The 115,343-nt window shown below is 48.8% G+C and carries 96 protein-coding genes and 1 tRNA gene (2 of these 97 cut by a window edge); 45 read left to right on the top strand and 52 right to left on the bottom strand.

Annotated features, from left to right (window positions below):
- On the bottom strand, positions 1-2,735 hold the 5' portion of the coding sequence (locus GA003_06785; protein ID QXD29670.1) for a TonB-dependent receptor plug domain-containing protein. 736 nt of this gene lie to the left of the window's left edge; 2,735 of the gene's 3,471 nt are visible here — the first part of the coding sequence; its start codon is at positions 2,733-2,735; its stop codon lies beyond the left edge, outside the window.
- A 280-nt stretch (positions 2,736-3,015) separates the two neighbouring features.
- On the opposite strand from GA003_06785, the gene GA003_06780 reads away from it, so the two are divergent.
- Entirely contained in the window at positions 3,016-4,413 is a 1,398-nt protein-coding gene (locus GA003_06780; protein ID QXD29669.1) for a sulfatase-like hydrolase/transferase, read from the top strand.
- Between the two features lie 236 nt (positions 4,414-4,649).
- Positions 4,650-5,729, top strand: a complete 1,080-nt coding sequence (locus GA003_06775; GenBank protein ID QXD29668.1) for a LacI family transcriptional regulator — start codon at positions 4,650-4,652, stop codon at positions 5,727-5,729.
- Positions 5,730-5,911: 182 nt separating this feature from the next.
- Here GA003_06775 and GA003_06770 read toward each other — a convergent pair whose 3' ends face one another.
- On the bottom strand, positions 5,912-6,364 hold the full coding sequence (locus GA003_06770; protein QXD29667.1) for a PQQ-like beta-propeller repeat protein: 453 nt from the start codon (positions 6,362-6,364) through the stop codon (positions 5,912-5,914).
- On the bottom strand, positions 6,361-7,572 hold the full coding sequence (locus GA003_06765) for a PQQ-binding-like beta-propeller repeat protein (protein QXD29666.1): 1,212 nt from the start codon (positions 7,570-7,572) through the stop codon (positions 6,361-6,363). The genes GA003_06770 and GA003_06765 overlap by 4 nt, the downstream gene beginning before the upstream one ends.
- A gap of 144 nt (positions 7,573-7,716) precedes the next feature.
- Here GA003_06765 and GA003_06760 point away from each other — a divergent pair, with 144 nt between their 5' ends.
- On the top strand, positions 7,717-9,210 hold the full coding sequence (locus tag GA003_06760; protein QXD29665.1) for a sulfatase: 1,494 nt from the start codon (positions 7,717-7,719) through the stop codon (positions 9,208-9,210).
- Positions 9,211-9,409: 199 nt separating this feature from the next.
- Complete coding sequence (locus tag GA003_06755; protein QXD29664.1) at positions 9,410-9,838, top strand: hypothetical protein; 429 nt, start codon at positions 9,410-9,412, stop codon at positions 9,836-9,838.
- Between the two features lie 67 nt (positions 9,839-9,905).
- Here the strand turns inward: GA003_06755 and cmoB are convergent, their stop codons facing one another.
- Both cmoB and queG read right to left on the bottom strand, forming a co-directional pair.
- Positions 9,906-10,874: a tRNA 5-methoxyuridine(34)/uridine 5-oxyacetic acid(34) synthase CmoB gene (cmoB, locus tag GA003_06750; GenBank protein ID QXD29663.1), complete on the bottom strand. Its 969-nt coding sequence runs from the start codon at positions 10,872-10,874 to the stop codon at positions 9,906-9,908.
- A 105-nt stretch (positions 10,875-10,979) separates the two neighbouring features.
- On the bottom strand, positions 10,980-12,002 hold the full coding sequence (gene queG, locus GA003_06745; GenBank protein QXD29662.1) for a tRNA epoxyqueuosine(34) reductase QueG: 1,023 nt from the start codon (positions 12,000-12,002) through the stop codon (positions 10,980-10,982).
- Positions 12,003-12,206: 204 nt separating this feature from the next.
- Here queG and queC point away from each other — a divergent pair, with 204 nt between their 5' ends.
- Together queC and GA003_06735 are read left to right on the top strand one after the other, a co-directional pair.
- Positions 12,207-12,911: a 7-cyano-7-deazaguanine synthase QueC gene (gene queC, locus GA003_06740; GenBank protein QXD29661.1), complete on the top strand. Its 705-nt coding sequence runs from the start codon at positions 12,207-12,209 to the stop codon at positions 12,909-12,911.
- Position 12,912: 1 nt separating this feature from the next.
- Positions 12,913-13,590 (top strand): 7-carboxy-7-deazaguanine synthase QueE, encoded by a 678-nt coding sequence (locus GA003_06735; GenBank protein ID QXD29660.1) that lies wholly within the window; start codon positions 12,913-12,915, stop codon positions 13,588-13,590.
- Between the two features lie 40 nt (positions 13,591-13,630).
- Here the strand turns inward: GA003_06735 and queF are convergent, their stop codons facing one another.
- The 12 genes from queF to GA003_06675 form a co-directional block, all read right to left on the bottom strand.
- Positions 13,631-13,966 (bottom strand): preQ(1) synthase, encoded by a 336-nt coding sequence (gene queF / locus GA003_06730; GenBank protein ID QXD29659.1) that lies wholly within the window; start codon positions 13,964-13,966, stop codon positions 13,631-13,633.
- Positions 13,967-13,984: 18 nt separating this feature from the next.
- The gene (gene queA, locus GA003_06725) at positions 13,985-15,013 is read right to left on the bottom strand and encodes a tRNA preQ1(34) S-adenosylmethionine ribosyltransferase-isomerase QueA (GenBank protein ID QXD29658.1); all 1,029 of its coding nucleotides are present in this window, start codon (positions 15,011-15,013) and stop codon (positions 13,985-13,987) included.
- Between the two features lies 1 nt (position 15,014).
- On the bottom strand, positions 15,015-16,139 hold the full coding sequence (tgt, locus tag GA003_06720; protein QXD29657.1) for a tRNA guanosine(34) transglycosylase Tgt: 1,125 nt from the start codon (positions 16,137-16,139) through the stop codon (positions 15,015-15,017).
- A gap of 2 nt (positions 16,140-16,141) precedes the next feature.
- Positions 16,142-16,858, bottom strand: a complete 717-nt coding sequence (locus tag GA003_06715) for a hypothetical protein (GenBank protein QXD29656.1) — start codon at positions 16,856-16,858, stop codon at positions 16,142-16,144.
- A gap of 39 nt (positions 16,859-16,897) precedes the next feature.
- Positions 16,898-17,122, bottom strand: coding sequence for a ferredoxin (locus GA003_06710; GenBank protein ID QXD29655.1), 225 nt, complete (start codon positions 17,120-17,122; stop codon positions 16,898-16,900).
- Positions 17,123-17,129: 7 nt separating this feature from the next.
- Positions 17,130-18,380 (bottom strand): U32 family peptidase, encoded by a 1,251-nt coding sequence (locus tag GA003_06705; protein QXD29654.1) that lies wholly within the window; start codon positions 18,378-18,380, stop codon positions 17,130-17,132.
- Positions 18,381-19,190: 810 nt separating this feature from the next.
- Positions 19,191-19,652: a RidA family protein gene (locus tag GA003_06700; protein QXD29653.1), complete on the bottom strand. Its 462-nt coding sequence runs from the start codon at positions 19,650-19,652 to the stop codon at positions 19,191-19,193.
- A 21-nt stretch (positions 19,653-19,673) separates the two neighbouring features.
- Positions 19,674-21,080 (bottom strand): sulfatase, encoded by a 1,407-nt coding sequence (locus tag GA003_06695; GenBank protein QXD29652.1) that lies wholly within the window; start codon positions 21,078-21,080, stop codon positions 19,674-19,676.
- A gap of 4 nt (positions 21,081-21,084) precedes the next feature.
- Positions 21,085-22,560 (bottom strand): alkaline phosphatase D family protein, encoded by a 1,476-nt coding sequence (locus GA003_06690; protein QXD29651.1) that lies wholly within the window; start codon positions 22,558-22,560, stop codon positions 21,085-21,087.
- Positions 22,561-22,789: 229 nt separating this feature from the next.
- Positions 22,790-24,691 carry a cytochrome c biogenesis protein CcsA gene (gene ccsA / locus GA003_06685; GenBank protein ID QXD29650.1) on the bottom strand — a complete coding sequence of 634 codons (1,902 nt, stop codon included), beginning with the start codon at positions 24,689-24,691 and terminating at the stop codon, positions 22,790-22,792.
- Positions 24,691-25,836: a cytochrome c biogenesis protein ResB gene (locus GA003_06680; protein ID QXD29649.1), complete on the bottom strand. Its 1,146-nt coding sequence runs from the start codon at positions 25,834-25,836 to the stop codon at positions 24,691-24,693. Before GA003_06680 ends, ccsA begins: the two co-directional genes overlap by 1 nt.
- A 10-nt stretch (positions 25,837-25,846) precedes the next feature.
- The gene (locus GA003_06675; GenBank protein QXD29648.1) at positions 25,847-26,446 is read right to left on the bottom strand and encodes a hypothetical protein; all 600 of its coding nucleotides are present in this window, start codon (positions 26,444-26,446) and stop codon (positions 25,847-25,849) included.
- Positions 26,447-26,700: 254 nt separating this feature from the next.
- Between GA003_06675 and GA003_06670 the strand changes: the two genes are divergently transcribed.
- Entirely contained in the window at positions 26,701-27,777 is a 1,077-nt protein-coding gene (locus GA003_06670; GenBank protein ID QXD29647.1) for a DUF481 domain-containing protein, read from the top strand.
- A gap of 221 nt (positions 27,778-27,998) precedes the next feature.
- On the opposite strand, the gene rsfS is transcribed toward GA003_06670, so the two are convergent.
- Together rsfS and nadD are read right to left on the bottom strand one after the other, a co-directional pair.
- Positions 27,999-28,388, bottom strand: coding sequence for a ribosome silencing factor (gene rsfS / locus GA003_06665; GenBank protein ID QXD29646.1), 390 nt, complete (start codon positions 28,386-28,388; stop codon positions 27,999-28,001).
- Positions 28,389-28,653: 265 nt separating this feature from the next.
- Complete coding sequence (nadD, locus tag GA003_06660; protein ID QXD29645.1) at positions 28,654-29,256, bottom strand: nicotinate-nucleotide adenylyltransferase; 603 nt, start codon at positions 29,254-29,256, stop codon at positions 28,654-28,656.
- Between the two features lie 206 nt (positions 29,257-29,462).
- Here nadD and GA003_06655 point away from each other — a divergent pair, with 206 nt between their 5' ends.
- Together GA003_06655 and GA003_06650 are read left to right on the top strand one after the other, a co-directional pair.
- Positions 29,463-30,092 (top strand): exopolysaccharide biosynthesis protein, encoded by a 630-nt coding sequence (locus GA003_06655; GenBank protein QXD29644.1) that lies wholly within the window; start codon positions 29,463-29,465, stop codon positions 30,090-30,092.
- Between the two features lie 96 nt (positions 30,093-30,188).
- Positions 30,189-30,275, top strand: a tRNA-Leu gene (locus GA003_06650).
- A gap of 220 nt (positions 30,276-30,495) precedes the next feature.
- On the opposite strand, the gene GA003_06645 is transcribed toward GA003_06650, so the two are convergent.
- From GA003_06645 to GA003_06615, 7 genes are all read right to left on the bottom strand, one after another.
- The gene (locus GA003_06645) at positions 30,496-31,605 is read right to left on the bottom strand and encodes an agarase (GenBank protein ID QXD30359.1); all 1,110 of its coding nucleotides are present in this window, start codon (positions 31,603-31,605) and stop codon (positions 30,496-30,498) included.
- A gap of 146 nt (positions 31,606-31,751) precedes the next feature.
- Positions 31,752-33,203: a hypothetical protein gene (locus GA003_06640; GenBank protein ID QXD29643.1), complete on the bottom strand. Its 1,452-nt coding sequence runs from the start codon at positions 33,201-33,203 to the stop codon at positions 31,752-31,754.
- Positions 33,204-33,363: 160 nt separating this feature from the next.
- The gene (locus GA003_06635) at positions 33,364-34,809 is read right to left on the bottom strand and encodes a DUF1501 domain-containing protein (protein QXD29642.1); all 1,446 of its coding nucleotides are present in this window, start codon (positions 34,807-34,809) and stop codon (positions 33,364-33,366) included.
- Entirely contained in the window at positions 34,806-37,595 is a 2,790-nt protein-coding gene (locus GA003_06630; GenBank protein QXD29641.1) for a PSD1 and planctomycete cytochrome C domain-containing protein, read from the bottom strand. The genes GA003_06635 and GA003_06630 overlap by 4 nt, the downstream gene beginning before the upstream one ends.
- A 10-nt stretch (positions 37,596-37,605) precedes the next feature.
- On the bottom strand, positions 37,606-38,520 hold the full coding sequence (locus GA003_06625) for a DUF1080 domain-containing protein (protein QXD29640.1): 915 nt from the start codon (positions 38,518-38,520) through the stop codon (positions 37,606-37,608).
- On the bottom strand, positions 38,520-39,476 hold the full coding sequence (locus tag GA003_06620) for a DUF1080 domain-containing protein (protein ID QXD29639.1): 957 nt from the start codon (positions 39,474-39,476) through the stop codon (positions 38,520-38,522). The genes GA003_06625 and GA003_06620 overlap by 1 nt, the downstream gene beginning before the upstream one ends.
- 63 nt (positions 39,477-39,539) lie before the next feature.
- Complete coding sequence (locus tag GA003_06615; protein ID QXD30358.1) at positions 39,540-39,980, bottom strand: hypothetical protein; 441 nt, start codon at positions 39,978-39,980, stop codon at positions 39,540-39,542.
- A gap of 815 nt (positions 39,981-40,795) precedes the next feature.
- Between GA003_06615 and GA003_06610 the strand changes: the two genes are divergently transcribed.
- Complete coding sequence (locus tag GA003_06610; GenBank protein ID QXD29638.1) at positions 40,796-41,332, top strand: hypothetical protein; 537 nt, start codon at positions 40,796-40,798, stop codon at positions 41,330-41,332.
- A 5-nt stretch (positions 41,333-41,337) separates the two neighbouring features.
- On the top strand, positions 41,338-42,978 hold the full coding sequence (locus GA003_06605; protein QXD29637.1) for a hypothetical protein: 1,641 nt from the start codon (positions 41,338-41,340) through the stop codon (positions 42,976-42,978).
- Between the two features lie 384 nt (positions 42,979-43,362).
- Here the strand turns inward: GA003_06605 and GA003_06600 are convergent, their stop codons facing one another.
- Positions 43,363-45,276 (bottom strand): hypothetical protein, encoded by a 1,914-nt coding sequence (locus GA003_06600; protein QXD29636.1) that lies wholly within the window; start codon positions 45,274-45,276, stop codon positions 43,363-43,365.
- Positions 45,266-46,297 (bottom strand): hypothetical protein, encoded by a 1,032-nt coding sequence (locus tag GA003_06595; GenBank protein QXD29635.1) that lies wholly within the window; start codon positions 46,295-46,297, stop codon positions 45,266-45,268. The genes GA003_06600 and GA003_06595 overlap by 11 nt, the downstream gene beginning before the upstream one ends.
- Before the next feature lie 266 nt (positions 46,298-46,563).
- On the opposite strand from GA003_06595, the gene GA003_06590 reads away from it, so the two are divergent.
- The 3 genes from GA003_06590 (at position 46,564) to GA003_06580 (ending at position 51,224) form a co-directional block, all read left to right on the top strand.
- A complete protein-coding gene (locus GA003_06590; GenBank protein QXD29634.1) occupies positions 46,564-47,550 on the top strand; it encodes a zinc-binding dehydrogenase in 987 nt (328 codons plus the stop codon).
- Complete coding sequence (locus tag GA003_06585) at positions 47,550-48,515, top strand: zinc-binding dehydrogenase (GenBank protein QXD29633.1); 966 nt, start codon at positions 47,550-47,552, stop codon at positions 48,513-48,515. The genes GA003_06590 and GA003_06585 overlap by 1 nt, the downstream gene beginning before the upstream one ends.
- 378 nt (positions 48,516-48,893) lie before the next feature.
- Positions 48,894-51,224, top strand: a complete 2,331-nt coding sequence (locus tag GA003_06580; GenBank protein QXD29632.1) for an alkaline phosphatase D family protein — start codon at positions 48,894-48,896, stop codon at positions 51,222-51,224.
- Between the two features lie 5 nt (positions 51,225-51,229).
- Here GA003_06580 and GA003_06575 read toward each other — a convergent pair whose 3' ends face one another.
- Positions 51,230-51,793 (bottom strand): molybdenum cofactor biosysynthesis protein, encoded by a 564-nt coding sequence (locus GA003_06575; protein ID QXD29631.1) that lies wholly within the window; start codon positions 51,791-51,793, stop codon positions 51,230-51,232.
- 138 nt (positions 51,794-51,931) lie between these two features.
- Here GA003_06575 and GA003_06570 point away from each other — a divergent pair, with 138 nt between their 5' ends.
- The 5 genes from GA003_06570 to GA003_06550 all read left to right on the top strand — a co-directional run bounded on the left by GA003_06570 (position 51,932) and on the right by GA003_06550 (position 57,473).
- The gene (locus GA003_06570; protein ID QXD29630.1) at positions 51,932-52,672 is read left to right on the top strand and encodes a GDSL family lipase; all 741 of its coding nucleotides are present in this window, start codon (positions 51,932-51,934) and stop codon (positions 52,670-52,672) included.
- Between the two features lie 138 nt (positions 52,673-52,810).
- Positions 52,811-52,900 (top strand): hypothetical protein, encoded by a 90-nt coding sequence (locus tag GA003_06565; GenBank protein QXD29629.1) that lies wholly within the window; start codon positions 52,811-52,813, stop codon positions 52,898-52,900.
- A 27-nt stretch (positions 52,901-52,927) separates the two neighbouring features.
- Positions 52,928-53,173, top strand: a complete 246-nt coding sequence (locus GA003_06560) for a GxxExxY protein (protein QXD29628.1) — start codon at positions 52,928-52,930, stop codon at positions 53,171-53,173.
- A 181-nt stretch (positions 53,174-53,354) separates the two neighbouring features.
- Positions 53,355-56,000, top strand: coding sequence for a DUF1592 domain-containing protein (locus GA003_06555; GenBank protein ID QXD30357.1), 2,646 nt, complete (start codon positions 53,355-53,357; stop codon positions 55,998-56,000).
- A 69-nt stretch (positions 56,001-56,069) separates the two neighbouring features.
- On the top strand, positions 56,070-57,473 hold the full coding sequence (locus GA003_06550; GenBank protein QXD29627.1) for a DUF1552 domain-containing protein: 1,404 nt from the start codon (positions 56,070-56,072) through the stop codon (positions 57,471-57,473).
- A gap of 67 nt (positions 57,474-57,540) precedes the next feature.
- On the opposite strand, the gene GA003_06545 is transcribed toward GA003_06550, so the two are convergent.
- The 4 genes from GA003_06545 to rsmG all read right to left on the bottom strand — a co-directional run bounded on the left by GA003_06545 (position 57,541) and on the right by rsmG (position 60,481).
- A complete protein-coding gene (locus GA003_06545; protein ID QXD29626.1) occupies positions 57,541-57,840 on the bottom strand; it encodes an NIPSNAP family protein in 300 nt (99 codons plus the stop codon).
- A gap of 82 nt (positions 57,841-57,922) precedes the next feature.
- Positions 57,923-58,468 carry a GNAT family N-acetyltransferase gene (locus GA003_06540; protein ID QXD29625.1) on the bottom strand — a complete coding sequence of 182 codons (546 nt, stop codon included), beginning with the start codon at positions 58,466-58,468 and terminating at the stop codon, positions 57,923-57,925.
- Positions 58,469-58,699: 231 nt separating this feature from the next.
- Entirely contained in the window at positions 58,700-59,719 is a 1,020-nt protein-coding gene (locus GA003_06535) for a sterol desaturase family protein (protein ID QXD29624.1), read from the bottom strand.
- Between the two features lie 111 nt (positions 59,720-59,830).
- Positions 59,831-60,481 carry a 16S rRNA (guanine(527)-N(7))-methyltransferase RsmG gene (gene rsmG / locus GA003_06530; GenBank protein QXD29623.1) on the bottom strand — a complete coding sequence of 217 codons (651 nt, stop codon included), beginning with the start codon at positions 60,479-60,481 and terminating at the stop codon, positions 59,831-59,833.
- Between the two features lie 220 nt (positions 60,482-60,701).
- Here rsmG and GA003_06525 point away from each other — a divergent pair, with 220 nt between their 5' ends.
- Positions 60,702-62,198 carry an arylsulfatase gene (locus GA003_06525; GenBank protein ID QXD29622.1) on the top strand — a complete coding sequence of 499 codons (1,497 nt, stop codon included), beginning with the start codon at positions 60,702-60,704 and terminating at the stop codon, positions 62,196-62,198.
- Between the two features lie 13 nt (positions 62,199-62,211).
- On the opposite strand, the gene GA003_06520 is transcribed toward GA003_06525, so the two are convergent.
- The gene (locus GA003_06520; protein QXD29621.1) at positions 62,212-63,546 is read right to left on the bottom strand and encodes a carbon-nitrogen hydrolase family protein; all 1,335 of its coding nucleotides are present in this window, start codon (positions 63,544-63,546) and stop codon (positions 62,212-62,214) included.
- A gap of 261 nt (positions 63,547-63,807) precedes the next feature.
- Between GA003_06520 and GA003_06515 the strand changes: the two genes are divergently transcribed.
- The 3 genes from GA003_06515 (at position 63,808) to GA003_06505 (ending at position 67,870) form a co-directional block, all read left to right on the top strand.
- Positions 63,808-64,233, top strand: coding sequence for a hypothetical protein (locus GA003_06515; GenBank protein ID QXD29620.1), 426 nt, complete (start codon positions 63,808-63,810; stop codon positions 64,231-64,233).
- A 530-nt stretch (positions 64,234-64,763) separates the two neighbouring features.
- Complete coding sequence (locus tag GA003_06510; protein ID QXD29619.1) at positions 64,764-66,470, top strand: sodium:solute symporter family protein; 1,707 nt, start codon at positions 64,764-64,766, stop codon at positions 66,468-66,470.
- Between the two features lie 107 nt (positions 66,471-66,577).
- Positions 66,578-67,870 carry a hypothetical protein gene (locus GA003_06505; GenBank protein QXD29618.1) on the top strand — a complete coding sequence of 431 codons (1,293 nt, stop codon included), beginning with the start codon at positions 66,578-66,580 and terminating at the stop codon, positions 67,868-67,870.
- Positions 67,871-67,955: 85 nt separating this feature from the next.
- Here the strand turns inward: GA003_06505 and GA003_06500 are convergent, their stop codons facing one another.
- The 4 genes from GA003_06500 to GA003_06485 form a co-directional block, all read right to left on the bottom strand.
- Entirely contained in the window at positions 67,956-68,750 is a 795-nt protein-coding gene (locus GA003_06500) for a glucosamine-6-phosphate deaminase (GenBank protein QXD29617.1), read from the bottom strand.
- A 5-nt stretch (positions 68,751-68,755) separates the two neighbouring features.
- Positions 68,756-69,667, bottom strand: coding sequence for an N-acetylglucosamine-6-phosphate deacetylase (locus tag GA003_06495; GenBank protein QXD29616.1), 912 nt, complete (start codon positions 69,665-69,667; stop codon positions 68,756-68,758).
- Positions 69,664-70,950 carry an AGE family epimerase/isomerase gene (locus GA003_06490; GenBank protein QXD29615.1) on the bottom strand — a complete coding sequence of 429 codons (1,287 nt, stop codon included), beginning with the start codon at positions 70,948-70,950 and terminating at the stop codon, positions 69,664-69,666. Before GA003_06490 ends, GA003_06495 begins: the two co-directional genes overlap by 4 nt.
- Positions 70,951-71,070: 120 nt before the next feature.
- Complete coding sequence (locus tag GA003_06485) at positions 71,071-71,799, bottom strand: carbohydrate-binding family 9-like protein (GenBank protein QXD29614.1); 729 nt, start codon at positions 71,797-71,799, stop codon at positions 71,071-71,073.
- Positions 71,800-71,898: 99 nt separating this feature from the next.
- On the opposite strand from GA003_06485, the gene GA003_06480 reads away from it, so the two are divergent.
- From GA003_06480 to GA003_06470, 3 genes are read left to right on the top strand one after another with little or no spacing between them, the layout of a single operon-like run.
- Positions 71,899-73,263, top strand: a complete 1,365-nt coding sequence (locus GA003_06480; GenBank protein QXD29613.1) for a sulfatase-like hydrolase/transferase — start codon at positions 71,899-71,901, stop codon at positions 73,261-73,263.
- Position 73,264: 1 nt separating this feature from the next.
- Positions 73,265-75,241: a sulfatase gene (locus GA003_06475; GenBank protein QXD29612.1), complete on the top strand. Its 1,977-nt coding sequence runs from the start codon at positions 73,265-73,267 to the stop codon at positions 75,239-75,241.
- A gap of 9 nt (positions 75,242-75,250) precedes the next feature.
- On the top strand, positions 75,251-76,624 hold the full coding sequence (locus GA003_06470) for a sulfatase (protein QXD29611.1): 1,374 nt from the start codon (positions 75,251-75,253) through the stop codon (positions 76,622-76,624).
- A gap of 86 nt (positions 76,625-76,710) precedes the next feature.
- Here the strand turns inward: GA003_06470 and GA003_06465 are convergent, their stop codons facing one another.
- Positions 76,711-77,709 (bottom strand): hypothetical protein, encoded by a 999-nt coding sequence (locus tag GA003_06465; GenBank protein QXD29610.1) that lies wholly within the window; start codon positions 77,707-77,709, stop codon positions 76,711-76,713.
- A 157-nt stretch (positions 77,710-77,866) separates the two neighbouring features.
- On the opposite strand from GA003_06465, the gene GA003_06460 reads away from it, so the two are divergent.
- From GA003_06460 to GA003_06435, 6 genes are all read left to right on the top strand, one after another.
- Entirely contained in the window at positions 77,867-78,919 is a 1,053-nt protein-coding gene (locus GA003_06460) for an exo-alpha-sialidase (protein QXD29609.1), read from the top strand.
- A gap of 1 nt (position 78,920) precedes the next feature.
- Positions 78,921-79,091: a hypothetical protein gene (locus GA003_06455; protein QXD29608.1), complete on the top strand. Its 171-nt coding sequence runs from the start codon at positions 78,921-78,923 to the stop codon at positions 79,089-79,091.
- Between the two features lie 27 nt (positions 79,092-79,118).
- A complete protein-coding gene (locus tag GA003_06450; GenBank protein QXD29607.1) occupies positions 79,119-79,994 on the top strand; it encodes an exo-alpha-sialidase in 876 nt (291 codons plus the stop codon).
- A gap of 221 nt (positions 79,995-80,215) precedes the next feature.
- Entirely contained in the window at positions 80,216-81,148 is a 933-nt protein-coding gene (locus GA003_06445; GenBank protein QXD29606.1) for a dihydrodipicolinate synthase family protein, read from the top strand.
- Between the two features lie 140 nt (positions 81,149-81,288).
- Positions 81,289-82,050, top strand: a complete 762-nt coding sequence (locus GA003_06440; GenBank protein QXD29605.1) for an SDR family oxidoreductase — start codon at positions 81,289-81,291, stop codon at positions 82,048-82,050.
- Between the two features lie 197 nt (positions 82,051-82,247).
- Positions 82,248-83,141 (top strand): amidohydrolase family protein, encoded by an 894-nt coding sequence (locus tag GA003_06435; protein ID QXD29604.1) that lies wholly within the window; start codon positions 82,248-82,250, stop codon positions 83,139-83,141.
- Between the two features lie 139 nt (positions 83,142-83,280).
- Here GA003_06435 and GA003_06430 read toward each other — a convergent pair whose 3' ends face one another.
- Positions 83,281-84,081 carry a Type 1 glutamine amidotransferase-like domain-containing protein gene (locus GA003_06430; protein ID QXD29603.1) on the bottom strand — a complete coding sequence of 267 codons (801 nt, stop codon included), beginning with the start codon at positions 84,079-84,081 and terminating at the stop codon, positions 83,281-83,283.
- A 218-nt stretch (positions 84,082-84,299) separates the two neighbouring features.
- Here GA003_06430 and GA003_06425 point away from each other — a divergent pair, with 218 nt between their 5' ends.
- The 3 genes from GA003_06425 (at position 84,300) to GA003_06415 (ending at position 90,485) form a co-directional block, all read left to right on the top strand.
- Positions 84,300-85,556 carry an aminotransferase class V-fold PLP-dependent enzyme gene (locus GA003_06425; protein QXD29602.1) on the top strand — a complete coding sequence of 419 codons (1,257 nt, stop codon included), beginning with the start codon at positions 84,300-84,302 and terminating at the stop codon, positions 85,554-85,556.
- Between the two features lie 59 nt (positions 85,557-85,615).
- Complete coding sequence (locus tag GA003_06420; protein QXD29601.1) at positions 85,616-87,544, top strand: oligopeptide transporter, OPT family; 1,929 nt, start codon at positions 85,616-85,618, stop codon at positions 87,542-87,544.
- 205 nt (positions 87,545-87,749) lie between these two features.
- A complete protein-coding gene (locus tag GA003_06415; GenBank protein ID QXD29600.1) occupies positions 87,750-90,485 on the top strand; it encodes a hypothetical protein in 2,736 nt (911 codons plus the stop codon).
- A gap of 116 nt (positions 90,486-90,601) precedes the next feature.
- On the opposite strand, the gene GA003_06410 is transcribed toward GA003_06415, so the two are convergent.
- From GA003_06410 to GA003_06385, 6 genes are all read right to left on the bottom strand, one after another.
- Complete coding sequence (locus GA003_06410; GenBank protein QXD29599.1) at positions 90,602-91,219, bottom strand: YceI family protein; 618 nt, start codon at positions 91,217-91,219, stop codon at positions 90,602-90,604.
- Positions 91,220-91,559: 340 nt separating this feature from the next.
- Entirely contained in the window at positions 91,560-91,928 is a 369-nt protein-coding gene (locus tag GA003_06405; GenBank protein QXD29598.1) for an aldo/keto reductase, read from the bottom strand.
- A gap of 12 nt (positions 91,929-91,940) precedes the next feature.
- On the bottom strand, positions 91,941-92,528 hold the full coding sequence (locus GA003_06400) for an aldo/keto reductase (GenBank protein ID QXD29597.1): 588 nt from the start codon (positions 92,526-92,528) through the stop codon (positions 91,941-91,943).
- A 378-nt stretch (positions 92,529-92,906) separates the two neighbouring features.
- Positions 92,907-94,139 (bottom strand): sulfatase, encoded by a 1,233-nt coding sequence (locus GA003_06395; protein ID QXD29596.1) that lies wholly within the window; start codon positions 94,137-94,139, stop codon positions 92,907-92,909.
- 262 nt (positions 94,140-94,401) lie between these two features.
- Positions 94,402-94,812: a hypothetical protein gene (locus GA003_06390; GenBank protein ID QXD29595.1), complete on the bottom strand. Its 411-nt coding sequence runs from the start codon at positions 94,810-94,812 to the stop codon at positions 94,402-94,404.
- An 80-nt stretch (positions 94,813-94,892) separates the two neighbouring features.
- Positions 94,893-95,921, bottom strand: coding sequence for a peptidyl-alpha-hydroxyglycine alpha-amidating lyase family protein (locus GA003_06385; GenBank protein QXD29594.1), 1,029 nt, complete (start codon positions 95,919-95,921; stop codon positions 94,893-94,895).
- 51 nt (positions 95,922-95,972) lie between these two features.
- Between GA003_06385 and GA003_06380 the strand changes: the two genes are divergently transcribed.
- Complete coding sequence (locus GA003_06380; protein QXD29593.1) at positions 95,973-97,529, top strand: arylsulfatase; 1,557 nt, start codon at positions 95,973-95,975, stop codon at positions 97,527-97,529.
- 112 nt (positions 97,530-97,641) lie between these two features.
- On the opposite strand, the gene GA003_06375 is transcribed toward GA003_06380, so the two are convergent.
- On the bottom strand, positions 97,642-99,027 hold the full coding sequence (locus GA003_06375; GenBank protein ID QXD29592.1) for a sulfatase-like hydrolase/transferase: 1,386 nt from the start codon (positions 99,025-99,027) through the stop codon (positions 97,642-97,644).
- Positions 99,028-99,355: 328 nt separating this feature from the next.
- Here GA003_06375 and GA003_06370 point away from each other — a divergent pair, with 328 nt between their 5' ends.
- The 4 genes from GA003_06370 to GA003_06355 all read left to right on the top strand — a co-directional run bounded on the left by GA003_06370 (position 99,356) and on the right by GA003_06355 (position 104,235).
- The gene (locus GA003_06370; GenBank protein ID QXD29591.1) at positions 99,356-99,589 is read left to right on the top strand and encodes a hypothetical protein; all 234 of its coding nucleotides are present in this window, start codon (positions 99,356-99,358) and stop codon (positions 99,587-99,589) included.
- A gap of 353 nt (positions 99,590-99,942) precedes the next feature.
- Positions 99,943-101,223: a Gfo/Idh/MocA family oxidoreductase gene (locus tag GA003_06365; protein ID QXD29590.1), complete on the top strand. Its 1,281-nt coding sequence runs from the start codon at positions 99,943-99,945 to the stop codon at positions 101,221-101,223.
- Positions 101,224-101,288: 65 nt separating this feature from the next.
- Positions 101,289-102,674 carry an MFS transporter gene (locus GA003_06360; GenBank protein ID QXD29589.1) on the top strand — a complete coding sequence of 462 codons (1,386 nt, stop codon included), beginning with the start codon at positions 101,289-101,291 and terminating at the stop codon, positions 102,672-102,674.
- 16 nt (positions 102,675-102,690) lie between these two features.
- Positions 102,691-104,235 (top strand): DUF3604 domain-containing protein, encoded by a 1,545-nt coding sequence (locus GA003_06355; protein QXD29588.1) that lies wholly within the window; start codon positions 102,691-102,693, stop codon positions 104,233-104,235.
- Here the strand turns inward: GA003_06355 and GA003_06350 are convergent.
- On the bottom strand, positions 104,225-105,070 hold the full coding sequence (locus GA003_06350) for a glucosamine-6-phosphate isomerase (GenBank protein QXD29587.1): 846 nt from the start codon (positions 105,068-105,070) through the stop codon (positions 104,225-104,227). The two genes, GA003_06355 and GA003_06350, sit on opposite strands and share 11 nt — an antisense overlap.
- Before the next feature lie 206 nt (positions 105,071-105,276).
- Here GA003_06350 and GA003_06345 point away from each other — a divergent pair, with 206 nt between their 5' ends.
- The 4 genes from GA003_06345 (at position 105,277) to GA003_06330 (ending at position 109,611) form a co-directional block, all read left to right on the top strand.
- Positions 105,277-105,969 (top strand): DUF1080 domain-containing protein, encoded by a 693-nt coding sequence (locus GA003_06345; protein QXD29586.1) that lies wholly within the window; start codon positions 105,277-105,279, stop codon positions 105,967-105,969.
- A gap of 52 nt (positions 105,970-106,021) precedes the next feature.
- Positions 106,022-107,365 carry a sulfatase-like hydrolase/transferase gene (locus GA003_06340; GenBank protein ID QXD29585.1) on the top strand — a complete coding sequence of 448 codons (1,344 nt, stop codon included), beginning with the start codon at positions 106,022-106,024 and terminating at the stop codon, positions 107,363-107,365.
- Between the two features lie 237 nt (positions 107,366-107,602).
- On the top strand, positions 107,603-107,755 hold the full coding sequence (locus GA003_06335) for a hypothetical protein (protein ID QXD29584.1): 153 nt from the start codon (positions 107,603-107,605) through the stop codon (positions 107,753-107,755).
- A gap of 335 nt (positions 107,756-108,090) precedes the next feature.
- On the top strand, positions 108,091-109,611 hold the full coding sequence (locus tag GA003_06330) for a sulfatase-like hydrolase/transferase (GenBank protein ID QXD29583.1): 1,521 nt from the start codon (positions 108,091-108,093) through the stop codon (positions 109,609-109,611).
- Positions 109,612-109,681: 70 nt separating this feature from the next.
- Here the strand turns inward: GA003_06330 and GA003_06325 are convergent, their stop codons facing one another.
- Both GA003_06325 and GA003_06320 read right to left on the bottom strand, forming a co-directional pair.
- Positions 109,682-111,142 (bottom strand): sulfatase, encoded by a 1,461-nt coding sequence (locus GA003_06325; GenBank protein ID QXD29582.1) that lies wholly within the window; start codon positions 111,140-111,142, stop codon positions 109,682-109,684.
- A gap of 131 nt (positions 111,143-111,273) precedes the next feature.
- Entirely contained in the window at positions 111,274-112,734 is a 1,461-nt protein-coding gene (locus tag GA003_06320) for a sulfatase-like hydrolase/transferase (protein QXD29581.1), read from the bottom strand.
- 143 nt (positions 112,735-112,877) lie between these two features.
- Here GA003_06320 and GA003_06315 point away from each other — a divergent pair, with 143 nt between their 5' ends.
- Positions 112,878-114,242, top strand: a complete 1,365-nt coding sequence (locus tag GA003_06315; protein ID QXD29580.1) for an arylsulfatase — start codon at positions 112,878-112,880, stop codon at positions 114,240-114,242.
- Here the strand turns inward: GA003_06315 and GA003_06310 are convergent.
- Together GA003_06310 and GA003_06305 are read right to left on the bottom strand one after the other, a co-directional pair.
- Entirely contained in the window at positions 114,220-115,005 is a 786-nt protein-coding gene (locus tag GA003_06310) for a dienelactone hydrolase family protein (GenBank protein QXD29579.1), read from the bottom strand. The genes GA003_06315 and GA003_06310 overlap by 23 nt on opposite strands.
- Positions 115,006-115,229: 224 nt before the next feature.
- Positions 115,230-115,343 carry the end of a GNAT family N-acetyltransferase gene (locus tag GA003_06305; GenBank protein ID QXD29578.1) on the bottom strand. The gene runs 366 nt beyond the window's last position, so the window shows 114 of its 480 coding nt (coding positions 367-480); its start codon lies beyond the right edge, outside the window — the gene reads right to left on this strand; the stop codon is at positions 115,230-115,232.

Below are 115,343 nucleotides of genomic sequence, written 5' to 3'. Positions count from 1 at the left end.
TTATCCACCTGCTGGGGACTGACAATGTCTCTCAATACTGAAGGTATGGAATTCAAAGTGGCGCTATACCATTGATCGTAGGTTTGAATAGGGTGTCCCGCCGGATCTGCGCCTCCGGGAAGGCGTATCAAGTGCTCATTCCAATCGATGCCACTTTGCTCACCGTCGCGGTGTTCGTTGATTCGGTTGAACACGTGATTAGCCAAGTTGAAATTAACCCCGGCGTTGACGTTCGCTAGTTGGGTTTCAAACCAGTTTAATTTAATCACATATCGGTTGTCTTTCGAACTGAACTGGAAGCCATATTCTTCGGTAGTGCCAGTGGGTTGACCAATGGTTTCACCCAACGCATTATTGCGCAGTCCGATCGGATTGAAATTCTCCGATGTGGCCCAGTGGACTTGAAAATCAAAGGGCATCTCCCCTAACAGATTTTCGGGCAGGCGGCCTACGACACTCCAGGTTTGGGTGTCGCCGTCTTCCACCAGTGCTGGAGTAGAAGAGAGTTTTGTGAATTCTGGATTATATTCCCCTATAGAGGTATATTGACTGGCGCTCGCTTCAGATGCCGGGTTTCTGGCAAAACTTTCCGTATCGTCTTCGCGGTATCCATACATGGCCACGATGGTGTCGTCCAGGAAGTAACCCTGCCAGGCAAGTGCCTTGGCTTCAATGTTGGTCTGGTTGATGTTTTCATTAAATAACATGCGGTTAATAAACACTTCGTTGGTGTGAATCATGCGGTCTCCTGCTCCCGTTGTATCCACCCAGGCGTAATTATAGCTTAATCCTGGTTCATACATTACAAAATCGATGGGGTGAAGTCGCACATCATCCATGGACTGGACGCCAATCAATGACTGCTCACTGGTGTAGGCCATAATGTTAACATTTCGCCGGCCGTGTCTTAGTCCTTGAGAGCCGGCCTGCTGAGTGGAATTCATATCGATCTCATTACTATCCCCTTGATCCTTTGTGTTCCGCATAAACGTATCCAGGGAGTAATCGTTGTAGAGTCCGGTCCAGCGGTGACGTCCCAACCAACCCAAGAAACCGTCGTTTTCTGATAGATCGACCTCGCCAAAGGCGGTGATACGAAAGGTTTCCCGATCACTCCAATTATAAAACTGTTGTGGAGCTCGAACCCGAGTGTAGGCCCGGCCAAGATTTGGATTGAGCTGTCCATTGGTCAGGTAAACTGAGTTGTGCACATAAATATCGTAGGGTCCGGCTGAACTGGTACCGTTACCACCTGAAAAAGGGAAATTCTCATGGGTAAAATAAGATTGTTCGTCAAAAGCGACTTCAATACCGGCCTTCCCATCAAAGAAGCTCTGTTCCAGTGCGATATTTAAGGCGTCAAATTCACGGACAACATTGTCCAGTCCATTACTGTACATGTGGTTGTAGAAATCGAACACATCGCGATTCTGCAGGGTGGGAGCCACGAAACCCGTCGCATAGCCCTCAGCATAAGGGCTGACCGTATGCCAGTCCCGAAAACCGCCCACCGGTGTGTCATCCGGGAGGCCCTGAGCAACCGGGGTGCCCACTAGGCCAGTGCTGGCCAGTGTGTCTCGACTCGGGCTCCACGGAATCAAGCCGTTATAGCCGCCCAGGCCAAGACCGCCACCTACATCTGGAACGGTTGCCCCGCGGGTGGTGTAACTGATTCCCACGTGACGGAAAATGGTCGGGTGCACATTGGTAAATACCTTGGATTCATCATTTTGGGTTACCAGGGGATTATCATGAAGAGCCTGAAACTGCCACGTGCCCCCTTCGCTGGGCGAAATCACCCACGGATCGGCCTCCACACCAGTGTATTGAGAAATATTCGAAGAAATCGGCTCAAACCAGTTATGGTAGGCCACGGTAGGTGGAATGACTTCCAGGGGAGAACCTTCCTGTTCGCCGTCTTCATAATTGACCCGGAAACGCGTCAGATTGCCGTTACCTTCAGCAATAATCCAGTCCAGGGCCGCATAGATGCGAGACTGATCCTCGTAGGCAGGTTGTTGTTTAAATTCCATACTCTCTTCAAGCATGGCGACCCTGAGAGACAGCTTATCTTCAATCAGAGGTTTATTATAATCGAAACTCAGGCGCCAGCTACCATAATTGTCGAGCCGAACACCAATTTCACCAAACTCTTCTCCGTGCAAGGCTTGTTTGGTGGCGTTGTTGATGACCCCGCCCGGACTACCAATACCAAAGAGCAAAGAATTGGGGCCACGACTGACGGTGACCCGTTCGGTATTGTAGGTGTCAAAAGGAATGTCGGAGAGGAAGAATCCGCGGGTTAAGTCAGCGGATCCGAGACCACGAATCCGTTGGTTTCGTTGGGGATTGACTCTTTCATCGGTCAGGTAAATGCGGGACTGTCGCTGTTCCGAGCCACCGGCAAAATTACCTTGGTATCCTCCCACTTCCGTTCCCAGGGTGTAGGACAGGAGCGTTTGGGCATCCGTGGCCGATACGTCGTCCATGAATTCTTCGGTCACCACTGAAATCGCGGAGCCTAAATCTTTTAAGTCCGTCTTGATACGAGTACCAGCGAGCGTACTGGTAGCCAAGTAACCCTGAACTTCAGATTCATCGATCTGGAACTGGCTCAAGGTGTATACATCCTCTTCGTCTTCATTTTGAGCCAGCAACGGTTGACTAATAACAGCGCAGGACAAAACGAGTACAAAGAGTATTCTAATATAATCTTTTGGGTGTATTGCTTTCATAAGTAGAAGTTTGCTTTTAACCCCGCGGAGCGTTAAGAAAACTGCATAGAAATCGTCTAAGAGGTAGTGCGGGGCTTTAATTCTAAGTTCGTTAACTAAAATCGTTCTCTCACGGAAAACCACAAGAGGCCATCTGCTAAACGCGTTTAGCAAAATAAATTCTGCCAATTAAAATTTATCATCCAAATCTTAGGCATTCAACGCGTTTAGCAGCATTTAAATCGTTCGATACGGCCTTTTGATCCACAGTGATGATCTGAAAACACCCCATGGCCCTTCAATGAAACGCCCAAATATTCTTTGGTACTGTACTGACCAACAACGCTTTGATACCATCGGCGCACTAGGAAATGTGCATGTGAAAACTCCCACCTTGGATCAGCTCGTTCGAGATGGCGTTTCATTTACCAACACCTATTGCCAAAGCCCCATTTGCACACCGAGCCGAGCCAGCCTGATGACTGGCTTCTATCCGAGTCGAACGAGAAATACACGGAACGGGAACGACACATTCCCCGAAGATATTCCACTCATCTCCAAGCTGATTGCGGATGCGGGTTATGCCTGTGGCTTGATTGGAAAATTCCACCTGGTCAGCGCTGGCCGAAGGCCTGAACCGCGACTGAATGATGGATTCACTTACTGGCAACACTCCCATGCCCCACGTGATGATTGGCCCGAAGGCGCTCATCAATACGCAGACTGGGTTCGCGAGCAGGGACAGAGTTTGGATGAGATGAGAAATTCACCAGAACGCGTCCGTCCCGAATACCATCAAGCGAAATGGGCCTCGGACTGCGCCATCGACTATATTTCTCAGGATCATGGAAAGCCATGGATGCTAAACATCAATGTCTACGATCCTCACCCACCCTTCATTCCACCAGCCGAGTATGACGCCCAGTTCGATCCGGAAGATATGCCCGGCCCTTACTTTAAGGAATCCGATATCAAGAACCAGAAAGCCTTGGAAAAAGTAGATTTCCAGGGAGAGGTTCGATCCCCCGAAGAACATCAGGCCAAATCAGCTCAGGCTAAATACTATGCGATGATCGCCCAGATCGACGATCAGTTTGCCCGGATACTCAAAGCCCTCGACGAAACAGGCCAACGGGAAAACACGGTCATCATTTTCACATCGGATCACGGCGAAACATTAGGCGATCATGGTCTTATGTTCAAAGGGTGTCGCTTTTACGAAGGACTCGTGAAGGTTCCGCTTATTTTCTCCTGTCCAAATCAATTTAACAGCAACAAGCAGTGCTCAGGACTTGTAGAACTCCTGGACCTCTCAGCAACTTTGCTAGAATTAGCTGGATTAGAGATCCCAGACTATCACAAGGGAAAGAGTTTGATGCCCTATCTAAAAAGCGATGACACGGGCGCTCAGATACGAAGCCATGCCCGCTGCGAATATTTTGATGCCTTGGATCCTTATTTTACCGGTGGCAGTGGAGCCTTTGCTACCATGCACCGAAACGAGCGCTACAAGTTGGTCGTCTACCACGACCATGGATTAGGTGAACTCTTTGACCTGGAAACAGATCCCTGGGAATTCAATAATTTATGGGATGACACGAACTACGAATCCATTAAGAACCAATTAATTTTGGAGAGTTTCAATAGTCACGTAAACCTCACCACTAATGTGGGATCTAAACGAATCGCACCCATGTGACATTTTAAATGGGTCTTAAGAGGCTGGTATTTGATAGATACTAAAAGGCAGAAATTGGAAATGAGCTAACCACATCCTCGAGAAGCATTAACAATCCGGAAATCCGGCTCAACTTCAACCTGTTACCCTACCCCTTAATTCGCTTGGAAGTTTCAAAAGTTGCATTCACAGGTATGTTCTATTGAATTGGAAGTAAATCACTCCTTCAGTCTCCTTATTTTCAGCCAAATACCCCTATGAGCAAGAAATCACTCCAGAATAGCTCCAAAAAAAGCCCCACTTTTGCGGACATAGCCGAAGCCGCTGGTGTCTGCAAAGCAACCGTGTCACTTGCACTGAGAAATAATTCACGGATACCGGCCATCACACGAGAACGCATCCAGAAGATAGCCCAGAGAATGGGCTACCGGAATAATCCACTGGTTAATGCAAATATGGCGCGGGTTCGAAGGTCGAAAGAGTGGAAAAGCTCCATGCCCACTATAGGGCTGCTCTCTACTTTTTATGATGAACAGCGTGAAGACAAACGCGTGGAATGGCACATCGGCAGTCGATTCCATGAAGGCTGTAAGCGACGCGCCTCAGACCTCGGCTTTGATTTTGATTTTCTGGAATTCGATTTAGCCTATTATTCGAATGAACGTATTCAACAAGTCCTATTAAACCGTCAAATTTCTGGCCTGGTACTCGCACCCATGCGATTCTCAGATACGCCATTAAAACTAGACTGGTCTCCGTTTGCAGTCGCCTCAATCGGATTCTCCGATCCCTTGGGAAACATACCCAGCGTATTCTACGATAATTTTCGGTGCATGCAGGACATCCTCGATTTCTTAAGCGAGCGCGGCTACAAACGCCCAGGCTTCATCACCGACTCTGAAAACGAGACAAGAGGCGGTCACCTTTGGAACGCAGGTTTCCTGGAATATCAAAATAGGCTCATCAAAGAAAAAGACCGCGTACCCATTTTACACATACATAAACCCGAGCTACTGTTTGAAAAACCGGATTACGAAGCCATGCACGTATGGCACAAACAATACAAGCCGGATGTCATCATCACCTTTCGCTCCAAAATCTTAGATTACTTCACGAGCCTGGGTTACAAAGTTCCAGATGAATTTGGCTACATGGTTTTGAACTGGTCATCACGCACCGATGGTTGTTCTGGCTATCGCCAATGCCACGAAGAAATGGCAGAGGTAGCAACTAACATTGTGTCGGAACGTTTGTATAACAACGAACGTGGTGAGCTGACTAAACCACGAACGACAGTACTTCGTGGCGACTTCGTCGAAGGGTTTACGATTAGGTAGATTTATGGATGTAGCACAGGCATCTTGCCTGTGTAGTGGAACAAGGATTTTGTTTCGCAATCGATTGGGTTGGATTTCCTGACCAAACTAAAGCTCATCGGAAGCGTTAGTTTGCGGAACATACACAGGCAAGATGCCTGTGCTACTCTAGAAATCCCATAACAGGCACTTTTCCACAATCGCTAATCGGTGAGTTCATCATACCCGCGAGCTCTTTCTGCGGCTCTGATGGGATCTAGATGTCGAGCTTGACGACTGATTGACGAGGGAGCGCATGTATTTGCGTGAGTGGGATCGTCGTTTTGATACGAAATACTCCGGTGCCAGAGCAAGCTTCCGTCTCCCCGATTGAAAGCAAGTAGTCCTCGCTCAGCTCCGTCTTCAGTTGCGCAAGTAACAAATATCCGATCTTCAAAAACGATGGGAGATGAGTTTCCAGGTGCAGGTAAGTCTACCTCCCAAAGAATATTTTCGTCGGCCGACCATTGCTTTGGAAACCCAACTTCCCGGACAACGCCATCCAGACCATTGCTGCGCCACTCGGGCCAATCACTGGGAAAGGCCTTGACCGTGCTTAACAGACTTAAAAGACTTACCAGCACTATTAAATTTTTCGAAGCGCATTTCGTATTCACGACTTTCCGATACAATAAAGCGTATCGTCTCCACGGTAATAAATCAGGCCATCAATCACGACCGGTGTTGCATCCGTCGTCCCCCGTATCTCATTTTCGGATACTTCAACATACTTATCTCCATCAGCCTTAATAACCTTAGTCACCCCACCGCGCAAAGTCAGATAAATATGCCCTCCCGCAACAAATGGGGATGCCTGAACATCTTCTTTGAAACGCTCTCTCCAAACCACTATACCATTCTTTGCATCTACACAGGAGAATTCGCCTCGGTTGGTAGTACCATAAATATGGTCCTTATAAAAAACCATCGAAGAGATGTAAGTATTGACCCGATTCTTCCAGATCACCTCTTTCTTCCGCAAATCAATTGCTGTGGATCCCGACTGAGGCCATCCCCCGTTTACGTAAAGGTAACGGCGATTAATCAAAGGTGTTCCGACGGTAACATTAGATCCCGCATCCATCTCCCAATCTTTTTTCCCAGTTTCAGGGTCGTAGACTACCACCTTTTCCAAACCCGTGGTTACGAGACGGTCTTTTCCTTGAACACTAAATAAGCGAGGAGTGGAGTAACTATGCAAACCGGACTTGTTCGCTTCATTGCGTCGGGTCTGCCAGAGTTTTTTGCCTGAATTAATATCGTAGGCGACAATCATCTGGTTCGGCTCCATGTCGTTCATAACAATCACCTTGTCCTTGTAAACTACAGGACTGGTTCCGGTACCAAACTGAGATTGAACTTTAACTACTTCCGCATCCCACAGTTTTTTACCATCTAAGGTAAAACCGGCCAACCAAAGCGCATCCTTGAGCCCAAAAAGCGTGGTGATCACTTCACCATTGGTAGCTGCTGATCCTGAAGCGTGCGTGTTGTTTTTATGCAAATTCTCGAGCGGCTCCCCCCAGAACGCGATTCGCTCCCACAATTGCTTACCTGTCTTTTGGTCATAGCAGTGCAGGAAAAACTTATCTGTCTGGGGGTCAGCGGCTGTCAGGTAAATCTTTCCATCCACAATCACGGGTGAAGAACTCCCCGAACCATGAATTTTAGATTTCCAAATCACATTCTTGGTTTCAGACCATTCTGTGACCGGTGCTTTACCAGTGATGACGCCCTGCCCATCTGCAGATCCACGCCATTGCGTCCAGTCCGCAGAAGCGAGCTGGCTGGCTAAAATGAGTGATGTGAACACGATTCCACGCATAAACATAGCACTTTCCTAAAAATGCTTTTTGAAAAAAGCAACTCACAGTAAGAAACAAAAAATGAGCTTGATATGGCCAAATTTTACAAATTTACGCCAATCGCGCATTGTATTCCAGGCCACGCCTGACCTAGTGTTTGGTCAATGACATCAAGAGCTACCCGACTTCTAATTACCCTGTGTTTGCTGGGGCTATCAACCTCATCCATCAGCCTGAAAGCCGCGTCAGACCGCGATAATTCACCCAATATCGTCCTATTTTTCGTAGATGACATGGGATACGCCGATATTGGCCCGTTTGGTGCCCGCGACTACCCGACTCCCCATTTGGACGCTCTGGCGGATAGCGGCAGACGATTCACTGATTTTCACGTGAGTGCCCCGGTTTGTTCGGCCTCCAGAGCAGCCTTGATGACAGGAGTTCTCAACGTCCGCTTGGGTATCAACGGCGCCTACAGCCCTAAGGCCATCGAAGGGCTCAATCCCAACGAAATGACCATTGCTGAGCTCGTGAAGCAAAAAGGCTATGCTACAGCGGCGTATGGCAAATGGCACCTCGGACATAACCCAAAGTTTTTACCCACAAGCCAAGGGTTCGATGAATACGAAGGCATCCCCTACTCAAACGACATGTGGCCCCAACACCCTAGATACGCACACCTGGCTCCCGATGACCCTGAGCGCTTCAAAGTCTATAAACGCCTCCCTTTCGTGAAGGACGAGGAGGTAGTAAACCCAGACCTCCAACCCGAGGATCAAGCCTTGCTCACCCGTTGGGCCACGGAATCAGCCCTCAAGTTTATCGATAAAAACCACGAGCAGCCCTTCTTTATCTATATGCCCTACTCCATGGTCCACGTGCCCATCTTCGCCAGCGACCGGTTTCTGGGAAAAAGCGGAGCCGGACTCTTCGGTGATGTAGTCATGGAACTGGACTGGTCAGTCGGCGAAGTCATCAAGTCCCTTGAGAATCATGGCATCCGAGAAGACACACTCGTTATTTTCACAACCGATAATGGCCATTGGGCCTCCTATGGAGATCATGCGGGTTCCGCTGGCATCTACCGCGGCTTCAAACACACCAACTGGGAAGGCGGAAACCGGGTTCCTGCCCTCATGAGCTGGCCGGGGCGTATCCCCGCCAACACGAATTGCGACGCTCTCAGCTCAACCGTAGATATACTTCCGACCATCGCCAAGCTAATCGGTGCCGAGCTACCTGCTCACAAAATTGACGGAAAAGATATTCGCAGCCTCATGTTCCTCCAAGGGAGCAATGCAACACCCCATGAGTTCTTTCCCTTTTATGGAAGAGGTGAGCTTCAAGCAATACGCTCCGAAAGTTGGAAATTGGTTTTCCCACACAGATATAGCGCACTCAATGGACGCCCAGGCGGTAAAGATGGTTTCCCTGTTAAGTACGACTCAAACACGGCTGAACTGGCCCTTTACAATATGGATGCCGACCCAGCAGAAACCACCGATGTCAAAGACCAGTATCCTGGAATCTTCAAACAACTCTCTGCCGCCGCGGACCGTTACCGCGAAGAGCTAGGCGACAAGCTAACGAAAACCACTGGCAATAATCTACGCACCCCAGGCAAACTGAGTCCTAACGAAAAACGACTCGAGTGGTGAATCTGTTGAGCAGATAAAAAATTAACCACGAATGGACACCAATTGACACGAATTTTTCTAACAGCTCTATCTTAAACTATTAAAGGAGAAACCACTTTACGAAAATAAAAGGAGAAATAAACGTATCTTACGGTTTCCCAGTTCCTTAACTTATTCGTGTTCATTCGTGCCCATTCGTGGTTAACTCCTTAAATTCTTTATGACCGATAGCTCAAACAAACCCCACATCAGCTTCTGGCTCGTCGCTGTTCTTGCATTAATCTGGAATCTGATGGGTGTCATCAATTTCTTCGGCCAGATGAGTCCTAAAATGGTCGCTTCGATGGCAGAATCGCACCAAGCCATCATTAACGGTCGCCCAATCTGGGGAACCATCTCATTTGCGTTGGCCGTGTTTGGCGGAGCCATTGGTTGCATTCTACTTATGATGCGGAAAGCCGCAGCGCTGTATTTATTCGTGGCCTCTCTTCTAGGCGTAATGATTCACCTGATACCAAATTTTAATCTCGCGGGAAAAGTACAGTTCTCCGCTGGCGAACTCCTTATGATGATGGTCATACCATTGGTAGTCGCCGCTTTCCTGGCCTGGTACGCCAGCCAATCCCAGAACAAGGGTTGGATTAAGTAGCAATTTGCCTCAGTTAGCGGAAAACTTCTCATCCAATAATAAATTGGATCAACGAGGCCGAAAATCGCTATCCAGGTTTATTTGCAAGAAAGACTGCCCTCACGGGTGCCGGGTAGCCCTCGATGGTTTTTGTCTGATCGTTGGGATCCAGGAAATGAGGCAAGGACTCGAAAGTCATCCAATCGGTCGATCGTTGTTCATCTATGGATGTAGGCGTAACATCGATACAACGAACTTTTTCCCAGCCCGATTGAGTGAGTGTGGCCTCAAGCGTCGCCACCGATGGAATATACCACACATTCCTCATTTTGGCGTAGCGACCTTCTGGAACGAGTACTGCGCCCTTTTGGCCTTCGATCACGAGCGTTTCCAAAATCAGCTCACCTCCGGGTCGAATGTAGTTCTGTAACTGTCGAAGAAAGGCATCTGGATTACGTCGATGATACAATACGCCCATAGAAAATACCGCATCGAAATGGGGTAACACATCTGGCAGGTCTTCCCAACCCAATGGAAGCACCCAAGCTGGCAACACTTCAGGCTCAAAGTGTTTAATCGCCCAGAATTGCATGACAAATAACAGGAAAGGATCAATGCCCACGGCCAGCTTGGCACCAGCTCCCAGCATGCGGTAGAGGTAGTAGCCATTCCCACAACCAATATCTAAAACCGTTCTACCTATTAAGGGAGCTATTTCATCTTTGAGACGATCCCATTTCCAATCGGAGCGCCACTCGGTATCGATATCGACCCCTCCCAGGTGCATCGGCCCTTTTCTCCAGGGATGAAAGGTCCTCAGCGTAGACTCAGCTATAGACGAATCACATAAACCCTCGAGTTTGAGCTCAGCAGCAAGTTCTATTTTTTGGCAGTTAAATCCGGGCAATGAATCGAGCGCTTTCAACCACCCTTCTAGATGTCCGTCATTAGATTCGAAGAGCTTGGGCTGGATTTGCTTTTCCAGTGTAGGACGCCAATCCGCTAATGGTGAATCACGCAACGAATCCAGGAATGAACTGTAGTTGGGCTGGCTCATGACACGACTAACTGAAGTCGGCACTGCAGGGATCCGGCTTCTTTAAAATACGGCGAGACATGTGCAGTGGCCCTATCCATCTCAGGTTGATTTGAATCCTACTGTTCATTTGCAAGCAGAAGAACGTTCCTCAATTTTGTCTATCGCCCATCTAGCATGTTCAGCCACCATCTCATCCTCTGATTGAGCGAGAGGTTGAAGGGCTTTCAGATCTTTACTCGTTCCGATATTGCCTAACACCACACAGACATTTCGTTTCCAGCGTGGCAGCTTAAGTCGCTTTATAGGCGTCCTTTGAAAGTGCTCTGTGAAGGTTTCTTCATCCCAAGCCAAGGTCTCGGCCAGGTCAGGCAGGCCAGGAAATAGAAATCGAGCTTCCCGAGTCTTTTGCGCCCAACGATTCCAGGGGCAGACATCCAGGCAATCATCGCATCCATAGACTCGATCACCGATGGCTTCACGATACTCCATAGGAATAGACCCCTGATGCTCAATGGTCAGGTAGGAAATACATTTTGTGGCGTCCAGTTTGTAAGGAGCAGGAAAGGCATTGGTTGGGCAGATATCCAAACATCGGGTACAGGATCCGCAATGGTTATTCTCTACTGAATCTTCCTTCAAATCCAAGGTAGTTACTATCGCCCCTAAAAACATAAACGTTCCAAACTTTCGGTGAAGTAAGAGCGTGCTTTTTCCCACCCATCCCAGGCCGGCTTCAGCGGCGATCGGTTTCTCGAGAACGGGCCCTGTATCGACATAGGGCTTCTGAGCCCCTCCCTGTTCACGCATCCAACTGCACAATCGCTTTAGGCGTTTATACATAATTTTGTGGTAGTCCTTGCCTAAAGCGTATTTGGCAATCGTCCCACGCATCTCTGGCGCATCTTGGTAATAATTCAAACCCACCACCACAATGGACCGAGCTTCAGGTAAGATATTTCGAGGCTCAAGACGGCGGTCATTATTCCGCTCCATCCATTCCATCGTCCCATGCTGTTTTTCCTCAATCCACTTTAGATAATAGTCCCGATGCAGCTCCACATCCACCGACGAAAAACCGCAGACATCAAACCCCAATTCAAGGGCTTGCTCTCTGCATTGTGCGGTAAGCGCTGCGGTGGAGTCCATAAGTTAACAAAAATAGATTTGGATTAAGATCAGGATCAGAACCAGGATCAAGATTAGGTTTCATTCCCACGCGACCCTCGTCTCTCGCCCCCGTCCCTCACCCCTCCAAAATAAGGTTGCCAAAGTAAGGTCAAAATCCATGGTCTCCCGAGCCTGCTATAAATTCCCAGGCGTTGCACCGAAGCAATAAAGCACTGAATTTCCATGAAAACTGTAATCGTTTATTCCGGAGGCTTGGACTCGACCGTCCTCCTCTATCACTTGAAGAAAGCCGAGGCATCGGTCTTTTCATTGTCCGTGAACTACGGTCAACGCCACAGCAAAGAGTTGGAATGCGCTCAGATCCATACGGATCTTCTTGGGATCGAACATCGCGAGGTAGATCTTAGCTCCATCAATCAACTTCTTGAAGGATCAAACCTGACGGACAGTTCCATAGCGATTCCTCATGGTCACTACGAAGAGGACAACATGAAGTCTACCGTAGTTCCTAACAGGAATATGATTCTATTGTCCCTCGCAACTGCTTGGGCGGTCTCCAAAAAAGCGGACAGCGTTTCCTATGCCGCACACTCGGGAGATCATGCCATTTACCCCGACTGCCGGAATGAATTCGCGGAAGCTCTGGATAAAGCGATCCGGTTAGCCGATTGGCAGGAAGTCTATTTAAACCGACCCTTCGTTGATATTACTAAAGCTGACATCGTAAAACTCGGCTCTGAGCTCAATGTTCCTTTTGAACAAACCTGGTCCTGCTATGAAGGACAAGAAGTGCACTGCGGTCGTTGCGGTACTTGTATTGAACGCAGAGAAGCATTTCACCTGGCCGGCGTGGAAGATCCAACTGAATACAGCACTGAGGCACCTACTCTTGATGTCATGATCAGCAACGATTGGAGATTAAAGTAGGATGAAATCTTTACCGATCTATGAAACGTTTTACTCCTGGCAGGGAGAAGGCTGCCACATGGGAAAGTCCGCATTTTTCATCCGACTTTTTGGCTGCCCCATTAAATGCCCCTGGTGCGATTCTGCAGGAACCTGGCATCCTGATTTCGTACCCGAGACCATTGAAAAAATCAGTGTTGAAGCCTTAGTGGCTCAGGCCAAGGAACATCAGCCTGCCATCGTGGTTATCACAGGCGGCGAACCTTGTATTCATGATTTGACCGAGTTAACCCACGCCCTCCAAACCGCAGGCCTCAAGGTCAACCTGGAAACTGCTGGGGCTTATCCCATCCGAGGATCCTTTGACTGGATTACATTGAGTCCCAAAGAGTGGGAACATCCACTGGACGAAAACCTGGCGCTCGCTCATGAATTCAAGGTGATCGTAGATAAGGCAGAAACGATCGAGTTCTGGGAAGCCACACTGGGGGACCAACTTTCTAAACGTCCGGTCTGGCTCAATCCTGAATGGTCGCAACGTGCCGATCCACTCATCTTGAGGACCATTAATTCGACAGTTAAGAATAGTCAATACGACTATCGAGCCGGCTACCAACTGCATAAGCTCTTTGCAGTCGACGAGGAAGACTCACGCAGCAAACCGACCACAGAACTTCGCTTGTCACCGAACGACACCTGATAGTAGTCCTGCGACCTCCAACAGGCTAAACTAAAGAAGCCTACTTCTTGTACTCAGCCGTAATATTGGAGTGAATACCACCACGACCGGTCCAGATGGTTTCGATCTTCATCCATCTTGGCGAACAGAGACCAACCAGATCATCTAGAATCTTGTTTGTAACGGCCTCATAGTAAATCCCTTCATTGCGGAACCCCTGAAGATATTCTTTGTAAGTCTTCAGCTCAATGCACTTCTCGTCAGCAATGTAGGTGAGCTTAATTTTGCCGAAGTCAGGATGTCCGGTAACTGGACATACCGAAGTGAATTCTTCAGCAACGTGTTGGATTACGAAATCACGGTCTGGTTTTGGATTATCAAATATGTCGATGTTCATAATGAAGAAATAAGAGTATTATTGAATGAGCATACAATCCCCAAACGAAAAGAAACGATACTTTTCACGGATGGCTTCTGAATAAGCTTCCTGAACAAAGGACTGTCCGGCAAAGCTACTCACAAGCATAATGAGCGTACTTTTTGGTAAATGAAAATTTGTCAGCAGTGCATCCACGAACTTCCAACGGTATCCTGGGTAAATAAAGATTTCGGTATCCGATACTTGAGGAGTCAATAGACCCGCTTCGTTCGCAGAACTCTCGAGCACTCGAACGGAAGTCGTACCCACCGCAATCACTCTTCGCCCGGCCTGCTTAGCTTCATTTAAGCGAGACGCTACCTCTGAGCTTAATTCATAATGCTCAGAATGCATAACGTGATCTTCGAGTTTATCCGCTTTAACGTCTTGAAAAGTGCCGCGGCCGACATGCAGGGTTACCTTCTCCACCGTCACTCCTTTTTCTTCCAATGCTTTAAAAACTTCGGGCGTAAAATGAAGACCCGCGGTGGGCGCTGCGCTACTTCCAGGGTCACGCGCATAGACCGTTTGATACTGCTCTCGGGTGGCGGTAGATTGATTAATATAGGGCGGAATCGGGGCATGTCCGATGCGATCCAGGTGAAGTTGAAGTTCACTGGGAGAACAATTAAACTGAAGCAAGCGGCAACCATCCTCCTCCAGCCCAACCACTTCAGCCTGTAGTTGGTCATCGAATACCACCGATCTCCCAACTTGGAATTTCTTCCCAGGCTTCGCCATGACCCGTTGAGTCCCATGGACGGATTCGTTCAACAGGAGAACTTCTACTTTTCCTGATCCGACTTCGGGAATAGTGCCAAACAATCTGGCAGGCACCACCTTGGTATCGTTAATAACCAACACATCACCCGCTTGAAGACACTCAGGCAAGTGGTAGAACCGCTTATGATAGATGGAGTTCGTCGCCCGACCCAAAGCCATCATCCGCGAATGGTCTCGAGGAACAACAGGATCTTGTGCAATCAACTCTTGAGGAAGCACGAAATCGTAATCGGCAGTTTCCATATCAGGCATTTCCCGAACTATACTTCTCGATGAAGTTGGCTTTGAATTTCGCAAAGCGACCCTCGTCAATACTCTGACGAATTCCCTTCATCAGATTCCCATAAAAGGACAGGTTGTGCAAAGTTGCGAGACGGCCGCCTAAAGATTCATTTACATGAAAGAGGTGGCGCAGGTATCCGCGAGTATACTTTTTGCTCACGGGATGGTCGTTCTCTTCATCGATGAGCTGGTCCGAATCTTTCCACTTGGCCGCGTTTAAGTTCACATCGCCGTAAGTGGTGAATACTTTTCCGTGTCGCCCATTTCGTGTCGGTAAAACACAGTCAAACATGTCTATACCCAGCTCAACCGCATTGAGAATGTCTAGTGGCGTACCGACCCCCATCAAGTAGCGAGGACGGTCCTTGGGCAGATGTGGCATCGAGGGTAAGATAGCTTCGTGCGTTCGAGTAAAATCAACCACCACTCCACCAACCGCATAACCTGGCAAATCCAGGTCAGCTAAAATCTTCGCGGACTCGGAGCGTAGGTCTTCAAAGAAGGAACCTTGCCCGATCCCAAAGAGATACATGGATTCATCGGCCCCCGTGTCTTGCCAGTGCTTCTTGCATCGCGCAGCCCAACGCATACTGCGCTCCATGGACGCTTTGGCATTGTCATAGCTACAGGGATAATCCGTGCACTCATCAAGAGCCATCGCGACATCAATCCCCAGCGAACGCTGGATATCGATCACGCTTTCTGGAGTCAGGGTGATAGGGCTCCCATCTAAATGCGATTTGAAGGTAATTCCTTCTTCTGTGATCTGATTCATTTTCGCAAGGGACCATGCTTGAAATCCACCAGAATCAGTTAAGATCGGACCATCCCACCCCATGAACTTAGCAAGGCCACCAAAGGCCTTCACACGCTCTTCACCGGGTCGCACATGCAAGTGGTAGGTATTGGACAGGATCAGCTCAAACCCGAGGTCACGGACCTCCATAGCTTCTACGCCCCCTTTGATCGCTCCTACGGTTGCGATAGGCATGAAAAATGGAGTTTGAACATCTCCATGAAAGGAATGAAAAACGCCGCGACGCGCATCCCCGTCCTGCCTCAACAATGTATAACTTTTGTCGGGCATACTCAGTCTTGAACCATGCCCCGACCTAGCGCACGGAATATCAACAAATGGCCAAACAATGCTGCCTGCACATGAAACGTAGGTAACCAAACATAAGGCACATGAGTGACAAAGGTGTTGGCGGGGTCATTGAAGAAAAATCGAAATGGGAGCGGCATTGAAAGAACCGCAATCACCACAATATTTATAAGGAGAAGCAGCCCGAGCACATTCCAGACAAAGATAGCTTTAGCGCCCACTTTCTTTCGAGAAAACTGGTAGGCCATCACCAAAGCGCTCAGCCCAGCGAGGATATCAAAATTGAGTCCGGTGTAGGTCATTTGTTTCGGGACAACGCCTTCCAAATACATTTGATGCAAAAATACCTCCACCAATACCCGGAAGCCCTGAAAAGTAATCAGCCAAGTGATACCCGCTCCTTTGATGACTAACAAACCGATCCGAGACTGAGCGACTGCAATCGTCATGATGAGTGACATCCCCACCACGACTAAAATCATGGGTGGAGACTTATCGAAATCCTGCAGGAGGCCTTGGTTAGCCATCATTGCCACTCCCGCCAACCAAACGCCGATAACGAAGGACATCATGAGCCCCTTGGAGGCCGGTATAGATCCATCTTGGTATATCCCCCGCATTAACGAGATACGAAATCCATACCATAGACCGATCGTGATAAAGATAAAGAGTCCGACTAAATGTATAGGTGCTTCCGGCATAATCAAAATAATGCAGCTAGGCTTATGAAACCCTTAGCCTCAATCTTCAATCCGAATAATATTAACTGGGCAATTTTCTTCGGCTTCCTTCAACGCTTCACGGTCTTCTTCAAACCCTTCGCCAAACTGGAGCGTATCTTTGACTTTGAGAATGGAATGTAGCTCAGCCAACCCTTCATCGTTCATAAACCAATAATTGGGCGCCACATCGCAACAGACATCACAGCCAATGCATTCTGGTTGTTTATGGATAATTCTAAGCATTCTGGCATTAGGTGCCGACCGGCTTCATCAGATAGATCTTATCATTCTTTCGCACCTTTTTAGATACGCGAATAGAGAAGACATCTTTGGGCTTCACAGTTTCGATGACGCCTGCATCCAGACGCATTTCTTCAATTTTCCCATCCACTACCCCAGTGGTATCACCTATGATGACGTATTCATCACCGACATTAACTTTCCCTGTCGAGGTAATTTCAGCGACACCGAGCTTGTTGTAGAAATGAGAAACCTTACCGACCTGAATCTTTTGCTTGGTAGCCTTAGAACCGTAGTTCCCTGACCAACCCTGCTCACGACCGAGGTAATAACCATCGGATAACCCGCGGTTATAAACGGACTTCAAATCTACGAGCAGCTCTTCCACAAACTCCTGGTTATAGGTACCAGCATGCACAGCATCGATCGCTCTACGGTAGGCGGTGATCACGGTATGCACGTATTCAGGAGCTCGTCCACGCCCTTCAATTTTCAAAACCTTGATCCCGGAATGCAGAAGTTGGTCGAGAAAATCGATGGTAGAAATGTCGTTTGGAGACATGACGAAATTGTTGTCGATGGTCAGCTTCTTACCGGTCTCCTTGTCGACTACATCGTATTCCTTACGGCAATTCTGAACACAGGCTCCACGATTGGCAGAGGCATTGTCCGTATATTGAGACATGCCACAACGACCCGACACCGCGATACACAATGCACCGTGAGCAAAGGCTTCGATTTCTGCGGGGCGTCCATTGGGGCCACGCAAATCAGCTTCAACCACCTGTTCGTAGAGTTTACGAATCATGCTGAGGTTCAACTCACGCGCTAAAACGATGCGGTCACAAAATTGGGTGTAGAATTTGAAGGACTCAAAATTGGATACAGAGAGCTGAGTCGATAAATGCACTTCGAGACCCAACTCACGCGCTCGCATGATACAGGCCATATCCGAAGCAATGACTGCATCGACTTTGTTTTCAGCCGCTGATTCAAGCAGTTTGAAAACAAGTTTCAAGTCGTGGTCATAGAGCAAGGTATTCAGCGTCAAGCAGGCTTTCACTCCGCCCTCACGACAAATATCCATTATTTCGGGCAAATCCTGCACGCCAAACGAGCGTCTGGAACGGGCCCGCATATTAAGCTGAGCCAGGCCAAAATACACGGCATCAGCACCCGCAGCGATACCCGCCTGCAAGGAAGGGTAGCAACCCGCAGGTGCAAGCAACTCAGTTTCGGGCAATGGAAGGTCGGCGTTCATCTTGAAAAAAGTGGCTAGTTAATGGACGTGAAGCCGTTACTTAGTCAAGCGGAACCCATTTTCAATGCTCTCACGAGCATCGCTACAATATCGTCGTAGCCATGGTCGTAAGACCATGGACCTTTCAACATACCCTTACCCAAAAATGTTTTTTGCGTTGTAGCCATGGTCGTAAGACCATGGAATCTAGACCATGCCTCCCCCTGAAAAACGGTCGCTTCCACGATTAACCAAAGAGGCATATTTGGGACATGTCTCCGTTTTTTGGACCCACACCATCCACAACCGAAACACTGGATGGTTGACCCCCTCATTTCACCAATCATTCAGAGAACTTCTCTGTCATATGCTGGCGAGATATTCCGCCATCTGCCCGGTCTACTGTCTAATGCCCGACCACATTCATCTCCTCATTTCAGGAATTGATGCGTCATCGGATCAACTCCGATTTACGAAGCTATTCAGGAAGGAGTTCAATGGGTTAATATGTCCCCATAAATTACAATCCCAGGCACATGATCATGTGCTTCGGGAAGAAGAACTGGAGAGATCTGCCTTTCAATCAGTTGCCCATTACATACTGCAAAATCCAATTCGCAAAAACTTGGTCGAGAATTGGAAGGACTATCCATTTAAAGGTTGTGTGGTTCCAGGCTATTTCGACTTGGATCCAAGAAAGCATAATTTCTGGGGATTATTTTGGAGAATTCACAACAAACTTGTGTGCTCTACTTAATCAATGCTCTCACGAGCATCGCTACACTTTTATTGTAGTCATGGTCGTAACACCATGGGTCTTCCAATCCCAGGTTACTCAACCTCGAAGATGCCTTCAATCTCCACGGAAATATTTCCAGGAAGAGCAGCCACACCGAAAGCGGATCGAGTACCAACACCCGCGTCCTCACCAAAAACATCTGCAAATAGTTCACTACAGCCATTGATTACGGCTGGATGACTGTAAAAATCAGGAGCGCTGTTCACGAGTCCCAATAATTTCACTACACTTTTGATTCTATCCAGCGAGCCTAGCTGGTCCTGCAAAGTAGCTAGGATGGCGAGCCCGGTTTGCCGCGCAGCCTGAGTTGCAAATTCCTGGTCTACTTGGTCGCCCACTCTTCCTACATACAAGGATCCATCACTCTTGTAGGGTCCATGTCCTGAAAAATAGGCCAGGCCGTCTACAACCACCACTGGCTTGTAAACACCGCCTTTAGGTGGTGGGGGTGGAAGTTCCAGTCCAAGTTCTTTAATTTTTGCTTCTGCACTCATAGTTAATGATGTTCAAAGTTCTTAGCGCGATGGCCAGTTCCGATTTGCCAAAGCGCTCAATTGTACGCACACCTCCTGGTAAAGTTCATCACCAGCCAAATTATTCATTTCCAGTGGATCGAACGCTTGGTCATAAAGTTCGAACCCCGCTTCACCTGCGGTCCCCCACTCCACATAACGCCATCGATCGGTACGCACACTATAGCCAGGTGTATCCAGATAAAGAGTTTGGATAAAGGCAGGTCGACTCCAGGCCATCTTTGGGTCTTCCAGCAACGGACGTAAGCTCACTCCCTCCAGCTCACTCGGTGGATTAAGATCTGCCAAATCTGCGAGAGTCGGATAGATGTCCACGAACTCTACGATACGGGGACTGCCACTTGGAGAGGCTTCCATTCCAGGAACGCGAAAAATCAACGGAGCTCGAGCGGATTCCTCATACAAACTATTCTTTCGCCAAAGTCCGTGTTCACCCAAGTGATACCCGTGGTCTCCCCACAGAACGACGATGGTGTTGTCACGCAAGCCAAGGCGGTCGACTGCCGCGAGTAAGCGTCCTATCTGCGCATCCGCAAAGGAAATACAGGCATCATAAGCGAGTATACAATCGCGTGCTTCATCTTCAGTCGTTCCGAAATTAGGCCAATCTGCGGTCGAGCTCAATGCACCAGCCGGAACCGTGTCACGATACTCGGGAGGCAAATAAGGAACCTGGGTTGTTTCAAGGTCATAGAGTTCAAAATATTTCTTGGGTGCGATGTAGGGCGTGTGCGGACGATAGAGTCCGGCAGCGATAAAGAAGGGTTCGTCTTTCCGCTGTTCCAACATGCGAATCGTTTCATCCACCACTTTCCCATCGGTCTGTTCGGCATCTTCGCCTTCCGCTTTGAGAAAACCCATCGTGTCAGTAATGGCCAATTTATGGGTGTAAATAGTCATAAGATCTTTGTCATCTACATCCCGACCCCTGGGATTTACGACTTCATGCCAGGAGGCACGGTCATCGGGGCCACTCGTGCCAATATCCAATGGCACCCGTTGGTGAAAAATCTTTCCCACGCGCCCGGTAAAGTAGCCGTTCTTTTTAAAAAGTTGTGGCAAGGTCACCGCGTCAGGAGCCAACTCACGAAAGGACATCCGGTTATTGATCATGCCGGTTGTTTGCGGACGCAGTCCAGTTAACACAGACGTTCGACTGGGACCGCATGAGGGATACTGACAATAGGCACGATCGAAGCGCACTCCTTCTGAAGCCAGGCGATCAATATGGGGAGACGTAATGCGATCAAAGCCATAGCAACCAAGACGAGTATTTAAATCATCAATAGCGATAAATAATACATTGGGCTGCTTTGGTATCTGAGCTGTGAGGTTAATCGAAACCGACAGGAATGAAACCAGTAAGAAGATTCGAAGATGGTTCATCATTCCCTTATTGCTTTGATTGATGATAGAGCTTCACACCCTTTTCGTCTCGGAAGTCAAAGATGAGCTCTGGCTTTCCTCCACTTCCATTTGGTTCCACTCTCACCAAAAGGAATCCACCCGATTTAGGATTCTGGGAATAAACCTGATTCACGAGTGCGTCCGGATCCGTTCCATTCGGATTTCCCGGATTCACTCCCAGCCGAGAGTTGGTATCCGTTAAAGCACCACAGGCGAACTCTTGAATTCCTTCTGGAGAAATCGAATGATACTGCCAATGACGATCACCCGTAATCAGGTAAAAATTATCGTGCCCAATTCCGGTATCAACCAGCCATTTAAAGAACTCATCCCTCTCATGCCTAAAACCTAGAATATTGGTGTGATTGTCGAACTTGTGCAGTGAATCAGGACCGATCATCGGCGTCGGAGATATCATTATTTTAAAGGGAGCATCACTTGCCTGAAGTGTCTGCTTGAGCCATGCCTTTTGCTCTGCCCCCCAAATGGTTTTTTCGGGTCCATCTTCCATGGCATTGGGAGATCGATACATCCGGTTTTCCACGAACCACACCTGAAGCTCTTTAGAAACTCTGTAAGTTCGGTAGGTCTTTACATCCATGTCACCATGTTCTCCAAACGGCAACTGTTCCAGCAACATGCGCCGAGCATCCCCCGGTGTAGGCAGATAATCTCCCGTGATGTCTCCATCATCAATACGATAGTCGTGATCGTCGACTTCCCAGAACGTCGGAACCTCAGCAAACAAATCACGAAAGCGTGGCTGGACGAACTGCTCGTGCCATTTCTGGCGCATCTCCGGCACCGTTTCGGCGCGGGGCTCTTTCGGCGTATCGTAGTAAACCGTATCACCAGCACCGACTATAAAGTCGGGCTTAATTTTTAAGAGTGTTTCGAGTCCAGGATACCCAAGATGCTTATCAGGACCATCATAGGGATCCGCCAACTCGGTCGCGTTATGGAGAAGATGGATTTCTTTATCGATCCGGTTGTCGCCGTGAAACTTGGCATAGTTCATACAAGTCACCACGGCAAACTGAACAGGCACTGACATATTCTTACCTGGATGCGTTTTAAAATGTGCAGAAGGACCCTCATTCATCATACGGAGGTTGGTCCCGATCTCTGTATCAATCCGATAAGAGGTGTTCGGCTCTAACTCGTCAAACGCTGCTCGGGCAATGAAGTCACGAAATTCCACTGCGTCGACTTGCGTTCGGCTGATCTCCTTCTGGTCGGATTCACGAATCAAGGTGAACACCACGACTCCCTCCATTCCGGGTACGTCGCCATCAACCAAAGTATCCGACTCAGTCAGTCGAACTTGAGCGAGGGCCGTCGTATCGGTGACTTCCCCTACCAGAACTCCCTGGCCAGCCATCGGCTTTTTCAAAACACCACACGATTGGAAGAATAAGCAAACCGAAAGGAAAGCCATACAGGGGATATAGCGACAGGACATGCCTTAACGTTTTCATTCCTCAACTTGATGGCAAGGAAATGCGTCAGACTGACAGAGAAAGCAGCTCAACCCATTCTGTTTATTGATGGCGAGAAGAACCCAATCAGTACACAAGCTGTAATCGATAGACTGTCCAGTCAGTGAAACGGACAAATAAGCTCCGTTCGCATAGATCTAGCCGACAAAGACTCACTTGCCTTCTGGTTCAACGAAATCAGAGATCCCATCCTCAACTGGTTTGAGGAGACGTATTAAGTTTCTTGTTTCCCGTAGACCTTTTGCCGGACTTCTTTCTGAAATGAATGAAGAATCCCAAACCAAAGGCGTAGACCACTTCAAAAATACAGAACCATAGTAACTTCTTGGCCGTTCCATCGTCGAAGCCATAACTGTGTAAGCCCACTTGTAGTAGGTTCACCCCAAACCAGGCGACAGCCACAGTTATCGGCGTAAGAGCCAAGGCTACTGAGAAGCTCAATTCTTTTAAACGACCAGCCAGTCGCCCGTGAACGACCGCCAAGAGCCACAGAACAATGAGTAACGCCCCATTCTCCTTGGGATCCCAACCCCAAAAGCGTCCCCAGGATTGGTCACCCCAGATACCTCCAAGAATTGTGCCAAACGTGGTGAAGAACACCGCGACTAAAGCAACGCCATAAGACACCTTAAATATACTCAATTGCTGTTCCCGATCATCAGGCTTTATCACGCGAATGAACAAATAGGCATGGGCTGCTAGACCTGCCAAAAGCGCAATTGAATAACCAATCGAAATAGTCTGAACGTGAGTCAGCAACCAGAACTTGGTATTTAATACCGCAACCAACATTTGATTGGTATCTCCATCCAATGCATAGCGCGAACCAATGTAATTGAGTATGACACCAGCAACGGATCCGAGAATCAGTCCCAGAGTATCTCGTCGAATAAATTCTATAACGACGGCCACCAGTACCAAAAATGCGGATACAAAGATAATAGACTCGTAGAGTGTGCCCACCGGCGGACGAGCCATAATATAGACACGCATCGCTATGCCGCCCATATGGATACATAATCCAGCAACTAGACAAGCAAGCGAACCAATACTTAACCACTTACTATTGAACATGTAGCTAAGCAGCAGAAGAAGAAAAGAGAATGTGTAAAGGAGCGTGCTTATAAAAAACAGATTAGACTTATTATAGAATAACTCAGAGCTGTAACGCACATCGGTTGTCAAAGAAGCATTGGCCGTTTCAACCAACCCGGACACGTCCGCGAATGGATCGTTTTTAAAGGCCGCATAGATCGCTTCCAGTTCCTGGATTCGCGACGCTTCCCAATCTGAAAAAACACGCCCATCCATGATGCCCCAAACGGATGTCCAAAGGCTTTCTTCTTGATCTCCTTCTGGCTTTAATACCTGCAATATATCCGCGGACTGATCTGCCATCTTGACTTGCAAGACTTGAACCAGACCCACCATGGCACTTTCTTTTTCATTAATGTCATCGCCCGCTTGCCGCCCCTGCAACGCCTGTAGTTCAGCCGCCAAAGCCTCGCGCGATTCCATGAACTCTCGATAAGTGTATGCTTTTCCAGCTTCCAGACCGATAGCATCAGCTAACGCTGCATTACTAATCGTAATGTCCGCTTCCAGGGCTGTCCATGCTCTGCTAAGCGCCAAGTATTGCATGACCTTGCGATAAACGACCAAGGTCTGCGTCTCAGCTCGCGTCCTAGCTTCGGGGTCTTTTTCACTCAACTGGCGCAAAGATTCCATACGCTCGTTGATGGCCTCACTCAAGGTGCGGAAAGAGTAATAAGGATCCTTGCGATTGAAACCGATTCCCAATCCAATGATCGCATCTTTTTCGTCCAGCATCCTGAACACCTTACGCTCATAGGCAATTTCGGGAAACAGCCACAACTCCAACAACCAATCAATAGCCTTTTGCCCGTCGATGGAGGCACTACTGCGATACAATAATAGCTGCGACCGTGCATACGTATCCAAAGGTTTGAGACGGCCTTGATCTTGAACGACCAACGCAGCCAGATCTCCGGCTTTGACGGGTGACTCGTAAGACCCCCCATGAGCGACTAATGCACCCAGGCAAACAATAAAGCTTAACAGAAATGTTTTCATTACGCCGAAACCTCCTTTTTATGTTTGGACCGTACGATTAATTTTGGAACTTGAATGATTAAATGGAGGAAGAGCCCAAGCGCCATGATGCAACTCGAGATGTAAGGATAATTGCGCCCGGCGTTCTGCACTACTTGAAGCACAGTTCCCTCATCCGAAGTCTCCTCAAAGAAGGAGAATTGATAAAAGGTGTAGTCGAGATTGCGGAGAGGTTCATTCATCGAGATCAATACCTCCCGTTTAAAATCGCCACTTACGACATTTACGAGTGAACTGTAGTGCGAAGGTGTATTGGTCCCAGGATAAACTTTTTGCACGAAGTCGATCAGCTCAACAGCGAAAGGCAATTGATAGCGTTTGTTTCGCAGTTCAATCACGTATTCCTTTCCACCGGCTGTAACTACTTGAGGCACTCTCATGTGTTGAAACACCAGGTAGGTGCCATCTGCATCGCCATCTAACCCTTTGATCGAGATGAGCATCCCGGCCATATTCGTTTCATGCTCCAGCTTTAGCTCTTTCTCAACAAGCTGAAACCGTTTTGCAGCTCCTCGCAAATGACCAGCGGCTTCGCCTTCCATCTGACCAAGGTCTACATTGCGATGATAGCTCTCCAAGGTGATTGTAAACGGAAAGTCTGGATCCGAAATAACAGCACCCTCTTGAATGTATTCATTCGAAAAAGCGATGACTGCGTCGTGATCTTCAGGTGATTTGTCGATGACCGCGATCTCGAGGATGTGAAAATCATCAAAGTAGGAAGTCGTCGCCCCTTCAGGAATTACCATTCTTCCTTCTTTTGAAAAGTAAGCAGTAAAAAATCCACCTAGCAGCAGCAGCAGCATGCCCGAGTGAGTCACCAAGGTTCCAAATCGATTCCACCGTAATGGGCTCTTAAAAACCAACTTACAAAATAGATTAACGAACATCACCGTCATGGCCAATCGACCACCTGGGAAAATTACCCACACAAACCACGACGAGAAATATTTGTGCTGGGCCATATAGAGCCCCACGTATTTTTGATCTATTGTTCCAAAGACCAGCAATACGATCATCCAGATCGCGGTATAGAAAAAGATTTCCGGGGTCGCCAGGAAATCGATGAGCTTTTGAGCTCCTGATTTTGTCTTTCTATCACTCATACAACTGGGTCTAAAGATTTTTAAATGCGATTGAGTTACAGAAGGCTTCGAAATCTAGTCGTGCTTCTTCAAGGCCAGCTGCCGTAGCGGTAAACTTCGCAAAAAGAACAAATTCGGGTTGCTCGAATATGCCAGCCGCGATCGCGCTGGATGGATTGTCCGGATTGATCAAGGTGATATGCAGGTACTGTTGACCTTGGGCTGTATTATGGAGGTGAGCCACTTGGGCCAATTCCTCCGGTTGGGCAGGACCGAGACCAATCTGACCACGCCAGCGATTGATATTCGCCATGGTTCCCCCTGCTCCACCTCCGAGCTGAACCAGCGAGAAGTCTCCTGTTTCTCCGTTCGATAATGGCACATCGTAACTAGCCAAGCGCATGGATGAGGATTTCCCTTCCACCCAACTGCTTGGAGTTACCCAGGTAAAAGGTAAACCCGTGTCGGTTACAGTGCCGCTACCTGCACCTGCAGATGCCATGACATCCGCTTGAGGCACGGCGGTTTTGCTTACCTTGTATTTCTGCACCGAGGGTTCTTTTGAACAAGCGATGAACAGCGACAGGATCACCGATACGATCGCGGACAATGCGGTTTTTGTTAGTTTCATGCGCACAATAGGGCTGGAAGACGGGCCATCGGAAAAAAGATCCCCGATTTTGGCCAGATAAATAAGGTAACAGCCAAGTGTGGAGTCAATGAAGTTAGAACGATTTCCGAAGGATTTAGTGCAACTTATTCGAGAAATAAGAAGGGAACTTGATTTTTCAGGAGTTAAGACTAATTGAAGCCCTAAATAATCCCAAAACCATCCATTTTATCCTAGGCTTTTGAAAAAGCTTCGTGCAAATACATAGGCCCATCATGCACTTGCGACCTGCTTGCTTGCTCTTATCCTTAATTATCACCACGTCCTCCCTTTCGGGAATTGAAATTTTCCTGAAGAATGGCGACCGCTTACAAGGCGATCTCGTCGTTGAATCGGATGACCATCTCACTCTGCGTCATCCAATCCTGGGTGAGATCGAGATTGCGAAGAAAGACCTCGCCGAATGGCCCTTGCTCGAGCATCCAGTGGCACCGGCTATAGCCAGCTCTGAGCCTAAAGCTGAGAAGCCAAAAGCTGAGGAAACGAAAAAGGTTTCCAAACCAGAGTTGGCGGAGTCAAAGGAACCCAAGGAACTCGAACCAAAAGATCAGGGAGAGGCATCCGGAGTTAAACCTATCGTGAAGCAAATTCCGATTTACGTGCGGAACACACCCAAGGAGTTGGTTGAAACATTGAAGCGGATGAACTCAAGATTCGGTTTTTCATTCACCGATCGAGCCAGCCGCAGGGATCAGACTGACTTTCGAATCTTCTACAACAGCCGTTGGAAAAACGGAAAAAGTGAATACCGACTAGATTCAGACTACCGTTACAGCGAAACAGATGGTGATACGAGTGCTGATCGCTACAGCGGTATTTTTCGATTTCGCCGACAACAGCAAAGAGACCTTTTCATCCAGGCTTCTTCCTCATACCGCCGGGATCCCCTTAGAAAAATCAATCACATGATCGAACAAGGCCTCGGTGGAGGTTGGAAGAAAAAGGTCTCACCTTCTTTTGAATATTCAGTGGGTGGTGAAGCTGCGATAAAGTTCGAAGACTTCAATAATGGCAGCAGCGATCTAGGTGGGTTCGAGTTTCTAACTTCCGTCTTCCAGGATTCTGTTTATGACATCGGCAAGAGCTACTCACTAGTCCAGGAAGCTGAAGCCTATATAGCACCCGATGATAATGAAAACTGGGGTTACCGGTTTGAAGTCAAGCTGGACGGTAAAATCACCAATGGCTTCACCGTCCGGTTAGGTTACGAATACAGCTTCGACAATATTGTGGCGAGAAACGTGCCTCAGAAAGAAACGCTGCTAAGCAGCTCGATGATCTATACGTTTTAGGGACTCACAAGGTATTTTGTAGGAGCCAATTACAAAGGACACTGAGCTCCCACTTCGGATCACGGATAACTGAACACCTATCTACTTCTCAAGAGGCTTCGCCAACCGCGTTAAGAGCTAGCCTTGCACAAAGACAGAAGGCACACATTCAGGAGAGAAAGACAAAGAGTAAAAGGAAGACAAAGAAGCCGAATTCACTGACCACTGACCACTGCAAGGACTCATTTCCCAGCCTCAACGGCTAGAAACTGCTCCGGATCAACCGCCTCGGCGTCTTTCCACAAATCATCTAGTTGGTAGAATTCACGCTGCTCAGGCAAAAACATGTGGATCATGACATCGAAGGCATCAATCACAGCCCAGCCTGTCCCCTGCCCCAGATCACTGCCGACAAGCTGGATCTTCTCATCCTTCATATCACGGGACACACTGTTGATCAGAGCTTTCAGATGGGGTTCGGAATTACCGGTGGCCAGAACATAAAAATCGGTGATCGAGGATAACTCGCCGACATAGAGCACCTTTAAGTCTTCTGCTTTTCGGTCATCCAATGCACGGATGGTCGTTTTGAGGACGAGTTCTAATTCCTCAGGAATCTCCTTAAAATCCATATATTTACGTAAAAGTTTAAAAAATTCTAGATGTGATGAAGAACAAGGTGCAGTTCGCGAAAATGCGAGGGAGCGTAGACAACTACGTGACCAAGCGGATTGTGAGCTGCAACGCTGTTATTCGCGGATGCAGAATTTAGACTGCAAAAGCGGGTCTTAGATTTCGTCCTCTTCACTAATTCTGCATACGGGATACAAATTTCCATTACGCGCTATTATTCAATCATTTATATCTTTCACTTTTGCAGTCGATTGAAACTTTAGGTTAATCTCGATAATATTTTTTAGCCACGATAAGCTCGTGAACGGCTGTTGGCAACAGGTGATTCACCGATTCATCAGCCGCGATCATACGGCGAATGTCGGATGAGGCGATGTCCAAGATGCGGGATTTTACCTCCGAAAATCGCAACCCTGGGATGGCAGGAATTTTTGTTCTGTCAATCTCGTATCCAGGTCGAGACTTCACACTGAACTTCATTAAGCTGCACAGCTCTTCGATATCTTTCCATTTTTCGAGCAATTGCAACTGATCACCGCCGATTATCCAACTGAACTCCGTTTTCGGATGGGTAGCCTTAAGTCGCTTCACCGTATCGACCGTGAAACTAACACCCCCACGATCAATTTCGCTGCGATTCACCTTATAGGCAGGATTCCCCGAAACAGCTGCCTCCAGGAGTTCAATCCGTTCCTCAGCGCCAAGAAATGTCTGGTGCTTCTTCAATGGAGATTGGGCGGCTGGCATGAACCAAACCTCATCTAACCCCAATTGCTTGTACGCTTCATCCGCCAAGGATATATGCCCCAGGTGGACCGGGTCAAAAGATCCACCTAAAATGGCAACTGACTTTGGAGAATGGCTCATAGAGTGTGCAAAAATGTAAAACTCAGACGAATTACTACTTTCACGGGAAAGGAAAGGGAAATTTTTCTTTCCATAGGAAAAGAATGAAACTCAACTGACTGCATCTCATCTCCCAACTTTTAGAAAATACAGACTTTCACCGCTAAAAATGAACGGTCACAACTTGTTTCTTCAACCGTTTGCCGACATCTGGTGATATATCCAATATGGCGCATAGTAATTTATCCGAAGACCTAAAAGGCCTCCTCCTTCATGGAAACGACGAGGGCATCACCATGTCCAACCTCGTCGATGCTCTGGGAGACAGGGGCTTCGGACTCCTTTTTATCATCCTTTCCCTTCCCAGTGCCCTGCCCATTCCAGCTCCGGGCTACAGCACCCCCTTTGGCATTATGATCACCATCCTGGCCATCCAGATGATGGCCGGTCGACAATCTCCATGGCTCCCCCAATGGGCCGCTAAAAAACGGATTGGTCGCAAAATGGCTGAACGCATGATCGGAACCGCCTCCAAATTTTTCGGCAAAGTGGAACACCTCATCAAACCTCGCTGGGGATGGGTCCTGGCCAAGAGTGGTCACATTTTCGCAGGCATCCTCATTATCGTCATGGCCTGCCTCATGATTCTGCCCATTCCCTTAACCAACACGGCCCCCGCCATGGTCATATTTGTCATCGGTGTCGCCATGACCGAAGACGACGGTCTCGGCATGCTCGCTTCCTGCGGCTTAGCCATTTGCGCTGTTCTCCTTTACGTCGGCGTATTCTGGGCCATCAGCTACTACGGCTTGCAAGGAGTCGATGAACTCAAAGAGATCGTCAAAGGCTGGTTTTAGGTATGGCGTGCTTCGCCGAAGCCGCCGAGTCACAATCTCCCACAATCAAGGCTTGCACTGAGAAAAGCCCTTACTAACTTCGCTTTCTTTTAATGGGCCCAGGTGGCGGAATAGGTAGACGCTGTGGACTTAAAATCCATTGCCCGTGAGGGCGTGCGGGTTCAATTCCCGCCCTGGGTACCATTAAGTTCTTCCTCTTGTTCCGGTTTACTGCGTGCCCGGTCTTGTCGTCATTTCTTTCCTCGGAACTCTTCCTCTTCCTCATTTGATAAAGAATTATAGGGCAGAGAAAAACACTTAGATTAAATTCCTAACAATTTAATCTTTCGCCCGATTGCCGCATAGCGAAGAGTGGTCCCCCCTTATTTCACCAACTATCTCTAATCTAGAGAATTGATATAGGCTAATCCGACTCCCTCAGCTCCTTACGGTGAAACCGCAATCCTTGCATCCAACGGGATGCTTTTTCATTGGCGGCCTGAATGAGCTGAACGTTTTCGAGATCCGGCTTCTCAAACTCGTCGAGCAGCCCTCGCCTCCTGGCCTTGTTGCGTTGGTAAGCTCCACAGAGGTGGAAACCGATGCATCCCGTATTCTCCATTAATCCGTCCATTACTTTCGCATACCAGTTTCCGTCGGCCCGTGTGAAATTATTCTCCCCTCGTTGAATACCGGACGCATCGGCCAGTAGCACTGGCAGGCCCGTTTCCTTGTGCCAGTATTCCAGGTGTTTGATCGGATCACGAAAGTCCTGAAACGAAAGCACATCGATGTAAGGCGAGGCCGCTTCAATCAGTGGTATGGCGATATGGGCATTCGCTTCAAGACGATCGCCCAGAATCAGATGATGCTTGTCGTGACGGCGAATGGCGTCGTGCGTGGTTTTATAATACTGCTTGGCCAGGGCTCTCAGCTCGTCACGACCAGTTTCAGAATCGAGCTTTTTAGGGTCAAAGATCGGTCCACGCCATTTGTTCTCAGCACGGTCGTGGGTCCAGGTGGGACAGTCACTGTAGAAATAACCAATCAGGTTGGGATCGTCTTTCAACTCCGCGCAGTGATCTCGAGCGATGTAGTCACAACGTTCAATCCAATCGTCACTGAAGAAGTCGTAGTGCACGGTATGCTTCTCCCACTGATGCGATTCCATGAAAGGCAGCAGATGGCAGTATGGCATATCCAGAGCTCTATACTCATCCACCGTAAAGGGGCGTGAGTGCCGCCATTTTCGAACCGTGACCTCCTGCACCCAACCGACGGAGTTGAAACCCCAGGCCTTAAGATTGGGAACTACCGACTCCTCAATCCATTTTATAGTGCTGCCGTCATACTTGTCTTCCCAGATATGGATATTTTCCGGATAGCGCAAACTGGCCGGATCGATATGGTTCAGGCCCAAGGTGAAAAACGGTTTTCCATCGGGGGTAATCAACAGCCAGTGGCCATCCACTTGTCCCAAGGTAAAAAAGCCTTCGGAGTCTAGTTGTGTCGTCTTGGCCGGGGCAGCCTCCATCAACCGGGATCCCAGCGTTAGTCCCAGCCCTGCGGCAACGGAGCGTTCAATAAATTGTCTACGATTCATAAATTTCTTGGTTTTAGATGCTTATTACTAATCTCTCGTTTCTGTTCACCGATTACTGATCACTGATTACTCAAACCCTACGGATACTCAATCGTGGGACTCTTTCTAAGAAAGGCTCTGCGGTCACTTACCACTTGGCGATATCGTTGCAGCGTTTCGTGAAACTTTGTATCCAAAGCCTGGATTGTGGAATCTTCATGTGAGACTTTTACCGTGTCCAGCATCCGCGTATTAAATTGTTGTACTGTTCTTATGAGGTGCGACTGAGGCTCGCCATCGATTGTGTAAAAGCCTGGTTGCCCCCGATCATAAGCCTTCTCGGTTGGGAACTGATCGAATAGGCAGGCGCAAAAATCTACTCCAATGTAATCCGGATCCTGAGAGATTCGATCGGATAAGATATCGTAAAGAACGAGCCGGTCTATGTGGTCAGGAACCGGGCCAGGCGTCCCGCCCTTTCGGATGAGATTCGGCTCGTACACGTTTCCGAACGGCTGGTCGCTGATGAGAGCCGGCTTATCGAGAGCTTCCACGACTTGCCGAATAGGAAAAACCTTACTGACGTGCTGAGGCGCGATCACATCGATGTAGGGGTCGACTCGTCGCCACATATCCATGTTCAAAGTGGCCTCTTTGACATAGGACCCGAAAATCATATGGTTTTGGTCATACTTCCGGATGGCCTCATGCCCGAGACGATAGACCTGCTCGATGATCTCGCCCAGCAAGACTTGAGCATCATCAAACATTGCTTGAGCGCCCAGCTCGTCGGGCATTTGCGCGAGACTCATTTTGAGCAGCCGTATCCATTCTGGATAGACTAGAGATCCCGACTGCTTCAGCTGTCCGAAGGACCGAAACTCTGTGCCGTAAACTTTGTTCAAGGAATCGATATCACCCTGATAGCGGTCTTCCAACAGGCCCAGTAGGCGGGATCGCCCGGGACTGCCGATTCGCTCGATCGTAGAATTTATCCAGCCAACCTCTCGATCCCAAGATCCAAACCCGTAATAATAGCCCATTATCCACGGATTGTCCTTCAGCTTGGGCACGTATTTGGCGACGAGGTCATTGACGTATGTAATGTATTCATCACTGAATACGTCAGGCTGTTTTTCTCCTGGCTTTAACTCGACATTGTGTTTGATGAGCGGGATTGGAAACCCGTAAGGGATTTCGCTCTCCGCGAAAATGCGTTCCGCCAATTCCTTATCGACAAAACCCACTCGCATGCGCTCAGGACAATAGGGGCCACTCCACACGCAGTTGTACCCCAAGTCTCGCATCCGCTGAATGGTTCCTCGCAACCAGGCCTCCTGGTCGCCACCATAAGTGAAGGTGATAGCGCCCTGCATATAATCCGTAACCGGATGGGCCATCCCAATCCCCCAGAAGGCATTGCCCTCGGGTGTAACCAACCACCAACGCCCATCGATCTTTTCAGCGTGAAAGAAGCCGGTTTCCTTTCCATTGATATCGGTGAAGCCACCGTAGGTATCCAGCGACGCCGAGTGAGCAGCCGAGATCATCGATCCCCACAACAGGGCGGTAATCAGGGTAAATTCTATAAGAGACTTTTTGTTAATTAGTTGGATGGTTGGACATCTTAGAAGGTAGATGGGAAAAACGATAAATTCAAAGCAGTTAGGAGCATTGTCATTAATCCGCTTCCCTAATCAACTCAACCTTCTATGCGATGATATCATGCACGACGTGACCGTGAACATCAGTAAGACGGTAATCACGACCTTGGTGGCGATAGGTTAATCTTTCGTGATCAATCCCCAGGAGATGCAGGCAGGTGGCGTGGAAGTCGTGGACGTGAACTTCGTCCTCAGTGACGCCAAATCCAAATTCATCGGTGCTGCCGTAGGTGAAACCTTTTTTCACACCGCCTCCTGCCATCCAGATACTGAAGCACTCTTTGTGATGATCACGGCCCGGTGGTGTTAGCTCACCCGTTCCGGCATTATGTTCCTGTACCATGGGGGTCCGGCCAAACTCGCCACCCCAAATGATCAGCGTGTCATCCAGCATGCCCCGTTGTTTTAAATCGGTGATAAGTCCTGCACAGGCCTGATCGACGGCCTCGGCTTGTCGTGGCAACGCACCATAGATGTTGGCGTGGTGATCCCAGCCTTTGTTAAAAACCTGGACGAAACGAACCCCTCGCTCAACCAATCGCCGGGCAAGCAAACAGTTTTTAGCAAAGTCCCCTCCTTGGCCATCGTGATCGAGGCCATACATATTTAAGATGTGTTCCGGCTCTTCATTTAGACCGGCGAGTTCGGGAACTGAGGTTTGCATCCGGTAAGCCAGTTCATACTGGGCAATGCGCGTTTGGATTTCCGGATCCTGGTAATGATTGTAGGCGTGGTTGTTGAGTTGGCCGATGGTGTCGATCACATCACCTCTCTGTTCCATGGAAACCTTTTCCGGATTATCGAGATAGAAGAGTGGTTTTTCCCCCGTTCGAAATAGTACTCCCTGATGCTTGGATGGAAGAAAACCGCTGCCCCATCCTGCCGGCCCGGAATTGGGTGGTTTGTCTTTCAGCACAACATAGGATGGAAGATCCGAGTTTTCCGTTCCCAAGCCGTAGGATGTCCAGGCTCCAAAGGTCGGTCGACCAAAGCGACCGTGTCCGGTGTGCAAGAACATCTCTCCCGATCCGTGATTGATCTCGTTGGTTTTCATGCTACGGATCATCGTCAGCTCATCCGCAACGGTGGCCAGGTGAGGAAACAACTCCGACATGATCATACCCGACTCACCTCGGGGAGCAAAACTGTAGGGAGACTTGATGACTCCCGCATCCGGAGTGATGAAAGCAAATTTCTGGCCGCGCGTGATCTCGGGTGGGAGACTTTTACCAGCCCACTTATCCAGCTCGGGTTTAGGATCAAAAGTATCCATCTGGGACGGACCTCCCACCATATGCAGAAAGATTACACGTTTCGCTTTGGGAGTGTGGTGAGGAAGGCTGGACGTGTCCTTCGTAGCCTTGCCGAATGGGGATGCTGTGAGCTCCTTGCTCAGCAGATGAGATAGCGCAAGCGATCCAATTCCCAGCGTTCCTTGTTTCAGGAACTCTCGTCTTTTGATGCCTTGGATGTGTTTAGAAAAAACGTTCATGACTTTGAAAGGGTCTCGTCGAGATTCAGTATCACTTGGGCGACTGAGAACCAGGAGTTGTGTTTTTGATAGAGAGCGAGCAAAGCTGCTGTCTCGTCCTTTGAAGGTTTACGCGATACCGCTGCTCGGAATGCTGCGACTACTCTGCTCTCATTATCTCCAGGTTGAGTAACAATCCAATCTGCCAAGGTGTGCGCTGCCTCAACATATGAAGGATCATTGAGCAGATTGAGAGCCTGGACGGGGGTATTGGAGCGATCCCGATTGACGGTGCAGACGGATCGCTCAGAGCCATCGAAATTCAGAAACATGGGGTTGGGATTGCCGCGTCGCAAGAAAGTATAGAGTCCTCTGCGGTATCGATCTTCGCCCTCGGAGGTCGGATAGTGCGTAACATCTGCGGTGGAGATTTGATTCCACAGACCCTCCGGCTGAGGAGGATACACGCCAGGTCCGCCCATATTGTCTGACAGCAGACCGGAGATGGATAAGAGATTATCGCGAATTAGCTCAGCGGAAAGTCGGAAGCGTGGTCCCCGGGAAAGCCACACATTTTGCGGATCCTGTTGGATCTTTTCAGCCGAAGCAGCAGAGCTTTGTTGATAGGTAGATGACAGGACGATCGTTTTGATCATGTCCTTCACGGACCAGTCGTTCTTGACGAACTGAATCGCCAACCAGTCGAGCAATTGTGGATGACTTGGGAGCTCACCTTGCATACCGAAGTCTTCTGGTGTATTGACAATTCCACGACCAAAGATCTCCGCCCAGATGCGATTCACGACCACGCGGGGCGTCAGCGGATTATCCTCGTCGACCAGCCATTGGGCCAGGCCCAGTCGATTCGGTGGTAGATCGGGATCCAAGGGATGCAGGCTTTCCAGAACACCGGTTTCAACCGGATCACCTGGCGCGGTGTAGTCCCCTCTCATCATGATGTGGGTTTGGGATGGCTCCATGGAATCCTGCATCACCATGGAAGCGGTCTGGAGCTCGGTCAATTGCACGCGAAGATCTGCTACTCGCTTTTCAAGCAAGGCTTTTTCCGAGGAGGTTACACCCCGCACTTGATCGAGCATGATGTAGTGACCTTCGTAGGGACCACTCCCGTAGGCCGTGATCTGAATTTTATCAATACGTGTCCAATCCACCGCTGCGGTGGACCACTCAGGCTTCTTGAAATCTGCCAGGGGAGCTACGACCTTGATCCAGGTTTCGGGCTCAGATTCCATGGTGGAAAACCCGAAGACACTCGCCTGTCTTCTGCCCGAATGAACCTGAAGGTTAAACTGACTGACCATGTCGGTATTGATCCAGAAAGAGATTTCGCTGTTGCCGGACAGATCACTGCTGGGAATGGGAAAGCCGGTTCCAAAGAAGCCTTTGGTTTCCGTTACTGGTTCCGCCACAATTTTGCCTGCAAACGCTCCTCCACCTTCCGGCACATACTCTACCACCGAGGTAGTGGCTGGTCTTGTTGCAATGTGCTTTTTAAAAGGGTCGGTTCCTTCAAAGTTCAATAGAACCACTTCTTCACTCACGACCAGGCTTGAGTCTTCTTCACTCCGTTCCACTAAAGCCGCTATTCGCTCTTCTACTAAGGCGATTTCTCGTTCGAGCTCTTGTCCCTTTTGCTCGTCCGCCTCATTTGCATATACAAGCACATCTCTTCCGATGAAATGCTTGCGAAACATGCCATCACCTTGTTGATCGAATTCGCGAATGGCCTTATTGAAAAAGGCGTAGAGTTCGTAGTATTCCTTCTGAGAAATGTCATCGAACTTGTGATCGTGGCATTGAGCGCACTCTAGAGTCAGACCTAGCCAGACTGCCCCGGTGGTAGCCACTCTGTCATGCAACACATTGGCGCGCACTTCAGGAACCTTTGTGCCTCCCGAAAAGTTTACGGGCACATTTCGATTAAATCCGGTCGCGATCAACTGACTACTCGTTGGCTCCGGCAGCAGATCGCCCGCCAGTTGCTCAATAGTAAACTGGTCAAATGGCATGTCCGCATTCAAGGCATCCACCACCCAGTCACGATAGGGCCACATGGTCCGCAGGTCATCGTGCTGGTAGCCATTGGAATCCGCGTAACGAGCCAGGTCCAACCAACCGCTGGCCCATTTCTCTCCGAAACGAGGTGACTTCAGCAATCGGTCAACGTGCGCCTCAAAATTCCTTTTCGTTGGTTTCTTTTCAAAGGCCTCGACTTCCTCCACCGAGGGCGGGAGACCTATAAGGTCAAGATAGAGGCGTCGCAGCAAAACCGCTGGGTCTGCCTTGGGTGCTGGTTTGAGGCCCAGCTCTTCCATGCGACTCAGGACATAGTAATCCAGATGACTACTAGTCCACCTGCGGGTTTTCACTCTGGGACGTTTCGCTAACTTCGGATCCTGATACGACCAATGCGCTTCGTATTCGGCTCCATCCTCGATCCAGGCTCGTAGATGGGCAATTTCCTGCTCACTCAAGGGATCACCCTTTGGAGGCATACGCAAATCAGGATCATCTGACATTACCACATCCAGGATCCAGCTCTCGTCGGGATTACCTGGCACAAAGATATCGGCTCGAATCGCACTCTCACGTTGATCGAGTCTGAATTCCGCCTCGCGCGTTTCACGATCCGGTCCATGACACTTGAAGCACTTACCTGACAGAATCGGACGGATATCACGACTGAAGCTGACAGAGTCCGATTGAGCATGAAGCGAGGAAACACCCAGTAGCAACAGGAAAACCCGAAGCTTCTGAACCAAACGTGTTGCGATAGGTTGTGTCATTAAAATTCCCCTACAGCTTCTTAATTTGGATGTTTCTCCAGCGACAGACCGCACCGGGGGCCCAACGCTCCCGACTATTGGGACTGTCATGAACTTCGAGGGCTATATGCCCCTTGCTTCCGAGTCGCTCTTTCAGAAACTCCGGATCAAATCCATCGATATGGTCTCCCAGTTTGGCCGTATCAAATTTTGCAATAGGTACCCCATTGATCCAGGTTTCGATAACCGGTATCTTTCCTACACAACGTACACGTATGGTATTCCAGTCATCCAGTTTCCATGCTTTAAGAAAGTCTTCTATCGGGGCCGCGTATTCCGGCTTGAATTGCGGTCTATCCAGATGTCCTTCCCGGAGGTTGGTGACTTTATAGTTCGCTTGTTCGTCTCCGTTGATCACGAAGGGGAATGCACGAAATCCCCAAAGACCATTTCCAAAAATGCCTCCCATGGCTCCGTTCGGGCGGTAATCGAGCAATATCTGAAATCCAATGGTTCCAACTTCATGGGCCCGAATCATAATTCCGGTATCGGTTGGAAAGTCCGGCCGGGCTTCGAAAGTCAGGTCGAAGTCTCCATACTTCTTATCAGACATTAGGTAGGCACCCAGAACCGTTCCTGGAACCTGGCCACCGGTAATCGCTCCATCCTCAACTTTCCACACTCCGAGGTTGTAGACTTTGGAACGCATGTAGGCTTCAGGGTGCTCCCGGTGATGCTGGACGACAGCATCCTTTAATCTGCCGGATGGAATCTTGTCGAATTCCTCCGTTCTGGGAGCGTAGAGGCGTGGAATGGCGTGCCAGCCATCCAGGGTCTTGCCATCGAACAGGGAGATGGTCTCCGGCTTTTTGGAACAAGCAGTGAGCGATAACAAAGCCGCCAAACCGAATATCGATAATGGCTTAATGAAATGTGGAATCAGCATTAGAGTTCTTTGATAAAAATGTTTTTCCAACGTACCTGAGCCCCCGGCCACCAGCGTTCCTGGCCTTGAGGATCCCTACGACCATTGTTGTGGACTTCCAGAGAGATGTGGCCCCTGCCACCGGTCATTTTCGCGATGGCTTCCGCATCATAATTCGGCCATTCGATTTCGGCCAAATCCAGCACGGCGATCTTGAGTCCGTTTACCCAAGTTGTCACGGTCGGAATGCGGCCTTCGCAACGCACCTTAAAGGTGTTGAATTCTCCGACTTTCCAAACCTTCAGAAATTCCTCTACGTCCACGGCATACTTGAGAATGGCCCGAGTCTGGTCACGGAGTTCTGCACGACCTTTATTCGGATCCGCTGAAATGACCCGAATCGGAACGCTGTCCTCATCCACAATGGCATCGATGGCAAAGGACATGCCATGGATACCGGCCAGACCATTTCCGTAAAATCCTCCAATCCCACCTTGAGGACGAAAGTCACATAAAACCTGAAGTCCGGGACTCCCGCCCGGCGCTGTGCGAATTAGGAAACCAGTGTCGGTTCTCCAGTCGGGTTTCATATCGATCAATAACTCGAAATCGTCGAACGTTTCCTCCGAAACCAGATAGGCCCCCACCCCACTGGCCGGCGGATCCTGCTCTCCCACAATGGCACCGTCGACCGCGGTCCACTTGCCGACGTTTTTGCGAGCGTTTTTTATCCATTCCCCATTGGGATCCACGTTAAAGGGAGCCCCAGGATACTTTGGAACGGGGAGCCGAGGCATCTTTTTCCAGCCATCCAGCGTTTTGCCGTCAAACAGGCTCCGGAATCCTTCCGGCGGCGTGTCATCGGGTGATTTGTGGTGATTGGCCGAGGCAGAGGAGAACACGCATACGGTCAACATCGTAGCCACAAATGGAAGCGCTCTTGAGAACAGGGTGCACGTAGATATAATGGAAGACATGTAAGCACTATATATAATAATGGCCGGAAATACTATCACACGATCGAGTGATTTGAAAGGAGGCTACACAATATCTTCCCGGATGGCTTTGGCCACCGCGGCAGTATTAGTTTTCACATGTAGTTTGTCGTAAATGCTACGGATGTGAGAATTCACCGTATGTAGACTGATGTCCAACTGGTCGGCGATTTCCTTTTTAATCAGGCCATCGACCATAATGGCGAAAGGACGTCCACCATCGAGCCGTGCGAAATCCGAGCCTTTGATCTGGGAGACTACCAGCTCTCTTGATAATCCCACGGATTCGGCAATTCCAGCTGCTACATCGAAGGGCGAGAACTCTTCACCTGTCATGTAGATACGTGATTGTGTACCATTGCCTGTTCTCGAATTGTAAAATGCTGCCTGGAGAGCCATGTCAGAGGAACAAAGGACGGTGATGTTCTCCGCAGGGGAAACAACCAATCCACCCGCTCTTGAGTTTGCAGTCTTATCCCAAATCATGACCGAGGTTATCAGATCCTCTCCGGATATGACCTTCAGAGGATCGGTTGCGTGGTCGGACCGATTAAGAATCCATTTTGCAACATGAGCACCCTGCCCACCATGAGCGAGCACTCGTAGTTTGTTCTCATAGGAAGGAACTTGGGCGTTCAGTGGAAATGGAACTGTGATCGTTGGGATGTAGGGAATCTCGTGGTTTACAAGTATGGTAAACGTCCCATCGCCGTTATCGTAGGCGGCTGTTCCGTCAGCAGAACCCGTGTGGAAGTAACCGTCGAACATCGGTTCGCCATCCGCAGCGGTCACAATCGAATAAAAATCGATGTCAGAATTCTCTGCGGTGGGAACCACAAATGGGGCCAGGTTCGTTCCCGGACCAGTTATTTGATCCGCAAAACAGATCTCAAGGTTGAAGATTGTTATTAGGAATGAGGAGAGTCCAATAACTAGTTTATTCATAGTACCAGGTCATTGGGAATCAGCACATCAGTCAAACTTAGAATAAGTGATATTTATGAAATATAGTTTCGGAATTCCATTAGGTTATCACCTCAACTAGAGGCGAAACTATGACTGCTCTGGTCCAAGCAAAATCCTTTACGGTCGCAATCGAGGATAAACTGATGACTCGAAGGTCGAGAGCTTATTCTGTTGGGCAAATACTCTCTTAATGGTTTACCGGTGAATTCGCAGCTGAGACTCCACAGAGCAAACAAAGGCTTAAGCCCCAAAGGCCATTCCTCTAGTTTTTATAGTAAAACGATATTTGCATAGCCTCCCTGAAGCCTTGGATAAAGGATTCTAAAAGCTATTCCATGAAAGCGCTTCTTTTTTCCTTAACCCTGCTATCCGTCCTCTTGCCAAGTGGACTTTCAGCAGCGAAATCCCATTTTGACGGACGCTGGCAACTGGTTCCAGACCGAAGCTCCGCTCTCGATGGTTATACCAACATGCATCTAGTCCTCAAAACGAATGGGGAAACCGTGGATATAACGCACGATATGCGTTGGCGAACCACTAGGGTCGTGGAAACGAATTCGGTAAACACGCGCAAAGTAGTCAAAATCCCCATTTTTTTCCGAATCGAGCAGCGGCACATGGCCGTCTACCCTCCTAAGGATTCGGAAACGCCCGTTTCAGCAGAATGGCTAGACGAAGGTCGAACCCTGAGAGTCGAAGCCCTGGTTCCTGTAGAAGTGTCTCAAGGGGATGCCTCGATACGTATCTATAGTGAATACCGGATTGGAGTCGGCGGAGACACACTCACGCTGATCGAACTTCATTCAACACGGAACAACCCGCTTGTTTATCGGTTTACCAAACTTCCGGAAGGAGACAGCTCACGCCCATAGTGATCATGAAAGCTTTTCTAAGAACTTCACTTCTTTCTGTTTTAACTCTCACGACGCTGTGGGCCTGCTCACAGGCTGAGCCATCTAAGGATGCTTATGTCATGCGTTTCGATGGCGACTGGAACACGGCAGGTGGCATGCCCGAAAAAGCCATGCTTGTGAGTCTTCAGGGCTTGGCCAATCGTGACGAGGCTCGCCTCTACATCGTTCATCCACCCGACTTCCAATGGGAGATTACAGAACCCCTCTACGATTTCTACAAACGGAAGCATGGCATCCGATTCGAAGAAGTAGCCACAGCCGATGAAGCTTTGGGTCTTTTCAAGAAGTACGCCAAAGGCTACGTGGTCTGGGACAAGGACATTGGAACGACCTCCAACGTAGCTTTCACCATTGCCGGTCTCGAAGACGCAGTAGTGGTCACCGAGGACTTAATTCCTTTAGTGAAAAAACATGGGCTAAAGCTCATCGACGATCTACGAGGCCGCTACACCGGTCAGACGCATGCGGAAATCTATGCCGATGCCATCGAGCGCTATTGGGATCAATGCAACCGGGATAAAATTTTGCTTATGGGTGGTCATCGCGGCCGCGTCATGCAACCGGCCATGGCCGATTGGGGGATTCGCGAAAAGATGTTCTTTCATGAACTGTCGGCTGACCCGGAAGAAGCCGACGAAGTGGCCCTCAATCGAAAATTACTTGAGGACCTAAACGTCGGAGCCACCGTCTTCGGATGGCATCCTTATGGAACGGATACTGAGGAGCAGTCTACCATGCTCCTTTCGAGCTACGGCCACAAAATGGAAGGACTGCACAATCTTCCAAATCTGAGCTACAACTGTCAGTTTGAGTTCACCAAAGGCTTTAAGTTCACCAACAACCACCATGTCGATCTCGATGCAAAACTGGAGGCGGAGCAGAAGGTCTACATGTCCTTTGTTCAATCTGACAGCATCGGCATTGGCGTTTGGACCAAACCAGGACGTGGAAAGCTTCCCTTTGCCTGGCAGGTGACCATGAACTGGACCAAGTTCTCCCCTGCGGCTCTCGAGTATTTCCATGAATCAGCGACTCCCAACGACTACTTCATCGGCGGATTATCCGGCCCCGGCTACATGTATCCGAACAACATCCCCAAAGATCGCTTCCCGGTCCTCATGAATGAAGCCAAGGAAATGATGGAGATTCTCGATGAACATGTCATGGAGATCATGGATAACTCCGTCGCTGATGGAAATGTAGGAACGGTCGATCTGTGGGAAGAAACGGTTGATGCTTACTACAAGGCATTCCCTGATGTCATTGGATTCATCAATGGTTATGGCCCAGCACGCACACGGGACCTGCGAGGAGATCAGCCCATGATTTCCTACGATTACTATATCGATCCTAAGCGCCCGCGCGAGGAAGTCACTGCGGACCTCAATGAGCTCATCGCTCTCAATAGCAACCTGCCCTATTTCTTGCTCGTCCACGTGCGAGAGTCAAACGATGTCAACAGCCTGGTCACCGTGGTTGAAAACCTGGAAGGCCCAGTCGAAGTGGTCGCCCTCGACAAATTTCTCAAGCTGGCAGCCAGTAACAAAACCTACGTCACGCGTTACCGTCAGGAAGATGATCCGGTACACTTTAAAGGCTATTAAGTTTAGTAGTATCTATTAGTTCGTTCTAGTTGTAGTTGTGGCGCCCTCTTCTTTTAGAGAGCGTCATGTTTTAAAGACCCCGGGACGGATAAGAACGGGATTGGCAATTCATTTTATTGGTAGGACAAGAGCGTCCCGCTCTGCCGCCATAGCCTGCACAAATACACGGCAGAGCGAGGACGCTGTGAATGGCACTACCTTAAGGCACATTTCGATGAATTCGTGGGCCGTTTACATTCCAATGGGGTCAAACCTTGAATCGGTTGACTTCGCAAGCTTCGTCAAGATTACAAGGAATGACCCCAACGCCGGTTTCGTATTAAATGATCTTCATAAAATACGCTTAAGGTAGTGCCATTCAGAACGCTCTTGCCCTACCCTTTTTTAACGTGCCAATACCTGATCCGATATCGTCAACGTATTGAAATCAAGGGTACGCTCCAGGCGCCCATGAGTGATGGTTAATTTCCGGGAGCCTTTCTCCGCGTTCAGATACGGTCCCTCGAATAATTTCCACTTCGAATAATCGATACGTTTCCCATTCACCGAAGGCGTTTTTCCAAACTCGAATACCAACTGCTTTCCACGGAGGGTTCTGAAGGTCACTTTTGGAGACGAATTGAGTCGCACTTCAAGTGGGAGCTCACGAATGGTCTGCTTGAAGTGATCAAAGCTCTTGAACTCAGATACTGAAGCGGCCTGAACGATCGTGCCATTTTTAAGATGCGGACTGACCAGGACCTGGCTACCGCTTTCAACTCGCTCATAGCGATAACCATTTCCAAGATTTGGAAGACGTGCGTACGACATATGCGCCTCCCAGCGATAAGGCGCCATTGGATAGTAGGCTAAATAAGTATCTCCTCCCTCAGCAAAAATCCAACCCGACGCATCTTCGGTCATATGCTTAAGATCCTTTGAGAAAAATCCGTTCACTTGTTCAAAACGCGTTCCTTTGGGAATATCGTAGAGCGCAATGATCGTATCCTCGACCTGAACAACCTGCTCGTAAGGTGAACAGCCTAACAACTTATCTGCCACATCATAGGAGGGTTTTCCTTCCGCGGCCACAGCGGTGACCATGGTATCGGGACGCACATTGAAGTAAGTCTGCATGCCTTTTGAGGCTGAGTATGGGTGAACTGAAAACATCGTCGGATGAATGCCACGCGGATCTGGCGTTGCCCAGGTCACATCCCACACGTGAGTTTGAATAGGATCGGCCATACCACCTTGGTAGGAACCAACCGCATAGTCATCGGTGATATAGGTTGTTTTGTAGACCGGCATTTTTCCTACATCGCTGTAACGCCATTTGTGGCGAGAACGCTTGAGATCACGCTGCTCAAACGGCCCTTCACGATCCATAGCTATTCGGTAGATGACCTCGGGAACTTCGTAGTTCTTTGCCACGAGTGAATAATAGTTGCCCCAACTGAATCCTCGTATGGGCGGCGTATTGCCGAAATTGAGCCAGGAAAATACAGACGCCAGGCTGTTCCATCGTTCTACAATTGCTCTGTCATCTGAACGGGCATTGGGGCCACGAAGAATTCCATTCAAGGTATTGGCGGCGAGACCGGCATACAACCAATCCAAAACCATCTCTCCACGAATACGCATTTCCGGATCTTCTGCCCAGGAAAACAAAAAGAGCATGGGGATCGAATATTCAGCCATGTAGTTGGTGGGGTTAAATTCTCCCTGACCAATGGTCGTCATGATATCCATCCAATCGATAAGATACTCCCGTGACTCCTCCAGGTTCTCCTGCGAACTCTTTCCAGTATACCAGGTCTCACCCGGCTCATCCGCATACAGCTCGGATACAAGATAAAGCATGGTGTAATACATGGCGAAATGGTTTTCGGTGTCACCACGTAGTTGATAAGCTGAACGCCAAGTCTCTCGTATGGCTGCGTGAGCCTCATCGCTAAGCAATTCCTTTCCAGTAAAAGTAACGGCCACCAAAGGAAGCATCCAAAACGGCCCTGAGCCGGGTGTCTCCATTATTTCAATGACCCGTGCCGAGCATTCCTCCAACTTCCGCCCCAACAGCAAATTCGCAGATACCGAGGATAGATCCATTTTCTCAGAATCACCCCGTTCAACCACATTGGCCCGCCACTCGATCACTTCGTTTACACGATCCAGGTATTCGGACCTGCGTTGAGCAGCATCCTCAATCACTTCCAAACTCGGGTGCGGTCCTTCGTAGGATCTTTGAGAGAATAAAGACGTAGCAAACCATCCGATCAGGAATATCACTGTAGAGAAGACTTTTATTTTACTTAGCATCGTTTGCTCCCCCTTTCTTCAGAAACACAAAGCTATTAATGGCCGACCCCTCCAAGCCTTCCCTTTGCCAAGTCCGCCCGAAGTCGCCCGAAGCGTATAAAGCATTCTGATACACACTAGCATAGAGACGCCCTGTATCAGGGTGAACTCCTACCCGCCACACACGATGTGGATCCGGCAACCCTTCATTTCGATAGGTCCAGCTACCTCCACGATCTTCCGAAGTCATCATTCCATAGGTATAACTTCCGATCGCCAATCGTTTGGGGTCCGTGGCATCAAAAGTAATATTGTAGAGAGCGGCATCGCCAGGAACATCGGGAAATTGTTTCCAGGTTTTCCCCCCATCGATGGAAGCCCATGCCGCATCCCCTTGAGTCACGGCAGCCCAGGTATCGGGATTGTGGGGTGACTGTTGCAGGTCATTGACCGTTTCCTTCGTTTTCAAAACCCGACGCCAGGATTTACCTCCATTCGTAGTCATATAAATCCCCGATTCACAACCCGCCAGAATGCGCCCCTCGCGTGAACGATCTGTTTCAATGGTCTGGGTGTACTTTCCACGATCGGGAAGGCCCTTCTCAATGGGCGACCATGTCATACCTTGATCAAATGAAGCAGCAATTCCGCCAGGATGGGCCAGATACACAGTGTCTGGATTAAAGGGATCTACGCAGATGTCCTTTGGCTCAGTAATGTCCCAGCTGGTTAAGATGCGCCAATTCTCACCTCCGTCCAATGTCCGCAGGGCTCCATTTAGAGCGGCTGTATAAAATACATTGTGATCGCGCGGATCAAAGGACACCTGAAAAATACTCGGATCATTAATGCCTACATGCTGCCACTCACCCGACTCAGTTTGAAGATGAATGCCACTGGTGGTGACAATCTTCGAACCGATTACGTAGTTTTTGTTTACGGCAGCACAAACATAGAAGTCGTGATTGGCAGTCTGAGCAACTGCCTTCGCACACAAGGCTCCACAGGCTAGTAAGATAATTAGAAATGGGATGGGTCTCATAGTGAAAGAAGAACCGCTTGATCTTCAAAGCTTCTCTAGTAGGAGTAAAGCGTTCACTGTTTCGATTTGAGATATACCGTAAAATGTATGGACTTTGGACGACTGAACCAAACTCGGCAGATTTTACTCACAGAACATCGACGGCATCGCGAGGACCAGCCGCCGCCAATTCGCTGTGACAGGGCACGCGCGATTGCCCTACCACAATCGACACTAAAGGTAGGGCCACTGCATCCCTGCAGTGCCGTAATCAATATAATTAGCATATGAAGACCCAAGCTGTCGTATTTACTGGCCCCAACCAAGTTTCCTTCCAAGAGGTCAATTGCCCTGAACCAGGCACTGGAGATATCGTGGTCAATATCACCCACTCCTGGATCAGCAATGGAACCGAAGGATCTTATCTACGTGGAGAACGAATTGAGGGGGACACACCTTGGAGACCTGGCGACCCAACTCCCTTCCCTGTCGCAGCTGGTTATCAGAAAGTTGGAATTGTCGATTGGGTCGGGTCCGAAGTAAACGACCTGGTTCCAGGAGACTCCGTTTTTGTATCCGTCAGCAAAATCGACAACATGTTTGAACCACGCGGCGGCCATATTTCCCCTTCTGTTTCCGGAAGAGGCGCAGCCATAAAGATTCCCCCGGGACTGGATCCGGTCGCTTATTCAGGCTTGGTTTTAACGCAAGTAGGTTACAACTGTGGTGAGCGACCACGCATCCAAGCAGGAGAACCAGCAGTGGTGGTAGGAGATGGACTCGTAGGTCAATGGGCTGGCCAGATGTTGGCCTCCCGAGGAGCAGAAGTCATTATGATTGGTCGCCACGAAGATCGGCTTGCTCACTTCAAACAAGGCGAAACGATGCTAGAAAATCAAGGCGGCTGGGTGGAAGCCATCAAAGAGAGATTTCCAGACGGTATCCAAGTAGGCGTCGATACAGTAGGTTCATTAGTAGTGATGGATCAACTACGGGATAGCATGCGACGGTTCGCGCACCTGGTGTCAGCGGGTTTCTACGGTACCGAGGATTGCATGGCGCTGCAGCCCCCCCGTTACAAAGAACTTTCCATCGACCTGGTCTCAGGAGCTACTCCTGATCGCCTGGAGCAAACCATGGACTTGGTCGCCAAGGGCACCCTGGAAACACTGCCACTCATTACGCACCGGTTTCCCGTTGCTGAGGCGGCAAAAGCCTGGAAACTCATTGAAACAAAAAGCGAACCGGTTATGGGGGTAGTTCTGGAGTGGTAATGAAAGCGATACAATACATTGAAAAAGGCCGACCCGAAATCGTCGAACTGCCCATCCCTGAGCCAGGCGAAGGGCAAGTTCTCTTAAAGATAGAAGGCATTGCAACCTGTCCGCACTGGGACCTCCATATAATGGATGGCATTTCCATGGTTCCGGGAGGTACGGTTGAATACCCATACACACCCGGACAACCCGGGCACGAAGCTATGGGCGAAGTGGTTGCCGCAGGACCGAACTCAGAACCATTTACCATCGGTATGAAAGCTGCCCTTTGGCAGGACCAAGCGGGAGCTCCACAAGGATGTTATGCGGAATACGTCGTCGCAGATATTGGGAACCTGTTGGAGATACCAGCGAGTTTAGCACCTGAAGAAATCGCATCCCTGGAGTTGGCGATGTGCATCCAGGTTTCGTTCGATCAGATCCTAAACGTGAAGGCCATTGAAGGTACTCGCTTTGCGGTAGCCGGATTAGGGCCAGCCGGATTATTGGCAGTTCAACTGGCCAAGACCTACGGAGCGAGAGAAGTGATAGCGTTTGATCCCACCGCATCCCGACGTGAACTAGCAAGCAGCCTGGGCGCCGATCGTGTTCTGGACCCAACTAACGAAGAAGCTTTTCCGCACAATCGGTTTAGCCCAGAGGCGATTGATTTGGCCGTGGATTGCACGGGCCTCAAGATTTCGGTCGAATACCTCATGCATCGGACGGTGGACGTAGTCGCATTGTTCGGTGTCCTTCGCGACAATGTAGATTTTGGTTTCACCCATTGGTGCCGCGGACTTCACCTGGTTGGCTACGGAGCTCACAATCGAGCTGCGGCAAGGACTGCCCTAGCTCATATAGTGGAAGGCCGTCTACGACTCGATCCTCTGATAACCGCCACACTTCCGCTGGAGCGATATGCCGAAGGGGTAGAGATGCTGAGGAATCAAGAAGCGATTAAGGTCTGCTATACGCCATAGGCAGGAACCCTACTACGAAATGCGCAAAAGGACGCGAAAGCGGTTCTCCAATAAATTAGAATAACGAGTTTCTCTGGCCCCTCTTAGAACCTAATTAAAGTTAATATTGAACAGAAGGCAACGGAGGTAACAGAGATTTTGAGTGCAGACATTCTTCGCTCCCTTTGTTTGCTTCTGTTCAAGATTGGTAGAGCGGCGGAGCGAGACGCTCTTGCCCTACCTTTTAGTGCGTATAAATCGCAAAGGACCCCGAAGAAAGAATCACTCCCTACACGACAAGCTATAAGCTTGAGGCATTGACTTTAAAACCGTTCTACCGTTTCAAAGTTATTCGATCAGATCCTTAACTCAAGAAGGTCACATTACTACCACTACCCTATGAGCATACCAAAACTACCCCGTCGCTTATTTATAAAACTGCTAGGCCTGGCGTCCCTACCCTTCGCCTGGGCACGGACCAGCAATGCGCAGAATAATTCATCTGCTACCTCTTCTTCGAGCACTTTCAAAAGCAATTGGCAGCGAACAAAAGACAGGACCTTCCTGGGAGAGTCCTTCTGGGCGAATCCCATGGAAGATTGGAGCGTTTCCAATGGAGCCGCTGAAACTAGAACCGGTGGTGGTGACCGCAATATACAACTCATCACGCACCAACTGGAAAATACGAGTGGCAGTTTGGAAATGTCTGTTCACGTCCAACGCGTTGAAGGCGGAAAGAAAGACGGGGGCGCCGGTTTCCGAGTGGGCCGAAAAAGCGAGCTCAATGAGTACCGCTCCAATAGTTTTTCTAACGGTGGCGTGGATGCAGGAGTCATCAACGGCCAACTTACACTGGGAAAAGCAAGCAAGGCTGTTCGCGTTGATCCTTCCGCCGGCTATCTGCTTCATCTAAAAGGTGAATCGCAAAGCAATGACTACAAGCTGACTCTAAGCGTTTCCACTGCACAAGGCTCACAGATCGCTAGTCTCTCCACATCGGTTGAACAAAATGCCGTACTTGGCAATGTGTCTCTGGTCAGTAATTTCGATGCAAAGCTGAAAAATGAACAAGGAGCTCGCTATGCCTTCAAGCACTGGGATGTTTCCGGCGATGCATTCACCGTTCGTTCAGAACGCAAGTTTGGTCCGATCCTTTGGTCGATGTACTCACTTAGCGATTCTCGGAGTGACGAAGGATTTGTCCTAAAACTGAGTGCGCTTTCAGGTCCGTTGGGACCAGACAGCAACCAGGAGGTAGAATTGCAGATTCAAAAGAATGGTCACTGGACAACTATAAGCACGGCCAGCTTCGACGAAGATGCCTGGACCGCAATCTTCCGCATTCCTAACTGGAATGAAAAAGAGGAAACAGCTTTCCAATTGGTTTACCGTGAAGATCACTCAGATGGCTCCACTAGTGATCATATTCGTTCTGGCATAATTAAAGCCAACCCTGAAGACAGACCGCTTCGCCTGGGTGCACTTACCTGCCAAAAGGACTATGGGTTCCCCTACGAACCTGTGGCCAACAACTTGGTTAATCTCGATCCTGACCTACTCTACTTTTCCGGAGACCAACTTTATGAGAACCACGGAGGATATGGACTGATTCGCAACCCGGCTGGATTGGCCATTCACAACTATCTCCGTAAGTTTTATATGTTCGGGTGGGCGTTTGGAGAATCCATGCGTGATCGCCCCACACTATGCATTCCTGACGATCATGATGTCTTTCATGGAAACATCTGGGGCGAAGGTGGCGCAGCCATGAAGAATACCGCTGGTGGGACTTCCAGCAAAGGCGGTTATATTGAACCCGCTCGTATGGTAAATGCCGTTCACCGTACTAACGCCGGGCATCATCCTGACTATTTTGACCCGACTCCAGTCAAACAGGACATCAGTGTCTACTACGGAGATATGGTCTACGGCAATGTGAGCTTCGCCATTCTGGGAGATCGGCAATTCAAGAATGGTCCTGAGAATGTGGATACCGGCCCTGGTCGCGCTGATCATGTCCCGGATCCAGACTTTGATACATCAACCCTAGACAAACCCGGGCTTAAACTCCTTGGAGATCGCCAGGAAGCCTTTCTCAAACATTGGACCAAGGATTGGCGCGGTCATGAAATGAAAGTCCTACTCAGCCAAACCGTGTTCGCTGGCATGGCTACGCATCATGGAAAAGTTAATAACTATCTCAAAGCCGATCTCGATAGTGGTGGTTGGCCACAGACAGCACGAAACAATGCGATAAATATTTTGCGCGAAGCGATGCCCTTACACGTGAATGGTGATCAACACCTAACATCCTTAGTTCAATACGGCGTCGACAATCAGCGAGACAGCAACTGGTCCTTTTGCGTACCCGCCATCTCCGCAGGTTATCCTCGTTGGTGGCGACCCGACGAACTTGGTATGCCGCACAAGAATCGTCCCCGTCATGATAATCCCAATACGGGTGAAATGAATGACGGACTAGGCAATAAAGTTTACGTCTACGCCGTGGGTAATCCGGAAGTTGGTAAAAAGAAAAACCGTTACGAGCTTGCCCACCAAAAAGCCAGTGGCTTTGGGCTTGTCACCATCGATACCGAGGCTCGCACCTACCATCTGGATTGCTTCAAGTTCATGGTCGATGCCACCGATAGCATAGCGTCCAATCAATATCCAGGCTGGCCCGTGACGATTCACCAGAAAGAGAATCGAGGAGAAAATCGATTAAGTTAGATCGACTAAGGAAGCTTAGGCGGAATGGGTTGAGCACTTGCACTCTCTGGATCGAATGAGGCATTCGTGACCAAATCCGCAGGTCCTACGCTCAAGGTTCCATCGGTCTTCACTTGAGCACGTAAGCCTCCTCGGCCACGCAACGCCCTGGTGGCGCCATCCCCAAACACTCGATTCATAGCCGGACAGGGGGCACAATGAATCGTACCCAGGAATCGTATACCATCTATTTCAAAAGGAACTCCGTAGAGAGCCTTCAGATCAACACCGGACACAATAACGTTTCTTCTCGTGAGCTCAGGGCCCATGGCCTCTGACAATCCAAGTATATCCCTCACTTCATCCCAAACCTCCTGACTAAAGAAAGTCACGTGCCCATTGTAGTCCGGGCGGTGCCGACAAAAGCGATCACCTTCGATACCGGAGCCCGCAATCACATTCACACTCGTTCTTGAGATCAGGTCCGCTCCACTTACATCCCTACCACTTACATCCCTACCACTTGCGCCGAATACTCGATGCTCAGGAGCAATGACCAAACCATGAATTTCGATAGGATAGCGACTCATGTAATAAAGGTTATGAAATTAGTTACATGAGACAAGATCATCGTGAAAATCAGTCGAGGATTTGAGAGAGCAATCACTTAAAGTTAGACTTCCCCAAATCCTCTCCCAGAATAAAAGCCAAGTACCACGATATTCATTATGAAATCCTTAAGACTCATACTCGGGCTCGGCATTCTTTTTTCAGGCCTCTCCTTTCAGCAAACCCTATTAGCCAATACTGCCATCGAACCCGTTCCGCGCCTAACACACTATTGGAAGAACCGTGATGACCTGGGCTGGATGGAGCGTCACGGCAAGATCCTGGTGAAAATCCAAAAGAACCCAGTAGATCTAGTCTTTCTGGGTGATTCCATTACCCATGGATTTGATAACCCAAAAACCGGCAATGCGGTTTGGAAACGGGACTTCGCACAATGGAATCCAGTTAACATGGGTTTTGGTGGCGACAAGACCGAGCATGTTTTGTGGCGCATCGATCATGGGGCACTTGATGGCATTGCTCCAAAAGTAGCCGTAGTTATGATAGGCACCAATAACTGGAGCGCTAATAAACCGGCTGAGATTGCAGAAGGCGTGATTGCCGTGTGCGATGCGATTCACAACAAACTGCCACAGACCAAGATTCTGCTTCTGGCCGTCTTTCCTCGCAACAATCCGGGTGAAGAGAAACGCGCTATTGTCGACAATACCAATGCGGTCTTGGAAAACCATAAGTTCCCCGAATGGGTGACCTACCTCGATATCGGACCGGCCTTTCTGGATGAGAAAGGAATACTAAGCAGGGACATCATGCCCGACTTATTGCACCCCAACGCGCATGGCTACGACCTATGGTCTGAGGCAATGCTGCCGACCCTTAGCGGTTTGATGGAAGAATAAGCAGATATTTAAGATCCACTCACTACACCGATATTAAAACATCGGCACTACGCGCCTGGATGACTTCGTCAACAAGATGGAGCAAAGCTCCAACAAGATTCGGTTGAGTTTCCACATGATTTGAAATATCTACAATTCATGGAAACTAAAACAACATCCCAAACAATCAAAGCAGCCTACGAAGTTCATAACGAACTTGGTCATGGTTTTCTCGAACAAGTCTATTAAACAGCGCTAAAACTCGTAATGGATGAAATGGGTCTCGATAGCAAAAGAGAACAAAAAGTTGAAGTGCTGTTTAGAAACCACCCAATTGGTCACTACTTCGCCGACATTGTCGTTTCTGACGAAATAGTTATCGAACTCAAGGCGACTAAAGAATTGCATCCAAATAATTCCACTCAACTCATCAACTATCTAAAGGCTGGACGATTCAAACAAGGACTTCTAATAAACTTCGGATCTCCTAAGCTAGAGATCAAACGTCTCTATTCAGACTAATTCCTGTTAGAACGTAGTTCTAGCCTGTTGCTGCGAAGCAGTATCAAGCGCAGCGTTGTTGATCTCATTCACAAACTGGTAACGATTTTATTGTTAGACATTCCCGATTGGATATTCCATTAGTTCCAAACAATACCCTTCTACCCTAAGTATGTTCAGATCCCTATTATTTATCAGTGCATTGCTGAGCGCCTGTGCCACATACGCTCATGCTGCTTCCTCGTCATTAGATGAAGCTAAGATCAACGGTGCACTCCGATCGAGTTATCGAAACAAGACTATTCCAGTCGCATCTAGCAACGTGCCTGAAGCCAACCTGGAGGCCTTTCACAGAAAAATTGAGCCATTACTTAGTGATAACTGCTACCAATGCCATGGTCCCGATAAACAAAAAGGAGATTTTCGAATAGACACACTGAACCCGGACCTGATCAACAGTGGCGACGAACTGTGGTGGTTGGATGTTATGGATGTCATAACCAATGGCGAAATGCCTCCGGAAGATGCGGACTTTGAAATGGGCGATGAAGACCGTGGAACGATCGTCAACTGGCTGACTAAGGAGGTTCAAGTAGCTTCGCAGGTTCGTCGTAGCGAAGAAGGCCATTCCTCCTTCCGGCGCATGACGCGCTACGAATATAACTATGCGTTGCAGGACCTACTGGGACTCCCCTACGACTTCGCCAAGAATCTACCTCCGGAAACGGCTTCGGAGGATGGGTTTCAGAACAGCTCAGAAATGCTGCAAATGTCGGTAAAGCAATTTGAGCAATACAGACAGCTGGGAAGAAGCGCGTTGGAAAAAGCAACGGTTCGTGGGGTGCGTCCGGACATGGTATTTTATTCCATTCACATTGGTGAAGCCATGGAGAAGTTACGGAAGCGGATCGTTACGGATATTGATGATCGAATCAGAAAAGAACAACTCGCCCCGGAAAAGCGTGAAGAAGAAATTGAAAAGCAAACTCAACGGTACGCAAAAAACACAAATCAGGCTCACTATCTGGATCTGAATACCGGCGAGGGTTATAGAGCGGCCTACCGCTATCATGGAGCAAAACAATCACATGCACCTGTAGCGGAAGTTCCAGATGTGCCTCCTCCGTCCTCGCAAGTAGCCATCGTTCCTGCTCAACAGGAAATCAAATTTGATCTGGGAGACTGGCTCCCAGACACCGGTGATCTTCGCGTCCGCGTTCGCGCCTCACGTACTACTACCGAGGAAGAGAGTTACCCTAGCCTGCGACTTTTCTTTGGATTCCAGGCCAGCAACAATTCAGAAGGTATTCGACGTATTGGCGTTAAGGATACGGCAATCATGGCTGCACCAGGCAATCCACAGATTTATGAATGGACTATTCCTTTAGGCGAGACACCTAGGAATCTATTTCGCGGAATCCAGAAGATGGGACAGATCCCTAATCCAACCGAGTTTCTGGAATTTCAGAACATTCACCAAGATGACTCCAAACAATCAACATCAGGCATTCAAATCGACTATGTAGAAGTTACGGCCCCGGTATACCCACAATGGCCACCTGAGTCACACAGTCGGATTTTTGTAGACAGCAGAAACAAAGGCAATGAGAGCAAGTACGCCAGAGAAGTTTTGGCATCCTTTATGCCACGTGCATGGAGGCGCTCTGTCACGAGGTCGGAAATCGATCAAAAGCTCAAACTCTTCAAAGAAGTACGTCCCGTCTGTGATGATTTCCAGGAAGCGATGATCGAGGTGCTAGCCGGCGTCATCTCCTCCCCTCAATTTCTCTACCTGGTCCAATCAGAACCGGCCAAAGGCAAGCAAGGCGAAACAAGCTTAAGCGATTATGAGATAGCGACACGTCTTTCGATGTTCCTCTGGTCGAGTGTGCCAGACAAAGAGCTCCTCACTCTTGCAAAGAAGGGAAAGCTCAGCGATCCCCGGGTCCTTACTCGTCAAACGGAACGCCTATTAAGCGATCCTAGAGCCAAGCGATTTTCCAAACACTTCGTTCGTCAATGGTTGGGCATGCAATTGCTCGATTACCTGGATGTGGACGAAGACCTGTATGGTGACTTTGATGACTATTTAAAAGAGGCCATGCAAAACGAGTCTATCGCCCTGTTCCAAGAAGTAATGCGCGAGAATCGTAGCGTGATGGATTTCATTCATGCTGATTATGCCATGGTCAATGAACGACTGGCTCAGCACTATGAAATCCCTGGAGTCTATGGAACTGCCTTCCAAAAAGTTGCCCTCCAGCCAGAGGATGTTAGAGGTGGCCTACTGACGCAGGCGGGGCTACTTGCGATGAATTCCGATGGCAAAGATTCTCATCCACTCAAACGAGGAATCTGGTTACTCGAAAGCCTGCTCAACGATCCACCATCGCCGCCGCCGGCAGCTGTACCCGAAATTGACCTAAGTGATCCTGAGATACTCAAAATGACACTCAAGGAACGCATGGAAGATCATAGAAACGACCCAGCCTGCTTCTCTTGTCATGCCAAGATCGATCCCTGGGGGATAGCTTTTGAGAATTTTGATGCCACCGGTAGCTGGCGCGAAACGATTGGAGAAAAACCGGTCGACGCATCCAGTAAGCTTTTCAACAAGCAGGAGCTAAATGGTATCGACGGCCTAAAACGCTTCCTGCTTGAGAATCGACAGGATCAATTTGCCCGCGCCATGGCTCATAAGCTAACCACCTACGCCCTAGGTCGTCCGCTCAGCTTTTCCGACCGCGCCAGTATCGAAGAAATCACCGCCAAACTCCGCAATAAAGGAGATGGACTTGCAGACCTCATTTCACTTATCGTCACTACCGATCTTTTCCTCACCAAGTAATCTGGATACCCGGACACAGAAACCTAAAACCTGCTATACCCCAGTCACACGCCCTTCGCCCCAAATGTCATGAAAGTAAATTTAGCCACTATCGACCGTCGTAAATTCCTTCGAGGTCTGGGCGGCTTCGCCCTTGCCCTCCCTGCCTTCGAAACCTTTTCAGGATTGGCACATGCCGCAAAGCCGAAGAACAAAAAACGTTTGGCTGCCTTTTACATGCCAGATGGTGTGCCCATGCCACTGAAGGAGGATCCATCCTACCAGGATTGGAGCTGGTTCCCTCATGGTAGAGGGAAAGATTTTACCTTTACCAAGTGCCTGGATCCACTCGAGCCCTTGCGCGATGAAGTAACCGTGTTTGGTGGATTGTCCCACCCCGCAGCACGAAGTGTTCACGGTCACTCGAATGCAGATCAGTTTCTTACCGGAGCTGATACGGGAGACTACGGAGATTATGAAAACAGTATTTCACTGGATCAATTATTTGCTGCACAGGAAGGAGAACATACCCGTTTCTCATCCATGGTTCTATCTACAGACGGAGGTACTGGGTCTCCACGCGGTACGCACACTATTTCATTTAATGAACAAGGCCGGCCCATACCTGCGGAACACAAGCCGAAGCATATCTTCGACATGCTCTTCGTAAAGAGTAGCAAAGATGCAGCCCGCCGGTTGGCCATGAGCAAGTCTGCTCTGGATGACCTAGTTGCCGATGCACGCTCTTTAAAAAGAAGCTTGTCCAAGCACGACCAAGAAACACTGCAAGAATACCTGGATTCGGTTCGCGATACCGAAATCAAAATCGAAAAGGCCAAACGCTGGATGGACATTCCGCTCCCTCAAGTTGATGTCGACCATCTAACCCTCGATATCACACCAGAAGATCCACGTGTCTATCTGCAAACGATGTATGAGCTCATTTACCTGGCCTTCAAAACCGACTCTACTCGCACGGTCACCTACCAACTCGGTCGGGAAAATGGCGTGGGGGTCAGTGACTACCTCGCACGTGCCATCGGATTCAATTTAACCCACCAACTCAGTCACAAAACCAAGGAACCAGATGGCTATAAAAACTTTGGCACCTACTGTAATTTCCTGAGTGAAGAATATGGCCGATTCCTTACCAAGCTGAAATCTACTCCAGAGGTTGGAGGCACCGGCAACATGCTGGACAACACCGTCCTTTTATTCGGATCCGCATCGAGCGCATTCCACCTTTCTCGTAACTACCCATTGATCCTCGCCGGCGGCAAGAACATGGGCTTCAAGCACGGCCAGTATCTCAAGTATGGCTCTGGCAATGAAGACAACCAAGCCACCTCCGGGATCCGCACCGATGTTGGCTGGCGCGGAGAAATGGACTTCGAAGAGCTTCCCCTTTCAGACCTCTACCTCACCATGCTTCACAAGCTCGGAGTGGAGACTGATAGCTTTGGTGGCAGCAGCCATACCTTGGCGGAAGTTTAATTCGTCAGCAGCTCTTCCGTCGGATTTTCAGGCGGGAAGAGGAGTTCAGCGGAGAAGTTCAGCCGACTTAAACCGTTTCTACCAATTTGTTATGCTGCGACACCACAGCCCCCAAGGCTTTACTGTGGGTTACATACACCTGCCATTCTGGATCATTCCACATGAGAACACGCTTGGCTTCACGATCGGCCATGTCTTCGTAACTCCACATGAGAATGAATTCATTGGGATCTTCAATCGACTTCACGTAGGAATAGGGTGCTCCTAGAATACGGCTTTGAGGAGCCAGACCGTATTTTTCGTAAAGGTCAAAATGCTCTTCTCGCATCCCTGGCTTGGTTTGGTAGATTCGTATGTCTATTAACATAATGCATGTATTTCTACCTCTACGTCACAAACTTGCGATAGCAGAATACTAAAAAATGCAATGAACTAACTTGGGCTCTGCCCTATTCAATCAGTAAATGAGCAGTCACACTGTCCCAAGCTTCCATTTCGTTGTGATCAGTTATAAGCGGCCTGAATCCAAATTTCCAATACAGATTGATAGCAGGCATGCGAGCGGTGGAAGAATAAAGAAAGGCATCCTCATAACCGACCTCCATGAGGCGGGCGAGGGTTGCACTTAAAAGAGGTTTCGCAAGCCCTTTTCCCTGATAGGCTGGATGGATGGCTACCCAATGCACCGACCCACACATCGTCCTCTCCCGCTCACGCTCCCAAGCGGTAGCAGTACCGATGGGTTCATTGTTTGAATCAAACAGATAGAGTTGTCGTTCCGCCAGAGGCAATGGATGCTCACTAAATATCTCAGCGAAACAGTTGAGGTCGATATCGTTCCAAGGATCTGCTGCCTTGTGAATATCGACCCACGCTTTTTCGTATCCCGGTTGATAGATACGGAGGGAGAATCCTTCCGGAACCGAATAATGCGGAGCCTTTTCCAGATCGTTGTGGATCATCGCGATACGAATATTTTCTTTAATGATGTCCATAGCAGTGTACTCCCGGGATCTGCTTAACTGCAGATCATAATATGATAGAGTATAAGTTGGCAGTTACAATCAATTCCACCACAGCGGCATTGCCTTACTCATTCTAATATCTGTCAGACCAATCAAAAGTAAGGAAATTTAGCTCCCGGTTAAAGATTTCGAATCTAACGAGGCTAAAGACTTTCAGGATTAATCGTCAGGCCAGAAAGTGGGGTTCGTACGCAAAAACGATCAAGCCGGCAGCTTGTTTCGATACATTCGCTTGCGTTGCTCCCGGACGCGGACGGTGTCCTCATCAGATCCATTATGATATGATCCAAGCCAACGGTCCCAGGGAGCGTCGACCGTGCCGTAGTTACATTCGAAAAATCGATGATGCAACTGGTGGTGAAAGTCGGCCGCCTCCAATACACTCTTATCCTTCACGAGTAACTTCTCAAATCCTGAGTGAGAAAATGAAGGCCCCAAGCACCGGCCATAAATATGCACCAAAAATATGACGGGGTGAGATGGAATCACAAAATGAACGAGCACGGATGAAATGTAGATGAGCTGCTCCACCGGGTGCATCGACATACCGGACCAAGGACCAATGTGAATATTGCGATGGTGCACACTGTGGACTCTCCGGTAGAGCGGTGGCCAATGAAGCAATCTGTGAATCAAATAAAAGTGAGAGGACGTCAGAACAGGGATCACCAACAACCACAGCACAAAAATAACCGGGTGAACGAGAAATCTAATACCTGGAATAACTCCGTTGGCCAGTCCCCAGAAATAAAACACCTCATAGGCCGACCAAATAGTCGCCCCTCCTGCCAAGGACCATAACATGTTATCCCAAACCTGATTTTTAAATGAGAATTTCCGGCTCTTATCCAGTTCTTCCTTATGGTCATACTTGAGTCGCTTACCCTGGAAACGAAAGGTGAATAAGTACAGATGCAGGCCTCCCGTAATCAGCAGCATGAATAGAATATTCCTCAGAAAAATGGCACCTACCCAACCAACTGATAAGGACTGCAGGTGTGTCATATCAGGATAGAAGAATCGATAGACGAGCCAAGCCATCATCAAGAACAGCACATTCCTCGAGATAGTCACCCAGCGTTTGGTTAACGCTAGAATGGAGCCCTTCAGATTGGGAGGCCAATCGAATAAGGGTGAAAATACCACCGGCGTGGTGTGGTTCCACGTCTCGCGTCTTTTGGAGGTTTTCCCTCCTTCTGTTTTCAATGCCTGATCACTCATAGAGATCCATTTAAAATATAGAGGACGATGTTGGTAAGAAGTAGTAATTTATTCCAGTAGATTTTTTGAGGATTGATGGATTATGGACTCCAACCAAATGGAGAATTCAGTCTACCTACCAGCACGCACATTTCGCACATCAAAATGTAGAATATACTTCTCCTCAAAAAACGGATCAGCCAATTCATCTTGCAGCCGAATCGTCATGCGTGGTCGAAATCCCAAGCGGTCAAACTCGTCATCTAAATCGCCACCTTTCCAATAAAGCACACCATTACGAATGGAGCATCGGTCTCCATGACGAAGATTTTTTCTAATCCAGCTGAAAAACTCTTGCAGGTTTTTCACAGCCCTTCCCGTAATAAAATCAAACTCCTTCTTCACCGCCTCGGCTCTGCAATGACGTGTCTCGACATTCTTTAATCCAAGTTTATCAGCTATATCCTGAACGACCGTGATCTTCTTGCCAATTGAATCGATCAAAGTAAAGCGCGCTTCCGGATAGCAAATAGCCATCAATATCCCCGGGAAGCCTCCTCCTGTACCCACATCCATTACCCGAGCACCCTTCCTGAGCTTTAGGTGGTTTGTTATAGCTAAACAGTGCGACAAATGCCGATCTTCAAGGTGATCTATATCCTTCCTCGAGATCAAATTGATCTTCTCATTCCAGTCACGCAACAGGACGGCCCACTCGGTCAATATTGCCCAAGTATCGCCAGTTATAGTTGGAAATGTGTCTCGTAGCGCTTGATCAATCATATTAAGTCAGGGCTTTCATCGACTCAATCGCGCCGTGATACCCATTTCTGAAAATGACTAAGGTGATCATTGCCGAAAAAGAATCAACGACATACCTGGCAAATCCTTAAGATCTTCCCACCCCATAGACATCCGATTCTCAATCGATGCCCCTAGGTGACTGAAACGATTATTTGTTCTTCTCTTAGCTACCGATAATAACCATAAGTTTCCTACTCTAATGAAAATCATACTACCCACTTCCCGTATTCTAATCTTCTTACTCTCAGGACTCTTCCCAGCAATCATAGCTGCCGAGAGCTCAAAGCCCAATATCGTTTACATTATCTGCGACGATCTTGGCTACGGTGAGATTCATGCACTGGCTCCCAAAACGTCCAAGATCCCTACTCCTGGCGCCGATCAGCTGGCGGCCCAGGGAATGATCTTTACAGAGGCACACAGCGGCTCGGCCGTATGCACACCCACACGATACGGAATCATGACCGGCCGTTACAGTTGGCGCACACGGTTACAAAAAGGCGTCGTGACTGGATTCGCTCCCAACCTGATCGCGGAAGATCGACCAACCGTGGCGAGTTTCCTAAAGCACCAAGGCTATGATACGGCGATTATCGGAAAGTGGCATTTAAATTTTGAGTATCACGATCCCGTATCAGGAGAAGCCTACCAAAAAAAGGATCACAAAACCCCACCTGTTGGCGCAAAGATTCCTGATGGACCCCTTACCCGGGGTTTCGATTTCTATCATGGGTTTCATCATGCGAGAAATATGAAGGCCGTCATCGAGAATGATCGAGTCATTGAACACGATGATGAGATCAATATGCTGCCCCGGCTCACTGAAAAGTCGGTCGATTACATTGATTCCAGAGCAGGTAAGGATAAACCATTCTTTCTCTACATCCCACTCGGATCACCCCACAACCCGATCGTACCGAGTCCCGAGTGGCAGGGCAAAAGCGGCCTTAGCCCACACGCTGATTTTGTCATGCAGACTGACCACGTCGTGGTTGAAGTATCAAAAGCGCTCGAGCGACAAGGTCTGACAGACAAAACCCTGGTCATCTTTACCAGCGACAATGGCACCTCCAAGGCGGCCGGTATTGAAAGACTCGAAGCACAAGGTCATTTTCCTTCCGCTCACTTGCGCGGCTCCAAGGCTGATCTCTGGGACGGTGGTCATCGCATCCCATTCATCGTGCGCTGGCCGAGTTATGTAAAACCTGGATCAAAAAGCGATCAACTGATCTGCTTGACAGATTTATTGTCAACGACTGCGGAGATCCTCGGAGTGAGGCTCCCTTCAGGTAGTGGTGAAGACAGCGTCAGTTTTCTACCAGCGCTGTCAGGCAAACCGATTGAATCTACACGCAATGGCGTCATCCATCATTCAAACTCAGGGCATTTCGCCTACCGCCATGGCAAATGGAAGCTCTTACTCGCCAGAGGATCAGGCGGATGGTCGGCACCCAATGAAAGACAAGTTGAAGCTGGTACATTGGAAGCTCAACTCTACGACATGGAAAAAGACGCCGGTGAGAAAACCAATCTTTATACCAGTCATCCCAACATCGCGAAGCGCTTGCTCGCACTCATGACCGAGGATGTACACGCCGGACGAAGCACCTCCGGCCCTGCATCGCAAAACGATGTTAAGGATATTGTTCTGTGGAAAAGTGGTCGCGGTCCAGCATCGGTGAAAAAAGCTAAATAGACTTCCAGTTTACTCAGCCGTCCTTTTCTGCGCTCCTCACAGGCGACTCGCGCTGAATCCGTGATTTGAAATCGCCCATGAATGGCCAGTAGGTCGGTTTGTTCAAATCGACTTCCGCTATCGTAACGGTTCCCCATTCATCTGCTTCGGCAAGGCGATTTCCTTCCCGGTCCCAGATGGCTGTCTTCATCCAATTCGATTCATGATGGGTATAGGTGGAACTCACGAGAAAAACCCCATTCTCGGCACAACGGGCAGCAGCTAGCATGGGGTTACCTCCCCAAATAGGTAAGGCGATAACTTCGGCCCCATTCATAGCCAACTCCCGGGCCACCTCAGGGAAGAAGACATCGTAGCAAATCATCATGCCTACGTTTCCAAAACGTGTATTGAAAACCGGATACTCATAGCCTGGTGAGATCCCTTGCTGGATTTCTTCACGCGGCAGTGTTACTTTGCGATACTTTCCCACAAGCTCTCCTTCAGGTCCCAGCATAACGGATGCATTGTATACTTCGTGACCATCTCGTTCGGGAAGACCAAGCACAATATAGCAGTCATTCTCCTTTGCCACCGCAGCGTAGAAACCGGTTGTCGGTCCAGGAATCGACTCAGCTTCTTCAGCGAATATATTCGTTACTCCTTTGCAGGAAACCATTTCTCCCAAGACAACCAAGTCGGCACCTTTTCGAGCCGCCTCCTCGATCAATGGCACCACCATCTTTCGATTTGATTCGATCGTGTTTCTGCCATCGCCAGACAGATTGTGATGCACCGCAGCTAGCTTAACCAGTCGAGGCGGCAATGGTTTCGTTTTCGCAAAAGAGACCTCCTTCCAAGTCACCTTGCCACCTTCAGTCCAACGCAAATGTAGTTGAACCTGCGCTTCAGTTGCATCGGCCGGAGCCATATAGGTGTCCTTCACCAGTACGGAGCCATCTTTTCGCCGCTCCCAATCTCTTGGATAATCGGGCCGGGCCATATCAGTATCTTTTCCCAAGTAGACCGGGTTCACCTTGTGAGGACTTTTTACAAGCTCGCCATTGGAGCCATACCATTCGATCCGCACCACGCAGCTGCGGCGTTCATGAAGAATGTTCTCGGCTATTCGCCAGGCAGAAAATTGATAACTTTTACCACCCTCAACAGGGAATACTTTCCTCCAATGGCCATTGGTACCGGATTGCTCAGAGCTAAGGACTAGATGCCCCTCCTCCGTGGTAGAAAACCGAGGAGCTATTTCTTCCCTTGGGTATTGTGGCGTCCAATCGTTTTGTGGGTTTACGCTACTGGAGAGTAGGCTGTTTGTGAAAAAGAAAAAGAAAAGAGTTGCCGGGGTAGCTTTCATATCAAGCAGGATTCAAAGGTATTGATTCCCTCACTTCAATCCAAATGCCATCTGAATCAGAGTTGTTTTCGGCTAAAAATTGAAAAGAGAACGTAAATATCGCGGAATAACTATGATAAAAGGGAGACGCATAAAGATATCTATCCAAGGGTGTGAGAAACTCATCAATCCTGAAACGTGTCCTAATCTGTTTTATGCAGAGTACATGTAGCCAATTAACTAAACTCCGCACAGTAAGCTCTCAAATCCTCCCCCATTCACATGGGAATAAGAAACCAAGCAAATTCCCTGGTCGTATTCACGACCTGCGAGCGCCCACACTTGCTCAAAAAAAACCTCAAGTGCATCAAAGGTAGCCTGGAGGAATTGGAAGCATTTGACTTAGTTGCTTCCATCGATGGATTAACCGCACCTGCCAACAAGGAGAGCTTAATACTCGCAAAAGAATTGGAGGTAGACTGTATCGTGGCCGATGAGTCCGAGGGTGTTGGTATATCAAAAAACCGTGTTGTGTCCTTGCTGCCTGAATACGACTTTTACTTTTTCATCGAGGATGACGTGGAAGTCCTAGATTCGGATCTATTCATTAAACATATTGAAGCATTCAAGACCACGGGCATACATCATTTTAGCTTACATGGACCAGAGCGTTTACTTCACGAACAGAATTCGACGGAAACAGAATAGGGAATAGTTATTCGACATGCAAATTACGGGAGTGCCCAAGTTAACTTCTTCACAAGATCTGCATTGGAAACGGTTGGCGGTTGGCATCCTTGTTTTCAGGAACTTCGCAGAGATGGACATACAGAACATAGCTATCGCATTTATAATGCAGGACTAACACCAGCGCCGTTCAACTACATTGAATCACTTCGACACAGCTGCAATTGGAAGAATCCAACTTCCGTTGTTATTCCAGATGAGAACGATATTGGTGAAAATGAACTGTTCAAAGTCGAAAATGAATTGATTGAACGCAATCTAGGTAAACAGCCATTTTATGCCAAATACCCTGGCCGCCTCTGTAGGGCCATGAAGCCTCAAAAACGAAGCCTAGCTCACGCCTAAAGTCAAAAAAGTAGATCCTCACTCCGCGAGTGTGAGGTTTACAGTAACCAAGGAATACGCCAGTCTTCGAACCATCAATTGGTTTTGTTTATCTGGCGATAGACTGGTTCCCAATCGCCTGTTCCATTTTGAGACCCATCTCTTCTATGCTAGGCCTAAGCTTCTTCGACATCATCGTTCTTCTGCTCTACCTGTTGGGCGTTACGCTTCTGGGCATATACACAATGAAAAAGGTCCGCGGAGTGAATGACTTCATCATGCCTCGTCGATTTGGGAAATGGATGCTGACTTTGCATGCATTTGGGAGCGGAACCCATTCGGACCAGGCCGTAGGAGTCGCTTCCAAAACTTATACCAGTGGACTGTCTGGCATCTGGTATCAGTGGCTTTATCTCTTCGGTACTCCATTCTATTGGTTGATTGCACCTGTGATGCGCAGATTTAGAGCGCTAACCACAGGAGACATTTTTGAACTCAGATATAATCGTAGTGTAGCTACGCTGTATGCACTGATAAGCATGAGCATGATGATCACCACCATTGGGTTGATGCTCAAAGGATCGGGTGCGGTGATTTCAGGAGCAAGCGGAGGAGCTATTGATCCCAATCTGGCGATTGCTTTTATGACAGTTCTTTTTGTTGCCTACGGAGCCGCAGGAGGACTTAGCGCGGCGATTGTTACCGATTTTGTTCAAGGCATCCTGACCATCCTCTTTTCCTTTCTTCTTCTGCCTTCGGTTATGGCAGCTGTAGGAGGCATGGAAGGCATGCGCGCAACGATCACTGATCCAACGATGTTTTCCTTGGCCGCACCTGCTGGTATCGGTGTATTTTATATCGCAGTCATATCAGTAAATGCTTTGATCGGCATAGCTACTCAACCCCACATCCTGGCCAATTGCGCTGCCGGAAAAACTGAGAAAGACGGCCAGTTCGGTTTCATGGTTGGGAGCTTTACTAAACGGTTCTGCACGGTCGCCTGGTGTCTTACTGGCTTAGCCGGCGTCGCCTACTTTGCTGGACGAGACGTTCATCCCGATCACCTTTATGGTCTTTTAGCGAATGAGTTCCTCCCCAAATTGGTACCGGGCGCCTTAGGACTTTTTATCGCCACCCTCCTCGCTTCCGTCATGAGTTCATGCGATTCATTTATGATCGCAGCGTCAGCTCTATTTACCCGCAATGTATACAAACCTGTAGCATCAAAGAAAAGCGACCAACATTACCTCTGGGTAGCAAGAATCGCGTCTCTTGGCGTAGTGATTTTAGGGGTACTTTACGCCTATTGGCTCGATGGAGTTATTCAAGGATTAGAAATTCTTTGGAAAATTGGCCCCATGATGGGTATTTGTTTCTGGCTTGGATTTTTCTGGAGACGAGCTACCCCCGCTTCAGCCTGGGCATCGACCCTCAGCGCATTACTGGCGTGGTGGCTGGGAACACAATCATTCTTCGCCAGCTGGTTGAGTAATATCCCAGGCGTTGAATTTATGGGTATCGTTACTCAAGTAGGAGATGTCGCAACGATTCCGCTCCCCTGGCAAATGATCCTCTATCTAACAGCTGGTATTCTGGCGGGAGTGATAGTCAGTCTATTCACTCGTCCGACCGATCCTGAAAAGATAGATCGCTTCTACGCACTTCTGAGAACTCCCGTGAATAAGGAAGAGCCACAAACCGAGGACCCCTGCCAATTACCCGAAGGCTCAACCCCCCTCCCCCGGACTGTTTTCTTTCCGCAAACAGATCTTGAAATCCCCATTCCCAGCAAACGTTCCATTACGGGTTTTTCAGTGGGTTGGCTCTGCGTCATCACGATCATACTTTTCGTGTATTGGATCTCAAAGGGGTAACGAAAATGGTAATCCGCAAAAGACCAGAAATGAATTTTGTTAAATCATCGTTCAGACTAATTCTACTCCAGTCCATTTTTTTACTCGGGATATGCGTAGAAGGGAATGTGGAAACACAGTTGTTCGATCCAGGTTTTCTGGAAGGCGATTGTAATTACCATAGCTTAACCGCGGCTTCAGACGGAAAGCTCTATTTTTCAGTCAGTACTCACCAAGAAGAATCTTCCGCTCGCATATTTCAATTTGATCCTGAGAGCGAAAAAACTAAACAGGTAGGTGATCTGGAAGACATCCTCGGAACGCAAATCGACCGCGAAACACCACATGGCAAAATCCATTCAGGTCTCATTGAGCATGAAGGCTATTTATATTTCGCCACTCATACCTCCTCCTATGACGGCAACTTGCCCAATTTGAATCCGAAAGGTCGCTCTCCCTATCCAGGAGGTCATTTTGTTCGCTACCATTTGAAAAGCGGAAAGTTCGAGGCAATAGCCAAACTGCAACTTCCCAATGAAGGTATCATAACCATGAAGTTGGATAAACAAACCGAAACCCTCTATGGACTTACCTGGCCGACCGGACTCCTGATCAGCTACAATCTCAAAGACAAACAATTACGCAATTGGGGAGCCACCCAGGAGCGAGGAGAATGGGGCCACCTGGGAAGTGAATGGAGTTTCATTTGCCGGAAGCTGGGGATTGATGGACAAGGGACGTTATACGGATCCACGGACAGAGGCCGTGTTTGGAATTTGAATACTAGTAAGCAGCGTCCGATTTACTACAGCACCGACCTTGATCTCAACTCAGTCGTTCCCGATCGGGATCCAGCCTTTAAAATCCTTCCAGAACCCCACTATTACTGGCAGGGCTGGAGAACCATTTTATGGAATGAAAAAACGAACAGCTTCTGGGGATTACACGGAGGCAGCACACAACTCTTCGAGTATTCACCCTCCAAGAACTCTTTATCGTCGATTCACTCCTTCAAAGCAGATGGGGTATCTCAAGATTCTCAAAGAAATCCTATGCGGACTCAACTTGGGTTCATGCTCGGACCGAACAACACCCTCTACTACCTGGGGCATGCTCCTGGCCAAAAGGTCCAAGGCAGAGTAGACTTAAAATCGTCCGTACATTTGCTCACCTACCAAATTGATTCAAAAAGCTTCATGGACCATGGTCCGCTTACTTTGGAAACCGGACGTCGCATTTTCTTTACCGAGAGCATTGCGATGGGCGCCGATGGCCACCTCTACACCGTGGCATGGGTCGAAACTATAGATCCGACTCAGGGAAAAAAGATTCGTGCTGCTCGGAGACAAGCAGGTCCAGCTGAGACCGATGAGATCGCTTACGAGATTCAGTTAGTTCAACTGGAAAAATTGAAACTGTAAGAGCGGGCTTAGCCCTCGATGGATTTTTTAACCAATAAGCATCAGGATAATCGCGGGATAAATCCGCTCCTACAGCTAAAACAAATCAAACCAACGCCGCTGAGTCCGGTTCTAAAAACATCCGAGCATTCGGATGCAAACGCATCAAGGTAGCAGGACAATCGGTTGAGATGGGACCGTTAATAGTGGCTGCTACCGCCTTTGCTTTGGTCGGTGACGGAACTACACAGCTCAGAACCTTAGCTTCCTTGAAGACTTTCAAGGTAAGCGTAATGGCATGGGTCGGCACTGAATCAAAATCAGGGAAACAACCATCATTCACCTGCTGCTGACGACAAATATCATCCAACGCCACCACCTTGGCTTCCACCGGGTCGTCAAAGTCAGCGACCGGAGGATCGTTAAAGGCCAAGTGCCCGTTTTCTCCTATTCCACAACAAGCCAAATCGATCGGCGCCTCTGAGAGTAGCCCACTCAATCGCTTGCATTCAGCTTCAGGGTCTTCCGATTCCCCTCTGATTTCATGAAATGCCTTGAGGGGAACTTTGCTCACAAAATGCGCGCGCTGGTAAGCTCGAAAACTGGCAGAATGATCAGCGCTAATCCCTACATACTCATCCATGTGGAAAACAGTGAACTTGGACCATTGAATCTCCTCGGATTCAGGCAACGAGGACAGATGATGATAAAATTCATCTTGCGAAGGAGCGCTACCCACAACGATGCGAATTTCATCTTTCGAGTCCTGAATCGATTTCAGGTAATCTATGGCATAAAGAGCCGCCGCTTTCCCCATGTCATCACGGTTAGGATAAACGGCCGAGTTAAGAGCATCGGATGAGAGCTCACGAATAGGTGAAGGATGATTCGAGTCTGACATAAAAGTTATAAGCTAATTCCAAAATGCTCAGCGGCATGTGTCGAACAAAGACGTATTGCTTCTTCCCGATCCAGGCCGAGCCAATCAATAATATTTTCAACTCCTTGATCGAGCGTTAGCGATGAACCAGCAAATCGAGTGTCTCCAGGTAAACGAACAATACCATCCTCCCCTACTTCCAGTTCATGCGGACCGATCGTATACCTTCCAGGAGGAGACCCAGCTGCAGCCATGCAGTCCGTAGTAAAGAATACCTTACCTTCAGGTTTCGCTCGAAAGAAGTTTTGTAAGACAAAGGGTGGCAGGTGAATGCCATCTGGAATCAAACAGCAGATGAGCTCATCCCTAGCCAATAACCGCTGAACTACATTATCGTGCCGGTGCATCTGAGCAGGAACGGCATTCCCTACATGGGTTGCCAGCGTTGCTCCTCCTTTGATGGCCCTATCAATATCGCTTTCAGAAGCATTGGTATGCCCTAGACTAATGCGAACGCCATCGGCACACGCCGCTTCAATGATCGGCTCACAACCATCGACTTCGGGGGCCAGGGTGATGAGTTTTAAATGGCCTCCGGCCGCATCACGCAGCGCGCGGTAATCCTGCAAAGTCGGCTTACAGGCCAGCTCCACTGGGTGCGCCCCATGATATCCAGCTTCTGTCGATATCCAAGGGCCCTCGACGTGATAGCCAGAAAGAGTGTCGGCGATTCGTCGATCATGACCGCGCATCCGCTCTATTTGCTCTAACTTCCGGCACATCGAATCAACTCGATCGGTTATCAAAGTCAGAAAGACAGAAGTCATCTTATACTCATGCAGCACATCCACCGCGTGTTGCATTTCTTCCAAGCTTAGCGAGTCCGATTGAAAATCGACCCCGCCGAATCCATTCACCTGAAAATCAAATAGCTTCATGGCTGTGCACTCATTCGTTCAAGTGACTTCATCATATACATCAAACAACGAGGTTGATGAAAATTCCCACGACGGACATTTGAAATACCCGCCCGTTGCTTATCCCTTCCCCGACGATCCACCGCCTGTCTCCACACTCCATGGTCAGTCAGCATGGTTCGCTGGAGATAGTTCCAGCTCCGATCAAACCATTCTCGAGCCCAGACTTCACCCGTTTGTTCATAAGCAAATAAGCAACCAAGTGCTACTTCGGATTGGGCCCACATCGTTTTAACATCCAGAACGGATCCAGCGGGTGTATCACCAACGGTGACCGCCTGATAAGCGGTATCACAAGTTCCGTCGTAAACATAATCCCAACTCATTTCGACCAGCCTTCGCATCCGATTCTTGAATACGTCGCGTCTCCCTTCCTCACCTTGTCGGAGCGCTTCATTCATACACATCCATTGGGTTTCGATACTGTGACCAGGAACCATAAATCCTTCCTGTGAAGGAATCCGTGAATAGTCATGATATAAATACTCATTTGATATTCCATAGTCCGGATGCCAAAATTTATTCTCAACGGCATCGAGGTGCTCTTCAACGAGAGCTTCCAACCACGGATCCGAAATCAATTCCAATAATTGCGGTACCACCCAAACCAGCATAAACGAATGCCCTTGTGCGCGCAGGCCACTGGCCTCGATTCCCTGAACGGGCACGCCCAGATAACCAGGATCTTCATACCGCTTCACTGATTTACGAATCGAGAGACGAGCCAGCTCGATGTCCTCCTCACTGCCAGTTGCTTTAGCATACTGAATCAAACCCACTGCTGCAAAAAGGGCACCGTAGATATTGTTCGTTCGATCAATCGCAATAGAGCTCACCGGCTTCCCAATCCTATCCACCGTGTCGAGCCAGGTTCCGTCTCCCCGATGCATGTGCTCCACCATGAAGTTTCGAGCCTTGCGAGCAATCCCGAGCCATTTGGGATTCTTCTCAATCTCATTGTAAAGGTAGGCGTACACCCAAATACCGCGCCCCTGGTACCAAATATCTTTTCGGTCATTCTCCACCGAACCATCTTCATAAAGGTAACACATGAATCCGCCATTTGCCTCATCAATTCCCCCTTTCTCCCAAAAAGGCAGATACTTATCAAACAACTGAGAGCGACAGTCTTCTAATAGCTGATCTAATGAACGGCTCCGCTTCGATTGCCCAAATAGCTGTGGCACACTGGCACCACTCAATCCCATAGCGATGGAAGTGCTTAAAAAATTTCTGCGGTTCATGATGATTAGCTGTCTCTTAGACCAAGTAATCTTGGCTCAAAAAGATTGTTTATTCTTTCACAATCTAGAGCCATTACTCAACGCGAAGTTCTTGGACGGTAAAATGACTGGATTAAAAAGCTATTTTTCACCCCCAGAGACTTCAAAATGCCCAAAGGCAGAAGGAATATGAAAGTCGGGCTCCTCAGATGCGGGCCTGATCCAACTGATCCAACGTTGTTCGATCGAATCACCGACACCATGACTAAACTCTCCGCGAAATAAACCTGTATGAATGCGATTATTCTCTCCCGGTGTTATCAGTCCCAATGACCTCAAGGTTTCCAAAGGGATGGCTCCTTCTACTACATAGCCATCGTCCAATACCTGAGCAGCGACCTCTAATCCTTCGCAAGTCCAAGAATGGTCAAACTGTCGATAATGGGATGCCCGATAATCCATCACTCGGCCCTTCGGGCTGATTTCAAGACAATAGTATTTTGCCAAGGATTCGTCTTTGGCAAAAAAGATCTCCACGCGATCCCCTTTCGCAACGCCTCTTTCGTCTTCGAATGGGCCAGAAGCAAACACGATATCGTCATCTTTTACCTTATAAGCGAAATACAAACGGTCATCACTCTTCAAACTACAGAATTCTGTCGTTGGTGTTTCCATCGCCAGCCAGGGAAATTCAAACCCTCTCTCCCAATAGGCGTCTTCCCAGATCTTCTCAGTCAATTGGCCATCCACAACCATGGTAACACCTAGGAGAGATATCGCTTTATAAACCGGGTCAGTCGAAGATTCCTGACAAGCGGTCAGCAAGCAAAACATCGGACAACACAGCCATAAGACAAAGCACCTTTTCATGAGCACACACTATGCATGCAAATCAACTTCCTGCGCCAGTTCAATTGAGTGATATAAATCGAGATCGACTTAAGCGGAAGCTAGAGTCAGAACAATAATATGGTATTGAAGAAATTTGCCTCCATTATCTGCCTGCTACTTCTTCCCTTGCTAGCGGCTGCTGAAAAACCTCATGTTGTTATCTTTCTGGCGGACGATCTCGGCTGGAAGGACGTTGGGTTTCACGACAGTGTGATCGAAACACCGAACCTGGATCGCTTAGCTAGCCAGGGATTGGAACTAGATCGCTTTTATGTGCAGCCCATCTGCTCACCCACACGGGGTGCACTCATGAGCGGAAAGTATCCTTTTACCCTCGGTCTACAAGTCGACGTGATTCGCCCTTGGGATGTCTATGGATTAAATCTGAATGAAAAGACGCTCCCCCAGTATTTCAAGGACGCGGGTTATGCTACGGCCATCGTAGGCAAGTGGCATCTGGGGTTGAGCCAACAGGCATTCCTGCCACAGAATCGCGGATTTGATCACCAGTATGGTCATTACCTCGGTATGATAGATTATTTCACTCACGATCGTTTGGGCGGCATTGACTGGCACCGCAACGGCGCGATGCTGAAGGAGGAAGGCTACACAACAGACCTGATGGGTGATGAAGCCGTCCGCGTCATCGAACAACACGATCCCGATCAACCACTTTTTCTCTACGTGCCCTTTAACGCACCCCACACTCCACTGCAGGCACCTGACAAATACGTGAAGAAATACGCGCACATCGAAGATGAAAGTCGAAGGATTTTTGCCGGTATGGTTGATGCCATGGATGTCGCAATCGGACGAGTCATCAAAGCATTGGAATCAAAAGAAATGCGACAAAACACCTTGGCGATGTTCACATCGGACAACGGAGGACGTATCCGATTCGGCGCGCGCAACGGCAAACTCCGGGGCGGCAAAAAGGAACTCTTTGAAGGCGGCATCCGTGTACCTACCGTGATCCATTGGCCCGACCATTTGGAGGGCGGAAAGAAAATCAATGAAGTCATTCATATGGTAGATATCCTACCTACACTTGCCGGAATCATAGATCAAGACGTTTCAGACATCGACGGCATGGATGTGCTCCCCATTCTAAAGGGAGCCAAACAATCGCGCAAGGAGGTCCCGCTCCACATTGCACCCACACGAGCTGCGTTACTCGACGGCAAGTGGAAGTTAGTCATAAGCGCAGAGGAACCCGTCAACGGCGTATCATCAATGTTGATACACCTGTTTGATATCGAAGCAGATCCCTACGAAAAAACGGATCTTAAAGACCGTCACCCAGAAGTGCTAAAGAAGATGGTGGCCAAAATCGAAGCCTACCGTGCGGCCTCCTACCCTCCTCACGGCTTTGCTGGTAATTCAGAAACATCCGTACCCGAGGAATTTACTATGCCCAAGATTTGGAGACCTTGGTTGGATTGACATGAGGGCTTTCCACAGCTTTTCAGGAATTTGTGCGGCCCTGGTTCTTGGGGTCAGCCTTCTCGCATATCAAAATGCAGAAGCAGAAGATCCACCGGAAAGACCCAATATCATTTTCTTTCTGGTGGATGATCTTGGATGGACCGACATCAATGGTTTTGAGGGACCCAATGGTGAAACCTACGAAAACGTAGGAGGTGAATTCGATAGTCGTTATTATTACACACCTAATATCGCAAAACTAGCGAACGAAGGTATTCGATTTACCAACGCCTACGCAGCCTGCCCTTTTTGCGGACCCTCACGAGCGAGCATTCTGACCGGAAAGTATCCCACAAGAATCGGATTCACCAACAACAATACTCATGACCAGAAACAAGGCATGGGACCGTTTAAGGTCGAGGAAATGAAATTCGCTGAACCCGTAGAACCGGACCTCATAAGAAATTTGGATCCACAAAAGGAAACCTCTATTGCACGAGCCCTGAAATCGAATTCGAGCAATGGCAAAGACTACCTTTCCTGTACCATAGGCAAATGGCATGTTTACAGCGAAGGAGCGACTGGCTTCGAACCTGAAGCTCACGGATTCGATTACAATATCGGCGGTAGCTTCCGAGGAGCACCGGCAGGAGGTGATAGACCTGGCTGGGACTTCTACCGAGGCTCTGACTGGAGCGACGTTTATTTTCCAAACCTGGAATCACCGGAAAAACGCTACCCGCAGAATTGGCCTCAAGGCTCAACCAAGGCCGACGACTTTAAGGAACTTACCTACCTATCAGATGCGCTTACCTACAGGGCCTTAGAGTTTATCGATTTGGCCAGTGACCAGTCTCGCCCCTTCTTCCTCTATATGTCACATTATGGCGTGCATAGTCCCATGAAGGCCAAACGATGGGATTCCGACGGTGATAGACGGATAACAAGCAAGGACAAGGAAGTTCACGCGGATCTCTTCAAAGCTCGTTGGGGAAGCGATGAGCGACATGAGATTGAGCCTCCTTCCGGTAGCAGCAGTTTCCATACATCGTTTACCTATGCATCTATGGTAAAGAGTATCGACGAAAGCCTTGGGCAAATCATGAGCCATCTTGAAAGCAAAAGTTTGGCAGAAAACACCATCATTTTCTTTTACTCAGACAATGGTGGCGTAGAACGAAATGGTTACACCTGCAATAATCCATTGCGTAGCGAAAAGACTCACGCCTACGAAGGTGGAACGCGGGTTCCTTTAATTGCCCGTGGGCCAGGCGTACACGCGAATAGAACAAGTAAGCTTGCTGTCACCGGCCCTGACTTCTTTCCAACCATCCTGGAATTGGCGCATATTGAAATGGCTGTCGTTGAGGAAGCTTCTACCGTTGGGTTTTCGAGCGAAGAAATCGATGGTGTGAGCTTGGTGCCACTACTCCAAGCTGCAGAATCAGATGTCCATCGTGAAAACGATCCCATTACAGCTAACGACGACGGGGCCATTTTCTGGCATGTCCCCCATTACAAACATTCAGCTCCCTACAGCGCCGTCATCAAAGATAACTACAAATACATCCGGTATTGGGAAGACCATGACAGTTTACAATCCCGACGAGAAAAAGAAGATGGCTACTTCATGTCGGAAAAGGAACTATACAACCTCCAAGACAATTTAGGCGAAACTGGAGAGAAGGATCTAACAGGAGCGCATTCATCTGTGGAGGCCGAACTCGAATCGATTTTATTGAATTGGTTAAAACGGGTGGACGCTAAAATGCCTACCGCTGTCAGAAGAGAGAATAAACAAGGCATCACACAAGCCTGGTATAGTTCGTGGATTTCAAAACAAGCCACTTCAAACGGCTATGAAGACCCAGTCGAAGAAGCTATTTACAAATCCTCTCCGGGGGACAAGATTACGATCTATACAGGAAACTTGACTGATTCGATAGCTTTACCCAATCCGCCTGATGGAATCACTATTCAGTCCATACATCCCTAATACCCAAAAATGAAACGAAGAGATTTCTTTAAAACGGCCGCAGCTGGCATCGCAGCAACAGCAACCACTCCTGCCCTATTGCGTGCCGATCATCACTCGCGCCCTAACGTCATCTTTCTCTTTTCCGACCAAATGAGAGCTCACGATATGGGCTGCATGGGCAATTCACAGGTCATCACACCCAACTTGGATAAACTCGCGGACGACGGGTTACTGGTAACCAATATGATTGCCGCTTCGCCCGTCTGCACCCCTTACCGTGGGCAATTGATGACAGGTCGATACGGTCATGCCACGGGCGTCGTTCATAACGACATAAAGCTACCCAATTCCGAAACCACCATTGCCGATCAAATGGTGGAAGCTGGTTTCCACACGGGCTACATCGGCAAATGGCACCTGGCAGGACACCGTAACAACCCGGTCGCCAAGGAAGATCGCCGCAATTGGAATTTCTGGGCCGTACGGAATTGCTCTCACAAACATTTCGATACGGAGTATTGGATCAATGACGACACTGAACCCGTCGTTGTCGACGACTGGGAACCCGATGTGCAAACCGATGTAGCGATTGAGTATATTAGAAAGCATCGCGAAGATCCGTTTTTTTTAGCGGTCTCTTACGGTCCACCTCACAATCCATACAAAGCACCCGATCGTTTTGTTAAACAGTATGAAGGGCGAGCCCTAGAAGATCGACCCAACGTGCCCCCTCGCGCCAAAAAAGATGAAGACCAGCTGCTCCATTACGACGCGATGGTCACAAGCCTTGATGAATGCGTTGGCCGTATTTCAGCCGAACTGGAAGAGCATGGGCTGACTGACAATACCATCCTCGTCTTCACCTCCGACCACGGGGATATGCTGGGTTCGCAGGGCCACCGCCTGAAACAGCGCCCCTGGGAGGAATCGATCAACGTTCCCTTTATCATACGTTATCCAGAAAAAATCAAAGCCGGTCAAAAGCGCGACTGGATCGTGTCATCCGTCGACTTGATGCCGACCCTACTCGGCCTTTCCGGAGCCAATATTCCTAAACAGGTCCAAGGCATTGATCAATCACAGGTCTTCTATGGTAAAAGCAAAGAGACACGTGATTCGGCTTTCCTCTTCAACACCCACAACGGAGGTGGCCCCGGCTGTGATTGGCGTGGCATCCGCACCAAGGATTGGGTTTACGCCTATCACATGGAGGGTGACTGGATTCTATACGACTTAAAGAAGGATCCGTATCAGCTAAACAATCTGGTGGGCCAATCCAACTACAAGGCCAAGCGCAATGAACTAAGAAAAGAGCTCGAGGCCCTACGCTCCAAATTGGGTGAAGACCTACCTCTTAATGGTATACTTCCGGATCCGATCCGCTTGCCGTCACCGGTATAGATGACCTATCAACGCTTGCTGCTTCTCGCAACCCTCTGCGCAGCGGGAGCCTTCCTCATCATGGTGTTGCGGATTGCTCATCCACATCATCGCAAGTTTGCGATCGCCTTTCGAGCTGCTTTGACATCCTTGGTCGCCATAAAACGCTGGATGGAGACCTGATCTCCGCCTGAAGTACAGCAGTACCAAATAAATACTGACAAAATGGTACCAAACACGGTGATACGCGTGGAAGGATCGAGACTAAACAAGGGTTGAGAGTCCCAGATGTCTGTTTGCCATTTCATGGGAAACCAACCAAAGCCGCCCATCTTCACGGTAATCGTTCCTATAACCAATAGCGCCCCTCCATAGAGTAGGAGCGTCTGCATAAGATCGGTGATGACAACAGCGCGCAATCCGCCTAAGGAGGTGTAGGTAATCGCAAAGGCCCCAGTCACCACAACAATCCAGGGAATGTAGCTCTCATCTACCCCGATCATAATGGTGATGGCCTTGGCGGTCAGGAAAATCAGTAACGACATCCAGAATAAGCGAAGCGCCAGAAACAAGAAGGCACCCAACAAACGAATACTGATCCCGAGTTTGTTTTCAAGCAGCTCGTAGGCACTGGTTACCTTTTGCCGCATATAAATCGGCAAGAGGATAAAACCTACCACCAGGAAAATAAACGGGTAAGCAAGTAGATTGGTCATATAAACCGGCCCCTTACCCAACGACTCTCCAGGCGCAGCCAGGTAAGTGATCGTGCTAAGCAGAGTGGCGAACAGCGAAACGCCAATCAGCAACGGATTCATATTTCCCGAGCCTACAAAATATTCCTTGGTGTTTTTCTGCTTCCGCGCGAACCACCAGCCCAGAAAAAGTGTCGAGCAGGCATAACCAACAATAATCACCCAATCGATAACGGCCAGTCCGCTTGAACTTGGATTGCTCACAGCTGGCCCACTTTCAGCCGCCTGAGCGAGCAGTGGAAAGAATAGAAATACAACGAAAGACCAAAATGGCCTACTCAGGAAAAGACGTGTAGAAACAATCAATAGTATGGGGCTTGGAAGAATCTGGAGAAAAAAGGCAAGACACATAACGGTATCACCGTTATTTAACTTACAGAACAATAAGTTTTGCTGACAACCCTCATTCGTTTTATGGTATCACCTATTCATGATACCCTGGAAATCGGTTTTACCCACTCTCTTCTTAATCCCTCTTTGCTCCCATGCGACCAAGCCGAAGCCACCTATGCCCTCCAGTCCTTTGTTTATCAAAGAAGAGGCACTGGTAAGCTACCGAGGAGAGGAAACCAACCACTACGTCGCCTTCCCCGCCATTGTTCCAGTTAACGAAGACGAGATTCTCATCTCTTACAAACGAGGCAATGCTCATGCTCGAGACATAGGGGCTGTCCTTGAAGTCATTCACTTTAATCTGGAAAGCGGAAAGAGGACTCGGGAACCCATCCAACTGGGCATTCCCAACACTATCATGCAAATGGGTGAATGGATCCGGTTTCCGGACGGATCGCTTCGCACGTACATAGACGCTCAGATTGTAGAAGACGGAAAACATACGCGCATCGGTTTACAGCAAGCGATTACCAAGGATAACGGGAAGACCTTTGATGCTCTCAAACCAGTCGGTACTATCGAAGACGTGGAGTACGGTTACCTCTTTGACTCCGTGACTTTGGGGCAACGTGTCTATGCCCTCATCATGACTTTTGAATACTTGGAGGGCGGTCGACGAACGGTCGATGCACTATACACCGATGACAATGGAGGCACCTGGCATTTCATTAAAAACCTGAGCGAAGAATTTGGAGACATTCGAATCAACGAAAGCAGCCTGATTGCCTATGATGATGGGTTCCTGGTAGCGACGCGTGGTTACGATAACCAGCAGCGATTGCATCGAGTGGACCGTGAGTTCAATCTTATCAAGGAACGTAACCTAACAACCGATACGCCTACCATGGACTCTTACGTTGGCAGGCCACGACTATTCAGTTATGGTAGTGAGTATTTCCTGATTGGCCGCAACTGGAGAACGATAACCCGCGAGATCCCCATGGAGTTGGGACTCTTCCGAATCGATCCCGAAGACCTTAAAGTCGAAAAACACTTTGTCTTGGATAACATTGAACGCGCTAAGGTGACCGACGGATATTATCCCTGCCCTATTATATTTGAAGGGCCTGACCGCACCCTCCTGAACGTTTTTGACTACCGGGCTATCTTCGGTGGTTCTCCGGATCTGATTCGATTGCAATTCGACAGCGCTGACTTTCTGAAGTGAGATGACATTTCGAAACAAATCCTCCAACATAGTCATTTTCCTATTGGCCTCAAAATGGCTGACTGCTGCAGAACCAAGGGCGCCGGTTCCGCTCACGCCAAACTATAAGATCGAAGAAACCATCGCCTCCTACCGTGGAACGGGAACGATGGACTACCTGGCGTTCCCTTAAATCGTTTCCTCCGGCGAAGATGAGATCATGCTGGCCTATAAGCGAGGGACCGATCATGGCTGGGATCCAGGTTCCCAAATTGAGATCGTACGTTTCGACCTCATAAGCGGTAAAGCCATTCAAGCCCCCATTCACCTAGGCGTCCCCGAAGGTATCATGGAAATGGGACAATGGGTACGTTTTCCTGATGGATCACTGGGGAACTACATCGACGCACAGCATCTGGATAAAGAGGGGAAGCATTTCCGCATGGGCTTACTCGGTGCTATCAGTCGAGATAATGGCGAGAGCTTTGGCCCACTCGAACGCGTCGGTATCATTGACGGCGTGGAATACGGATACTTGTTCGATTCAGTGATCATAGGGAAAAGCCTGTATGCTTTGATAATGACTTTCGAGTATCTGGCAGGAGGCAGACGCACGGTGGATGCCCTTTATACGGACGACAATGGAAAGACTTGGAACTTCATTAACAACCTGAGCAAAGAGTTTGGAGATATCCGTATTAACGAAAGCAGTCTGCTTCCTTACGAGGGCGGTTTTCTAGTGGCGACAAGAGGTTACGACTTGATGGTGCCCCTCCACCAGGTTGATGAGCATTTCAAACTGATTAAGGAGTCCAACCTAACCGAGAACAACGAGTCCATCGGTGCCTACATCGGACGTCCACGACTCATGACCTACGACGGAGCCTATTTTCTGATGGGGCGGAATTTTCCACCTCCTTACCGTGAGATCCCGATGGAAATGGCACTGCTTCGTTTTGACCCTGAAACCTTCAAGGTCGAAAAACACTTTGTATTAGATAATGAGGAACGAGGCGAAGTGACCGACGGGTATTATACAGCTCCTGTTCTTGTGGAAAAAGATGACAGAAAACTCTTAAACATTTTCACCTATTGAGCACTCTTTGGAAATTCACCGGATATCGTTCGCCTACAGTTCGACAGCGAGGAATTTTTGGAGTAGTGGTATATGAACAGAATAGATGAAACGATTCAGTCAATCGGTCATCGGTTGTCAGGCCTTCTCCCTCCGGTCGTGAACACGAACCGATGCTACAAAGTAGCCATGCTCGTGAGAGCATGGAAGGTGTCATTTCGAGCTCAGATTATTAATCAGCTATGAATCCACTCACCCCGCAAACTCTCAAAGGCACCTGGGCTACCATTCTTCTCCCGCTCGATGAGCGAAACGAGATCATTTGGAAGCACGTGGATGAACAGTTGGACATATTTGCGGAAGCCGGAGTTGACGGCATCTATTTCAATGGAACAGCTGGAGAATTCTTTAGCCAAAGTGAGGAGGAGTTCCTGAAACTGGCAAGAACGATTGCCAACTTCTGTGAAGCGCGAAGTATCCCTTTTCAAATCGGTGCTTCCCATGCCCATGCAAGTGGATCGTTGCAAAGAATCCGACAGACTCGCGACCTGCTACCAGGCGCGTTCCAAGTCATCCTGCCTGAGCGGATTCCCCACACACAAGAGGAGATCGCAGCTTTTCTAATTCGAATGGTGGCTGAGGCCGCACCCATCCCAATTGTCGTCTACAATCCACCTAACGCCCGCAAAGTATTGAACCACAAAGAGTGGTTTGAATTGGTTTCGACCATTGATGGCATCATCGGCATCAAGGTGGCAGGGGGCGACGATGCCTGGCACAAGGAGATGCAAAAGGTAGCAGACCAGGTAAGTGTATTTGTTGCTGGGGTACGACTTCCCACAGGAATCATCCATGGATGTGCCAGTGGCAGCTATTCCAACCTGGCCTGCCTCTCTCCAAAGGGCGCTGTTCGCCTTGGACATCTCATTCAATCCAATCCTGAAAAAGCCCTTCAAGAGCAAGCCCACATTTTCGATGTATTCGATAAAGCCATAGCCCACATCCGCGGCAGGTATGCCGATTGCGCGTTGGACAAAACGTTGGCAACTGCAGGTGGTTGGGGACCCATGACGCCCGATGTTCGTTGGCCGCTGTCGCGAGTTCCCGGGGAAGAAGTGGAACGCATAACAGACATTTTCCAGAAAGAGCTGGCTTTCCTTTTTACGAACAAATGAAACCCGTAGATATTAAATTCGGCCGCAAGCTACCTCCTACAATTGAGTTTCGAACTTCGTGTGTAGGAGGTAGCTTGCTGTCGATTTGTATCGTTGGCTAAACCAACAAACTCATCTCAAGAACTGACACAAAAATAACCATGCCTTTAGCCATAATCACAGGCGGTGCCACTGGTATTGGAGCTGCCGCAGTAAGAAAGTATGCCTCAGAGGGCTTTGATGTGGCACTACTCGATATTGAAAAAGAAGCCAGTCTGAAACTGTGCCAGGAAGATCATCACGGAACTGTCACCTTTTTTGAAACCGATGTTCGAAACCGAAAAGCGGTGGAAGCTTCCGTAACAAGCGCAGTTGAATCATTCGGCCCACCCTCGGTGTTGTTTTCAAATGCCGGCATCCAACGCCTATCGAGTCTCTTTGATCTTAAAGATGAAGATATCGACGCAATCATCGATATTAACCTGAAAGGAACACTCTACGTGGTGGCAGCAGTGGCTCCTTACATGCGCGACGCTGGAGAAGGTAGCATGGTCTTGATGGCTTCAGACCAAGTGTTCGCAGGCAAACCAGGTTCGATTGCCTATGGAGCATCGAAGGGAGGAGTCGCACAACTGGCAAAGTCTCTCTCAGTGGAGTTGAGTCCACTTGGTATTCGTGTAAATGCCATCTGCCCGGCTACTGTTAAGACACCTCTGAAAGAAAAGATTTTCACGGACCTCGGTAATAAACACTACGATGGCGATAAGGAAACGGCCTGGAAAGCCGAGACGGATACGATCCCTCTCGGACGAATTGCATCTCCTGAAGAGATTGCTAATGTCGTCTACTTTCTCAATTCAACTGAAGCTTCTTTTATGACTGGCGCCCTCGTGCCAGTAGACGGAGGATTTACTGCCCAATGATCTCAATCTTTGTTACGAATTTGGAATACTGATTAAACCATACATAAATACGCTGAAAAAGGTAGGGCTCAATCGCCGTTTCGAGGAACGGAGTGAGACACCAACACGGGCCGTAACGAGAACAGCGCTTTCGGCGAAATCGCCCTACCCATCAAGCATGGCGAAAAATAAATTCAATTTAGAGAACTAATACTCCAATGAAAATTATCGACACACATCATCACTTCTGGAACGTAACCAACGACAAATACACCTGGCTCGCAGACGAGAGTCTGGAATTACTGTGGGGAAAACCATCCCAACTTCCACGCGATTACTTTCCACCGGATATTGTCTCAGAGGCCGGACCCTGGGAACTCGCGAAGTCCGTACATCTTCAGTGCTTTCGAGATCCATCCGATCCTGTTGAAGAGTCACGGTGGTTGCAGAGCCTGGCTGATGATCCCGAATCGCCAGGATATCCCCATGCGATTGTAGCCTTCGCGGACCTGGCGGATCCTAATGTAGGAGAAACCCTGTCACAACATTGCCAATACAAAAACGTTCGCGGTATTCGACAGATCCTCAATCGACATCCCAATGAAGCGTGGCACATGTCCGAACGAGATTTCATGAAGGACGAAAGTTGGTGCTCTAATTATGGCCTTCTGGAAGCCCACAACCTCAGCTTTGATCTACAAATCTTCTATCATCAAGTCCCGGTCGCGATCCGACTCGCCCAACGCTACCCAAACATTCCGATCATTCTGAATCATGCAGGGATGCCAGCCGATCGGGATCCTGAGAACATCGACGCCTGGCGATCAGCCATGAAGCAGCTTGCCTCCTGTAACAATGTCGCTGCCAAGATATCCGGTCTTGGTATGTGCGACCATCAATGGACTACGGAGAGCATTCAACCATTCGTGATCGATCTCATAGAATCCTTCGGAGCTGACCGCTGTATGTTCGCCAGTAACTTTCCAGTAGATTGCCTCTTCAGCGACTACCAAACGGTATGGAATGCTTACGATGCGATCACAGCTGATTTCTCAGATGCAGAGCGGGCGATGCTCTTTCACGATAACGCGGAGAAGTTTTATAGGATTTAATTGTAGGAGGGGGTTGTTATTCCGCGCTCCACTTGTTGAGGTGTCGTCGTAATCCTCCTCGGTAATCCCCCGATTGAATAAAGGCTATTGAATGATCGCGGGGTAAACCCGCTCCTACAGTTCCCAAATACCAAACGATTTACTTCACATCCAACTCCGGTATCGCGTCTCCGGATACCAGGTAGCGAGCTTCCTCAGAGTTATAAAGCCAGGCGGGGCCCAAGGGAAGAGTCACTTTGCCATTCTTCAATACGGCAATCGAACGATCTCCTAAGGCCAAAACAATTTCGTTTGGATGCCAACGTCGGTAGTTGTGAATCTTCCACTCACGGCTGGCAAATCTCTGTTCGTCTTCTGACTGAGGATGGTGGGGATTGATCAAAGCCGGAAATAAAGACAAGGCATCACGTGTAGCAATATCATTAACCGGAAAGTCATTTGTGGTACCAATAACGGGTCCTTGCACATTGGCTCCTGCACTCGTTCCTCCTGTCGGTATTCCTTTTAAAGCCTGCTGCTGAATGACTTCCAGCTGACCTGTCGTTCTCATATCCCGAAGTAATGCAAAGGTATCCCCTCCTCCAATGAAGATCGCATCCACTTCTCGGAGAAAATCCAGGGTCCTCGACACTTCCATCTGATGGAGTGAGGTCGCTTGTGGAACTCCTATGTGAGCAAATGCCTCTTTCAAGCGCCGTTCCATCTTATCTCGATCGCCCGGATGATTTGCGTGCAAAACCAGAGCTACATGCTGGGATTCACCGTAGTGCTCCGTCATTGCCGGGATCACCGAATCAGCAAAGTGATTTCCATTCATCATGGCTCCGCCACAAACGAGGATCTTAGCTTGTGGGGAGGTTAATAGCTCAGGAGTCGCGTATGCAGCAATCATAGGAATAAAAATAAGAATGAAAGAAATGGAAAGTCGGCGAAATATCATATTACAAAGTTATACTGTGTGTTGCTGCCATGTTAGGTTCCAAGCCGAAAGACGTTTTCTGTAAAATAAAATGTAGGAAGGGAGCTTGCTCCCGATTAGAAAAGTCTTTGAGCAGTCGATTCGGGAGCAAGCTCCTCTCCTACACAACCCATCCATTTCAAGATTCTGTTATGGCAATCTGAAATAATAAGATCCAAGATGCTCCCAGATAATCCTTCATGAACAAACGTAAGTTTATCAAAAGCCTGACACTGCTCGGTCTTTCCGCCCCGGTATGGGGTCGTCTGGGTTCCATTCTGGCAGCGGCTGAAAGCAGCAACGCTCAATCCCTTGCCAAAGACGAAGACTTCTGGAGTGAGATACGAGCATCCTACAGACTGAAGCCCGATTATATCAATTTAGAGAGCGGGTTCTACTGCATACAACCGGAGGAGACACTGGAGCATTTCATCAAGCATGTTCGCGAAGTAAATTACCACGGCTCCTACTACATGCGAAATTATCGTTTGGAGAATAAAGCCCGGGTAACTGCCAAGCTGGCCGAGATGGCTGATTGCACTCCGGACGAACTTATCATCACTCGAAACACGACCGAATCCCTCGATACCGTGACCGGAGGCATTGATTGGTCATTCGGAGATGAGGCGATCTACGCGGGCCAGGATTACATGGCCATGCAGTATATGTTTGAGTTGGTAGAGAAGCGATACGGGGTCGTTCGTAAAGTCATCGATATTCCCATGCACCCATCGTCCGACCAGGATATCGTGGATGCTTATGCGAAGGCCATCACACCCAGAACTCGCTTACTGATGGTCCCCCACATCATCAATTTTACAGGTCACATTTTACCGATCAAGAAAGTATGCGATATGGCTCATGCACGAGGCGTGGATGTGCTAGTTGATGGAGCGCATGCATTCGGACATTTTCAGTTCTCCATCAAGGATCTGGATTGCGATTACTATGGCACCAGTCTGCACAAGTGGTTGAGCGCACCTCTCGGAGCTGGTTTCCTTTTCGCAAGGAAAGGGAAGGCTTTAAACGTCTGGCCGGCCTTTGCAGAAAAACCAACAGGCGAAGATGACATCCTGAAACTGAACCACACCGGTACCCACCCAGCCCATACAGATGTGGCCATAGGCAATGCAATCGAATTTCAGAACAAGATAGGAATCGAACGAAAAGAAGCGCGTCTTCGCTTCATTCAAAATTACTGGACCGATCAGGCACGGGAAATGGATCACGTGGAAGTATACACGCCGATTGAAAGACATAGATCCTGCGGAATCGCCACAGCCGGTATTAAAGGCATGGAACCACAGGAGATGGCCGAAATTCTCATTGAGAAACATAAGATCTTTACCGTCGCCATCAACCGCAACGATGTTCACGGCTGCCGCATATCCCCGAACCTGTTCACTTCGACTCAGGACATGGATGTTTTGGTGAATGCTCTCAAGAGCATGGCCTAGGTATTTGGCCCTGATTCCGGTTTGACCCCCCATAGGCGCCCGTCCACTCTTCAGCACAGATGAAAGAGATCACACTCCGCGCCATAGTAATAAGTATCTTTATCACCGCAGCGCTCGCCAGTGCCAATGCCTACCTCGGCCTTAAGGTCGGAATGACAGTGAGCGCCAGTATTCCCGCTGCCGTTATTTCGATGGGCATCCTTACCTTGCTGCGAGGTCGTAACAAAGGAACCAATATACACGAGAACAACATGGCTCAAACCGCGGCGAGTGCAGGAGAGTCATTGGCCGCGGGTGTCATCTTTACGATTCCCGCACTTATCCTGCTAGGTCGTTGGGATACCTTTAATTATTGGCAGGTTGCACTCATCGCTTGTCTTGGTGGTTTCCTCGGAGTGCTTTTCTGTATCCCACTAAGGCGTGCCTTTATCGTTGAAAGCACGGATCTCAAATTCCCCGAGGGTCTTGCTACTGCTGAAGTTCTCAAGGAAGGAGAAAGAGGAGGCGATGGAGCCAAGATCATTGCCATCGGAGCCGCCATCGGAGCGCTCTTTAAATTCCTACAATCTGGTCTACACATCTGGGGCGAAGCGTTGGAAGGCGCGAAACTTCTGGCTGGCAAGTGGATCGGTTATGCAGGAACCAATCTGTCTCCTGCCCTGATCGGAGTTGGTTATATAGTGGGGTTGAATATCGGAAGCCTGGTTCTTATCGGCGGAATGATCTCCTGGACAATCGGCATCCCCCTTTATGCGATATTAAACCCGGACACCATGATCGGCGATCAAACCGTAAGCTCGATGATGACGACCGATCCGGCCGGTGCAGCCTGGACACTTTGGAGTACCAAGATCCGCTACTTGGGAGTCGGCGCTATGGCAACCGGTGGCGTCTATGCCTTGTTAAGTCTTTGGAAACCGGTCCTCAATGGCATTAAATCGGGAATTGAAGTTTATAAGAAAATGGGTGCCAGTGAAGCCGGCATCGATCGGGAGCAACGCGATATCCCCATGCCTTGGGTGCTCGCGGGAGTCGGTGTGCTTACCGTACCTCTTTTTGGGTACTATTGGGGAGTGATCGACCAACCGATTATCGCTTTGGTCATGACCGCCATCATGCTGGTTGCAGGATTTGTCTTTGCCTCTGTTGCTGCTTACATGGCCGGCCTGGTTGGTTCGACAAACAACCCAATCAGTGGAGTTACCATCGCCACGCTTCTGTTTACCTCCTTTGTCCTGCTTTTCCTGATGGGCAAAAGCGAAATGGCTCCTGCCGCTGCCATTTTTGTAGGTGCTGTCGTTTGTTGCGCCGCGGCAATTGCTGGCGATACCTTGCAGGACCTCAAGTGCGGGCACTTGGTCAAAGCGACTCCCTGGAAGCAACAGGTTATGGAATTCATCGGGGTCATTATCGGTGCCGCCTCTATTCCCATTGTCCTAACTTTGCTTCACCAGGCTTACACCATTGGATCTCCTGAACTTAGTGCACCTCAGGCCAGCCTGATGGCTTCGGTGACTAAAGGCATACTCGACACGAACTCGGCTGGACTACCCTGGGGACTCGTGGGCCTGGGAGCCGCCATTGCGGTGGTCATCATCATCATCGATAAAATTCTCGAAGCCAAAAAAGCGAATATCAGAGCACCGGTCCTGGCAGTTGCTGTCGGTATCTACTTACCCATCGAACTCGCCGTCCCTATCTTTGCCGGCGGTCTCCTTAGTTACTTTGTAAAACGTAAAAGGCCTGCCTCGAATGAAGAGTCAGACAAAGGTATAATGGTCGCCAGTGGACTAATAACCGGTGAGGCTCTCATGGGCATTATGGTAGCGGGCCTTATCGTGGCCGCTCAGCAATGGGTGTCACTGGGTGATACTTACAACGGCCTAACCTCTTGGTGTGCCGAGACACTGTGTACGATGGGGCCATGGATAGGCTTTTCCTTACTCATTGCCGTAGCGCTTTACTTATATAAACAGGCCCTTAAGTAAGCTATCGGAGGATTTTGTTGCCTCATAAGTATGTATGGATAAACACTAGTTTATGGCACGTCTCCATGCCCCACACAAATTTTAGATCTTTTCTATTCTCCTAGGGCTTCTGCTACTTAGCCAGGCCCAAGCTCAAAGTCCGCCCAGCCCTCTCAACGAGATGGAGCATGGCCCCTTTGTCTCTTCGACTATTTCGACTGATCCTATGTCCATTCGGAGTATTTTCGTCTACAAAGGTATCGCAGTTAGAGTGGGCAAAGATGAGGGGGCAGTGATGGTTTTCGATACGGATCTATTGAGAGTTGCTTCAGCTTGGACGGGAGGCTTTCTCAAATGGTATCCGGCCAGAGATGGCTATGAGAAATGGCCAAGCCCGGATGGTTATATGCATTTCATGACCGCACAACGTCCAGGTTGGTCCAAGGATGGCAATTTTTCCGATCCTCGTCCCTGGAAATATGGCCCCATTCCGAAAAGCCAAGGAGCATACAAAGGTATGTATCTGCAAAATGACCAGGTGGTCTTTGCCTACACGATTGGTGAAACAGAAGTCCTGGAATCTCCGGGATATAAACGTTTTGAGGATCGTGCGATTTTCACACGAACCTTGAATCTGAGGCCACTCAAAGAACGGCAATCGCTCCAGATAATTCAAGTGCCGGATGGTTCAAACACGACACTCGCCAGACATAAACTATCCGAGCACCATGGAATCATCGACATTCGTACCGGTAAACAAACCCGTCTGATTGGATATCGTGGTCCTCTGAAAAACGCCCGATGGAGAATAGACAATCGCCACCTCATTCTCGACCTACCTACCTCAGACAAGCCATCCCGTATAGAACTCGCCATGGGTCCCGTTCAATTTGGAAATAAAGTTGGCTACATGGGAACTTTTATCTCCCGCAACAAAGCGGTCCCTACCTTAAGCGAACTCAAGAAGCCAGGAAATGCACAATGGGAAATCCTCGAAACCAAAATCAAACCAGGGACTGACGAAGGGCCCTTCGTTTCTGATGAACTCACCTTACCCATTGACAATCCCTGGAATTCATTCCTTCGCTTTTCGGGTGTCGATTTTCTTTCAGATGGTCGTGCCGTCCTGAGTTGCTTCAGTGGTGAGGTGTGGATTGTCGATGGTTTGCAAGGTGATACCGATACACTTAAGTGGAAGCGCTATGCGACCGGTCTTAACCAACCGCACGGGGTGAAGGTGGTCGATGATAGAATCTATGTTACTGGCCGAGATCAAATCACCATCCTAAATGATAGTAATGGAGATGGCGAAGCTGACTTCTACGAAAACTTCAACAACCAGGTGATGGCTGCGACCAACTTCCACACCTTCACCATGAATCTGGACACTGATTCGAAAGGGAACTTTTACTTCGCCAAAGCCACTCCCTGGCCACCCTTCCGGAACGGAGTGAATGCAGAGGTCACCCCGCACCATGGCGTTTTATTTCGCCTGCCTCCGGATGGTAGTCGCCTGGATATCATCGCTAGCGGCTTGCGCAACCCCAACGGCCTTTCCATTGGCCCGGATGATGAAATCGTTTATAGTGACAACGAAGGAAACTGGGTACACACCAGCAAAGTACACCGGATTCGCGAAGGTGGCTTCCACGGTTTCATTCCATCTGCCCACCAAACACCCACACCCACCAATTTTGAAAAACCCATAGCCTGGGTGCCGCACTTTAAGGACAACTCAACGTCAGCGCCGATTTTCATAACTAGCTCCTCCTGGCCTGAAGAACTGCATGGTAACCTGCTAGTAACTTCCTATGGACGGGGCACTCTGTCCATGGTCCTGAATGAAGAGGTCGAAGATCAGTGGCAAGGATCCCATTTTACCCTCCCGCTAAAATTCCAGTCTGGCACCATTCATGGTCGCTTTCACACTGACGGGCATCTTTATGTAGCAGGGTTAACCAGCTGGCAATCAGTCAGTCATGGTGGCGGTTGGGGCACCTTCAATCGTATTCGTTATAAGGGGAAGCCGCTGCACATGCCGGTCGCCATCGACACTCAGAAAGGTGGGTTAAAACTTCAGTTCGCCGAACCATTCGATGAGGCGTCTGCCACGGATACCAGCAATTATTCGCTCAATCAGTGGACCTACCCCTGGTCGAGTCAGTACGGGACGCGCGGTAAAGTATTCTCAGCTGACCAAGTAGGAAAACCATCGCATGACCCTGTCACCATTGAATCCATACAGCTTTCCAAGGATCTAAAGACCGTAACATTCCATATCCCAAGCCTTCGTCAGGACCTGGTCCAAACGAGCCTGGGATTGTTGCCTGGTCTACCAGACATAATCAACACGCCGATGGGGCTTGTTATGGCGATCGATTACACGCTCAAAGCAGCAGACGGCTCAGAAGTGAAACAATTCATCCATAAGACCATCCACCGAGTGGCAGGCGATCAAGCGACCCAACCGGCAAGCTCTCACAGCGCTCATCTTTCTTCCGTAGTCGCAAGCGCAACTGCTGAATCTGCGGCAACGACACCCAAAGTCGAAACAACAGACCTTACGGGAGCTAAAGTCGCGAGCATGAGTTCGAGCGGCATCAACTTAAGCTACGATGTGACTGAGATTCGGATGAAAGCAGGTGAACGCTTAGTTATACGCTACAAGAATGCCAGTGAGATGTCTCACAATATGGTGATCGTGAAAAACGAAGCCGACATCCAACCCGTTGGCATTGCCGCCCTTTCCGCCATGGCGGATGACTTCATTCCCCAGAACTTAAATCCCAAAGCCTATTCCAGCCAAGAGCAGGACCGCATCCTTGCAGCCTCTAATTTGGCCTATCCTGGAGATACGGTCGTCATAGAATTTACTCCGGACCAAGCTGGAGTTTATCCCTACATCTGTACCTATTCAGGCCACTTTACCATGATGCAGGGGCGGATTTATGTGGAACCTTAAAGGATTAGAAATCGGCAGCAAGCCACCTCTTACATTTGAGCTTTCGACACGCCTTTCATAGGAAGTGGCTTGCTGCCGAAAAAAATCTCTGAAGGTTTAACCGAAGATATTATAACTCAGCTATCTGCTGTTGCTTTTACGCCAAGCTTGATGACGACTTCGTCGCGGATCAGGTTATCTGCCTTACCTTTGTAAACGATACCCCAGTCGAAGCGCATGATGTCAAACTCGGCCTTTAAAGTTACTTCTGAATCCGAGATGATTACTTCAGGCGTAAAGGATATGCTTTTGGTAACCCCGTGTAATGTAAGGTTACCTGTCATTTCAGATCCATTCATAGAGGTGATAGCAAACATCGCGGTTGGGAAAGTCTCTACTTCAAAGAAGTCTTCGTTCTTCAGATGGCCTGTTAGGCGATCACTGTCAGACCACAGCGAATCCATCTGAATAGTCACTGCACTCGGCGCGACAATCTTGCCGTCTGCTACAGCAAGGGTGCCATCAAAGCTTTTGAAACCGCCGTCATGACTGCCAGATACTTTTGATCCAACAAAACCAATCGTAGAATCAGCACTGATGGAGTAGGTTTTGGCCTCTGCAACGGCCTTAACAGCTTCAACCGCTTCAGAGACGGTGGCCGACTCCGTTTTGTCAGCAGGGTTAGAACATCCGGTAACAACGAGAGAGCAAGCGGTTAAAGAAAGTAAGAGTAGATTACGGGAAGATGATTTCATAAGATGTGATTGATAGTTACTATCAGATGATCAAGATCCATCATGAACGAGAATATTCGATCAATTGCATCAGTCTTAAATGATTCATATATTCGTCATCACCTAAGCAGGTTGTCTAACAAACGATAATCGACTGCCTCCATCTCCCATAAACATCCAGTACTTCTAATGTCCGAGCGTCGATACAGGCGGCCTGATGCAGACCATAGCACTCACCTTATATCCCCACCCGGATATCAATGCGCTCATCGAGCGAGAAGAAGCCGGTCTTTCAAAATCTCAACTGCCAGACGCTCCTGACACACCCGTGACAGAGAGGCATGATAGGGTTTAGGAACGCTTATTCCCGGGTACCACTGGCATCCTTGGGCTTGGGACTACCTGGACCCACTGTATTGCGAACGGCGAAGTAATCTTCGCGCGATAGCACTTTACCGGCCACTCCAAACGCTTCTTCAATCTGGTCTGGTGTTTTGATTACGCAGATGGCCACCTGAATGGCAGGGTGCATAAGGGTGGTAGCTAGAACTAATTGGTAGATGCTCAGATCATACTTATCCGCAATCAGCTTCAAACTCCTGACCTTGGCGCACAACTCTTGAAATCGTTCGCCTTGAAAATCGGGATGATTAGATCGAAAGTCGGAGAAGGTTTCATTTCCGGTATATTTACCAGTGAGCAATCCTTTGTGCATCGGTGAATAAATCATAACCCCTATATTTTATGACTGACAGTAGGGAAGCATATCCGTTTCTCCCTCTGGATCGATCAGACTGTAAGGAGGCTGAACCACGGTATAGGGAGCAAACCGACGTTGTCCGCGACATTGTTCAACGGAATGATTACTTAGACCAAACGCCCGAACCTTCCCCTGCTCTTTTAATTTCTCGAGGGCGCCCGCAATTTCAGCATAGGGAGTTAGTGGGTCGTAGAGATGCAGAAAGTAAAGGTCGATGGTATCGACTCCCATCCGCTTCAAGGATAACTCACAGCGCTTCGCAATATGCTCAGCAGACAGGTCAGGATAACGGGATCCGTCTGAATTAAAATGATTAAAAACTTTCGTCGCTACGGCCAACTCATCACGGGGCAGCTCCTTGATGGTTTCTCCTACCACCGTCTCCGCGTACCCGTCACCATAGGCTTCCGCTGTATCGATAAAATTAATACCATTATCGAAAGCCAGCTTCATGGCCGAAATGGCATCGTCTTTCGATTGCTCCCCCCAGAACCGCGGGCTCAATTGCCAGGTCCCAAATGAAATGGGTGAAACGGACAAGCCGCTGTCTCCTAGTGTTATGCGCTCCATAAATGTAAGTTGTTTGTATTAGATGATTACTATCCGGGAATTCCAATTCGGCAGCAAGCTACCTCCTACACTTCGTATCGTAAATTTTAATACAGGAGGTGGCTTGCTGCCGAATAGAATATCAACGACATTCAAATCCACTTCAGACTGATTTTCTTACCGCAACCACTCAGGTACGGAATTGTTTTCCTGCCAAGTTGCTACCCGCCTATCCAATTTGTCTGGTTTCCATTCGGTGGTTCCAGCGGGTAACTCGTCTTTCTTAGGCAACCAACTTCTGTGAGCCTCAATGACTGACGCATACTTCGGGTTTTTAGCCAGATTATCATGCTCACCTGGATCGGTTTGGTGATTGTAGAGCTCTTCCCCTCCATCGCGTTAACGAATGTAGCGCCAATCATTGCTGCGCACGGAGTGATTTCCGTAATACCAGGTACTGAGAACAGGTTTATCCCAGGAGGCATTTAGATTCTCAAGTAAAGGACGTAGACTGTTGCCTTCCAGTTTCGGTGCCGCAGGCAGTCCGCACAAGTCAACTAAAGTGGGATAAATATCCAGCAGGCTGACCGCTTGATTGGTCATCACTTTGGCATCCCTTACCCCGGGAGCTTTTATAAAGAACGGTATTTTCGTCGACTCCTCCCACAGGGCTTGTTTGCGCCAGTGTTTTTTTTCATCCAAGTGCTGACCGTGATCCGACCAGAGTACCACAATCGTGTTGTCGGCGTAGCGACTGTCCTCCAGCGCTTTTAACACCTTCCCAAGCTCGTGATCGACGAAGGAGACACAGGCTAAGTATCCATAAACCAGTTCCCTCCAGTAGCTATCACTCAAATTAACAACCGCATAGTAATCACCCGTCTTGATCGTTCCGTAGGCCACCGATTTCCCCATGATGGGTATGTCCGCCATTTCGTTATTCGGAAAAGATGGCACTTGGATGTTATCCAAATCATACAAATCGAAGAATTCTTTGGGTGCCGTGTAAGGAACGTGGGGGCGTACAAAGCCTACCGCCAAAAAGAATGGCTTTTCGTGATCTTCAGAGAGCTTGTCGACCGCCCAATCCGATATGAGTTCATCAAACATCTTACCATCGGGCATGTCGTCGCGTTCGAGAGCTCCATAACAAAGCGAATGACCATCAGCGAATGCTTCACCGTAGTGATTTACGATCTGGCTCCCCTCTTTCGGGAATGGATAAAACTTCGTCCCGCCGTAACCGTCTCCTCGTTTCTTTAGCTCTTTGGGTACTTTGTAATCGGACGCATACTCATCCCAAAAGTCATCGGTGCGGTCTTTGTAATCAGAGACTCCACTGTGAAAGATCTTTCCAATCGCCATTGTTTTATAACCGGCATCCTTAAAATGTTGAGGCAGCATCTTGTGGTCGCCCATGACGTCGTCGAAGGACCTTCGCATCGCCGAGGTTGATCCATACCAACCGGACGAGGATGGATGGAGCCCGCTCAGCAGCGAGTTACGAGAAGCCGTACAAACGGCCTGAGAACAATGGGCATTGCTGAACAAAAGGCCTTGCTCGAAGAGCTTGTCCATATTCGGTGTGATAGCCTGCGGATGGCCGTCCAAGCCACCTACCCAATCGTTCAAATCATCGATGGAGATAAAAAGGACGTTCGGCTGAGAAGCAACGAGCGCAGAGCTGAGGGCACCAAGTAATAAAAAGGCCTTCCATAGGGAACCGAGTGAATTCGGTGAATTTTCTTAGGGTAGATTAAATGCGAGTAGGAATCTCGGCTAAGCCGAGACTCTAGAAAGGATAGAGAAAATGAAAATCTTAAAAGCTCTCGGCTTGGGAATCTTCCCCAGAGCCTTCCACTGCTTCGCGGTCTGCTCTCACCAATGTGTCTATTTAAACTGGAGATGCTCTGGCCGCTTCATATTCCGATTCAGTAAGCCAAACGAGCTTGGAGATCTCCTCAATACCTTGCAGCACTTGGTTCATCTCGTGAAGTAAGGTCAGGAATGCGCTACTTCCTCCGATCCAACGGCGAAGGAAAAAACGACGATCCACAGCAATCATAATCCATGGATCCGTATACCCGAGTAGACACCAAAACTTAATTCCTTTGTGCTTCCCCCAGAATGACCACCCGGTATTACCGCGTTGCTCGACGACTGATATACTCCATCCACTTTCACGAAGTTCAGCGGCAATAAGCTCACCGAGCACAGACCCATTGGGTTTTGCGATCTCTCCCTCTTCTTCAACCGAGTCATCGGGCAAGGAAGAATCAAAAGTAGCTATATTTGGAGTTTGCATGTTTGATTAGGAAGTAAGTGAACTACGGCGCGCTCGGCGATCACGCCCTACCTTTAACTGGCATATTATCTCCCTCAAAATCAAGGGCGCACGCGCACATATTTCTGAACGGTTCGTGAAAAAGGCTCACCTCCATACACATTGCCTGCGGCATCGACCGTTACAAATTCCGCTCCATTACCATTTGTAAAACGTGGATCTCCATTGGGCAGCATAATGAAGTAGTTGACCCACCCAGTTTCTGCATCGCCTATGCGTATACCCATCTCATACCCAGGATTCTGCACATTGTCGGATTCGGAATCGGAGACATAGATATTTCCATGATCATCAAAGAATACACCACTCGGACGACCAAACTGCGTCCATTGAGCAATAAAGGTTCCATCTTGGTCAAAGATCTGAAGCCGGTTATTAAAACGATCTGCAATAAACAGCCGGCCCTTCTTATCAATAGCCATTGCATGTAAAGCATGGAACTCACCAGGAGCGTAACCCGTTTGTCCCCAGCTGCGCAGAAACTCTCCGTCCTTATTATAAACCATGACCCGATTGTTGCCGTCGGGGTTGTGACCATCGGCGATGAAGATATTTCCATTGTCCCCGATCACCACATCAGCTGGAGAATTGAACTGATAATCGCCTTTCCCGGCCTTTCCAGGGATGCCGAGCCGCATGAGCTCTTCACCGGTGGAACTAAATTTAATCACTTGGTGCCCACGCGTGCCTTCCGGAGTGCGAGATGGTTTCACTGCATCGGTCACCCACACATTACTCTCCTCATCAACAAAGAGTCCATGTGGCCAAATAAACATGCCTCCTCCAAAGCTCTCCACCGCGTTACCCTCGGCGTCGAACTTCACAATGGGATCCAGGTCGGAGTCGAGGCACTCATTCCCAAAGCGACCCCGCTCAGCACTATCGCAACGAACGACGGCCCAGATATGCACACCATCGGGATCGACTTGCACATCCCCAACGGCCCCAATTTTCCGACCATCTGGAAATGTTGCCCAAGTATCCACCGCCCGGTAGGGATTTGGGTAGGTTTGCCCGAACAGGATAAACGGCCCAATGCCCATAATAAGAATTACAAAAACAATACGCATATTTAAAGACTAGCCACCGTCGGGATGAGGGGTCAACTTAATGGAGATATTATGAATACCCTGATTAAACTATTCCTGAGCTTCTTTTCACTCCTCCTTCTCTCGCTTGGTCTTTCCGCAGCCAAGCCAAACGTGGTCTACGTTTTAGCCGATGATCTTGGCTGGGGAGACTTGAGCTGCAATAATCCCGAATCGAAAATTCATACGCCCCATCTAGATCGCATTGCCGAAGCAGGCATGCGTTTTACCGACGCTCATTCAGGATCCGGTGTTTGCACACCGACTCGCTACGGAGTGGTCACAGGGCGATACAGTTGGCGCAGTCGGCTGAAACGTGGCGTGCTCGGCGGCTCATCGACACACCTCATAGACACCGACCGATACACCGTGGCCGATTTGCTGAAGGACCAAGGCTACCATACCGCCATGATAGGCAAATGGCACCTGGGTTGGGATTTTGTGTTTAAAGAAGGAACGGCCAGTGACCGGTTTGATTTAAAGAACGGAGAAGTTATTGATTACAGCGCACCTGTGACCAATGGACCGGACGCGATTGGGTTTGATTACTACTATGGTCACTGCGGCTCACTCGATATGGCGCCCTATGTCTATGTGGAAAACGGCAAAATTACTGCCCCACCCAATCGTATCACCGTCAACCACGACTATAAAGGGTTCTGGCGCGAAGGTCCCACTGCATCCGATTTCAATCACACCTTGGTGACCCCTAATTTCGTAGAGCGTGCCCAAACCTACATCGAAGAGCGGGCCGAGACTGGAGAACCTTTCTTTCTCTATCTGCCTTTACCTAGCCCACACACACCGATCCTTCCCATTACAGAATTCATGGGACTGAGTAACACCAACATGTATGGCGATTTTGTCATGCAAGTCGATTGGCACATGGGTCAGATTATGGAAACCCTGGAGAAGGCAGGTGTGGCCGACAATACCCTGTTTATCTTCACGAGTGACAACGGTTGTTCTCCTCGAGCTGAATTCGAAGAACTCGAAAATGCGGGTCACAAACCGGGCGGCATCTACCGAGGCAACAAAGCTGATGCCTATGAGGCCGGACACCGGGTGCCCTTTATCACGAACTGGCCCAATGGCATTAAGGGAGGTCAAACCTCTGACGCCACTATCTGTCTGACAGACTTGTTTGCGACCATGGCCGATATCACGAATTCCAGCACTCCTGCCAACGCCGCCGAAGATAGTGTCAGTTTCCTTCCCGCTCTCGAAGGCAAAGCCAAACAAGTGCGCGAGGGAACGGTCCACCACTCAATCAATGGATCCTTTGCCATTCGTAAGGGCGACTGGAAGCTACTGCTCTGCCCTGGTTCCGGAGGCTGGAGTTATCCACGACCCAATGAAACCAGAGACCTTGGCCTACCTCCCATTCAACTTTTCAACCTTAAAAACGATCCGAGCGAAACGACCAACGTGTATTCAACGAATCACGACAAGGTAAGAGAGCTTTATCAGCTACTGAAAGCGTACGTTGAAAATGGCAGAAGTACTCCTGGCCCCAAGCAAACGAACGAAGGTGAGACAAAGATCGATCCGTCTAGTTTCGCGGCGCTGAAGGCGGAGTTGAAACTGTAGCCCGTCATTTCTTCTGTAGGAGCAAATTTATTCGCGACCCGAATATTCTAAGACATAGAGATCGCGAACTACCGAGGCTTTGACCGACAGCGATGCGAAACACAATTTGCTCCTAAAATGAATCTCCCCACTCCCTGAACAACTCCTCCAACTTCGCTACCCTTTCAGGCCTCTGTTGCGCCAAATCATTCGACTCTGAAAGATCCTCTTTCAAATTGTACAGCTGCCAGGGATGTTCAGGATCGACTCTCACAATCTTCCAGTGACCCGCCCTCAAAGCGGCATGATTGCGATACACAAAAAACAAGGACTCATGCTCTGACTCGGCTCCCTCCATCAGAATAGGGAGAGGATCTTTACCATCGAATACAACCCCACTCGGCAAATCAGCTCCAGAGAGCTCCGCACAAGCAGTCATCAAATCAGGGGACCAGAGGGTTTCATCGATGATACTGCCTTCTTGAATCTGCCCAGGCCAGCGAGCCATGGCGACCACACGGATACCACCCTCCCAACAGGTGACACCCCCCGACCTCAATGGGTCGTTGATGCCTATGTCGATGCCTTCACGATCGAGTCGAAAGCCGCCGTTGTCAGACATGAAGAAGACAAAGGTGTTATCTGCGACTCCTGCCTCATTCAATGCATCGAGCACACGACCAATCGCCTGATCGAGAGCAGTCACCACAGCGGCATACCGCTTCTCATAATTCTGTTCCTCGGGCGACCAACCGTAGGCTTCAAAAGCCCTATCCGGAGCCTGCCAAATATTCGGTTCCCCAGGCTGCTTGTTTCTGGCACTGGGAAAGTGAGGGGCATTAAAGGGTAAGTAACAGAACCAGGGCTGCTCTTCTTTTGAACGTCGTTCAATAAAATCAATCGCAGCATCGGCAAAGATGTCCGTAGCGTACTCGCCTATCCGGTCCAACTCCTCGGTGCCTTCATAGAGGTCGTGCTTCAAACGGTAGTTATGTGTATAGTAGTCCATGTTGCCTGAAGCATGCCCGACAAATTCATCAAATCCTCGCTCCGTCGGACGCGATCCTGCGGCGAAACCAATATTCCATTTTCCAAAGCACCCCGTGACGTAGGGCTCGGGTGCGGCCTTCAACACCTGAGGAATCAGCACCTCATTCTGATTCAAGCCCACACCATAATTACCTTCCAAGCCTGGCAGTTGATAGTCCAAGCCATGACGTTGCGGAATACGCCCCGTTAACAAACAGGCTCGCGACACCGTGCAAGTGGAAGATGCCGTATAGAAACTTGTTAATCGTGCACTCTCTGTTGCCAGGCGGTCCAGCCGTGGAGTTAGGATCATCGAGTCCGGATTGTAGCTCTTAATATCCCCATACCCGAGATTGTCGGCCGTGATGATCAGGATGTTTTGGGGCTCTGCAAATGCCGGGATTTTGAACAATCCCACGGCCGCCATTAACAGAAAGAGCAGGCAAGTGCTGAACATTGAGCTCAACTTATTCATTCGGAAATCGTTCATTTTATTTAGGGTTACGAAAAAATGACTTTGGATCAATACTCGCTTTGAACGGGCTAAAAAATTTCACCACATTTTAGATCCATCTACGGGGGAGCCATTTAAGGGAAGGTATCTTCAATTTTGCGAGCATTACGACTTGTCCTAAGTGCGAAGAAGATTACGCTTTTTACCGAACCATAATGACCGACCCAACCTTCCACAACTACGCTCGAATCACCCTCGACTACAAACAGACTTGGGAATGATCGAGGCCTTCGGACACAGCAAGATGAAAAAGACCGAAAAAGAATCATCTGAGAAAGAATAGAAGAAACACCTCCTCCCCGCCATGCCTAAGAAGTCAATAGAGTTACCTGAAGACTTATCCGAACAGGTAGCTCCAGACCTCGTACATGGATCCATTGAAGTAGCTCCATGTGAATCTAAAAAGGCTACCCTGAAAAAGCTGTACAAGAGTGGCATCTATCCGTATGAAAAGCCCATGCGGAGAAAGGAATACGAAGTGAACAAAGCCCAACTTCAAGCGGAGCTCATGAAGGCTCTGAAGAACTCTATGATCTGAATGAGGATCCGGAAGAATGGCAGAACCTGGCCGATGACGCAGCTTATGTAAAAACCATGAGCCAGTTGATTTCTCAAGCGCCTAAAACCTTCGCACCCTTAGGAACTTCGTTCACCGACCTCAAGGTTGTGACGACAGGTGAGACGTTTCACTGGGAGCCAAAGCGTTAGTTCATAGATTATTTTTGTAATCCATGCGGCAGAATAAGACGTTGTTGGCGCGGAGCTGATTTCATTTTGATAGGCGAAGGGAGTCTAGGTGATCCTCTGTGGAACCTAGTTTAGAGGTTGCTCAATTCGGATAAGGTTTTTGAATCTGAATTAGTCGTTTCTTCGAACCCAAGTCTAAACCCCATGAAACAAGATAAAGAATCACCCTACTCTATCTCACGTCGCACTTTTCTAGGCCATGCTGCTGCCTCTGCGCTAGGTGCATTGCCACTCAAAGCTTCGGCCTCTTCCTACACGCGCAGTGTAGGAGCCAACGACCGCATTCGCATCGGCCAAATCGGTTGTGGACAACGTGGTTTCGGAACTCACCAGCGCTATGTGAAACAGCATGCCCAAGGAGAGAACCTCGTAGTCGTAGCGGTATGCGATCCTTACAAACCGGCTCGAGAAAAAGCTGCAGCCAATGTAAAGGATTACACTGGAAAAAGTCCCAAGCAATTTTCGACCTACCGGGACATGTTGGAGATGAAAGATCTGGACGCGGTGATGATCGCTTCTCCTGATCATGTTCATACGCTTCACCTGGAAGCGGTGGCCGAGGCTGGCAAACATTGTTATGCGGAAAAGCCACTGGGTATTGAGTTCGATGCACTTAAGCGGGCGGTAGATGCCGCCCAAGAAGCCAAGATCATCGTGCAAGTCGGTACGCAACAACGCACCGAGCCTTCCAACGTGGGGGTACAAAAACTGATGGAAACAGGTATTCTGGGTCACCTCTCTCGTGTGGAACAGGTACGCAATGCGGCCGAACCTTATTGGTACAAACGAGTCGATCGAACTGTCAGAAAGGAAGACCTTGATTGGGATGAATTCACCAATGGAAGAACGGACAAACCTTTCGACCCCGTTCTCTATACGGGCTGGTATGGCTACTATGAATTTTGCCAAGGACCGGTGCCACAATGGGGCAGTCACTATATCGACCTCGTTCATTACCTGACCGGTCTCAGCATACCGAAAACCTGTAATTGCCACGGGGGTACTTACACCTGGAAAGATGACTACAAATTCACTGCTCCAGACCAGATCGATGCGATATGGAGTTACCCCGAAGACACGGTGGTTACCTATACAACCAATTTTGGAAACAGTAGCGGCAATCGAACCCGACTACTCGGCGAAAAAGGAACCCTTGAACTTGAGCGCCGCGGCACGGCAATTTACACCGCTGAAGGTGGCATCAATCGCGATGGATCCATCCGAGGCAAAAACGAGGTCGAGGATATTAAGCGCCCGGACCATTTTCAAAATTGGTTCCAAGCCTTGCGCGGAAATGCAGAGCCCCATGCTCCATTGGAAGCCGGCTATCGCCATGCTGTAGCAACCATCATGGCTCAAATGTCTTACGAATCAGGTAGGCGCTCTCGCTATCATGCAGATAGCAGAAAGATTACTTTAGATTAAAAGAAGCATCGCTTGAAGGATTTATCATTTAAGTCATATGCGGTTTTAGCCACAAGGTTCAAACCATGAGCGAATCTACCAAACGCACAAAGGACAGCCCGTGGTGGAAAGGCGTAACCCGCTATCAATGGCTGGTACTCTTGATCGCGTCATTGGGTTGGATCTTCGATATTTTCGAAGGTCAGATTTTCGTTACCAGTATGAACGAAATGATGGCGTCCCTCCTACCCCCAGACGTTCCGGCAGATAATCGAGATGCCGTAGCGAAAATTGCATTGGGGGTATTCCTAGTTGGCGGTGCAGTGGGCGGCGTATTTTTCGGAATGCTAAGTGACCGCATTGGCCGGGCACGCACCATGGTCATTACGATCCTGGTGTATTCTATATTTACCTGCATGACCGCTTTTGCCCAAGAGGCCTGGCAAGTGATCGTATTGCGCTTCTTTGTTGCTATGGGCGTGGGCGGAGAATGGGCCGTGGCCAGCGCGATGGTGGCAGAGGTTTTTCCAAAATGGGCACGCGTCCGTTCGTTGGGGATTTTTCATGCAACCAGCACTTTGGGCTCCTATTTGGCTATTGCTGCAGGTGCTTTCATTGTGGGAAATCCTGCACTGAATACGGAAGCGATTCCGGATCTAAACTGGCGGCTGGCTTTTGGGATTGGTGTCCTTCCCGCGTTGTTGACCATTTGGATTCGTGTAAAATTGAAGGAACCGGAGAGCTGGAAGAAAGCGCGCGAGATCGCGAAAACGGATCCGACTAAACGCACTGGGAGAATTGGTGATTTATTTAAAGGTGAACTTCGAAGGCGAACCTTAGTCGGCGTCGCTCTAGCAGCGATCGGTCTGGCCACCTTTTGGGGTGTAAAGATCTATGGAAGGAACCTGATGAGAAGCGCTGCGGAGCGAGAAGTCGTTTCTCAGAACGAAGGATCTATGGTCGATAATGCGGCCGCACTGGAAGCGAATTTCAGCGAGATCAAAAAGACCGAAATGAAAGGCCACTTCCTAGTCATGACAGGGGGGCTGTTAGGCATGCTCGCATTTGGGCCCGTCAGTGAGCGAATCGGGCGTCGAGGAGCGTTTTCCTTTTTCTTCATTGGAGGATTCGCAAGCAGTGCCCTCTTGTTTGGATTATTTACCGATATGAGTATTGGCTTTTATTGGTGGGCCCTGCCGGTGTTCGGATTTCTGGTGAGTGGCATACATGCCGGTTACGCGATTTACTTTCCTGAATTATTTCCATCCAGATTGCGAGGAACGGGAGGCGGCTTGTGTTTTAACCTGGGACGTATCATAGCTGCGCCGGTGTTGTTCCTAACAGCATGGATGCAGGGATCTATGGGGTTTACAACCAATCAAACGGCCGCTTGGCTGAGCGTGTTCTTTCTCTTGGGCTTGATCATTGTACGATACGCACCTGAGACCCAAGGTGAGGACTTACCCGAATAACCCTAAGAATAATTTCATGATTTCATTCAGTGATTTTAAACTGCTCTTCGGTGACATGCATAACCATTGCGGTATTTCCTACGCACATGGCTCGTTGGAGGACGCACTTTGCAATGCTCGCGAGCGATTGGATTTTGTAAGCATCACAGGTCATGCTCACTGGCCGGACATGCCGAAACCCAACGAAGATATTCAATACATCATCGACTTCCATGAAGAGGGATTTGCCAAGCTAAAGAAAGGCTGGCCTAAGATGATGGAAACTTTGAAAGAGTATAATGACGAAGGAAACTTTGTCGTGTTTCCAGGCTTCGAAGTCCATTACTGCTCCGACGGCGACAGAAACATGCTCTACAAGGATTTCGATGGAGACATCCTGTATCCAAAAGACTTGGACGACCTCCACAACCAACTTAGGACACTGCGTGAGCAAGGAAAAGATTCAATCGCACAACCCCACCATGTTGGATATCTCAAGGGAACACGCGGTATCGACTGGAACACATTTAATCCGGAGTTTGCACCGTTCGTAGAAATGCTCTCCATGCACGGTTGCTCCGAGTCTTCGGAAAACATCAAACCGTTTCTCCATTCGATGGGACCCAGTGATTGGGAAAGCACCATCCAATACGGGTTACAGCAGGGGCATGTTATTGGATTTTCAGGAGGCACCGATCATCATAGCGCTCACCCTGGAAGCTATGGACATGGCATGACTGGACTCTGGGCAGCATCGGGTAATCGAGAAGATGTATGGGAGGCACTATTACAACGCCGCATGTTTGCACTCACGGGTGACCGTATGGATCTGCGTTTCCAGGTAAATGGTACGCCAATGGGCTCGGTAATCGATGCTGAAGAACAACGAAAGATCGAATTGGCACTGCAAGCCGGTGGGGCCATTGACTGCGTGGACATTTTGCGAGACGGCGTTCTGGTGAAACGCTTTTCACAATATGAAATGGATACTCCCAATCCATCAGCCAATGAAATGGTTCACACCAAAATTTATTTAGAATTGGGATGGGGAGCACGCCACAAATCCTGCAACTGGCTAGCAGAACTAGGTATAGGAGATGGCGAAATTTTGGCCGTCGAGCCCCGTTTCCGTGGACAGGAGGTAGTCTCCCCCGTAGAGGCAGATGCTATGAGCAGTTACTACACCAGTAAAATCATTGAGTCAGGAAGCCAGGCCGTAACATTCGAAACAGTAACTAGTGGAAACCCCAATAATTCCACCAATATGTCTCAAGGGGTCTGCATAGAAGTAAAGATGCCTCGCAACGGAATGGTGTGGGCAAATCTTAACGGCAAAAAAGTTGAATGGCCGCTGGCAAAGCTCATGAAGGGCGCGCGCTCAGGTGTATTAAAGGACATTGATTCACCCGCCTACCGCTTCAATCGAGCACCAGAACCAAACCAGTGGAAATGGAACGGTGAATGGGAAGATGAGAGTAAAGAAGGGCATAATTATTATATGCGAGTAAGACAGCGCAATGACCAATGGGGTTGGAGTTCACCGGTTTTCTTGAAGCATGAGTCCAAGCAGCCTATAATATAACCTGCGGCTGTTTCAGCGTATCCGAATCTGTCATGACCTGATAATCCGGATGATTACGAATGTGAGTCACTGGGTAATCATCTCCAGGCGAACCTAATACAGAAACTCTCAATACTGTATTCGCCCAATCCAGATCAATGCCATTTCGACAATAAAGCCGTATGCGCTTTGCTCCTAATAACTGTCGCATGCCAAGCGTGATTCCGAAGCGAGGGAAATTTTCCAGATTCCCTCCCACCTTCGATCGAACGGCATTAATGGTGCGTGTAAATGAGTTTAGCTCAACTATGCGAGGATCTGTTTCACTCACATTGGGTTCAGGCTCATTAAAAGCCAGATGACCGTGAATCCCGATACCGCCATAGGTTATATGGATCCCTCCGAGGTCCGCGATCATTCCGACCAAATCAGGCAAATTTTCACGACATGGAAAAATCAACTGCTCGACAGGTATGCGCAAAGGCTCATCCAGATGCTGCGTGAAAGACTCATCGAATACTCGACGAAAACTGAGAGGATGATCAGAAGGCAAACAAACGCCATCTTGGTCGCATTGCTGGTCCATCATAAAGAACCAGCAGGTCGCCAGGCTTATCTCCTCCTCCTTCACTCGCTGGGCCAGAATCGGATATTGGCCAACAGGGCCCACAGGAAGGATGAGCTTTGTGGATCTGCCTGCCTTGTTATTTTTTATTATCTCATCCGCGATAGAGTCGGCACAATGCCGGTATAGCTGATCAATAGAGGGAAAAACGACTAGCCTGCCCTCTGCTTTTTCTCGGACCTCATCCGGAGTCAGACTCAATAAGTTTCGTATCTCTTCTGATCGTGTCATCAAATTTCACTAGGGATTCGTTTAATAAGAAATCCAACTATCAGCACCGAAGCAACGAGTAATAATCTGCCACCGAGACGAACGACCATCCGACTAACACATCCCCGTGCTCACTTTGTGAATACAAAAAATAATCTGAATTCAATAAAACCGGCACTTGCCAAAGTACTTAAACTACCGTTCCATTCATCTACCCGCAGCACACCATGACTTCAGATCTCCCACGTCGACAGTTCATCAAAAGCCTTAGTATCCACTTAGTCGCGGCCTCCCTACTTCCTGCTTTAAAACTTGTAGCAAAAGAAAGCTACGGTCCCTGGATATCACTTTTTAATAGCGAGGACCTAACCGGCTGGGAAGGCGTCAATGGCACTTCGCACAATTGGGAGGTAAAAGACGGAACGCTGGTCAATACAGGAAGAAAAAGCGGCAATGCCAGTTGGATCGCTCATGAAAGAGAATTTTCTGATTTCGAATTGGAAGTAGAGTTTAAGTTCGAACCGGGCTGTAACAGCGGCGTCTTTTTCCGCACGCCCCTGGTAAAGAAAAGTCCTGCCTACCTGGGGAACGAAATTCAAATCGCTGACATGCATGACGCGCAATTGAAGGAAAAGCTGTCGCACGATCGCCACATGGGTGCCCTTTACACGGTTTCGCCTCCCTCCAAAGAAGCAGCAAAGAAACCGGGAAAGTGGCAACGAATGACTGTTTTTTGCAAAGCTGAGCACTGCCAGGTAAGCGTGAACGGTATTTCAGTTCAGGATGTTCAGCTGTCCCAATGTCCGAAGGACATTCTAATAGAGCATCCTGGGTTACTCCGTTCAACCGGACACATAGGTCTACAAAGCAAAGAGACCCCTATTGAGTTTCGAACAGTACGGATTCGAGAAATACGTTAAAACCAGATACGATATCGCACGCCCGATTTGATACAACCACTACCCTACAATAATGAAACATCCGAACCGAAGAGAATTCCTTAAAACAACTGCAGCGGGTGCAATGGCGGTCAGCTTGAGCCCAACTTTAAGCCTAGGACAACAGGTCGCTAAAAAGAAGCCCAACGTAGTAGTACTATTCATTGATGATCTGGGTTTTGGAGATATTGCCTGTTTTGGGAATAAACGGATTCCTACACCGCACATCGATTCACTGGCCGATGAGGGAGCCAAGTGCACCATGTCGTACATCACGAATCCACCCTGCTCTCCCAGTCGATGCAGTCTGATAACCGGTATGTATGCCCAGCGCTTCGGTAAGTCAGGAATGGCGCGCGGACTGCCCATACCAGAAGACCACCCCACCATGGGCGAATTTATGCGAGATGCTGGATACGTGACAGGACAAGTGGGCAAATGGGATATCGGTGCGAACGGTCAAGGACCTCACCAACGGGGTTTTACGGAAGTGGCGAAGAATGCACCCGGCTTTCAATACGATCGCGAGCGAGAAGATGGCAGCTATGCTTATCTGACGGACCTTGATGGCGACTACATGGCTGAGTTTGTAGATCGGAACGCGAACAATCCTTTCTTTCTTTATTTCTCTCCTTTCGCCGTTCACTCCAACGTCAAAAACACACCACAGCACTATCGGGATCGCATACCAGGCGGAAAAGGAACCGCTTATGAAGGCGCCGTTCTCGCAGTCGATGATGCCGTCGGGAAACTGTTAGCAATGCTCAAGAAACACGACCTCGAGGAAGACACACTGATTTTCTTCACGGGTGACAACGGAGCAAACCGTGGGCACGGAGGAAGTTCAGAGCCCTATCGAGGTGGCAAAGGACCTGACACTCAACAGGAAGGCTGGGTTCATACTCCCACCATTATAACCTGGCCTGGCACCATCAAACCCGGGGTCACCTATGATGGTCTGACAGCCACGATTGATTTCTACGCCACCATGGCCGCTGCCATCGGCAAACCCTTGCCGGACGGCTGTGACGGTGAAAATCTTTTGCCCTATCTAAATGGTAAAAAGAAAGGCGATGCCCACGAATTTATTTTTTGGCACAACGCCGATCCCACTGACGAACCACGCCGCAACCTATATGCAGTGCGCTGGAAGGATTGGCGAATGGTCAAGCACCCAGATGGCTGGCATCTATACGATCTGAAAAAGGATCCTAAAGAAACTAAGAACCAGGCCGCTAAAAACCCTAAAGTTGTGAATCGCATGCGAGAGCATTATGAGGCATTTGTGGCAACGCTCCCTCCTGTTAAGCCCAGCATTGATTACAAAGGCGGAGGACAGGTCCCCAAAGGCTGGGGCTGGGAAACGGGAAAAGGGTGAAGCTAGCAAGCTAAGAGGAATAGGCGAAGAATCAGCGCCCACCAGAAGCCCCAGTTCTGGATTCAATGGCCAATTAGAGCATCAATTCTATTCCCTGGAGATTATTTACGGTCTTGACGCTCTTGCCAGTCACCTATGCCTTAGTTCGAAGATCAAATTTTTGAGTTCAGCGAGGCAGCTGACTCAGTATCCAAAATCAGATAATCCAAAACTGAATCCCAACCAATAGGAATTACGATGGCTTATACACCAAGCAAAGACTACAAACGCCGGGAGCGTGAACAGAGAAAGCGCGATAAGCGGTTAGAACGCGAGCAGGCAAAAGCTGCCAAAGCGGAAGAGCAGAGAGTTTCCGACCAAGATTCAGCTAAAGAAGAGTCTGAAGATTAAGAGAACTCATTCTCAATTAGTTACTCTGTATTGGGACTAATAGGAGTCCAATACCTCATAAGTATCACTGACATATCTATTCGATAGATGTGCTAATACTTGGGTCAAACAGCCAAGAGATTCTCCCGCACCGTGCGGGTATAAGGTTGGCATTCATATCCTGAACGGCCAAGCTTGTCATGATTGAAATGCGTAGCTCATTAGCCTGCCTTCTGAAATTCAGATTGAATGCCGATCTAATGCGACTGCAGTCTTTTGACTAATTATTTCTACATTGCGTGCGTCCAACAAATTCTGCCGGATCTCCCCAAAATTTGAATCACAGAATTTAAACAATGAACTACCTAAGAATATTCGTAACCTTCATTTGTGCGCTTAGCCTTTCAGGCGAAACACAAAAACCCAATTTCATCTGTATCCTGGTTGATGACCTCGGTTATGCAGATGTGAGCTTTCAAGACGTTGTCGCTGAAGATGTCCGAACACCCAACATCGACCGCCTAGCTGAATCCGGGGTGGTCTTCACCGATGCCTACGCAAGCTCGCCCATTTGCAGCACGTCACGCCTAGGATTCTCGACCGGTCGCTACCAGACTCGTTGGGGTGCCTATTGGTATGGACAAGGAGGACTGCCTCAGGATGAACAAACCATAGCCGAAATGCTTCGCGACCAAGGCTACCAAACCATGAAGGTCGGAAAGACGCACCTAAATGGAGGAGTCAAAGAATTTCCCCTCGATCATGGCTTCGATGAATACCTGGGGTTCGAACATCACTCCTGGGATTTCTTTCTGCTGAGCGAAAAAGACAAGGCTGTCTATGAAGCACGCAAACCCGGGAGCACAGAAAGACCCAATTTCTTCTGGATGGGCCCCCTCACCCGTGGACGTGAAAAGGTGTCTTATGAAAATACATCAACCACGGAAGTATTCGCCGAGGAGTCGATGGCCTTTATCGAACGTAGCGCTGATAAACCTTTCTATCTGCAACTTGAGCTCAATGCAGTGCATACTCTCCTGACCGCTGTGCCTAATGAATATGCGGATAAATACGATATTCCTAAATACCCATTCAATCGCGATCCGGAAGCAGAGTCCTGGAACTACCCCTACTGGGATCCTCAAAAGCAGGATTACAAATCCTGGTACAGCGATGTAGCACACTTGGTGAAAGTCGATCCCTACGGTCGAAAAAAATACCTCGCGCACTTGGAAATGGTAGACAAAGCCATCGCACAAATTACCCAAGCGCTCAAAGAAACCGGACAATTAGAAAACACCTTTATATTTTTCTCATCCGACAACGGAGGTTCCCACCAATCCTATGCAAACAACGGTCCATTGAGTGTATACAAATACTGTATCGCCGATGGAGGAATCAAAGTCCCCATGTTTGTCAGTTGGCCAGAGGGCTTTTCTGGAGGAAAACGTAAGGACTCGCTCGTTACCCATCGCGATATATTTGCTACGATCGCTGACATCACTGGAGCGCAGCCTAAGAAAGCTTTAGACTCAAAGAGTCTTCTTCCCCTCATCAAAGGCGAGGTGGATAAACTTCACCTGGAACAGTTCTGGGATACCGGCAAAGATTCCTGGGCTTATCGAGAAGGCAATTGGAAACTCCTGCTCCATTTCGACAAGGAGTATGAATATTACCAATTGGGCGAGGACGGGCTAGTTATAGACCCACTCGAACGGACCTGGCTCAAAGAAGGCTATGCGCTTTACAATCTAGAAGAAGACGTAGGTGAAACCACCAACCTCATCGACCAGTTCCCGGAACGGGTAACCGCGATGAAACAACGGTACACCGAATGGCGAGCTACAATGGGTAAACCGGTCCGCGGCAAACGCTAGGACACGTTTCAATCAATCGATTACTCTTTGCGCTATCAGCAGAATAAATTCCGTCTGCCTCACCCTACGACTACTCCCGCTCCCATTTCACATTCCAGGGATCTTTAGTACTGTCTTGGAAAGCCTTTAGCTTAGCTTCCATGTCGCGCTGAATGGTCTGGTATTTTGCGAGTCCTGCTAGATTGTTAACTTCGTCTGGATCATTCTCCATATCGTAAAGTTCAAAACGTGGACGATGCAGAAGCGCCTGTGGCGAACGTTTCCCATAGAGATCAAGACCTTCCTTTTGAATCGATACCCAGGTGGGAGATTGCAGAAGGTCTTTCGCCAGAGGAAACTCCAATCCATGGGCGATATTGAAAATCAATTTGTACTGGCGCGTTTTCAAAACACGCATCGGGTAATACATCGTGGCCTCATGATTCGTGTGGGAAGCATAAACGGCATTCCAGCCAGACAACACTCCGCTAACGCCTTTCCTGAAAGATCTACCATGTAATTCCATATCGGATACGTCGACACCGGCATAATCCAAAATAGTTGGAGCAAGATCCACCCAGGAGATCATCGCGTCCTGAACATTTCCTGTTTTAGATTGGCCAGGTTCACGAACGATAAGAGGCAGTCGCATGCCAGGCTCGTACAAGGTCGTTTTGGCTCCAGCAAAGGCAATGCCGTTATCAGAAATATACATGATAACCGTGTTATCGTACTTCCCTGACTTTTTGAGTATATCTATCAAATGCCCAATACCTTCATCGAGTCGGGACACCGATTGATAATACTCCGTAATCTCAGCACGAGAGGCCGCCGTGTCCGGTAGAAAAGGTGGCACGATAACATCATCGGAATCATAAACCACAGGATGAATTCCCGGATAACCTTCCTCACGATTGCCAAACTTATTCGGCTCCGGATAGGTATCGAATGTGGGAAGACCATTGGGAAGAAAAGCATTCGACCTATGCGGATCATCAGATGCCCAATAGAGGAAAAAAGGTTTGGAATCTTCACTTTCAATAATGGGTCTCGATTCCTCCGACATTTCCCAGGGACTACGCCCAATCGTTTTAGGATCGTTCGCAGCACCTGCGGAAAGAACGACGTCAAATTTGTAGACTGATTCAGGCGCAACATGAAATTTTCCGATCCGGGCTGTGAGGTAGCCATTTTCAGAAAGCGCTACTGGAAGGCTCTTAATATCGTCAAACGACTGATAGTGGTGAAACGTGTGTTCAAGTCCGTACTGACCATTCCTATGATTGTGCAAGCCACTCAAGATAACTGATCGACTGGGACTACAACTGGCAGTGGTGCAATTAGCATCAGTAAAGATCGTACCATCAGCGGCCAGCGTATCCAGGACCGGCGTTTGAATCACCGGATTTCCATAACAACCCAGCGCATCCGTTCCATGATCATCGGATACAATAAGAACAATATTGGGACGTTCTGCGACAAGCGTTAAAGTTATCCCGATAAGTAGAAAAATACAGGTAGCAAGACTGCGAAAGATAATTAAAAACTTCATAGATTACAGGAATTGTTTAGCCTTACCTCTAACGGGGCCACAAAAAACAAATTTAGATTGAGACAGGCAAAGAGAAATACTTCCTGCTATCCTACGAATCAGATAAAATTGGTCTCAAAAGTACTTACGAATCAACGCACACGCTCATATTCCTTATTCACTGCATCGTCGCCCCAACGGTCGAGAACGGCGCGTAAGGCATCATCTGCTTCTGGAAAACGTCCTTTATCATCCGTTTCAATGATCCAGTTATAGAGGATATCACGGTGTTTGGCCAATTGAATGGCATGCTCGCGTTTGTAAGAGTGAGCCAGGTTGTTCTTTTCGCCTGGATCATTCTTCAAATCGTAGAGTTCTTCCGCGGGACGGTGATCGCTGAAGAAGCGGGCCTGCGTTTCATTTAGGTTTCCGGCCTCATACGCGTCGTGCATAAACTTCATGAGTTCTGATTCTGAGCGGTAGTTGGGCTGCATGTACGGTTTATCCGTCATGAAGTTCCGAATGTATTTATACCTACCTGTATTGATAGCGCGGATACGATCAATCGTGTAATCACAACGATCCCGAGCAGCCAGGATGTAATCCCGATGAAAATCGTCCGCCATCATATTCATGCCGTGCATGTTGTTGGGAATCGGAATGTTTGCCATAGCCAAGGTCGTGGCCGAGATATCGATACCACTCACCAGGTCATCCCGGACTTCACCAACAGGAACATCGGGGCCGCGCAAAATGAACGGCACACGAATCCCCTCCTCGTATAGAAACTGCTTACTGCGCGGCATCAAACTACCATGGTCGGAAAAGAAGAATATGACTGTGTTATCGTAGAGACCATCCCGTTTCAATCCGGCTACAATCTCACTCAGCTCACGGTCGAGCTCCAGGATAGTGTTGTAATGGTAGGCAATATTTTTCCTTATGATCGGATGGTCCGGATAAATGGATGGAACTGGAACGTCTTTATTCTTAACGACCGGTTTCGCGTTCTTAAACTTCCCACCCACGAGTTGGATTTGCCCAAAAAACGGTTGTCCCGGCTTGCGGTCACTCCACTCCGTGCCTTCTTTCGCACCTTTATATCCGTTGCCCCCGTGACGATCATAAAGGGTATCCGGATCAAAGACGAAGTTGTAGTGAAATTTGCCTTCATTGAAGGTGTAATACCCAGCCGCTTTCATGATTTCTGGAACAGTCTTCACACCGAGATGATTCGACGCCCAATTCTCCATCACATTTCCTCTCCACTTGGAGAAGGAGCTATAATGCTCGTGTGCACCGATCGATGTTTGATACATACCGGTGATGATGGCTGAGCGTGTTGGCGAGCATACCCCCGAATTCATATAGGCACGATCAAAACGAATTCCTTCTGAGGCCAACTTATCAATGTGTTTGGTATCGACCACGTTATCCCCATAGCAGCTCATCCAGGCATTGGTGTCTTCGATGCAGATCCAGAGGATGTTGGGTTGGCCTGGCCCTTCCTTGATGATGGGCACATGAGAGTTATCTCCTTGTGCAAAGGTCGAGCTTGAAAAGAGAGCCATTCCCAGTAGAGCGGCAAGAATCGGGTAGAGTTTTCTAGTCATTGCTGAGAGGAAACAACGGCTAACTACGAGAATGCAATGCGTTTTCACCAATGAGGACTATCTACTCCTATATTGCCCATATACATTGGACTTACAGATTTCCTATTGAAGGAAGTTCGCGCGGGGTCTAAAGCATCTCCTCAATGAAGCATATTTTATTGCCCCTATTCTCCCTGTTCACACTCCTGTTTGTCGCTTGCTCACCGACCAAAGACGAAGCCAAGCGACCTAATATCATCTATATCCTGGCAGACGATTTAGGTATTGGAGAAGTCGGTTGTTATGGGCAAACGAAAATCAAAACGCCTTTTATCGATCGCCTGGCCCTGGAAGGTATGCGCTTTACCCAGCACTACTCGGGAGCCGCCATTTGCGCGCCGGCCCGCTTCACTTTGATTACCGGTTTGCATATCGGCAATTCCGATACCTACAGCCAGAAGCAAAGGCTCCAGCCCAATACACAGACCTTGCCAAGACTGATGCAGCAAGCGGGTTACACCACCGGTGCCTTTGGAAAATGGGGCCTGGGCACTGACCCAAATGCTCAGGGGGTTGATGATTGGTACGGCTTTGTCGACCAGACCTACGCTCATTACTACTATCCTGAACGCATCTGGAAAAACACAGAGCAAATTGAGATTCCGGAAAATCGAGGGCTGCGCAAAGACGGCCACTACGGAGACATCAGCAAGGGCGTGTATATACACGACGAATTTACGAACAACGCTTTGCGATTCATAGATGAGAATCAGGAGCAACCCTTCTTTCTCTATCTACCCTACACCATTCCTCACTTGGAGTTTGTCGTTCCCGAAGATTCGCTGAACGAGTATTTAGGCCAATGGCCGGAGAAACCGGCACCTCCCGCTAAAGGTAACTTCTACGACGGATGGGGCTATGCTGCGGTCGATGCACCCCTGTCGACACGTGCGGCAATGATTACGCGCATGGATCGGGATATCGGTACCATAATGCAGCGATTGAAAGAGCTCGGACTGGACGACAATACCCTGGTCATATTTTCCAGCGACAACGGTGTCCTACCAAGCAAGGGCGGAAACGATGTTGAGTTCTTTGATGGAAACGGTCCTTACCGCGAAACCAAATTCACCCATTACGAGGGCGGATTGCGCGTGCCCATGATTGCACGATGGCCCGGAAAAATTCAGCCCGGTTCAACTTCGGATCACATCTCCTACTTTCCAGATATGTTGCCAACATTTACCGAACTAGCCGGAAAACCAGCGACCATTCCTACCAGTGGGATTTCCATGCTCCCTTCCCTGTTTCAAAAAGGCCCACAAGAGCAGCACGAGTTTCTGTTCTTCACCAAGGCCTTGCGCATGGGTGATTGGAAACTCGTGCGCGAGAACAACGAAGACGAATTATTCAATCTTACCGATGATGTCAGCGAAACCAAGGACCTGAGCAAACAGCACCCAGAGATACTCGCTAAATTGGTTCAGACCTGGGAAGCCAACCAGATTAGTGATCCAACGAGTGACTAAATAACCAGGTCATAAAATCAGCCTCAGGATCGCAGCGGTCACTCGCACTTTGGGTGGTACCATTATCGGCTCCAGTGATAAATTTACCAGAGATGCCGTGACCGTCTCCAGAAAACGTGCTGAGCTTCATATTTCCGCCAAGGGCTTGCATCTCAGCAAATAATTTCTGCTGAGGCCCGTAGGGACACACCGTATCCTTATCACCATGAAATGCCCAAACGGGGATATCTTTAATGATTTTAGCTTCGATGAAATCATTGTCATCGGTCCGACCTGTTCCGGCCGAAGGAGCCGCGGCAGCAAAGTAATGGGGATCCACTTGCAAAAGAATATTTATTCCGTGCCCGCCCATTGAGTGCCCCATCACGTAAATCCGTTTGCTATCAGCCGAAGGTAGATCGGCGATAATAGCTTTGATTTTATTCAGATGATTTTCATTCCACAATTCGGTTGATTGAGGGGCTACCACATAACAAGGAAAGTCCTTCCGTCGCTGTTCGTCGGCCAACTGTTGGTTCCATACCTTCAATTGCTTTTGGTTGTCCGTGCCACGTCCGCCGCCACCATGCAATGATACGATTACCGGATAGCTTTCCCTCTCATCGAAACCATAAGGCGTCATCAATCGATAAGGAATCTCGGTATCCTCAATCGGGAAATAGAGCTCCTTCCAGTTCTCCTGAGCCGTTGCGGTATTCGTAAGGAGACAAAGGATGAGATAAAGCGCTGTCGGTACGATTAATCTTTGGGTAGTTGTCTTCATAGATTGAAAATCGCCCACCAGCATTAAGAACCGACAACCCGCTGGCAAGTCTATCTGAGTCTGGCCATATCCAAATCCTTTTCCCAGACCATGCCCCAAGTGTGAATGTTATCGACTGGTGTATTTTTGAAAACATTGAAGCCAGATCGGTTGTAGAAAGGTAGATTTCGTTTAGTCTCCGTATTGAGGCATACACCTCGCGATTCGGGGTGACTTCCCACTTCTTATAAAACGACTTCTAACAACCGGCGACCGATGCCTTGTCCCTGACATTTTGGCAAAACGCCTAAAATACCCAAGTAGTGGTAGGGTCCAGAAGGAATGGTCTCATCGCAAAT

Source organism: Opitutia bacterium ISCC 52 (genome assembly GCA_014529675.2).
Classification (GTDB): Bacteria; Verrucomicrobiota; Verrucomicrobiia; order Opitutales; family UBA2995; genus UBA2995.
Note: the sequence above shows the minus strand (reverse complement) of the source record. Positions and strands in the feature narration are given on the sequence as shown.

Coding starts and splice junctions, on each gene's coding strand:
- GA003_06780 (QXD29669.1), top strand. CDS start 3,016: ATGAAACGCCCAAATATTCTTTGGTACTGTACTGACCAACAACGCTTT.
- GA003_06775 (QXD29668.1), top strand. CDS start 4,650: ATGAGCAAGAAATCACTCCAGAATAGCTCCAAAAAAAGCCCCACTTTT.
- GA003_06765 (QXD29666.1), bottom strand. CDS start 7,572: ATGCGTGGAATCGTGTTCACATCACTCATTTTAGCCAGCCAGCTCGCT.
- GA003_06760 (QXD29665.1), top strand. CDS start 7,717: ATGACATCAAGAGCTACCCGACTTCTAATTACCCTGTGTTTGCTGGGG.
- GA003_06755 (QXD29664.1), top strand. CDS start 9,410: ATGACCGATAGCTCAAACAAACCCCACATCAGCTTCTGGCTCGTCGCT.
- cmoB (QXD29663.1), bottom strand. CDS start 10,874: ATGAGCCAGCCCAACTACAGTTCATTCCTGGATTCGTTGCGTGATTCA.
- queG (QXD29662.1), bottom strand. CDS start 12,002: ATGGACTCCACCGCAGCGCTTACCGCACAATGCAGAGAGCAAGCCCTT.
- queC (QXD29661.1), top strand. CDS start 12,207: ATGAAAACTGTAATCGTTTATTCCGGAGGCTTGGACTCGACCGTCCTC.
- GA003_06735 (QXD29660.1), top strand. CDS start 12,913: ATGAAATCTTTACCGATCTATGAAACGTTTTACTCCTGGCAGGGAGAA.
- queF (QXD29659.1), bottom strand. CDS start 13,966: ATGAACATCGACATATTTGATAATCCAAAACCAGACCGTGATTTCGTA.
- queA (QXD29658.1), bottom strand. CDS start 15,013: ATGGAAACTGCCGATTACGATTTCGTGCTTCCTCAAGAGTTGATTGCA.
- tgt (QXD29657.1), bottom strand. CDS start 16,139: ATGCCCGACAAAAGTTATACATTGTTGAGGCAGGACGGGGATGCGCGT.
- GA003_06715 (QXD29656.1), bottom strand. CDS start 16,858: ATGCCGGAAGCACCTATACATTTAGTCGGACTCTTTATCTTTATCACG.
- GA003_06710 (QXD29655.1), bottom strand. CDS start 17,122: ATGCTTAGAATTATCCATAAACAACCAGAATGCATTGGCTGTGATGTC.
- GA003_06705 (QXD29654.1), bottom strand. CDS start 18,380: ATGAACGCCGACCTTCCATTGCCCGAAACTGAGTTGCTTGCACCTGCG.
- GA003_06700 (QXD29653.1), bottom strand. CDS start 19,652: ATGAGTGCAGAAGCAAAAATTAAAGAACTTGGACTGGAACTTCCACCC.
- GA003_06695 (QXD29652.1), bottom strand. CDS start 21,080: ATGATGAACCATCTTCGAATCTTCTTACTGGTTTCATTCCTGTCGGTT.
- GA003_06690 (QXD29651.1), bottom strand. CDS start 22,560: ATGTCCTGTCGCTATATCCCCTGTATGGCTTTCCTTTCGGTTTGCTTA.
- ccsA (QXD29650.1), bottom strand. CDS start 24,691: ATGAAAACATTTCTGTTAAGCTTTATTGTTTGCCTGGGTGCATTAGTC.
- GA003_06680 (QXD29649.1), bottom strand. CDS start 25,836: ATGAGTGATAGAAAGACAAAATCAGGAGCTCAAAAGCTCATCGATTTC.
- GA003_06675 (QXD29648.1), bottom strand. CDS start 26,446: ATGAAACTAACAAAAACCGCATTGTCCGCGATCGTATCGGTGATCCTG.
- GA003_06670 (QXD29647.1), top strand. CDS start 26,701: ATGCACTTGCGACCTGCTTGCTTGCTCTTATCCTTAATTATCACCACG.
- rsfS (QXD29646.1), bottom strand. CDS start 28,388: ATGGATTTTAAGGAGATTCCTGAGGAATTAGAACTCGTCCTCAAAACG.
- nadD (QXD29645.1), bottom strand. CDS start 29,256: ATGAGCCATTCTCCAAAGTCAGTTGCCATTTTAGGTGGATCTTTTGAC.
- GA003_06655 (QXD29644.1), top strand. CDS start 29,463: ATGGCGCATAGTAATTTATCCGAAGACCTAAAAGGCCTCCTCCTTCAT.
- GA003_06645 (QXD30359.1), bottom strand. CDS start 31,605: ATGGAGGCTGCCCCGGCCAAGACGACACAACTAGACTCCGAAGGCTTT.
- GA003_06640 (QXD29643.1), bottom strand. CDS start 33,203: ATGATCTCGGCTGCTCACTCGGCGTCGCTGGATACCTACGGTGGCTTC.
- GA003_06635 (QXD29642.1), bottom strand. CDS start 34,809: ATGAACGTTTTTTCTAAACACATCCAAGGCATCAAAAGACGAGAGTTC.
- GA003_06630 (QXD29641.1), bottom strand. CDS start 37,595: ATGACACAACCTATCGCAACACGTTTGGTTCAGAAGCTTCGGGTTTTC.
- GA003_06625 (QXD29640.1), bottom strand. CDS start 38,520: ATGCTGATTCCACATTTCATTAAGCCATTATCGATATTCGGTTTGGCG.
- GA003_06620 (QXD29639.1), bottom strand. CDS start 39,476: ATGTCTTCCATTATATCTACGTGCACCCTGTTCTCAAGAGCGCTTCCA.
- GA003_06615 (QXD30358.1), bottom strand. CDS start 39,980: ATGATTTGGGATAAGACTGCAAACTCAAGAGCGGGTGGATTGGTTGTT.
- GA003_06610 (QXD29638.1), top strand. CDS start 40,796: ATGAAAGCGCTTCTTTTTTCCTTAACCCTGCTATCCGTCCTCTTGCCA.
- GA003_06605 (QXD29637.1), top strand. CDS start 41,338: ATGAAAGCTTTTCTAAGAACTTCACTTCTTTCTGTTTTAACTCTCACG.
- GA003_06600 (QXD29636.1), bottom strand. CDS start 45,276: ATGCTAAGTAAAATAAAAGTCTTCTCTACAGTGATATTCCTGATCGGA.
- GA003_06595 (QXD29635.1), bottom strand. CDS start 46,297: ATGAGACCCATCCCATTTCTAATTATCTTACTAGCCTGTGGAGCCTTG.
- GA003_06590 (QXD29634.1), top strand. CDS start 46,564: ATGAAGACCCAAGCTGTCGTATTTACTGGCCCCAACCAAGTTTCCTTC.
- GA003_06585 (QXD29633.1), top strand. CDS start 47,550: ATGAAAGCGATACAATACATTGAAAAAGGCCGACCCGAAATCGTCGAA.
- GA003_06580 (QXD29632.1), top strand. CDS start 48,894: ATGAGCATACCAAAACTACCCCGTCGCTTATTTATAAAACTGCTAGGC.
- GA003_06575 (QXD29631.1), bottom strand. CDS start 51,793: ATGAGTCGCTATCCTATCGAAATTCATGGTTTGGTCATTGCTCCTGAG.
- GA003_06570 (QXD29630.1), top strand. CDS start 51,932: ATGAAATCCTTAAGACTCATACTCGGGCTCGGCATTCTTTTTTCAGGC.
- GA003_06565 (QXD29629.1), top strand. CDS start 52,811: ATGGAAACTAAAACAACATCCCAAACAATCAAAGCAGCCTACGAAGTT.
- GA003_06560 (QXD29628.1), top strand. CDS start 52,928: ATGGGTCTCGATAGCAAAAGAGAACAAAAAGTTGAAGTGCTGTTTAGA.
- GA003_06550 (QXD29627.1), top strand. CDS start 56,070: ATGAAAGTAAATTTAGCCACTATCGACCGTCGTAAATTCCTTCGAGGT.
- GA003_06545 (QXD29626.1), bottom strand. CDS start 57,840: ATGTTAATAGACATACGAATCTACCAAACCAAGCCAGGGATGCGAGAA.
- GA003_06540 (QXD29625.1), bottom strand. CDS start 58,468: ATGGACATCATTAAAGAAAATATTCGTATCGCGATGATCCACAACGAT.
- GA003_06535 (QXD29624.1), bottom strand. CDS start 59,719: ATGAGTGATCAGGCATTGAAAACAGAAGGAGGGAAAACCTCCAAAAGA.
- rsmG (QXD29623.1), bottom strand. CDS start 60,481: ATGATTGATCAAGCGCTACGAGACACATTTCCAACTATAACTGGCGAT.
- GA003_06525 (QXD29622.1), top strand. CDS start 60,702: ATGAAAATCATACTACCCACTTCCCGTATTCTAATCTTCTTACTCTCA.
- GA003_06520 (QXD29621.1), bottom strand. CDS start 63,546: ATGAAAGCTACCCCGGCAACTCTTTTCTTTTTCTTTTTCACAAACAGC.
- GA003_06515 (QXD29620.1), top strand. CDS start 63,808: ATGGGAATAAGAAACCAAGCAAATTCCCTGGTCGTATTCACGACCTGC.
- GA003_06510 (QXD29619.1), top strand. CDS start 64,764: ATGCTAGGCCTAAGCTTCTTCGACATCATCGTTCTTCTGCTCTACCTG.
- GA003_06500 (QXD29617.1), bottom strand. CDS start 68,750: ATGTCAGACTCGAATCATCCTTCACCTATTCGTGAGCTCTCATCCGAT.
- GA003_06495 (QXD29616.1), bottom strand. CDS start 69,667: ATGAAGCTATTTGATTTTCAGGTGAATGGATTCGGCGGGGTCGATTTT.
- GA003_06490 (QXD29615.1), bottom strand. CDS start 70,950: ATGAACCGCAGAAATTTTTTAAGCACTTCCATCGCTATGGGATTGAGT.
- GA003_06485 (QXD29614.1), bottom strand. CDS start 71,799: ATGAAAAGGTGCTTTGTCTTATGGCTGTGTTGTCCGATGTTTTGCTTG.
- GA003_06480 (QXD29613.1), top strand. CDS start 71,899: ATGGTATTGAAGAAATTTGCCTCCATTATCTGCCTGCTACTTCTTCCC.
- GA003_06475 (QXD29612.1), top strand. CDS start 73,265: ATGAGGGCTTTCCACAGCTTTTCAGGAATTTGTGCGGCCCTGGTTCTT.
- GA003_06470 (QXD29611.1), top strand. CDS start 75,251: ATGAAACGAAGAGATTTCTTTAAAACGGCCGCAGCTGGCATCGCAGCA.
- GA003_06465 (QXD29610.1), bottom strand. CDS start 77,709: ATGTGTCTTGCCTTTTTTCTCCAGATTCTTCCAAGCCCCATACTATTG.
- GA003_06460 (QXD29609.1), top strand. CDS start 77,867: ATGCCCTCCAGTCCTTTGTTTATCAAAGAAGAGGCACTGGTAAGCTAC.
- GA003_06455 (QXD29608.1), top strand. CDS start 78,921: ATGACATTTCGAAACAAATCCTCCAACATAGTCATTTTCCTATTGGCC.
- GA003_06450 (QXD29607.1), top strand. CDS start 79,119: ATGCTGGCCTATAAGCGAGGGACCGATCATGGCTGGGATCCAGGTTCC.
- GA003_06445 (QXD29606.1), top strand. CDS start 80,216: ATGAATCCACTCACCCCGCAAACTCTCAAAGGCACCTGGGCTACCATT.
- GA003_06440 (QXD29605.1), top strand. CDS start 81,289: ATGCCTTTAGCCATAATCACAGGCGGTGCCACTGGTATTGGAGCTGCC.
- GA003_06435 (QXD29604.1), top strand. CDS start 82,248: ATGAAAATTATCGACACACATCATCACTTCTGGAACGTAACCAACGAC.
- GA003_06430 (QXD29603.1), bottom strand. CDS start 84,081: ATGATATTTCGCCGACTTTCCATTTCTTTCATTCTTATTTTTATTCCT.
- GA003_06425 (QXD29602.1), top strand. CDS start 84,300: ATGAACAAACGTAAGTTTATCAAAAGCCTGACACTGCTCGGTCTTTCC.
- GA003_06420 (QXD29601.1), top strand. CDS start 85,616: ATGAAAGAGATCACACTCCGCGCCATAGTAATAAGTATCTTTATCACC.
- GA003_06415 (QXD29600.1), top strand. CDS start 87,750: ATGTCCATTCGGAGTATTTTCGTCTACAAAGGTATCGCAGTTAGAGTG.
- GA003_06410 (QXD29599.1), bottom strand. CDS start 91,219: ATGAAATCATCTTCCCGTAATCTACTCTTACTTTCTTTAACCGCTTGC.
- GA003_06405 (QXD29598.1), bottom strand. CDS start 91,928: ATGATTTATTCACCGATGCACAAAGGATTGCTCACTGGTAAATATACC.
- GA003_06400 (QXD29597.1), bottom strand. CDS start 92,528: ATGGAGCGCATAACACTAGGAGACAGCGGCTTGTCCGTTTCACCCATT.
- GA003_06390 (QXD29595.1), bottom strand. CDS start 94,812: ATGCAAACTCCAAATATAGCTACTTTTGATTCTTCCTTGCCCGATGAC.
- GA003_06385 (QXD29594.1), bottom strand. CDS start 95,921: ATGCGTATTGTTTTTGTAATTCTTATTATGGGCATTGGGCCGTTTATC.
- GA003_06380 (QXD29593.1), top strand. CDS start 95,973: ATGAATACCCTGATTAAACTATTCCTGAGCTTCTTTTCACTCCTCCTT.
- GA003_06375 (QXD29592.1), bottom strand. CDS start 99,027: ATGAACGATTTCCGAATGAATAAGTTGAGCTCAATGTTCAGCACTTGC.
- GA003_06370 (QXD29591.1), top strand. CDS start 99,356: ATGCCTAAGAAGTCAATAGAGTTACCTGAAGACTTATCCGAACAGGTA.
- GA003_06365 (QXD29590.1), top strand. CDS start 99,943: ATGAAACAAGATAAAGAATCACCCTACTCTATCTCACGTCGCACTTTT.
- GA003_06360 (QXD29589.1), top strand. CDS start 101,289: ATGAGCGAATCTACCAAACGCACAAAGGACAGCCCGTGGTGGAAAGGC.
- GA003_06355 (QXD29588.1), top strand. CDS start 102,691: ATGATTTCATTCAGTGATTTTAAACTGCTCTTCGGTGACATGCATAAC.
- GA003_06350 (QXD29587.1), bottom strand. CDS start 105,070: ATGACACGATCAGAAGAGATACGAAACTTATTGAGTCTGACTCCGGAT.
- GA003_06345 (QXD29586.1), top strand. CDS start 105,277: ATGACTTCAGATCTCCCACGTCGACAGTTCATCAAAAGCCTTAGTATC.
- GA003_06340 (QXD29585.1), top strand. CDS start 106,022: ATGAAACATCCGAACCGAAGAGAATTCCTTAAAACAACTGCAGCGGGT.
- GA003_06335 (QXD29584.1), top strand. CDS start 107,603: ATGGCTTATACACCAAGCAAAGACTACAAACGCCGGGAGCGTGAACAG.
- GA003_06330 (QXD29583.1), top strand. CDS start 108,091: ATGAACTACCTAAGAATATTCGTAACCTTCATTTGTGCGCTTAGCCTT.
- GA003_06325 (QXD29582.1), bottom strand. CDS start 111,142: ATGAAGTTTTTAATTATCTTTCGCAGTCTTGCTACCTGTATTTTTCTA.
- GA003_06320 (QXD29581.1), bottom strand. CDS start 112,734: ATGACTAGAAAACTCTACCCGATTCTTGCCGCTCTACTGGGAATGGCT.
- GA003_06315 (QXD29580.1), top strand. CDS start 112,878: ATGAAGCATATTTTATTGCCCCTATTCTCCCTGTTCACACTCCTGTTT.
- GA003_06310 (QXD29579.1), bottom strand. CDS start 115,005: ATGAAGACAACTACCCAAAGATTAATCGTACCGACAGCGCTTTATCTC.